This is a genomic window from Candidatus Erwinia haradaeae (assembly GCF_900698855.1).
Taxonomy (GTDB): Bacteria; Pseudomonadota; Gammaproteobacteria; order Enterobacterales; family Enterobacteriaceae; genus Erwinia_E; species Erwinia_E haradaeae_F.
This window is the reverse complement of the sequence record NZ_LR217698.1, coordinates 57672-173014: the sequence shown is the minus strand read 5'-3', so window position 1 is coordinate 173014 and position 115343 is coordinate 57672. Positions and strand designations below refer to the sequence as shown.

64 protein-coding genes, 3 tRNA genes and 2 pseudogenes (2 of these 69 cut by a window edge) are annotated in these 115343 nt (G+C 29.9%); 24 read left to right on the top strand and 45 right to left on the bottom strand.

Annotation, left to right across the window (positions count from 1 at the left end):
• The 4 genes from ftsY to icd all read right to left on the bottom strand — a co-directional run.
• Positions 1-972 carry the 5' portion of a signal recognition particle-docking protein FtsY gene (ftsY, locus tag HACICURT3053_RS00525; protein WP_232037540.1) on the bottom strand. It extends 423 nt beyond the left edge of the window, so the window shows 972 of its 1395 coding nt (coding positions 1-972); the start codon lies at positions 970-972; the stop codon falls past the left edge of the window.
• Between the two features lie 1281 nt (positions 973-2253).
• Positions 2254-4428 carry a DNA helicase II gene (gene uvrD / locus HACICURT3053_RS00520; RefSeq protein ID WP_157991820.1) on the bottom strand — a complete coding sequence of 725 codons (2175 nt, stop codon included), beginning with the start codon at positions 4426-4428 and terminating at the stop codon, positions 2254-2256.
• A gap of 1208 nt (positions 4429-5636) precedes the next feature.
• A complete protein-coding gene (trhO, locus tag HACICURT3053_RS00515; protein WP_157991819.1) occupies positions 5637-6632 on the bottom strand; it encodes an oxygen-dependent tRNA uridine(34) hydroxylase TrhO in 996 nt (331 codons plus the stop codon).
• A gap of 290 nt (positions 6633-6922) precedes the next feature.
• Positions 6923-8173, bottom strand: coding sequence for an NADP-dependent isocitrate dehydrogenase (icd, locus tag HACICURT3053_RS00510; RefSeq protein ID WP_157991818.1), 1251 nt, complete (start codon positions 8171-8173; stop codon positions 6923-6925).
• Positions 8174-9447: 1274 nt separating this feature from the next.
• Between icd and HACICURT3053_RS00505 the strand changes: the two genes are divergently transcribed.
• From HACICURT3053_RS00505 to HACICURT3053_RS00480, 6 genes are all read left to right on the top strand, one after another.
• Entirely contained in the window at positions 9448-10638 is a 1191-nt protein-coding gene (locus tag HACICURT3053_RS00505) for an amino acid aminotransferase (RefSeq protein ID WP_157991817.1), read from the top strand.
• A gap of 629 nt (positions 10639-11267) precedes the next feature.
• Positions 11268-12566, top strand: coding sequence for an adenylosuccinate synthase (locus HACICURT3053_RS00500; RefSeq protein WP_157991816.1), 1299 nt, complete (start codon positions 11268-11270; stop codon positions 12564-12566).
• Positions 12567-13051: 485 nt separating this feature from the next.
• The gene (rnr, locus tag HACICURT3053_RS00495; RefSeq protein ID WP_157991815.1) at positions 13052-15298 is read left to right on the top strand and encodes a ribonuclease R; all 2247 of its coding nucleotides are present in this window, start codon (positions 13052-13054) and stop codon (positions 15296-15298) included.
• A 357-nt stretch (positions 15299-15655) separates the two neighbouring features.
• A complete protein-coding gene (rlmB, locus tag HACICURT3053_RS00490) occupies positions 15656-16405 on the top strand; it encodes a 23S rRNA (guanosine(2251)-2'-O)-methyltransferase RlmB (protein ID WP_157991814.1) in 750 nt (249 codons plus the stop codon).
• 910 nt (positions 16406-17315) lie between these two features.
• Positions 17316-18704 (top strand): asparagine--tRNA ligase, encoded by a 1389-nt coding sequence (asnS, locus tag HACICURT3053_RS00485; protein WP_157991813.1) that lies wholly within the window; start codon positions 17316-17318, stop codon positions 18702-18704.
• Between the two features lie 324 nt (positions 18705-19028).
• Positions 19029-20132 carry a porin gene (locus HACICURT3053_RS00480; protein ID WP_269472363.1) on the top strand — a complete coding sequence of 368 codons (1104 nt, stop codon included), beginning with the start codon at positions 19029-19031 and terminating at the stop codon, positions 20130-20132.
• A 3021-nt stretch (positions 20133-23153) separates the two neighbouring features.
• Here HACICURT3053_RS00480 and fmt read toward each other — a convergent pair.
• From fmt to HACICURT3053_RS00465, 3 genes are all read right to left on the bottom strand, one after another.
• Complete coding sequence (gene fmt / locus HACICURT3053_RS00475; RefSeq protein WP_157991811.1) at positions 23154-24092, bottom strand: methionyl-tRNA formyltransferase; 939 nt, start codon at positions 24090-24092, stop codon at positions 23154-23156.
• Positions 24093-24136: 44 nt separating this feature from the next.
• Positions 24137-24634, bottom strand: a complete 498-nt coding sequence (gene def / locus HACICURT3053_RS00470) for a peptide deformylase (protein ID WP_157991810.1) — start codon at positions 24632-24634, stop codon at positions 24137-24139.
• A gap of 641 nt (positions 24635-25275) precedes the next feature.
• Positions 25276-25363, bottom strand: a tRNA-Ser gene (locus HACICURT3053_RS00465).
• Between the two features lie 821 nt (positions 25364-26184).
• Between HACICURT3053_RS00465 and ribB the strand changes: the two genes are divergently transcribed.
• Both ribB and yihA read left to right on the top strand, forming a co-directional pair.
• On the top strand, positions 26185-26829 hold the full coding sequence (gene ribB, locus HACICURT3053_RS00460) for a 3,4-dihydroxy-2-butanone-4-phosphate synthase (RefSeq protein WP_157991809.1): 645 nt from the start codon (positions 26185-26187) through the stop codon (positions 26827-26829).
• A gap of 2598 nt (positions 26830-29427) precedes the next feature.
• On the top strand, positions 29428-30072 hold the full coding sequence (yihA, locus tag HACICURT3053_RS00455) for a ribosome biogenesis GTP-binding protein YihA/YsxC (RefSeq protein ID WP_157991808.1): 645 nt from the start codon (positions 29428-29430) through the stop codon (positions 30070-30072).
• Positions 30073-32339: 2267 nt separating this feature from the next.
• On the opposite strand, the gene smrB is transcribed toward yihA, so the two are convergent.
• From smrB to dnaA, 11 genes are all read right to left on the bottom strand, one after another.
• Complete coding sequence (gene smrB, locus HACICURT3053_RS00450) at positions 32340-32882, bottom strand: endonuclease SmrB (protein WP_157991807.1); 543 nt, start codon at positions 32880-32882, stop codon at positions 32340-32342.
• Positions 32883-34916: 2034 nt separating this feature from the next.
• A complete protein-coding gene (gene rluC, locus HACICURT3053_RS00445; RefSeq protein ID WP_157991806.1) occupies positions 34917-35879 on the bottom strand; it encodes a 23S rRNA pseudouridine(955/2504/2580) synthase RluC in 963 nt (320 codons plus the stop codon).
• A 1044-nt stretch (positions 35880-36923) separates the two neighbouring features.
• Entirely contained in the window at positions 36924-37778 is an 855-nt protein-coding gene (rpoH, locus tag HACICURT3053_RS00440; protein WP_157991805.1) for an RNA polymerase sigma factor RpoH, read from the bottom strand.
• 305 nt (positions 37779-38083) lie between these two features.
• Positions 38084-39730 (bottom strand): membrane protein insertase YidC, encoded by a 1647-nt coding sequence (gene yidC / locus HACICURT3053_RS00435; RefSeq protein ID WP_157991804.1) that lies wholly within the window; start codon positions 39728-39730, stop codon positions 38084-38086.
• A 12-nt stretch (positions 39731-39742) separates the two neighbouring features.
• The gene (gene yidD, locus HACICURT3053_RS00430; protein WP_157991803.1) at positions 39743-39991 is read right to left on the bottom strand and encodes a membrane protein insertion efficiency factor YidD; all 249 of its coding nucleotides are present in this window, start codon (positions 39989-39991) and stop codon (positions 39743-39745) included.
• Positions 39955-40314, bottom strand: a complete 360-nt coding sequence (gene rnpA, locus HACICURT3053_RS00425) for a ribonuclease P protein component (RefSeq protein WP_157991802.1) — start codon at positions 40312-40314, stop codon at positions 39955-39957. Before rnpA ends, yidD begins: the two co-directional genes overlap by 37 nt.
• A 7-nt stretch (positions 40315-40321) precedes the next feature.
• On the bottom strand, positions 40322-40471 hold the full coding sequence (gene rpmH / locus HACICURT3053_RS00420; protein ID WP_157991801.1) for a 50S ribosomal protein L34: 150 nt from the start codon (positions 40469-40471) through the stop codon (positions 40322-40324).
• Positions 40472-41157: 686 nt separating this feature from the next.
• Positions 41158-41970 (bottom strand): sugar-phosphatase, encoded by an 813-nt coding sequence (gene yidA / locus HACICURT3053_RS00415; RefSeq protein WP_157991800.1) that lies wholly within the window; start codon positions 41968-41970, stop codon positions 41158-41160.
• 235 nt (positions 41971-42205) lie between these two features.
• On the bottom strand, positions 42206-44614 hold the full coding sequence (gyrB, locus tag HACICURT3053_RS00410; protein ID WP_157991799.1) for a DNA topoisomerase (ATP-hydrolyzing) subunit B: 2409 nt from the start codon (positions 44612-44614) through the stop codon (positions 42206-42208).
• Positions 44615-44704: 90 nt separating this feature from the next.
• Positions 44705-45805 (bottom strand): DNA polymerase III subunit beta, encoded by a 1101-nt coding sequence (dnaN, locus tag HACICURT3053_RS00405; protein ID WP_157991798.1) that lies wholly within the window; start codon positions 45803-45805, stop codon positions 44705-44707.
• A 23-nt stretch (positions 45806-45828) separates the two neighbouring features.
• Complete coding sequence (gene dnaA, locus HACICURT3053_RS00400; RefSeq protein WP_157992287.1) at positions 45829-47220, bottom strand: chromosomal replication initiator protein DnaA; 1392 nt, start codon at positions 47218-47220, stop codon at positions 45829-45831.
• A gap of 606 nt (positions 47221-47826) precedes the next feature.
• Between dnaA and alr the strand changes: the two genes are divergently transcribed.
• Entirely contained in the window at positions 47827-48897 is a 1071-nt protein-coding gene (alr, locus tag HACICURT3053_RS00395; RefSeq protein ID WP_157991797.1) for an alanine racemase, read from the top strand.
• 1108 nt (positions 48898-50005) lie between these two features.
• Here alr and folD read toward each other — a convergent pair.
• The gene (gene folD / locus HACICURT3053_RS00390; RefSeq protein ID WP_157991796.1) at positions 50006-50869 is read right to left on the bottom strand and encodes a bifunctional methylenetetrahydrofolate dehydrogenase/methenyltetrahydrofolate cyclohydrolase FolD; all 864 of its coding nucleotides are present in this window, start codon (positions 50867-50869) and stop codon (positions 50006-50008) included.
• A gap of 2009 nt (positions 50870-52878) precedes the next feature.
• Here folD and HACICURT3053_RS00385 point away from each other — a divergent pair.
• Both HACICURT3053_RS00385 and rsmA read left to right on the top strand, forming a co-directional pair.
• Positions 52879-52955, top strand: a tRNA-Arg gene (locus HACICURT3053_RS00385).
• 1351 nt (positions 52956-54306) lie between these two features.
• Positions 54307-55110 (top strand): 16S rRNA (adenine(1518)-N(6)/adenine(1519)-N(6))-dimethyltransferase RsmA, encoded by an 804-nt coding sequence (gene rsmA, locus HACICURT3053_RS00380; protein ID WP_157991795.1) that lies wholly within the window; start codon positions 54307-54309, stop codon positions 55108-55110.
• 412 nt (positions 55111-55522) lie between these two features.
• Here the strand turns inward: rsmA and era are convergent, their stop codons facing one another.
• The 5 genes from era to coaE all read right to left on the bottom strand — a co-directional run bounded on the left by era (position 55523) and on the right by coaE (position 61362).
• Positions 55523-56374 (bottom strand): GTPase Era, encoded by an 852-nt coding sequence (gene era / locus HACICURT3053_RS00375; RefSeq protein WP_157991794.1) that lies wholly within the window; start codon positions 56372-56374, stop codon positions 55523-55525.
• Positions 56368-57051 (bottom strand): ribonuclease III, encoded by a 684-nt coding sequence (gene rnc, locus HACICURT3053_RS00370; protein ID WP_157991793.1) that lies wholly within the window; start codon positions 57049-57051, stop codon positions 56368-56370. Before rnc ends, era begins: the two co-directional genes overlap by 7 nt.
• Before the next feature lie 145 nt (positions 57052-57196).
• Positions 57197-58147 carry a signal peptidase I gene (lepB, locus tag HACICURT3053_RS00365; protein WP_157991792.1) on the bottom strand — a complete coding sequence of 317 codons (951 nt, stop codon included), beginning with the start codon at positions 58145-58147 and terminating at the stop codon, positions 57197-57199.
• A 28-nt stretch (positions 58148-58175) separates the two neighbouring features.
• Positions 58176-59975, bottom strand: coding sequence for a translation elongation factor 4 (lepA, locus tag HACICURT3053_RS00360; RefSeq protein WP_157991791.1), 1800 nt, complete (start codon positions 59973-59975; stop codon positions 58176-58178).
• Positions 59976-60744: 769 nt separating this feature from the next.
• Positions 60745-61362, bottom strand: coding sequence for a dephospho-CoA kinase (gene coaE, locus HACICURT3053_RS00355; RefSeq protein ID WP_157991790.1), 618 nt, complete (start codon positions 61360-61362; stop codon positions 60745-60747).
• 1385 nt (positions 61363-62747) lie between these two features.
• Between coaE and HACICURT3053_RS03420 the strand changes: the two are divergent.
• Positions 62748-62945: pseudogene (locus HACICURT3053_RS03420) on the top strand (Rrf2 family transcriptional regulator); the annotation flags it as partial.
• Between the two features lie 268 nt (positions 62946-63213).
• Complete coding sequence (locus tag HACICURT3053_RS00350) at positions 63214-64350, top strand: IscS subfamily cysteine desulfurase (RefSeq protein WP_157991789.1); 1137 nt, start codon at positions 63214-63216, stop codon at positions 64348-64350.
• A 607-nt stretch (positions 64351-64957) separates the two neighbouring features.
• On the opposite strand, the gene nuoN is transcribed toward HACICURT3053_RS00350, so the two are convergent.
• From nuoN to bamE, 17 genes are all read right to left on the bottom strand, one after another.
• Positions 64958-66397: an NADH-quinone oxidoreductase subunit NuoN gene (nuoN, locus tag HACICURT3053_RS00345; RefSeq protein ID WP_157991788.1), complete on the bottom strand. Its 1440-nt coding sequence runs from the start codon at positions 66395-66397 to the stop codon at positions 64958-64960.
• A 6-nt stretch (positions 66398-66403) separates the two neighbouring features.
• A complete protein-coding gene (gene nuoM / locus HACICURT3053_RS00340; RefSeq protein ID WP_157991787.1) occupies positions 66404-67924 on the bottom strand; it encodes an NADH-quinone oxidoreductase subunit M in 1521 nt (506 codons plus the stop codon).
• Between the two features lie 182 nt (positions 67925-68106).
• The gene (gene nuoL, locus HACICURT3053_RS00335; RefSeq protein WP_157991786.1) at positions 68107-69951 is read right to left on the bottom strand and encodes an NADH-quinone oxidoreductase subunit L; all 1845 of its coding nucleotides are present in this window, start codon (positions 69949-69951) and stop codon (positions 68107-68109) included.
• Complete coding sequence (gene nuoK, locus HACICURT3053_RS00330; RefSeq protein WP_157991785.1) at positions 69948-70250, bottom strand: NADH-quinone oxidoreductase subunit NuoK; 303 nt, start codon at positions 70248-70250, stop codon at positions 69948-69950. The genes nuoL and nuoK overlap by 4 nt, the downstream gene beginning before the upstream one ends.
• Before the next feature lie 6 nt (positions 70251-70256).
• The gene (nuoJ, locus tag HACICURT3053_RS00325) at positions 70257-70808 is read right to left on the bottom strand and encodes an NADH-quinone oxidoreductase subunit J (protein ID WP_157991784.1); all 552 of its coding nucleotides are present in this window, start codon (positions 70806-70808) and stop codon (positions 70257-70259) included.
• Between the two features lie 12 nt (positions 70809-70820).
• Positions 70821-71363, bottom strand: a complete 543-nt coding sequence (gene nuoI / locus HACICURT3053_RS00320) for an NADH-quinone oxidoreductase subunit NuoI (protein WP_157991783.1) — start codon at positions 71361-71363, stop codon at positions 70821-70823.
• Positions 71364-71378: 15 nt separating this feature from the next.
• Positions 71379-72323 carry an NADH-quinone oxidoreductase subunit NuoH gene (gene nuoH / locus HACICURT3053_RS00315; protein WP_232037539.1) on the bottom strand — a complete coding sequence of 315 codons (945 nt, stop codon included), beginning with the start codon at positions 72321-72323 and terminating at the stop codon, positions 71379-71381.
• Positions 72324-72352: 29 nt separating this feature from the next.
• Complete coding sequence (gene nuoG, locus HACICURT3053_RS00310; protein ID WP_157991782.1) at positions 72353-75076, bottom strand: NADH-quinone oxidoreductase subunit NuoG; 2724 nt, start codon at positions 75074-75076, stop codon at positions 72353-72355.
• 118 nt (positions 75077-75194) lie between these two features.
• Positions 75195-76478 carry an NADH-quinone oxidoreductase subunit NuoF gene (nuoF, locus tag HACICURT3053_RS00305; RefSeq protein WP_157991781.1) on the bottom strand — a complete coding sequence of 428 codons (1284 nt, stop codon included), beginning with the start codon at positions 76476-76478 and terminating at the stop codon, positions 75195-75197.
• Positions 76475-76957, bottom strand: a complete 483-nt coding sequence (gene nuoE, locus HACICURT3053_RS00300) for an NADH-quinone oxidoreductase subunit NuoE (RefSeq protein ID WP_414973884.1) — start codon at positions 76955-76957, stop codon at positions 76475-76477. The genes nuoF and nuoE overlap by 4 nt, the downstream gene beginning before the upstream one ends.
• 33 nt (positions 76958-76990) lie before the next feature.
• Positions 76991-78790 (bottom strand): NADH-quinone oxidoreductase subunit C/D, encoded by a 1800-nt coding sequence (nuoC, locus tag HACICURT3053_RS00295; protein ID WP_157992286.1) that lies wholly within the window; start codon positions 78788-78790, stop codon positions 76991-76993.
• Between the two features lie 136 nt (positions 78791-78926).
• The gene (locus HACICURT3053_RS00290; RefSeq protein ID WP_157991779.1) at positions 78927-79601 is read right to left on the bottom strand and encodes a NuoB/complex I 20 kDa subunit family protein; all 675 of its coding nucleotides are present in this window, start codon (positions 79599-79601) and stop codon (positions 78927-78929) included.
• A 14-nt stretch (positions 79602-79615) separates the two neighbouring features.
• Positions 79616-80050, bottom strand: coding sequence for an NADH-quinone oxidoreductase subunit A (ndhC, locus tag HACICURT3053_RS00285; protein ID WP_157991778.1), 435 nt, complete (start codon positions 80048-80050; stop codon positions 79616-79618).
• Between the two features lie 924 nt (positions 80051-80974).
• Complete coding sequence (lysC, locus tag HACICURT3053_RS00280) at positions 80975-82378, bottom strand: lysine-sensitive aspartokinase 3 (RefSeq protein WP_157992285.1); 1404 nt, start codon at positions 82376-82378, stop codon at positions 80975-80977.
• A 742-nt stretch (positions 82379-83120) separates the two neighbouring features.
• Positions 83121-83834, bottom strand: a complete 714-nt coding sequence (gene purC / locus HACICURT3053_RS00275) for a phosphoribosylaminoimidazolesuccinocarboxamide synthase (RefSeq protein ID WP_157992284.1) — start codon at positions 83832-83834, stop codon at positions 83121-83123.
• Positions 83835-85722: 1888 nt separating this feature from the next.
• Entirely contained in the window at positions 85723-86601 is an 879-nt protein-coding gene (gene dapA, locus HACICURT3053_RS00270; RefSeq protein ID WP_157991777.1) for a 4-hydroxy-tetrahydrodipicolinate synthase, read from the bottom strand.
• 770 nt (positions 86602-87371) lie between these two features.
• Positions 87372-87728 carry an outer membrane protein assembly factor BamE gene (bamE, locus tag HACICURT3053_RS00265; protein WP_157991776.1) on the bottom strand — a complete coding sequence of 119 codons (357 nt, stop codon included), beginning with the start codon at positions 87726-87728 and terminating at the stop codon, positions 87372-87374.
• Between the two features lie 303 nt (positions 87729-88031).
• Between bamE and tusA the strand changes: the two genes are divergently transcribed.
• The 4 genes from tusA (at position 88032) to cysE (ending at position 95238) form a co-directional block, all read left to right on the top strand.
• A complete protein-coding gene (tusA, locus tag HACICURT3053_RS00260) occupies positions 88032-88280 on the top strand; it encodes a sulfurtransferase TusA (protein ID WP_157991775.1) in 249 nt (82 codons plus the stop codon).
• 4595 nt (positions 88281-92875) lie between these two features.
• On the top strand, positions 92876-93322 hold the full coding sequence (gene secB, locus HACICURT3053_RS00255; protein ID WP_157991774.1) for a protein-export chaperone SecB: 447 nt from the start codon (positions 92876-92878) through the stop codon (positions 93320-93322).
• 13 nt (positions 93323-93335) lie between these two features.
• Positions 93336-94355 carry an NAD(P)H-dependent glycerol-3-phosphate dehydrogenase gene (gene gpsA / locus HACICURT3053_RS00250; RefSeq protein ID WP_157991773.1) on the top strand — a complete coding sequence of 340 codons (1020 nt, stop codon included), beginning with the start codon at positions 93336-93338 and terminating at the stop codon, positions 94353-94355.
• A gap of 61 nt (positions 94356-94416) precedes the next feature.
• Positions 94417-95238, top strand: coding sequence for a serine O-acetyltransferase (gene cysE / locus HACICURT3053_RS00245; RefSeq protein ID WP_157991772.1), 822 nt, complete (start codon positions 94417-94419; stop codon positions 95236-95238).
• An 864-nt stretch (positions 95239-96102) separates the two neighbouring features.
• Here cysE and pfkA read toward each other — a convergent pair.
• Together pfkA and fieF are read right to left on the bottom strand one after the other, a co-directional pair.
• Positions 96103-97065: a 6-phosphofructokinase gene (gene pfkA, locus HACICURT3053_RS00240; RefSeq protein ID WP_157991771.1), complete on the bottom strand. Its 963-nt coding sequence runs from the start codon at positions 97063-97065 to the stop codon at positions 96103-96105.
• A gap of 327 nt (positions 97066-97392) precedes the next feature.
• Entirely contained in the window at positions 97393-98295 is a 903-nt protein-coding gene (gene fieF, locus HACICURT3053_RS00235) for a CDF family cation-efflux transporter FieF (RefSeq protein ID WP_157992283.1), read from the bottom strand.
• A gap of 1332 nt (positions 98296-99627) precedes the next feature.
• Here fieF and HACICURT3053_RS00230 point away from each other — a divergent pair.
• The 3 genes from HACICURT3053_RS00230 (at position 99628) to dut (ending at position 103469) form a co-directional block, all read left to right on the top strand.
• Positions 99628-99712: transfer RNA gene (locus HACICURT3053_RS00230), tRNA-Leu, on the top strand.
• A gap of 165 nt (positions 99713-99877) precedes the next feature.
• Complete coding sequence (locus HACICURT3053_RS00225; protein ID WP_157991770.1) at positions 99878-102733, top strand: valine--tRNA ligase; 2856 nt, start codon at positions 99878-99880, stop codon at positions 102731-102733.
• A 280-nt stretch (positions 102734-103013) separates the two neighbouring features.
• Positions 103014-103469: a dUTP diphosphatase gene (dut, locus tag HACICURT3053_RS00220; RefSeq protein ID WP_232037558.1), complete on the top strand. Its 456-nt coding sequence runs from the start codon at positions 103014-103016 to the stop codon at positions 103467-103469.
• Between the two features lie 370 nt (positions 103470-103839).
• On the opposite strand, the gene HACICURT3053_RS00215 is transcribed toward dut, so the two are convergent.
• Positions 103840-105561 (bottom strand): potassium/proton antiporter, encoded by a 1722-nt coding sequence (locus tag HACICURT3053_RS00215; RefSeq protein ID WP_157991768.1) that lies wholly within the window; start codon positions 105559-105561, stop codon positions 103840-103842.
• Between the two features lie 1019 nt (positions 105562-106580).
• On the opposite strand from HACICURT3053_RS00215, the gene HACICURT3053_RS00210 reads away from it, so the two are divergent.
• From HACICURT3053_RS00210 to HACICURT3053_RS00195, 4 genes and pseudogenes are all read left to right on the top strand, one after another.
• Positions 106581-107597: an AI-2E family transporter gene (locus HACICURT3053_RS00210; RefSeq protein ID WP_157991767.1), complete on the top strand. Its 1017-nt coding sequence runs from the start codon at positions 106581-106583 to the stop codon at positions 107595-107597.
• A 288-nt stretch (positions 107598-107885) separates the two neighbouring features.
• Positions 107886-108887 carry a zinc-binding alcohol dehydrogenase family protein gene (locus HACICURT3053_RS00205; RefSeq protein ID WP_157992282.1) on the top strand — a complete coding sequence of 334 codons (1002 nt, stop codon included), beginning with the start codon at positions 107886-107888 and terminating at the stop codon, positions 108885-108887.
• 892 nt (positions 108888-109779) lie between these two features.
• Positions 109780-111234, top strand: a complete 1455-nt coding sequence (sbcB, locus tag HACICURT3053_RS00200; protein WP_157991766.1) for an exodeoxyribonuclease I — start codon at positions 109780-109782, stop codon at positions 111232-111234.
• Positions 111235-112007: 773 nt separating this feature from the next.
• A pseudogene (locus tag HACICURT3053_RS00195) lies at positions 112008-113297 on the top strand (basic amino acid/polyamine antiporter); the annotation flags it as partial.
• 2044 nt (positions 113298-115341) lie between these two features.
• Here the strand turns inward: HACICURT3053_RS00195 and prmB are convergent.
• A protein-coding gene (prmB, locus tag HACICURT3053_RS00190; RefSeq protein ID WP_157991764.1) for a 50S ribosomal protein L3 N(5)-glutamine methyltransferase crosses the window boundary here: on the bottom strand, positions 115342-115343 show a 2-nt sliver of it. Its footprint extends 946 nt past the window's final position; only 2 of the gene's 948 nt are visible here; its start codon lies beyond the right edge, outside the window; its stop codon straddles the right edge of the window (only 2 of its three bases are visible, at positions 115342-115343).

Below are 115343 nucleotides of genomic sequence, written 5' to 3'. Positions count from 1 at the left end.
ATTTGACACTACCGCAATATCGTTTCTATCTCCCCATGCCTTTATCTGATCAATAGCCCCAGCACGAAATGTATCACCAGCAGCCAGTATTACTGATTTCCCTCTTGTCTTAAACTTTTTCGCTAGTTTACCTATAGTAGTAGTTTTCCCTGCACCATTAACACCTATCATTAGCAAAACAAAGGGCATCTTACCCTGTATATTTAAAGGCGATTCAACTTTAGAAAGAATCTCTTGCATGTTATTTTTTAGCTTTAGATATAATTCTTCTCGATTATTAGACGTCTTACTTTTCATTTCAATCTTTAAAGTATTGATCAAACGCTGGGTAGTCTCCACCCCAACATCTGATAATAGAAGCTTTTCTTCTAATTTTTCAAATAAACTCTCATCTATTTTTGACTCACGAAAAAGATACGAGAACCCAATACCTAAATGAGAACGAGTTCTATTTAATCGAGATTTTAAGCGATCAAAAAAACTAACCTTAGAACTAAACCCTGTATTCTTTATTGGATCTGGTTTTAATAAAGTAGAGATATCATCTTGTATTAGTTGTTTTCTTTTAAGTTCAAAACAAGGCTGATTAGATAATTCATCTTGATTTGAGGTCGAAGAATAAGATCCTTGAGTATTATGTTCAAGCAATACTGAATTCTTCGTACCTATTTCTGTCTGAAAACAAGCATCTGAAGTATCAGATATAGACATCTTTAATCTCTGAGAATCTTCTCTTAACCGTAAGTCTAAATATATTTTCTTCTCTAATGACTCTGATCCTGCGTTCTTTATAAGAACAGAACCTATATCTTCATTCTTAGAACTATTATCTAACCGTTTATCTTGGTTATGTTCTAAATCCACATCCTTAAAAGATAATACATCTTTATCTATATCTGTCTCTGGATTGATGTATTTTTTATTTCCCAGACGAATCCACTTTAAAAGTCTACTCTGTTTGTTCTTAAACACGATCTACTATTCTCCAAGCAGATATCACTATGTTATAAAAAGTTTCATAATATATTTCTAATATTTTTATTAATGACCGCTTCTTTAATATCTAAAAAAATTTATATTCATTACAATATGATTTTCCGACATAAGAGAAAGATAATATTCAATCCTTAATACTCAATCCTCTTGCTTACAGATAAAACAGTTTATCATAAAAAAAATATCTGCATAAATAATCATTTCCTTTATAATCATAAAAAATATTCATCCCAATAGTAATAATAAACATATTGAAAACTTTAACCAGGTCTGAGAAAAACTGAGATAGTAATATCTTTTTTAGAAACCAAATATCACTGGTTACATGTTAAATAAAATAAATAAAAGTAAAATAAATTACATATGCTGATACCACGAACATCAAAATAAAAATATATATATTATTAAAAAATATGTTTTATAATATGATTATATTAAAACTTATTTATATTACAAATTTGAACACAAATTAAAACAAAGAATTAAGAAACTGAAATCAAAAATACTCCATAACAAAAATAACCTATCTAAAATTATATGAACTCTTTACTTAACTACAAACATCTAAAGACATAACTATGGTAAGCTATAATTCATATCATAGCAGCTTTCTAATAACAGAAACCTCTATAAATTTAAATTCTAAAGCAATTAAATCACTATTAAAAACCAAATAACTATTAAAATTCAATAAATAGATAAACTTTATGAAACATTATCATCTGGACACCTCTGATGAAGATTAGTTAACTATGTTAACCTTATATTATTAAATAATTATTTAATATATAAAAAATTAAATTGATTCTATATGACGTATAATTTATATATGTTAAAGTACAAAATATCTAAAAAAGAAAATAAATTTAACATACACTAATAAATTACCTGTATTATAGATCTCTATAATCGAGATCTTTATGATAAAATCAAGTCAATAAAATTATTAATTTAAAACCTTTTTCTAAATCAAAAGACTAACCATGTCATATAATCTTTTCTATTCTCTCTAACATTTAATTCATTTAATAGAATCACAACAAATTCATATTGTATAAACCACATTAGCTCAAAATTCATATCTCGTCTCCATTATTAGAGACCAAAGATTTAATTTATTATTATACCATATCGTGGATATATTGCACTTTGGAGAATATGCATACAAACTAAATATCATTTTCTCTTTAAGAGAAATTCTAATAAATATATAAATAATATGAACTTACTACCATTTATTTAAATAAATTTCAGATATTACTGTACTGATAGACGAGCATAAACAGCAAATAACCATCTAATGTCCTGGTTATAAAATTCTACTTGAATTCGTCTATCTTTTCCAAAACCAATAACATTAATAATAGTACCCTTACCAAATTTTGTATGATTTACAGACTGCCCAACAGTAAAAAAAGACTCTTTATTTATAAAAGGAAATTCTATATTTTTATTATGAAAAGACCAATTCGCCCTTGTATTACAAGAAATTTTCTTAACACAATGATCTGGTAGTTCACTAATGAAACGAGATGGCATATAAGATACTTCCTGGCCATATAAGCGACGTTTTTTGGCATGAGTTAATGTTAATCTCTGCATTGCACGCGTAATGCCAACATACGCAAGGCGTCGCTCTTCCTCTAGATAACCACCTCCATTATCCAACGAGGCTTGACTTGGAAAAATTCCTTCTTCCATACCGACAATAAAAACTTGACTAAATTCTAGACCCTTCGACGCATGAAGCGTCATTAACTGAACCGCATCCTTTCTTTTATTGCTATTATTGACTTCTCCCATATCAATTAAAATATCAGATAAAAAATCTTGCAATAACGTTGTTTTCGAATGCATATGTCGAGAACTAGAGTACTTCTGAGCAAGATTAATAAACTCTTCTAGGTGAGCTATACGTGATTGGTCCATCTCTTGTTTTTTATCTCTATACATAGCCCAAAGACCTGTATCCTGCAAAATCCGTTGTGTTTGCAAGTCCAGAGGCAACGCTTTGGTAATTTTATCTAGCCTATCCACTAATAAAATGAAGCCCTCAAGATAAGAAGAAGCCATATTTCCAATTAGCCCCCCTTGTTTTAAAATTTCTTGCGAGCTTTGCCATAAAGTTATATTATAATCACTAGATACTTGACGAATACAATCAAGAGTATGCACTCCAATACGTCGTAAAGGCGTATTAATTACCCTCTCAAAAGCTGCATCATCATTACGATTAACAATTAAACGCAAATAAGAAAGAAGATCTTTGATTTCCTTTCTTTGAAAAAAATGCGTACCATTATGTAATTGATATGGTATATTTTTTTCTAAAAGAATTTCTTCTAATACTCCAGCTTGTATATTAACTCGGTACAAGATTACGCATTCACCTAATAATCGACCCTGTTCAATCCACGCCTGTAAGGAACGAACTACAAAACGTGCTTCATCTAACTCATCTAAGGCGCAATAAATAGAAATCGGATCACCATTTCTTTCTTCTGTCCATAACTGTTTACCTAAACGAATGTTATTATACGAGATCAACGCATTAGCAGCGTCAAGAATATTATTCTGTGAACGATAATTCTGCTCTAATCGAATAGTTACTGCTCCAGAAAAATCCTGAATAAAACGCTGAATATTTTCTGCTTGTGCACCTCGCCACCCGTAAATTGATTGATCATCGTCACCAACAATAACCACTTTACTGCAGGTGCCCGATAATATACGAATCCATTTATACTGAATATCATTAGTATCTTGAAATTCGTCTACTAAAATATTAGTAAATCTTTTTTGATAATAATCACGAATGTGGGACTGATCACGCAATAATTCATAAGCTCTCAATAATAACTCAGAAAAATCTACTAAACCAGAACGATCACAGACATCTTGATAGATCTTATAAAGACCTATCCATGTTTTCTCTGTCAAAGAGTTATAGCTTGTAATATCTTTCGGTCGTAAACCTTTCTCTTTTTTATGATTAATATAACCCACGATTTTACTAATCGACCATTTCTTTGAATCAAGATTTTTACATTTCATTAACCTTTGAAGCAAACGATGTTGATCATCAGAATCTAAGATCTGAAAATTTTTTGGAAGACCAGCCTGAAGATAATGAGAGCATAAAAGACGATACGACAGAGAATGAAAAGTCCCAATCCATATATTTTCTTTTGGAATACCCATAAGTTTATCCAAACGATCTCTCATTTCTTTTGATGCCTTAGTCGTAAAGGTAACTGCCATAATCGATTTCTCAGAGCACTTTTCTACGTCTAACAACCAAGCAATACGATGCACTAAGACACGTGTTTTTCCACTACCTGCGCCAGCTAGAACTAAAAAATGACCACGTGGGGCAGACACAGCTGTACGTTGCTGTTTATTTAAACAATTAAGTAATTTATAAATATCCATAAATACCATAGTTAATCTAACAGGAACAAATACTCAAAAAAAACAAATAATAGCATTTGATATTAGAATTAAATTTAATAAATTCAAGAGTCTTCTAGATAGAAATTAATCAAAAATTTTAACTTTACCAGAGCCTCTAACTCAGTCAATTTTATTATTGATATAATTTAATCTAGACTATAACTATGCCGCCTAAAAATTATTAAACACTTTACATATTGTAACTTAGTTATTCTTCTAGCTAGTTTCTATAAAAAAATAAAATTACAACTAAAAACCAGTTCAATACTATGAAATTATTAAAGCAATCTAACTTTTATTTTTATATAAATTCTATCAAGACTGATATAATAAGTAGCTTGTTAATATAACAACTCTTTCTAAAATAAAGAAAAATCAAGAAAATGACATGGATAACAAGCCCTAATTTAAATATGAAATATCATTTAACATGCTTCAGATTAAATGATATAAATATATTATTTATGTAATTTAATTAAAAGTGTAGTTAACCTATATACAGTACAGGGATTAGAGATAGTTTAAAAAAACTCATTGAATCTATCAATACTCATATAAATAAAAACATAACTCAATATAATCCTAGAATTCTACTTTTTTAATATAAGAGAAAATACATTTTATCAAGATTATTAAAAATCATTTATTAGATAACCTAACCTTTTTATCTCTATAAAAATTCAATTATCTTACCCATATTATTTAACATAATCTGAACTTTAATTAAAAATAAAACAATCGATGATATAAAAATCTCATTAAAAATAAGAATAATATTAAAAATCTATCTCTGTGAAAAATTTGCGATCTATTATTCCACTTCACTAACGAAACGATAATTCATCTTAATTCTTTTTAAGAAAGAAAAAATTATAACTAAATATCTTATTGGTAATCATTTTTACATACAATTTTTACTTAAAATTAATATTACAAATATTAAAAAATAAATAACATTAGATAGAAACTCTAATGTTAATTCTCATCCAGAATAGACTGGTTAAGATAGAATATCAATTCTATGAAATCAAAATCTATCATCTAATAATTTCCTAAAAAGTAATCAGAGATTTTATTAGTTTTACAAATATTTCTAATAAGTGATTAATCTAAATAAAAAAATAAATCAAATAAAGCTCTTACTCACCTCTTATTAACTTGTAATTAAATAAATATGTATATAAATATTATTCTACTGACATTATCTTTTTAAATCTGTTGGAAGCATCCTTCTCCTTAGAAATAAGGAGACTCTTTTTCATACAAGATAAACTACAACAACTGTTAAATCGAACAGAACAGTCCTGACATTGAATAAATAGCTTGTGACATGTATTATTACGACAATTGATATGACTATCACATGTCTTGCCACAGACGTGGCAATATGAAATAATTTCGCTAGAAACGCTCTCATACATCCGTTGGTCAAATACGAAATTTTTACCTTTAAAATAAATCGGTAACCCTAACATCCTAGATACCCTTACGTACTGAATAATACCCCCATCAATATGATAAATATTTTTAAATCCATTATGACGCATCCAAGCACTCGCCTTTTCGCATCGAATGCCACCAGTACAATACAGAACTATTTTTTTTTCTTTATCTTTTTTCAACATTTCGACAACTATTGGAAGTTTTTGTCGAAAAGTGGACCCTGGAGTGATTAAAGTATTGTCAAAGTGCCCTACTTCATATTCGTAATCATTACGCATATCTATAAAAATTACTTCAGGATTATCATGAAAAAAATTAACCTCATCTGCTGTTAAATAAATTCCAACATCACTAGCATCAAAACTGGAATCAGTGATTCCATCTGCAACAATACGATGACGAACTTTTAAACGTAGAACCCAAAAAGATTGCCTGTTGTTATCAAGAGATATATTTATTCGCATGTTAGAAAGTTGACAATGCATATCACTTAATACATCTAACATAGACTCATAAAGATGAGATGGTACACTAACTTGAGCATTAATCCCTTCATTAGCTATATAGATTCGACCCAAAATCTTTAATCGAGACAAACCTAAGTATAAACTATTACGAAAACTCCATGGATCATCAATAGTAAAATATTTATAAAACGATAATGTAGTTCGTTCACCATCTTCTGTTAAGAGCTGGTCTTTCAACTCTTTATTGTTTATTTTATTAAATAAAACTGTCATAAAGTTAACTTATATCCTGCATGTAAAATGTAAAGAAATATATTTTAAACAGTATGTTATCTAGAGTTAGGTAACATTGAGGCTGAATAACATGAGATATAGCTGTATAGCTATATGCCTAAACTTATTATAAGTAGTGACAACTTTATTTAAAAGTAATACCAGGCTATAAAAGATAACTATGCTTATCAAATGAATATTTAAAAAACCAAACTAATAATATTACATAATAGTTCAGCAAAGATCCAAGCAAATATACATTCACTATTACTCGATCATATCACTTATCATTACATATGTTGAATAATTGCTTGTCCAAATTCAGAACAGGTAAGTAATTGAGCTCCATCCATTAAGCGTGCTAAATCATAAGTTACTCTTTTAGAGGAAATAGCTCCTCGAATACCTACATCAATACAATTTGCTGCTTCAACCCATCCAATATAACGTAACATCATTTCAGCTGAAAGAATTATTGAGCTTGGATTGACCTTGTCTTGACCAGCATATTTTGGCGCCGAACCATGAGTGGCTTCAAAAAGAGCGCACCTATCTCCAATATTGGCACCTGGAGAGATACCAATACCTCCAACTTGAGCAGCTACTGCATCTGAAATATAATCGCCATTTAAATTCATACACGCAATAACATCATATTCAGATGGACGCAATAATACTTGTTGAAGAAAAGCATCAGCAATAACATCTTTAATCACAATTTTTTTATTACTGTAAGGATTGGATATAGTTAGCCATTTATCCCCATTAACTGCAATACCACTAAATTCCTCTATCGCTACTTGATAACCCCAATCTCGAAAAGCGCCCTCAGTAAATTTCATAATATTGCCCTTATGTACAAGCGTTACTGAATTACGGTTGTAATCAATGGCATATTGAATAGCAGATCGGATTAAACGTTTCGCCCCATTCTCCGAACAAATTTTGACTCCAATTCCACATTGTTCTGTAAATCGAATATTTTTTATACCCATTTCATTACAAAAAAATTGAATAACGTTATCTGCCTCCAACGTACCCGCTTCCCACTCAATTCCTGTATAAATATCTTCAGAATTCTCACGAAAAATTACCATATCAATATTTTCTGGCTGTTTTACTGGACTTGGTGTTCCAGTATAATAGCGAATTGGCCTCAGACAAATATATAAATCTAAAAGTTGGCGCAAGGATACATTTAAAGACCGAAGGCCTCCACCTACGGGAGTGGTCAATGGACCTTTAATAGCTACGCAACACTCTTTAATAAGAGATAACGTTTCTTCTGGTAACCAAATATCTTTACCATAATTCTTGACTGATTTTTCACCCGTATAGAGCTCCATCCAGGCCACTTTACGATTACTACCATATGCTTTTTGAACAGCAGAATCCACTACCTTAATCATTACCGGAGATATATCCAAACCAATTCCATCACCTTCAATAAATGGAATAACAGGATAATCTGGTACTCTAATTTGACCATTATAAAACGTAATTTTCTCAGAACCTACAGGAATATCTACTTTTCTTGCCATAACTTCCCCTAAATTACTTCTATAAATATTTACGGAATGATACTGGTTTAGTTTAAACTGATTTTTTCTATCTTAAATTATTAAGAATATTCTAAAGATATCTTTAAACCTGCTATTATAAGATAATAACTGCTTTATTCTAGAAAAAATAAAAAAGATTTACAATCTGATCTAATTGCATATTTTATAAACATTTACACTTGTATTATGTTATCTAATCGAATAGTTATAAATTTCTTCATATCAAAGTATCTCAATATTTCATAAGTATTAATTCTTGAATATCATTTTCTTCCTTAAGAAAAAAACCCAAATAACATCTAAACCATATAAAAACTAGATCACAAAAAACAATAAAACGTCAAGTACAAATAATATTTAAAATTTCGCTAAATTAAGTTACTTTTTCTAAAATATCGAACAAAATCAAAATAATAACATTAAATATCAAGTCTTGACTGTAGAAAGAAGCATCACGATTTAGGCTATAAAAATATAATTTTCGTAATTTATATGAACAAAATCTTACTAGATTCTAAACTAAATATTTAGAAAATTATGCATATTAATTTTCCAAAAATATTATACAAGCCTCTTAAACAGATCACACTCTTTCTTTTATAAAAAAGACATTTCGTAATCAGATTAACCGTAAAATCAATCTAAGAATATATTTTAGATTTGATCTCTTTATGACACTGTAATTTAAGAATAATCATCATAAGATGGTTAACATATATTTAAAACGATTTCAAAATACACGTCAAGATTCTTATCTAGATACTACAATCGACTAAGAAATTAAAATTTTTCTAACATATAAAAATGAAAAACAAATTTATAATTACCGACTTAAATTATCCTATATCATGTTAAATATTTCATATGTTTATCAAAATAATATATAATATAATCTTGATACAAGAAATACATGATAATCAGATAGAAGAAAAATCTTTTAATATATTGGCTTTATTAATAAAATTTTGACAAATACGTATGAAATATTCACTATACCTAAAATAGGCTAATCCTAATACATTAGAATATATATACTCTGAATATAAATAGATACATCAAATCCATATTAAAATTTTAAGATACTAATCTTAACAATACTAAAAACTAAACACTAAAAGATATCTATATTTTCGTTATAAAAATATTAACCTTGCTGAATCCTAAAATAAAAACTTACTAATATATTCCATATTAAACAAAAATCTTTTAATAATTAAAACTACCTGACTACACCATCATTATGGATTTTAAGTATGTTTGAACTAATAAAAACAGCGCCAACTGATCCTATTCTTGACCTGGAGAATCAGTTTCAACAAGATAGTCGTCTAAATAAAATAAATCTAGGAATAGGAATATATCAGGATGAAAATGGAAACACACCAATTTTACCTAGTGTAAAAATAGCTGAAAAATATATTTTAGAAAAAGAAAAAAATAAAAACTATCTATATATTGATGGTATGACTGATTTCGGACATTATACACAAAATCTTCTTTTCGGTTCTTCTCACCCTGTTATCTCTGATCGACGAACCCGTACTGCTCAAACACCTGGGGGCACTAGTGCATTGCGTATCGCAGCCGATTTTCTTGCCACTCACACAAAAACTAAACGCATTTGGGTTAGTAAACCTAGCTGGCCTAATCATAAGAAAATATTTTCTTCAGCCGGATTAATAGTGGATGAATACGAATACTATGATGACGTACGCCATGTTTTCGATTTCAGTAATATGAAAAAAAGCCTATGTTCAGCCGGTTATGGTGATATCATCCTGTTTCATGGATGTTGTCATAATCCGACTGGGATAGATCCTTCTCAATCACAATGGCAACAACTTTCTGAAATATCCCTTAGTCGTGGTTGTCTCCCGTTATTTGACTGCGCATATCAAGGATTTGCCCATGGATTAGAGAAGGATGCACAGAGTATCCGCTTATTTACGTCTAATCATAAAGAATTAATAATATGCAGCTCATATTCTAAGAACTTTGGCCTGTATAATGAACGAGTTGGTGCGCTCACGTTAGTAGCTAAAAATAATTCAATCGTAAATACTACTTTTAGCCAAATTAAAGCAATAATTCGATCTCATTATTCAAATCCTCCAGCTCATGGAGCCGCAATTGTTACCACTATCCTTAGTGATGTTCATTTACGCCGACAATGGGAACAAGAACTTACAAAAATGAGAGAACGTATTCAGCAGATGCGTTGCCTATTTGTGCAATTTCTTAAAGAAAAAAAAATAAAAAATAATTTTAACTTATTCCCTCTACAAAATGGCATGTTTTCTCTTACAGGTCTCACTCAAAAACAGATCACGCGTCTCCGAGATGAATTTGGCATCTATATCATTAATTCAGGACGCATAAATATAGCTGGCATAAATTTACGAAATATCACTCCTCTTTGCGAAGCAATTATCACAGTACTTTAGTTTCAGTGCACTATGTATGTCTAAAGTAACTATACTTTTACGAAAAGAAATCCATATTACCTAAATTAAAATAATATAAAACAGAAAAACATTAGGTAGTAATTACACCAAAATACCTACTAAATCAAAACTAAAGTCTCATTATATAACTAAGACTAATATTAATCTTAAATAAGAAATAATATATAAATTGAGAGATCTATTAAAAAAATTACTAAATCCTCTAATAATCGTATTATAAATATATATAATACACACACCTTTTTTTCATGCTTTCCATCAAACCATCCTATCAATAAAGTACTCTAATAACTCTCATAGAAAGTATACATTCCGTGAATTCTTATATCAATAAATTATATTTAATACAGATACAACAAAGTATATAACTAAATGTATATCACGTTATATTTATGCTACTGTCAACTAATTAAAAAATCCAATTAACTTGATAAACAATGTAATTTTTTTTAAAAACATATAATCTACTAACAATATATATTAAAGAAAAATAAAAATCATTACAAAGAATACAAAGTATTTAATCAACTCTTGTTTGCGTATCTTATAAACCATTCAAGAAAAGTGATCATCTTGCAATATTTTTAAGAAATCGGTGATTTTATAAAATGAAAAAAAATATCGTAGTACTCGGCGCTCAATGGGGTGATGAAGGAAAGGGTAAAATTGTTGACATTCTCACTGAACGCGCGAAATACGTAGTACGTTATCAAGGTGGTCATAACGCAGGCCATACATTAGTTGTTAATGGTAAAAAAACTATTCTTCACTTAATTCCCTCAGGAATCCTACGTCATAACGTAATCAGTATAATTGGACATGGAGTGGTCTTATCACCATTGGCGCTATTGCAAGAAATTAAAAGTCTAGAAGAACGCGATATATCTGTTCAAAATGTCCTATTTATCTCTGAGGCCTGTCCACTAATTCTTGATTATCATATAGCTTTAGACATGGCTCGTGAAGCAGCTCGTGGTCTGAAAGCAATAGGAACAACTAAACGTGGAATCGGACCAGCCTATGAAGACAAAGTAGCTAGACGAGGTCTTCGTGTGAGTGATTTATTTCATAGATCAACATTATCATCAAAACTACAAGACGCCATGGAATATCATAACTTTCAGTTAGTAAACTACTACAAAGTTAAAGCAGTAGATTATCAGAAAGTTTTCGAAAACCTCATCGCTACTGCTGACACTATTACTAATATGGTAGCAGATGTAACTGAAATTCTATCATCTGCACAAAAACGCGGCGATGTAATTATCTTTGAAGGAGCCCAAGGCGCACTGTTAGACATTGATCATGGAACCTATCCATACGTCACCTCTTCTAGCACAACGTTAGGGGGAGTAACATCTGGATCAGGAATTAACCCAAGTTATCTGGATTATTCTCTAGGAGTTATGAAAGCCTATTCAACTCGAGTAGGTGCAGGACCATTTCCAACTGAATTATTTGATAAAACTGGCGACTTTTTATGTAAACAAGGTAATGAGTTTGGTGCAACAACTGGACGACGTCGTCGTACTGGATGGCTAGACGCAGTTGCAATCCGAAAAGCAGTGCAAATCAATGCGCTATCCAGCTGTTGTATCACAAAGATAGACGTCTTAGACAACTTACCAGAAGTAAAAATATGTGTAGGATATCGCTTGCCAGATGGACGTCAAACAAACACTACACCATTAACTACTGAAGACTGGGAAAGAATCGAACCAATTTATGAAACAATGCCTGGATGGAAAAGACCAACCTTTGGAGCAAAATATTTAGAATCTCTTCCGCGTGAAGCAATAAATTATATTCAGCGTGTAGAGGAAGTCACTGGAGTTTTAATAGATATGATCTCTACTGGACCAGATCGTAATCAAACAATAATTATACGACATCCACTTGATATCTAAGTTTATAAATAAGCTAAGATATTAATGACATCTATTTTTAGATTACATTAATCAATACTATATTTCTATAATATCTTGAATTATCGTTAGCTAATAGAAAATTAATTAGATAAAACTTCTCAATCTCAATTAGTTATGCCCATAAATGTACAACATTCATTAATATTCTTGAAAATATTACAAAATATTAAAATCAGTGATAATTAAGTCACCAAACCTAAAATAAAATACATCTCCTTTTATCTAAGATAATTTTTTATAGAAGAAAATCAACGCTCGGATTCATAGAAGCAATACTTATTGTCTGTCCATATAGCCCTAAAGTTCTTTCTTACAATGAAATGATGTTAAGATAATGAAAGGTATTTTAAAATAGATCAAAACCATGTGTCTTAATTTTTGTATTAAAATAACCATCCACTTTACCATATTATACTGAAACAATACATGGCCGTAATGTATCAAAAGAACCGGAGAAAACCCAAATGCCACACGACCCCTTTGAGGAGCGCGAAACTAAAAAATATGGAGATCCTATTCCTAGCCGTGAGTATATCCTGAGTAATATCAAACAACGCACACAACCAACCCGACGCTCAGAACTTGCACAAAACTTAGGAATTAGTGGAGAAGAAAAAACTGCAGCACTTCGCAGACGATTAAGGGCAATGGAGCGCGATGGGCAGCTAATGTTTACTCCACGGAGTGGATATGCTGTTCCACAACACGCGAACCTCTTAATAAAAGGAAAAGTTATTGGACATCGAGATGGTTTTGGTTTTTTGCGCGTCGTAGGAAGGCAGGATGATTTATACCTATCTAGCGAACAAATGAAAACATGTCTACATGGAGACATTATTCTTGCACAAGAAATGGGTATCAATCGAAAAGGACGCTTTGAAGCATGTGTAGTACGTATTATTGAGCCTCGAAATAACCATATTGTAGGACGTTACTTAAGTAATACCACAGGAGATTTTGTTATACCAAACGATAATCGTCTTGGTTTCCATATTCTGATCCAGGAAAAAAGAAAAATAAAGATAAATATTGGCTCGATAGTAGTTGTGCTATTAACGGAACGCCCTAGTCGTCGCAATCCAGCTCTGGGAGAAATAGTTGAAGTACTTGGTAATCAAATGAACACAAATATGGCTATTAATATTGCTCTTCGAGTACACAATCTTCCACATAAATGGTCCAAGGAGGTAAAAAAAGCAGCAGAAAAAATAAATACAACAATACCGATAGACGCTAAAAATAGACGTGTTGATCTTCGAGCTCTTCCATTGGTGACAATCGATGGAGATGATGCGTCTGACTTTGATGACGCAGTATTTTGTAGAGCCCAAAAAAAGGGGGGGTGGCGATTATGGGTAGCTGTTGCTGACGTTAGTTATTACGTGCGACCCGGGACTCTTCTAGATAAAGAGGCAATCAATCGTGGAACCTCAGTGTATTTTCCGTCACAAGTAATTCCCATGTTACCAGAAGTACTTTCTAATAATTTATGCTCACTGAATCCAAAAGTAGATCGTCTTTGTGTAGTATGCGAAATGACAATTTCCTCACATGGAAGATTATTAGACTATAAACACTACGAAGCAATTATGCGCTCTTTTGCTCAACTAACCTATAATACAGTTTGGAGGATTTTACAAGGTGACCAACCACTACGAAAGAAATATAAACCAATCATCAACAATTTAGAAACATTGCACAATCTATATGTCAAACTAGAGAAATCACGGGAAGAACGCGGTGGGATCTCACTTGAAATAGAAGAACCAAAATTTATTTTTAATACCAATTATCGTATTGAACGTGTTGAAAAGACCATGCGTAATGATGCACATAAACTAATTGAAGAATGTATGATTCTTGCAAATATTGCATCTGCACTGTTTGTGGAAAAACATAATGAACCAGCATTATTCAGAGATCATGATCGACCAATAGATGATAATATTAAAAGTTTTCGATCAATCCTCAATGAATTAGGATTAACATTGCTTGGTGGTGAGAAACCAGAGCCATTAGATTATGCATATTTACTTAAAAAAATCAGCGGACGTTCAGATTATGAAATGATTCAGAATTTACTTTTACGCTCTATGAAACAAGCAGTATACGACTCAGAAAATCGTGGACATTTTGGCTTAGCACTAAAATCTTATGCACATTTTACCTCACCAATCCGACGATATCCTGATCTTCTTATGCATCGCGCAATTAAATATGTGTTATCAAAAAACACCGATAAATTAAAAAATAAGCTCACACAAACTGGCGGTTACCATTATACCATATCACAAATGCTACAATTTGGTCAGCACTGTTCTATGACAGAACGACGAGCCGATCAAGCTACACGTGATGTAATAGATTGGCTTAAGTGTGATTTTATAAAAGATCGAATAGGAGAAATATTTAATGGAGTAATCTCCACAGTAACAAATTTTGGATTCTTTGTTCGACTTAGTAACCTATTTATTGATGGATTAGTGCATATTTCCACACTAAAGAATGACCAATACCATTTTGATTCAGTGGGACAACGATTAATCGGAGAATGTAGTCATGTAACTTATCGCCTAGGCGATCAAGTGGAAGTACAAATTGATTTCGTACATCTCGAAGAGCGTAAGATCCATTTTTCTCTTATCTCTAACAATGACAGATTATCTCCAGCAAATATTAACTTTGATAAGCCTACTAGAACTAAAAAATAATTAAAACTAAAAGACAACATCGTCCTTCCTTATGTATAAAAGAAGTGCCTTCTAACAAACTAGCTAAGTTTTTAGGTTAAAATATCAAATTATATCTAGTGCTGTATGTTTTTAATAAAAATCAACCTACGAGCTTACTTTATGGGAAGTTAAATTCTCTTGAAGACCAAAAATTTCAACCGATAATACTGTTCATTCTTAAAAAAAATTGACGAACTTTCTTATCGATGACAAAAGAGAAATGACAATGAATACCTACTAAAAATTTAAAAAACTTATAGACTCCTAATTAAAATTGTTTAAATTAAAAAAACTCTTAATACTTTAATTATCTTTACTGTTTTTAAAAGGTCCAATATGAGTCCAATAGTTTTTGGTATTCACGCAATTAATGCTCTTCTTGAACAGAAACCTACACATATTGAAAAAGTGTTAATCAGTATAACCCGTACAGATCATCGTATAAAAACTTTAATCGAAAAACTCCAATCTCATAATATTATAATTATAAAAGTCAATAAAAATCAACTGGATACTCAATCAAGAGGAGCGGCACATCAAGGTATTATAGCATTTACGCAAACAGATCTTCTCTATAAAGAAAACGACCTTAAAAATCTAATAACTAATCTAAAAAATCCATTTTTTCTGATCTTAGATGGTGTCACTGATCCACATAATCTTGGTGCCTGTATACGCAGCGCTTATTCTGCCGGTATTCATGCTGTAATTATTCCAAAAGACCGCACAGCACCATTAAATGCTGTAGCAAAAAAGGCTGCAAGTGGCGCAACTGAGTACATACCTTTAATTCGTGTTACCAATTTAGCTCGGATAATGAGAGCTTTACAAAAAGAAAATATTTGGATTATCGGAGCCACTGAAAAAGCTCAAAAAAATCTATACCAAAGCAACATGACTGGACGATTATCATTAGTGATGGGAGGAGAAGAAAAGGGAATTCGCCGTCTAACTCTAGAACACTGTAATGAATTAATTAATATTCCCATGATGGGAGCGACTCCTTCGCTTAATTTATCAGTGGCAACTGGTATTTGTCTCTATGAAGCAGTGCGACAAAGGATGTTTCAACCAACTATAGTATAACCAGAGTATAAATTCAAAGTGTAGATCTCAATAATTACTGATCTATACGTTAGTTAATATCGATGTTAATAAAAATTAACATAATGATATATTTAGATAGTATAGTATCTACATCTTATTTATATAAGAATTAACTAAATGATCAAGAAAACTAAACTAAAAGAACATTTATTTATAAAAATAATCTTTTTAGTATTCCAGAAAATAACTCTACTGTTAAATCATTAATTTTTTAAAAACTATTATTAAAAATTAAATCTTAATATAAAATCATAAGATCTTTCCGTCATATTAAAATAAATAGCTTAAAGAAAGAATATATTCAATTTATTTCTCATTCTATCAGGAAATGAAATACAAGTATAATATATCTTATAAGCACATATTTTAATTCTTATATTACATGAATAAACGGATCTCTAAGATTACCATTATACATGAAAATATAAAATACTTGCTCAAAAATATTCTTACAAATATTCTTAACCAAGAGGTTTTCTGATCTGTTCTTGATGTCAAATATAGTTGAACTATACAGTTATGTTGTAGTATACAATACTAAATATGTATTATAGTTATATTCTTACTTACATAAACATTAAGTAAATTCAAAAATTATTCTGATCAGTGAATAAGAAATTGCTAAATTAAACGGAAATATTTTAAAATCGTATATTTAGTTTAAAAAAATAAATGTTAATACGGTAATTCATATAAAATAAATTTTAATGTACTAAAACGAACGAAAGTACACTCAAAAATTAATGATGTGACAATATTAAATTATTCTTCATTCGATATTTACAAAATAAAATTATACACACACCTCCTACTGATCAGTAATACAAGATAGCATAAAATGTAGGCTAATCCATCTTATTTATATTGAGATAAATATTTAGAGGCTCATATGAATGTTATATCTATATCTGATCTCCTACAAGAACGGTTTTCCATAGAAAAGGAAGTAACTATTCGAGGTTGGGTTCGTACTCAAAGAAAACTAAAAACTGGTATTTCCTTCATTTCTCTTTATGATGGCTCCTGCTTTAATACAATTCAGATTGTTGTAAATCAAAAAGAATATGAAATACTAAATCTCACCACTGGTTGCTCATTAGAAGTAAGAGGTAAGGTTATAGAGTCACAAGGAAAAGGTCAGTATTTTGAAATTCAAGCTATTAATATCAAGGTAATAGGATGGGTAGAAAATCCAGATAGTTACCCAATGTCTTCAAAAGCTCATAGTATTGAATATTTACGTGAAATGGCCCACCTCCGACCACGTACTAACTTAATTGGCGCGGTAGCGCGCATACGACATACCGCAGCATACTCTATACATCACTTTTTAAACGAACAAGGATTTTTCTGGGTATCGACACCACTAATTACCTCTGCAAATAGTGAAGGGGCTGGAGACATGTTTCGTGTCTCTACTTTAAATATGGAGAATCTACCCCGTACACAAGATGGAAAAGTTAACTATAACATGGACTTCTTCGGGCAAGAAGCATTCCTAACTGTCTCTGGACAGTTAAATGCTGAAGCCTATGCCAGTGCTATCTCAAAAATTTATACTTTCGGCCCTACCTTTAGAGCAGAAAAATCAAATACTAGTCGACATCTGGCAGAATTCTGGATGCTAGAACCTGAAGTAGCTTTTTTTAATCTAGAAGAAATAGCAGCCTTAGCTGAATCTATGATGAAATACATCTGTACTACTATACTTTCTAAACATTCTGAAGACTTATCCTTCCTGGCTCAATACACAAAAAAAAGTCTCATACTCCGATTAAATAATTTAATCACAACCGATTTTATACACATTGATTATTCTGAAGCTATAAAAATTTTACTCACCTCGAAAACAAAATTCAACCATCCCATTCGATGGGGATTAGACTTATCATCAGAACACGAGCGATATATCACTGAGTACTATTGTCAATCACCAGTAATAATAAAAAACTATCCAAAAAACATTAAAGCTTTTTATATGCGAATGAATCCAGATGGATGCACCGTAGCAGCTATGGATATTCTGGCTCCAGGGATCGGAGAAATTATTGGCGGATCTCAACGAGAAGAACGTCTTGAAATCTTAGACCAACGATTACTAGAAAGAAACATGAACAAAGAGGATTATTGGTGGTATCGCGATCTACGCCGTTACGGTACTGTGCCACATTCTGGATTTGGACTAGGTTTCGAACGCTTAATTTCTTATATTAGTGGCATTAATAATGTTAGGGATGTGATTGCTTTTCCACGAACGCCGCGTCATATAGACTTCTAAAGTAATCAAAATATAACAATATAAAAATCTAGTAATAGATATAATTCCTAACATCACTTAATACACTAATTTTTAAAATTTTTAATTTTATTTTAAAAACTTAAATACAACTATTATAGATAATAGATTTATCCTTAATGTTGTTATTTTGATAAAATAAAAGATTAGCGTTATTTTCAGACTAGATTAATCTAGATACCAATGATAAGATCTCCATAGATAGAGAAAAATAAGGGACTAAACTTCCTGAAAATCGTGTAAAAATTATTATCGACAGAATTAGGTATCAGGTATCTAGACAATCACTCCAATGAGGTTAATAAAATTATGAAAAACAAAATTTTTGCAGTAGTGCTACCAGCCCTGCTTGCAGCAGGGGCTGCTAATGCTGAAGAAATCTATAATAAAGATGGTAATAAAATCAATCTATATGGTACCATTAATTTAGGTCATCAATTCTCTAAAAATCTAAACGATGATAATGATAACTCTTATCTTCGTTTTGGGTTTAAAGGAGAAAGTCAAATAAACGATTTTCTAACAAGTTACGGACAATGGGAATATAATATTCAAACCAATCTTCCTGAAACAGACGCTACATCAGGTTCTCAAACACGTCTTGGGTTTGCTGGTGTAAAATTTTCTAATTATGGAACAATTGACTATGGTCGTAACTATGGAGTAGGTTACGATCCTCTATCATGGACTAACATCCTACCATCATCCGGTGGCAACTCTGCTTATTCTGATAATGGGATGGTTGGTCGATCCAATGATCTCGTCACCTACCGAAACAGTAATCTTTTTGGCTTACTTGACGGTTTAGATATTGCCCTACAGTATCAAAGAAAAAATAATAATAATACACATTCTCATGGAATTCGTACAGAAAATGGAAGTGGTATAGGTAGTTCTATAACTTATGCTACTCCAGTTGGAGTAGCAATATCTGCGGCTTACACGCATGCAGATAGAACAAAAGATCAAGAAGCAGCATACTTTTCTAATGGTAAAAAAACTGCTGAAACATGGGCCACTGCAATGAAGTATGACGCACATAATGTTTATGTAGCAGCAATGTATGGTGAAACTCGAAATAATACTTATATCAAAACTACGACTGAGTCTACTAAACACGAAGGAATGGTTGACAAAGAGCAGAAGTTTGAAGCAGTTGCACAATATAAGTCTAACTGCGGACTTCGTCCATCTCTAGCTTACCTTCAATCTATCGGAAAAAAAATTAGCAAATTAGGAAAACAAGATTTATATAAATATATTGATTTAGCTACCTACTATAATTTTAATTCTAAATTATTAACCTACGTAGATTACAAAATCAATCTATTGGATAAAAATGACTTTACTAATAAAGCACAGATTAATACTGATGATACCGTAGCCGTTGGTTTAATCTATCAATTCTAATACCCATCGCACCATACGGGTCAGACTGTGACCCTATGCACATTCAACGGGACTCAGGTCCCGTTGTCTTCAACGAAGAATTTATAACTTTCGATTAGTATCAAAATAAAAGTATTACTGACTATATTGTTATTCTAAAAATGAATAACCTTTACACTCTCTTCAAGAGAGTACACAATACCGATGATTTATTATTTTATATAAAATTTTTTAAAAAATAATAATTTTACATATTTCTCTTGTCAAAAGGTAAAATATAAAAAAATAAATCATCTTAATTTTATATATATGAAAATATTTCAGAAATATATTTTCAACTATTAAATCTAGTATCAAATATAATCAAAATCCCTTTTAGGGATAAAATAACATCATTAATTAACTAGATATAGTTATACAGTACAATGAATTTACCTATAATAAAGTATTATATAATAATATATTATATATTATTATTTCTCTAAAACTTGAATATAAAATAATTTATAAAAATAAAACAATGATCTCTGTTAAAAAAATTATAAATTCTCTTGCAATAATCAAATAATAAAGTTTATCCTAACTCCTAAATTACTAAAATATAGATTAATGATCTATATCAAAATCTTCTCGCTAAAAAATCTAGTTTCAAACACGCACTAAATTCTTATTATTCAATCATAATAACTAAAAACAACTTAAGAAACGTCATCTACTTTTCGACTTTGGCAAAAACATCCCTTAATCTAAGGCAAATAACGCTCTATTTTCGTTCATCTCAATATCTTCACAATTTACTGTACATGACTAGACTGGATGATCCAATAATATTAATATTATACCAATATTTAATTGTTTCTTAATCTAAGATTGTAAGCATCTTGACACAAATTTCATTCTTTACCAAAAAAAATTATTATTATATCTAAAAAAATGACTATTCATTTTAACTTTCAATCTTTTTAAATTATGCCAGGTTATAAGTGTGAACGCTCCATCATAGAAATATAACACCTTCTGTCTTAGATTTATTTCCCTAAACGGAGAAATAAAACTAATTCAATTATTTGGCAAAATCAAACCATGAGCGAGAATGATTAAAATTACCATAAATATTATATATAATAACTACTAATATATGTATTTTTCTCAGAAAAATATGAAATATTAAAATATAAAATAGCAATAAAGAAATATTCTTGGTATCCTTTTGATACATAAATTGTAAACTACTCTTAATATAGCTATCAAAAAAAGAAACTTTTACAGAACTAAACTCATCAATATAAATTATGCAATAATACTCAATTCACATCATAAAATTAAACAAATATGTAAACATTCTAGTTGATTCTGTTTCAATATATCATGATAATTTTAGTTATCAGAGTATCTCTTCTCTAAAAAAGAGATCGATATATAATGTATACTAATATAGTAATATTGATATTAGTAAAAATAAGATATCAATCTAAAACACTTATTTCATATTATCCATAAAAACTAAATATTTTTAATCTAAAAATAATAAAAATAGAGAACACAAATACATATGGCTGGAGGCCATATGTTTGAACTTCACCAAAAAAACTTACTCGAATCTCATCTCAGTCATCAAAAGAAACAATTATCAGCCATGCCTCTGCTATAGAAAGATTTCAATAATGATCCTATATTTATATCTTAATTTATGGTCATTGACCTCTATATGTGAATGACTAAATTAGTCTAGAGTAATCAAATTTAGTTTTTTAACTAAACTAAATTTTCTACTAGTCATTCTAGTGATTATTCAATCTATATAACTTAGGATCCTAAGCCAAAAGATCCAGAGTCCTAATCAATTATATTTATACTAAAAAGTTTTTTATATTTTTATCGACTCATTAATCTAGAGGTCAAATTATTAAAATATTTCTTTAGAGCAGATGAATTAACATAATTTATGTTAAAAACTATAATACAATATGAATTAACCTAATGGTATTATATCTACTTTTAGATAAAAAATCAAATATTTTGCTTAAAATATAGAAAAATAAAACTATCCATTATTCAGTTCTTATTAAATTCTACTCTGATAGAGAAAATTTATGGAAAACTATATGTTGATCATAAAAACCAAAATATTACAATATTCTATTCAATTAAATTATAAATAAATCAATTTCTCTAAGAAATTTTATTTCTCATTGATTAAAAGATAAAAATTTAAACCTAACTTATGACTAGGTCATAATAAATGAACTAAATTCAAAATAATCCATACCAATATAAATGATTAAACTCAATAATTTCTCATTGACATTCTTTATATACCATCAAAAACAAGATCAAATAACTAATTATTACAGCAAATTATTTACTGAAATAATTAAATTATGTTTAATAGTATTAAACATACCAATTTACTACTGTTATCAAATACATATTAAATTTTAGATATAATTTATCATATCTAAAATTTAACTTTACTATGCCTATTAATCTAAGATATAGTTTATTATCTTCTGTAAATCACTATAGATTCGATAATCTAACTTGGTTCTTATCTAAAGAAAATTTCAATCCAACTCTAAAATTATATTCGCTTTTTAAATGACCATTAAACATATTTAATTATATAAATAATATATAATAAAAATTAATCTTAATACATAGACTCTGGTTTTTTATCTCACAATATTTATAGATAATGAACTGATAATGAATTATCTATTTGTAATTAAAAAATTCTCATAAAAATAACTAAAAAGATAGAGCTCCATTAAAAATAAATAAAAACCCAATTAATAATCAAAAACCATAAACATATAAAGAATGATCTACGACATCATAAAGCTATCTTTATCTATGTCAAATCACTTATTAATGGTTAATAAATAATATTTTCTTACAAAAATTGTATCTAAATCTTATTTTTTATATTTTTATACAACATTTTAAATAATTTAAAATATAAAATTAAAAAAAACGATGCGATTTTCTAAAAAAAGATTCTCTTATAACAATATTAGATTATCAAGTACATTTATCTTAATATTAAATAATGACATTTCCAGGAATAAAAAATTTATAACGAGAATTAAGTAAGTCCTGAACTTTTGTAATCTTTTTACCAGCTATTTGTAATTCTTCCAAGTTAAGAATTCCATCAGAAGACATAACTTGAATACCATGTTTATCTGCTCTTATAATCTGACCTGTTAAATAACCACTCACAGATGGCAAAACAGAAGCCTTCCATACTTTTATTAAGGTGTTGTTAACCAAAAAGTAACTACCAGGCCATGGATTAAAAGCGCGGATACATCTCTCTAACTGTGTAGCAGATACTGACCAATTAAGACGAGCTTCTTCTACTCTTAGCTTGTTGGCATAACTAACCTGTGTTTCATCTTGTTTCCAAGCCCTATCAGTTTTTCTTTCTAACATATCTAATGTTTTAAGTAAACTAGTAACCCCTAAATTAGCTAATTTATTGTACAGTGTAGCGGTAGTATCAAAAGACTCAATGGGACATGCTTCTTGATATAAAATATCCCCACCATCCAATTTATCATTCATTCGTATAATAGTAACCCCAGTTTCTCTATCACCAGAACATAATGAACGCTGAATAGGCGCAGCCCCACGCCATAATGGTAATAATGAAGCATGTACATTAATACAGCCAAGACTTGGTACCTCTAAAATATTTTTAGGCAATATCAGGCCATAAGCAACAACAATCATAATATTAAAGTTAAATGCAGAAATTAATTCCTGAGCCTCCGGGCCATATAGAGATTCTAGTTGTAGAATAGGTATTTTGTTTTTCTCTGCCAAGCGTTTAACTAAATTAATAGTCATCTTTTTTCCTCGACCAAATGCTTTATCTGGCTTAGTTAAAACACAGACAACTTGTTTTCCAGCAGAAAGAAGTGCAGACAGATGACGAACAGCAAAATCAGGGGTACCAGCAAACATGATACTGAGCATAATAAAACAACCCCTCCTTAATACCGAATAAACTAAATATGTGATTATTGGCGATAAATTTTCTCCAATCTTTGACGAATTCGATAACGCTTTATAGGAGATAAATAATCAATAAACAATCTTCCTATAAGATGATCTAATTCATGTTGAATGCAAATAGCTAGCAAACTACTTGCTTCCAATTCATAACTTTGACCATCACGGTCTAGTGCCCTGATTTTTACCTTATTAAAACGTAATATCTGAGCTCTTTGATCGGGAACAGATAAACAACCTTCTTCTGTCATTACTTCAGAACTCTTTTCTAAAATCTTCGGATTAATTAACACTAATTGTGAACTTCGGTTTTCAGATATGTCAATAACAACAATGCACTGGTGAATATTGACTTGTGTTGCAGCCAGCCCAATACCCATATTTGCATACATGGTATCAAACATGTCATCAATAATACGATGAATATGATTATCTACGTTTAGTACCTTCTTCGCAGAAAAACGGAGTCGATCGTCTGGAAAATATAATAGATTTAAAATAGACATAATTTTCCATATCAATATAAATTAATAACAAACCTCCTCTTACAAAGAGGAACCATATAAAATAATTATAAACTATTTAATATTTTATCTATTTAAAAGATAAAAATTTTTATATTGAAGATTCAGATAAAAAACAAGGATAATTTATGCAATCAATAAAATTGCAATAATTATATACGTTAAATCTATAAAAATAAAAATGGCTACATGTCAATTTAGCCTTATGTATAAATGCATAATTAATCTTACTCAATCTATCAAGTTAGAAATTTTGTTTTATGCATAATTCTGCTATAAATTACCATAGGTGCACTGCAAACATATGAACGGATCGATATCCATAATAATGATAAAAAAATAACATTTTATTTGTTTTCAGATAAAACTAAACAAATCAGTAATATTAATCTAAATTAAATGGATTGTACACTATCACTATTTTCTAGATAATCTATTCTCTCGTTAAAAAAATGATTACATACAATAAAATAAATAGATTCTTCCTATTTATGATAATAATATATAAAATTATTCCCTATTTCAGTCTTTCAAAAAAATCTGAACTATAATTACTTCAGCTTACTCCTCTTATAGGATATTAAGTAAAATTTAATTCTTTTAAATCATAAACTACTATCTAGTGGCGGAGGAGCAGAGATTCGAACTCTGGAACAGTTTCCCATTTCCGGTTTTCAAGACCGGTGCCTTCAGCCACTCGGCCACTCCTCCAAACTAACCTCACTATAAACATCAATAAAAGACATGTAAAGAAAATTTTATGATTGTCAAAAAATCAATAAAGAACTGACATTGAAAACTATAACCTAATTTTAACTATATAGTTGATTTAAAATTTACTTTTATGAAAATCAACACCCTTAATTTCAAGAATTATGTTAAATACCTATTCATATTATAACCCATGTAGTTCATTCTAAAATACTATCTACACTTAATCATCGAGAATAAACTATCATAAATCTATCTAGATTTTAATCTAATCTTCTTAACCGTACACAATCGGACTAACGAAGTAAAATTATAATTAAATTATTATTTTTATCTTGTTTTTTCACAAAAGAATATTATGCATAATAAACCTATACAATACACATCAGATCATGCGATTAAAGTGTTATATTAAAATAGTTCAACACAATAGCACATATAGAATTTAGTATCTATTAAGAGAATGTTTTCCTGACCTCTCTAATACTATCTTAGAATTATACTTAATAAATACTGTATATCACAGTAAATAAACTTTTATAATATTTCTCCATTGCTCTGTTTCATTTTCAGAGCTATGATCACTAATTGATACTTAAAAAATAGATAAATCATTAAATTATTCTCAAAAATTAAGAATACTAGATCTTTTTCTATAAAATCATAAATTTATTATTTAAACATAAATAAAAAAACAAAGAATCTAATAAAATTGCTAAGAGTCATACCAAGAGTCTCAATATTCCCTATGATTTTTCACTACATAATTATCTTCAATGATCTTAATTCAGATCATCTAACTATTCATAAAGGTTTTTACTATGACTCAGTGTTTACTTTCTAGATTTGGCACACCTACACAACGTGTACGTCAAGCCATTCAAGCGCTGTGCTCAGGTCGCGGCGTAATGGTCTTAGATGATGAGCTTCGTGAAAATGAAGGAGATATGGTTTTTGCTGCAGAAAAAATGACTGTAGAACAGATGGCAATGGTTATCCGATATGGAAGTGGTATTGTCTGTTTATGTCTTAATGAAAAACGCCTCAAACAACTTGATCTTCCTATGATGGTAGAAAATAATACCAGTACTTATGGCACTGGTTTTACCGTTACTATTGAAGCAGCATATGGTGTCACTACTGGCGTATCTGCTTTCGATCGTTTAACTACTATTCGAACAGCTATTGCTGATAACGCACAACCAAGTGATCTAAATAGACCTGGACATGTTTTTCCTTTACGCGCTCAATCTGGTGGTGTCTTAACTCGTTGCGGACACACCGAAGCTACTATTGACTTAGTCACACTAGCAGGTTGCAAGCCCGCAGGTGTATTATGTGAGCTTACTAATGATGACGGTTCCATGGCACGAACTATAGAAGTAATTTCCTTTGCTGATCAACATCATATGCCGGTGATGACTATTCAAGATTTAGTATCTTATCGACGTGGCGATCCAATATAATAAAGAAAATAACTGAAATTTTTAACTTGCGTAAATTTATATAGAAAAATGTACATATTATTTTAAAAAACTATAATAAAATCTCTTAATATAATTCTATCTATAAACTATAGACTAATAATCCTTAGATATCGCTAATCAATATATTAAAAAAATAATCCATATTCTAATTTTAAATTATACTTAATATGAAATTTGTTTATTAACTATCCCTATCACTTTAACTTTTATATTCTGCCTGATCTCAGTTTAAAATGTAAAAAAATGATTTATATAAAACGCTATATATTAAATCATTCTAATTTTCTATCGAATACTAAAAAATCTACACGAAAACATCTAGAAAAAATTTTCAATTATAATTATAAACAAATAATATAATAGACATAGAATAATATATATAAGTGAATAAATGCAAAAATCAAAATTCATACAACTAAATGTAGAAAATATCACATAACTACTTTTTAAAAAATTAACCAACCAAAAAAATAATCCATAAATTATTTTCTAATGCACTGATCTTGTATTTTATAAACCGACCAATTATCTGATGATGCAAATAATTCTCTAACAATATTACCTATGAACGATATATACTTAAACATATAAAATATATAATTAGTTTTTTCTATAATCTAAAATACTAGATGCTATATAATATACTTTATTTATTATAGAAAATTAAAAACTAATCAAAGTTATCTTATTTATTAAAAATATGATATACAAAATAGAAGTCACTTACCCTCTAATTAACTATTAGTATAGTATTAAAGATCATTAAATAATCCATTCTACATCAGTAATATAGAAAATTTCTTATTTTATAAGAAATAGATTAATTCTTAGACTAAAACAATTTCCTCTATTTTTCTAAAACAAAATAGACCTAACTAGATTCTATATATAAAATAGAGATTTAAAAAAAATTTAAAATCTTTCTATAAAATTATTAACTAATCTGGTTACTATTTATTACTAATTTCTTAATAAAATCAAAAATTTAACCATTGATACCAACCATACATCATCTTATGACTAAATTAAAAATAATTTTATATCATTCTTTTATAATTTATTAAAACCCTAAAATTAAGTATAACCAAAAAGTAACAACAAAAACCTTAAAGTTATCTGACAATAACTATAAATAAAATAAAATTTTAATTATACTTAGCATGCTACTCTAATTTAAATCAAATTAATAATTTGATTCTAATTATCACATTATATGATATAATATTCTTATTGCATACTAGAATACATCAGTTTAATCATTTTCTATCATTTTATGCTTTAGACAAACATTCAATATTGTTTAATATAACTCTAGTCATTTTACCATAAATATAAAAAAGAAATAATCTTTTTATCGTAGTATCATTATCTAACTTTCCTAAAAATCATAAATTCATAAGTATACCATTATTATAATTTTTCTCTAGACTCTATGTTTCTTAACTAATATCTTGTCTGGAAGATAATATGTAGTTGTCTGCCAATCCAGCTTCACAAAACATTCTTTAATTTTATTCAAGTAATCCATCTACACCTTGAGAATACATCAAAAAAAACGTTATAAGTCATTAGTAATTCTGCTAATTACTAGAATTACCTATAAAATAATATAGTGAACTTAAATAGCTTTGCTTAAGTATGCAATGAAATAGATAAAATCAATATTCTATTAAACTAAAAAAATGAAGGAACTGAACGATATAAAATCTATCAACTAAATACAGTTAGATCTCAATATCCTAGATATTATGATCTCATATGGATAAAATAAGCCAACAATCTTCATTTTATTACTATCTTAATTCTATAAAATATATCTCAAATAGTAATTACTTAATTACTAGTTATAACACCTTATACTAATATAGATGTTATCGTTTTAAAAAAATCAACAACTTGATTTAGTTATAATCCTTATTATAACAATAAAAAAATCATATCTGTAAATAACCTTCTGGAAATAATTAAATTAGAAATAATAAAAAAACTAACATCAGAATGATAGATGACATCTATAATTATATATATAATTAGATATATATCTAGGTGCGATTAAAAAAAAGAAATATCTACCTATAGATATCCTACTAATCCATGAACTTATACTAAAATTAATGCAATATTAAATTTATAAAAATCAATAAATATTTGAAAAGATCAAGATTTTCTAAAAACAAGCATATCCTATAAGGAACATGCTATACTTGATTTCAACACGTTAATTAATAATCCTTAGATCACCCATCAAAGAATATTTTTTATTTCTTGATAATACATTTTAAAATCACTACATATATTAGATTATTTACTAACTTGTGTAACCAATAATTAAAAACTTTAGAATACCAAAGAACTCTTTTATTACTGCATATCTGATGAACCTAGCTCTGTTAAAAACAACGTCCACAACTGAAATTATAAACACTAAGTTTCATACCAAATCTTTCATTAACTCAAAAATTATAAATTAAAACTATGGATTCATCATATAATCAAACAATCTGACTTACTATTCATTTTCAAAACTTTATTGTTAAATATAACAATTTATAATTTTATTAATCTGGAAGCAAAATTGTGTCTGACTATAATTATAACCTTACCTCTTTTCTAACCAGTGCACCTACTATTCATCATTTACCAGATGATGTAGGTACAGAAATCGCTTTTATCGGTTACTCAAATTCTGGAAAATCTAGTGCACTTAATGCATTAACAAATCAAAAAAAACTTGCACGAACAAGTAAAATACCTGGTTGTACACAATTAATCAATCTATTCCAAATTACTGAAGGATACAGGCTGGTCGATCTACCTGGTTATGGTTATGCAAAAATTCCAAAAAAAATGAAAATAAAATGGAACAATACTCTAACCCAATACCTAAGATTTCGCAACTGTTTACAAGGACTATTAATCCTTATGGATATACGTTATCCTTTAAAAGACCTTGATAAAAAAATTATATCATGGGCTCAAAAGAATAAACTACAAACACTTATTCTGCTTACTAAATCAGATAAATTAAGTACTACAGCGTGCCATGCTAAACTTATCACAGTGCGTCAAGAAATTAAAAATTCTAGAGACGTTATACAGGTTGAACTTTTTTCTTCAAAAAAAAATATAGGAATCCATATCTTACGAAACAAGATGGATAGCTGGTATCTCAACCCTGATCATATACAAAATAATAGATCAATACCTCTAACACTGATCTAGAGCACTAATCTAATAGATATGTTATCTTCCTAATGTAAGTAACTTTTATTTTTTTAGAGTGATATTATCGTCAACATGAGGTAACTTTAGTTATAAAAAAACTAAAATATTTACCCTTATAGTCCTAATATTACAATATCTAAAAAAATAAAAAAATTTTATAAACCCTTATTCTTCTATTAATACATTAAACAATGTTAATAGAAAATTCTACACAATATAAAATTCTATAAATTAATATTAATCTTATTGTTGAAATTAGATTTCAATGACTTTAATTTAAATCTAAATACTAATAAAAATTCAACAACATCCATGTATACCACCTGTAAAATTTCTTTAACCCAGAACCTAATCTCAATCATTCATTCTCTAATGATTATCGAAGATAATAGATATGTGTATATAAAAAAAATAACAATCCCAATATCTAAACGTTAATTATATAATATTTGATAAAAATATTTATTTCTAAACAAAAAAACTAATCCGAACTAATAATCCATCTTTTATTACATACATATATAAGGAAAATAACACCTTACTAAAAGATTAAAACAATCATGCATTTTAATTTATATTAAATATCTAATTCTATGAAAAATAATCACTAGCTAAATTGAGGTTACATAATTTGCACTAATCAACGATGCTAGGTCTAATCTATGATAATTCAACTATAAGTAAAATTTTTTAACTAAAATCATAAAATTAATGTTAAGAAAAAACTAAAAATATTGATTTTTTTTATAAATACAAAATTACTATTCTTGGAACATCTATATCTTAATATCCAAAATAGTTAAAAACTATTACATATCTATATTCATAATAATGCTCTACTCATCTAATTATCATGATTCATAATTTATTGCAGTTAATATGAATAACCAATAAAACTATTATATAAAATAATCATAGATAATCCTAATTCTCTAATATAGTTGTTAGAAAATTAAAAATTAATTTTATAATCTCTTATTACATCTTTTTTATTACAACTAAAACTAATTATCTAATATCTAATCAGATTTATTTATTATAAAATATAAAAAAAACTAGATCATGATACTCTTAATCATTGTAACCAAAAAACATAAATAAACATTTATCTTGTAATACATCTTATTTCTAATAATACTAACTTTTGTTTATTAAGAAACAAGTAATATTACTGATACTAATAAAAATATAATAATATTGATTATATAAAAATTTACTAATATTTAAAAATATATTATTGTTCTTATTAATATAATATTATATACATAAAAATTATTTTTAATATGAAAAATTAAATATTGAAAATATTTAAATAAGTATTTAAAAACTATATACTAAATAAGATATATTTACATAGAATGATATTCTATCATTACCTAAAAAAATCAAAATAATTAATAATAAAAATGATTTTTAATTAACTAACTCTAAAAAAAATTTAATAATTCAGAATATTTATTCCACATTAATGATATTATATACTTTTCTACATCATAGAAAAACCAAAAAGAGACAATCTATATCATTAATTTAATTTCGCCTAACTATGAAAATATAAAGACATCTTTATATGAAGAAATCATAAAAACAGCTTAATTATCACTCATGAGAATAAACAATCAAATCCACACAAATATACTAATATTCTAACTTATACATGGTTTTCCTAAAAAATTTAAGAATATATAATGACAAAGAAAGAACTTCTATCTAAAAATAATAATTTTAATATATTGACAATCTAACGTAAACTAAAAATATTTAATATATCCTACTAGCCAATAGATATAATAATTGCTAAAGACTTTTAAAAAAAAATAAAAAAATAAATCTTTACTACAATATATTAAAATCTATACTACTAGTATACATCCACTCACTAAAAATCTATTTCTATATTATGGAATATAAAAAATAATTAAAAAAAATAAACTAATCAATATCAAGTGATTCATAAAATATAAAATGACTAAAATTAATTTTAAATTAAAATATATTAAATAAATATTATAAATAAAATTAAAATAACTCTACTATAAACTATTTTAAAAATAAATTAACCCCTTGGTTCATAAAAATAGTTTGAACTAATAAAAATAACTGCTTTTTCAGTACATATAAATATTAAAATAACATAGAATTTCTTCAAAAGAATCAAAATCTTCTTGTTTAATAAGAAAATTGTAACAAAATAAATAATCCATAATTTTAAAAATATTCATCTAATATAAATATTAACTACTATAAAAATAGTCTAAAACAATCTATCGATACCAATCGATCACTTCAATTAATACTAATAAAGCAGCATTACCACCAAACTGTTTAGGTGCTTGATGAAATGCCATAACTAACGGATGCTGTGCTAACCACAACGGAGTCTTTTTCTTAAGAATATTTTTACCATGACCATGTATTATATGTGTACAATAAAAATTCTCCCTATTACACGTTGTAATTAAAGCGCTAAGCTCCTTCTTTGCTTCAACTTGTGTTAATCCATGTAGATCCAAAACTATATCTGGTATATAGTCTCCACGATATAATTTTTTCAACTCATAACGATCTACATCGCTACGTATATAACGTAGCGCACCGTCAGTAGAAATAAGGGGATGAAATTCATCAGAAAAATAATAACTAGACTCTCTTTGTACTGGCTGATTCTTTTGATCTTTTCTTTGATAAATTTTATTGCGTGAAGGTCTATGTACTATGGTATCCTGTGCAAATCGGCGCGTATCATACATCACTCTACGAAACAGTATAGACTCTTCTTCAAGATCAATCTTATCGTTTTGGCTCATTACTATAATCACTCTGTTTTAAGAAAATTAAGATAGAAGCACCCCCTATCAATCTAAATTGATCAGTATAACTGAATTCAATGTAAATTAGTGATTAACATAAATCAATATATATTAGAATGTTTAAAACAATATTGAATGTTCAGTATAAAGATAGTAAATGAATGAATTCTCTTACAATATAACAAATTCAGTTAAAAAAACTACACTAATCAATACTTATTCAAAAATTTTAATTCTTATCTTTATTTATACAAGTCATTCACACAAATATATATAATGTCCTTATAATATAGAAAAGGCAAAATACAAAAAAAATCGAAAAATAACATACCTACATAAACTTTAGATCTATTTCTATATAATAGAACTTCTACAAATAATTACCCATATAAACTTCTAAATATATTAGTCAGATCAGAAAATAGTCGTTAATAATCATGCTAATTATTTGTTATAAAATAAATACCAACCAGGTGCCCTGATTAAGAAAATAATCCTATTTATTTAATTCTAAATATCATCTTAAAGATTACAAAACTTAGTTCTCATTGCTAGAAAAAAAGAATAAATATAATCATAACGATAGTGATAGTTATAACTAATTATCTAGAAAATATAGTAATTATACTAATGACTATTTATAGAGTATAAATAGACAATAGAAACTAATTGGTAATGAAAAGCAATACTTTTTACTTACAAGTGTTCAGGATTATGTATATTGAAATATGAGTATCTCACTTTACAGGTAGGCTCGTAATAATCTTAATTAAATTCTCTATTTAGTATAGTAAGAATATATAGTATCTATGTTATAGATACTATAATAAATTCACTCGAAAAATATAGGATATGATTTAGAACATACTTTATTTTATATAAAACTTTAAATTATCTCGTTTACTCTTAAGTTTAAGTATACAGATCTTATCAGTAGTTTATTACTATCTACCAATCTATATACTTTATCTAGTTCAAATTATAACTAATAGATCTAATTCATATAACAAATACCTGATTACAACTTTATACTTATTCAATATATTACTATCTTTATTCTTCATAATATATCAATATATAAACAATAAACAATACTATCTACTAACCTATTTATCTGTCGTAATAAATAAGTAAAAACTTTATTTCTCGCTCTTATCGGATTATTTCTATGGATTATAATACTGATATTAATATAAATATTTTATATTACATGTATCATTACTATTGGTGACATCCAATAATAAATATTTAGAAAAAAATATCAAACTCTATAGTTCAAGAAAAAAACTGATCTGTTTTCTTATTTATATACTTCAATTTAACCCCATTGACTTCTACTTACGACGTATTATTCTCTGATCTAATTATTTTTATTAAAAAATATCACAAGTAAACAATGCTTAACTTCTTTTCATTAAAAATACATTAATGACCAAGATTTATTAAAAATTAATTTTAATAAATATAATTTTATTATATCATTTTACAAAAATATAAATCTACTATAAATAATTATAGATATTAAGAAATATCTCCTTAATTAATGAAAAAAATAAATAAAAATTAATCTTAATAGAACAATTAATTCCAAAATTATTTAAATGAATATAAAATGCACTAATATCATGAGTCTTATATTCTGTTATTAAAATAACTAAAATATAAAAATAATTTTAAAGCGTTCATGAATCACTTTGACTTCATTGAATATAAATATTTTATCTAAGTTTACAAACTTAGATAAAATACGAATAATATATAACTTATCCTCTCTCTATATAAACAACAAAACTCTTACATTCATATATAAAAATTAAACATATTTTCTGATTTAAGAATTCTCATTAAATTCTCCTTATATGTTTTATTAAAAAATCATCTAGCACAAAAGTATATTTTTCAAAAAAAATATTATATATCCGTATATTCTTGTTAATAAAAAATTATCGATATCTCATATGATATAAATAATATTGCGACTATTTGCTTATGTAGTTAAAATTTATATAAAAAAACTGATTACATCTAGGCTCAAGCATTCATACGCAGTGTAATTAAAAAATTTTCTAATTTCTGATCAATAGGAGCGTTTATACACATTATTTTTCTGGTATTAGGATGAGTAAAACATAAACTAGAAGCATGTAAAAATAAACGTTTTAACCCCAACGTTCTGGCATATTCGTTAAACAAAGAATTGCCATAAAGATTATCTAAAGCAATAGGATGCCCCACATGTAATGTATGTACACGAATCTGGTGCATTCGTCCCGTAAGAGGACGAGCTTGAATTAAGGTAGCCTGTTTAGAATAATATTCTTTTACTTGAAATAACGTTTGAGACGATTTTCCTTCTTCACATACTTGTACCTCGTTCTGACGTCCTTTTCCAGAATGTTTTGAAAGAGGTGCGCTTACCGTTGTAGTACCTACAGGCCATTGACCTTGTACTAATGCTAAATAATATTTTTTTACCCTCTTTTCACGAAGTTGCTCATGTAAATCACGCAGTGATGAACGTTTTTTTGCTACTAACAGTAAACCTGATGTATATCGATCAAGACGATGAACTAGCTCAAGAAAATATTCATTTGGCCTAGATGCACGTAACGCTTCAATAATACTAAAGCTCAAACCGCTCCCGCCATGCACAGCTATACCTGCTGGTTTGTTAAGTATCACAATATATTCATCTTCATAAATAATAGAATTTTCTATCAACATCGTCTTTACGTGATCTACCTTATCTGAAAGAACTCCTTTTCCCACTTCTTTTAGCCAAGCTCGAGGAACTCGTATAGTATCTCCATTAATTAATTTATATTTTGGTCTAATACGTTTTTTATTCACTCGGACCAATCCCTTCCGTAGAATCCGGTAAATCATACTTTTCGGCATAGATCTTAACTGAGTAAATAAAAAATTATCTACGCGTTGACCTTCTATATCAGATGATATAGTAATAAAAGATACAGGTTGAATTTTATGAACCATATAAAACCATTATGAATAATTTAAGTTAGTTCATATTTAATTATTAATAATAAAACATGAATTAAATTAATTAATATTGATGAAAAATCTTTAACAATAAAAATCCCAGAAATTTGGAGCCATTCAATAATAACTAACTTTTTAAGCTATGCATCTATTTGACAACAGATCTGCGCTCTAAAATTTGCAATCCACATAACCATTTAAACATCTTTTTTCTTGTTAATAAAATAATAACTATCGTTAATAGTACAAATAAAAAAACCAACTATCTCAATACCTGGATAGATTAATAAACTATAGACAAAACTAATATTATAAAAACGGTGATTGTATTATCGTTAATAAATTATCTATAATAGATAATTCAAAAAATTAATCTAGAATCAATACAAAATTATAGGATAAAATTAATTAGTTACTACATTAAATCACATCTCTATTAACATTAAAATTAGTTAGAATCATATATATCTTTTCAATCAAAAGTGTTACTTTTCTATTTTTATACAAATAATCTATTATATTTACTTTCAAATATCTAATTTTCATCTGTTTATATTCAATTTATACTATTAAAAAATAAAAAATTTTTCTTTTCTACTATCTTTATTATACCAAGAAGTAAATTTTAAAGTTTCTTGTTATTTTTCTTTCAATATAAAAGTAACATCACTTGATATATTAATAATACCGTATTTCTATATCTATAGAAAACACATACCTCTACTGATTTAATATTAAACTCTTCGTCTATATAAGATAATCCAATATCATTGGAACTCAACAACAACTATTCTATTCAGAATAGTAAACTCAATATAAATATCAATAAATTAAGTTTTATATATCTTTATAGGTAGGAGTTCAAATAAAATACTATTTATTCCATATGATATAATACTGATAAAATTCTAACTCTTTATCTTATTTTAAAAGAAATTTCAATATTTATCTTAATAATCTATATAAATATCTTCCTGTGCATTTATCATTATAAATGATAATAACTGTTGATCTACATAATCAATATTTAAGTATATATTATGTTTCAATAGCTCCTCTAAGTTTTTTCATAGCATTCTTTTCAATCTGACGAACCCGTTCAGCAGAAACACCATACTGATTAGCTAAGTCCTGTAGAGTCGTTTTATTATTATCGTCTAACCATCGAGAACAAATAATATGTTGACTCCGATTGTCTAATCCCTTTATTGCTAAACCAAGTTTATCAGCGGCATAATCACCCCAGTTATCTTCCTCAATACCATTAGCAAAATCAGAGGACCTGTCCTGTAAATAACCAATAGGAGCCACTAATCCGGTCTCTATTTCATCATCTGGTCGTGGATCAAAAGTTAAGTCTTGTGCAGCCATTCGGGATTCCATTTCACGAACATCTTTACTGCTTACGCCCAATTCTCTTGCAACCATTTCCACTTCATCTTGATTAAACCAGCCCAATCGTTTTTTAGTCTTACGCAAGTTAAAAAACAACTTACGTTGAGCTTTAGTAGTAGCAACCTTAACAATACGCCAATTACGTAATACGTATTCATGAATTTCTGCTTTAATCCAGTGAACTGCAAAAGAAACTAATCGCACTCCCATTCCTGGATTAAAACGACGCACAGCTTTCATTAGACCAATATTGCCTTCCTGAATTAAATCTGCTTTCGGAAGACCATAGCCAGCATAGTTACATGCTATATGAACGACAAAACGTAGATGAGATAAAATCAAGGTTTTAGCTGAAACCAAATCACCATTATAATGCAATCGTTCAGATAACACTTTTTCTTCTTCTGCTGTCAGCATTGGCCAAGCATTAGTTGATCTAATATATGCATCCAAGTTACCCAAAGGAGAAATAGCGAAAGTTTGTATTTCTTTAGTCATTCAAACCCTCTCCGTATTTTATACAATAAAAAATCACTCGATAGATACCGCGTTTGTGATTTTCTCTCAATCAAAAGAATTATGTATTCTCTACTGCATATTATAGAATTCTTACCAAGTCTCTCTTGGAGAAAACGCTACCTAAATATATCGAGCATATCTCCATTATAGATCAACCATTAATATAACTATACTATAAAATAAAAAATAAAAAATAATCTATATTATCTGTATCAGAATAACTAATCTTTTATTTTGTACCTTAATTGAAATATGAATCTATCTACATAATATTAAATTAATACTTATATTTTATTTTTATCGCGACTATGTAACCCACGCTTCTCCAACTCACGAGAAATAATGTGTTGTTGTAACAATGTAACCAAATTACTGACAATATAGTATAAAACCAAACCAGAAGGAAAATATAAAAAAAAGAGTGTAAATATAGCCGGCATGAAAGTAATAATATTTTTCTGCATCTGATCTGTTACAGTAGTCGGTGACATTTTCTGAATACAGAACATAGTAATTCCCATTAAGATCGGAAGTATATAATAAGGGTCTTGTGCAGATAAATCCTTAATCCATAAATAAAATGACGCATGACGAAGCTCAACCGAAGCCATCAGCATATAATAAAGACCTAAAAAAATAGGCATCTGAATAAACAATGGCAAACATCCACCTAACGGATTTACTCGCTCTATTTTATAGAGCTCGATCATTTCTTGACTTAAACGCTGCTTATTATTACCACAACGTTCTCGCATTGCCTGAATTTTCGGTTGCAAAATACGCATTTTTGCCATAGAAGTATACTGAGCTTTAGTCAAAGGATACGTAATACCACGTACAATAAAAGTAATAGCAACAATTGAAAAACCCCAATTATGAATAAAACTATTTATAAACTTTAAAAGTTTAAAAAGTGGTTGTGAAATAAACCATAACCAACCATAGTCAACTGTCAGATCCAAATATGCAGCAGTCTTTGCCATACTTTCCTGAATTTCTGGACCCACCCATAAGGTCGAAACTAAAGTCCTGGTTCCACCTGGATAAATAGTTACAGGTCCAGATTTATAACCAATAGCTGCTATGCCATTACCTAGGTTACTAGTATATAAAGTATTATTTCCGACAATCTGTGGAATCCAAGTTACAGCAAAATATTGTTGAAGCATGGATACCCAACCATTAATAGTAGTTATATTAAGATTTTTATTATCTTTAATCTTGTCAAATGAATATTTCTCATACTTTGATTGTAAACTAGAATAAGCTGCGCCTCGAAAGGTCTGTAAAGCAAAATTTTTGCTTGTATTATCACGATCCTTTGGTAAATCGATGCTTTGTTTTATTTGTCCAAACATGGATAACTCTAAAGAGTTTTCGGTCGGATTACTTATATAATACTCAATTCTTATTGCATAATCACCACGATGCAAGATGAATGTTTTAGTGTATGTCACATTATTATCTGTTGTAAAGGTTAACGGCACCCGAAGCTCATCCTGATCATCACCTATCTTAAAATAATGACCTGCACTAATATAGAGAGGTCGAGATCCATTACTGAGACTATCTGGTCCATTGCGACCAATTAATCCGCTTTGTGCCTGATATATGAAATCTGGTCTAGATTCTAAAAGCAAAAAAGGAGATTTTGATCCTAATTTATCCGGATAAGATAGTAATGCCGCCTGATTAATATCCCCTCCACGTGTATTAATTTTTAATGATAGAACATCAGTTTGAATAGTAATAACCGGATCCAGCCCGATACCAAAGATATGCTCATCTGGGTGAGAATCTACTTGTTGATTAACGCTAGATAGCGGACTAGATTCCCATTCCTTTAAGGAATGGTTGCTTTCCCATATTTGCCAAATGATAAATAATATAAATAAAAAAGCGATAAAAAAAAGATTACGCTGAAAATACATTATTAATATTCTCTAGTATCGATGCTTTGGTGGAGGTACTGAATCGTTGTGATCAATATTATAAGGATGACATTTTAATATCCGCTTTATTGCTAACCAACTCCCCTTGATCACTCCAAACCTTCGTAAAACCTCAATAGTATATTGAGAGCAAGTTGGATCAAATCGACAACGTGGTCCAATATATGGACTAATTATAGACTGATATAATCGTATTAAGAAAATCAGTATTTTTGATGCAAACGATAATGATGATGCCATAATCTCTCCAAGATCCCAGTTAACACATCATTGTCAACCTTGCTGACACCAATTTTAGCTATAACTATAAAATCCATATCCGCTAATTGGTATTGATTTTTACGAAAACTATCTCTAATTAATCTCTTAACACGGTTACGCTCATGGGCATATTTTATATTCTTCTTAGAAATAGTTAATCCAATTCTTGGGTGACTTCGCTCATTAAAGCGACTAAGAATAGTGATATATTTCGTGCTTACCCTCTTTGGATGTTCAAAGACAAACTTAAAATGCCTAGTAGTTAATAACCTTAACTCTCTTGATAATCCAAATTGAATCATAGGATAGTTAGCGCACAGAATTCACAATAGCAAGACGTGATCGCCCTTTAGCCCGTCGACGAGATAAAATATCACGACCATTTTTATTTTCCATCCGAACACGGAAACCATGTGTACGATTTCTTTTTAATATAGATGGTTGAAAAGTGCGTTTCATTCTAATTTCCGCCTAAAATAATATGGAATGGAGATTACATCCTTAAAAAAAATAAAAATAATAGTATATCACTTTCTATATTCAATATATTTTAATTAAAATCTGCCCCAGAGTCAATCCACTTAAAATATTACATAAAGTAAATTACTCCTCATGGCTAATTCATCTATTAGTTAAGATAAAAAATTATAAGACAATGAATGATATTTAATACCAATCAACCTCCTTTATCTAAAAAATCTAGATAAAATCGCATTTAACATTTAACTATAGTATATAATATATATTATACCTATCTTATCTTCTGTAATTTTACATTGATACAAGCATAAAATATTTCTTATAGCTCTTCATGACATACATCTCTAATGTTTAAATTAATTTCTTCTATTTAAGAAGATCATTAGAATTATCTCTACCAAAATACCAAACTTAATTAAAATAAATAATTTCTTTTAAAATACTAATTTTAAAACCAACTACAACGTCTTCTCTAATTCCTTTCTTCAATTTAATCACTCTATTATACAATAGAAAATCACTTTTACATCAGTTCTCTTACACGTCTTTAAAAATTTGTTATCAGAAAAATATTAAAAATTATCAATTTCTTTCTGAAGCAAGAAGATAGAAATTAACAAGCATAGCTATATAATCAAATAGAAATATTAAATACTTATGCAGCTCTAAGTCTCTAAAAACTCTTCAATGGCTCTAGCCACACCATCTTCTTGATTACTATTAGTTACAAATTTTGCTGCCTCTTTAACCACGTCAATGCTATTTCCCATTGCAACACTAGTTCCTGCATACTCTAACATAGCAAGATCGTTTTCCTGATCACCAATAGCCATTACTTCTTTCCTATTCAACCCCATCTTTTTGGCTAAAAAAGACAAGCTAAATCCTTTATTTACTCGTTTATTTAGGATCTCAAGATAACAAGGTGCACTTTTCATTATATTAAATTGTTTAAATACTTCTATAGGTAAGCTGGCAACTGCAGAATCTAAACATTCTGAGGAATCAATCATCATTAACTTAGGAAACATTAAATTAGAATCCATGTCACTAACATCACAATACCGAAGAGGGATACCAGTCATCCAGGCTTCACGAACAGTATATTTACTAATATCCTTATTAGATGTAAACATCTCTTTTTTACTAAATGCTTGAAAGTGAACATTCAAGACACGAGATAAATATTCACAGTAAAGATAATCATCAAAAGTCAATAAGACTTCCAATAGAGACTCTCCATTAACTACATTCTGTACTAAGGCACCGTTATTAGTGATACAGTACTGGTCATCTCTGTTTAATTCTAACTCTTTTAGATAACGTTGTATGCCAATAAACGGACGACCAGTAGCTAAAATTATAGCCACTCCTCTCTGGTTCACTGTGCGTACAGCCTGTTGTACTCGTAATGTGATCTCACGTTTTTGGTTTAAAAGGGTACCATCTATATCAATTGCAATTAACCTAATCGCCATACTATCCTCAAAATACTATAATATTTCTGAATGTTATACACTGTAAACATAACCAGTATTGATGAAACCAGATTCAGAATAACAATATCATTACCGATCTCCACCATTTATACAATCTATAATAATTAACATCCTTTTCTGATATATTTTATTCTTAATATTTCCATCTAACCATAAAGACTACAACTCAATCAACTATCTAAGTAAACCAAAAACCCTGGTTCACCTATTCGACTTAAATATCAAGATTTGATACCTTCAAAGCATTTTCTTCAATAAACGCACGGCGTGGTTCTACTATATCACCCATTAAAGTAGTGAAGATCTGATCCGTTGCAACCACATCATTAATAGTGATTAATGACATTCTACGACTCTCTGGGTTCATTGTTGTTTCCCATAATTGTTCTGGATTCATTTCTCCTAAACCCTTATATCTTTGGACCATAAGACCACGACGTGATTCTGCTTCTAACCAATTGACAGCCTGCTCAAAACTAGAAACAGATTGATAACGTTCACCACGTTTAATGTATGAATCCTTGTTTAGTAAATCACGAACCTGTTCGCCGAAAAAACAAATCCTATGATACTCATCACTACAAATAAATTTCTGATCTAAAAAATAATCTATATTAATACCATGTATGCGTCCACGTACAATAGGTATAAAAAGATTCAATTTATGATCTTCAAATATGATACCTTGATATTTACTTCCATCTTGATCATGAAGATTCAGATCCTCCACTAAAGGATCCAACCAATTCTTCACTACTTCTTGTTCTGTTAAATTATGCAAGGCAGGATGGTAAATAAGCGCATTAAGAATCGAAAAAGGATAAACATACTCCAATTTTTCTATCACTCTTCGTGTCTGATAGAAAGCAAGGACTAAATTTTCTAATTTTTTCCCACTTAATGACGCGCCTCTTCTGCCAATATAAAGAGTGGCAGAATCAAGAGCCATGGTCATTTGATACCACTCCATCTCCTCATCATCCTTAATATATTTCTCAGTTTTACCTCGCTTAACTTTATACAGAGGGGGTTGTGCTATATAAAGATGCCCACGCTCAATAATTTCTGGCATGTGTCGATAAAAAAAAGTCAATAAAAGTGTACGAATGTGTGCTCCATCTATATCAGCATCAGTCATAATAATAATATTATGATATCGTAACTTATCTGGGTTATATTCATCCCTGCCAATCCCGCACCCCAAAGCAGTAATTAAAGTTGCAACCTCTTGAGAAGCTAACATCTTGTGGAAACGAGCTTTTTCGACATTAAGAATCTTACCCTTTAATGGAAGAATAGCTTGAGTCTTACGATTACGTCCTTGCTTGGCGGAGCCTCCAGCTGAATCACCCTCTACTAAATAAAGTTCAGATAAAGCCGGATTCCGTTCTTGGCAATCCGCTAATTTACCAGGCAAGCTAGCCAAATCTAACATGCCCTTGCGACGAGTTATTTCACGTACTCGCCGAGCTGCTTCACGCGCTCGTGCGGCATCAATAATTTTTCCAACTATGATTTTAGCATCAGATGGATGCTCTAAAAGATAAGAAGAGAATAGTTCATGCATTTGTTGCTCAACTACTACTTTTACTTCAGAAGAAACCAGTTTATCTTTTGTTTGTGATGAAAATTTTGGATCTGGTGCTTGAATAGATACCACTGCAATTAGACCTTCTCGAGCATCATCTCCTGTAGTATTAACTTTAGATTTCTTTGTGTATCCTTCTTTTTCCATATACAAATTAATCGTGCGAGTCATAGCGGTACGAAATCCAGAAAGATGCGTCCCTCCTTCACGCTGTGGAATGTTATTAGTAAAACAATAAATACTTTCCTGAAAACCGCTATTCCACTGCAAGGCTATTTCTACACCAATATTATTTTTCTTAGTAGAAAAATAAAATATATTAGGATGAATTGGAGTTTTATTCTGATTAAGATGTTGAACAAATGCTTGAATACCCCCTGTATAATGATAATGATTCTGTTTCCCATCACGAAGGTCTTCTAATTTAATCACCACTCCAGAATTAAGAAATGACAATTCTTGTAATCGTCTTTCTAAAATTTTGTATTCAATATTCAGTATATTAGTAAATGTTTCGTGACTGGGCCAAAAACGGACACACGTTCCTGTTAATTCTGAATCTCCTATAATATCTAACGGAGCTTGCGGGGCACCATTTAGGTAAACCTGATAATAGATCTTGCCTTCGCGCCAAATTGTTAACTCTAATTTCTTAGATAAAGCATTGACTACAGAAATACCTACACCATGCAAACCACCAGAAACTTTATAAGAATTATCATCAAATTTTCCACCAGCATGAAGAATAGTCATAATTACTTCAGCAGCAGAAATACCTTCTTCCTCATGCAATCCAGTAGGAATACCTCGTCCATTATCTTGTACCGATACAGAATAGTCAGGATAAATAGTTACAATAATACTTGAGCAATAGCCGGCAAGAACTTCATCAATAGCATTATCTACAACCTCAAATACCATATGATGAAGGCCAGTACCGTCATCTGTATCACCAATATACATGCCAGGGCGTTTTCGTACTGCATCTAACCCCTTTAAAACTCTAATACTAGAGGAATTATAAATATTCGACATCAAATTTTCTCACATTTTTATCTTTCGGTGAAATCACCATTTCGCCCCTTTCACCTTAAATGGTATTTATAAAATAGTACAATCAATATATTATAATCGCATTGGCATAATCACATAGCTAGCAGATGGACTAGTCATATCTTCAATTTGAATACTAGAAATAGAATCAGTTAGAAGAATGCGCACGTTCTGACATTTTAAAGCATTTAAAGCATCTAAAACATAACTAACATTTAAACCTATTTCAAAATCACTACCACTATATAGAGCATCTAATATCTCTTCTGCTTCTTCCTCTTCAGGGTTATTAGCTGTAATCTTTATGTTATTTAAACTAATATACAACCGAACTGCACGAACTTTCTCATTAGACAGAACTGCTACTCTGGACAAAGATTGTTTAAGTAAATTACAATCAGCACGCAAAATTTTATCAGGATTATTTGGCAATACGCGCCTGTAATCCGGAAAGCGACCATCAACTAGCTTAGAAGTAAAAATAAAATTACCAGAATGTACACGAATATTATTTCTACCCATTTGTACATGAAGAAGACCTTTTCGACCATCTAAAAGACGAGCTAATTCTATCACACCTTTACGTGGAACAATCACTGAGTAATTAGGCAATATCTTCTCTACTGACATAGAGCATATTGCCAATCGATGCCCATCAGTAGATACTGTACGCAAAATTTCACCTGAAGTTTCAAATAACATACCGTTTAAATAATAACGAACGTCTTGATGTGCCATAGAAAACTGCGTTGCATCAATCAAGCGTTTTATAACAACTTGTGGCACTGAGAATTCAACCTCACTCTTCCAATCTTCTAAATTTGGAAAAGAACTGGATGGAAGAGTCAAGAGAGAAAAACGACTACGTCCAGATTGTACCAAGATTCTTGTATCTTCCAACATAACTGTAATTTCAACATTCTCTGGAAGGTTTCGACAAATATCAAAAAACTTACGACCCGGAATAGTAATCGCTCCCATATGATACTCTCTTTTCAATGGAAGACACACCATCATTTCCATTTCTAAATCAGTACCAGTAAGAATTAAGTTGCCTTCTTTAACCTCTAATAATAAATTACTAAGAATAGGTAACGCAGGGCGCGCTGCTAGTGGACTAATTACTTGTTGTAAAGGTTTGAGTAGCAACTCTCGTTCAATAATGAATTTCATAATTAAGATAACTATTTTCTAAATCAAGAGGACAAGGTTTTAATTAAATTTGAAAAATCTTCTTGAATATCTAAACTCTCTTCATTTAATTTCTCTATTTTCCGACAAGCATGGAGAACAGTCGTGTGATCACGACCTCCAAAAGCATTACCGATTTCTGGTAAACTGTGATTTGTTAGCTCTTTAGCCATAGCCATTGCCATCTGACGAGGTCGAGCTACCGAGCGCGACCGACGTTTTGACAACAAATCAGCCACTTGAATTTGATAATATCGAGCTACCGTCTTTTGAATAGTATCAATAGTAACTAACTTATCTTGTAGGGCTAGCAAATCACGCAGAGCTTCGCGAACAAAATCAATAGTTATTGCACGTCGTGTAAATATAGAGTTAGCAATTACTCGATTCAGTGCTCCTTCTAGTTCTCGCACATTAGACCGTAATTTTTTAGCAATAAAATATGCAACTTCTCCTGGCAAACAAATATTATTTTCATTAGCTTTCTTCATTAAAATTGCTATACGCATGTCAAGTTCTGGTGGATCAATAGCCACCGTTAAACCCCATCCAAAACGTGATTTTAAACGATCTTCTACTCCATTAATTTCTTTTGGATAACGATCAGAAGTTAAAATTACCTGTTGGTTACCTTCAAGAAGTGAATTGAACGTATGAAAAAATTCTTCTTGAGATCGCTCTTTATTAGCAAAGAATTGAATATCATCAATTAATAGAGCCTTTACTGAACGATAATAACACTTGAAAGATTCAATTTCATTATTTTGTAGAGCCTTAACCATATCCTGAACAAAACGTTCAGAGTGCATATATACTACTTTGGAATTAGACTTATTAGCAAGAATACTGTTCCCTACCGCATGCAAGAGATGTGTTTTACCAAGACCCGTTCCACCATAAACAAACAAAGGATTGTATAATCCACCAGGATTAGAAGCAACCTGATGAGCTGCTGCACACGCTAATTGATTAGATTTACCCTCAACAAAATTATCAAAATTATTCTTAACATTTAAATTAGAACGATTAACAACATAAGATAACGCAGTAGTACCATTCCAATGCGTTGGACTTGGTATGAAAAGATTACCCGTTGTACCCGTTATCGTCTTTCTATTAGTAATAGTAGATTGTCTTATAGCACGAGAGATAGATTTTCTTCCTACTTCAAATCGCAAAAAAGGAACATTTACACCACCAAAATTATTAAGAAGAGCATTTATATTAGATAAATACTTATCTCTAACCCAATCGAGTACAAAACGATTTGGTGCATATAAAGCTAATGTATTATCATTTAGCTCAGCTTGCAAGGGTCGTATCCACATGCTGAACTCGGTGGCAGGCAACTCATCCTGCAAAGAGGTAAGACACTGCTTCCAAAGTATAAGTGACACGGCGAGCCCCATTGAGAAATTCCAAAAAAATACAAAAACTGAAATGAAAATTCATTATAATTTGTGCATTTCAAAGAAAGAAAAATTAAAATTCTTATCCGATTCTTCTTATTTCTAACATCTGTGAAATTTTAAAAAAAGAAACTCTTTCTTTAACTCTTTACAGAGAAAATATTAACGCAAAATACAACAGAGATCTTAAGTTTATCAAAAAAATAATCTTATATGTTAATAACTGAAAGAATATGAATTAGTTTAACTTGTACAATCATATAAAAAAATTCTATGGTTAATAACCAATTCCAAAATCACTTAAGAAATAGAATTATAAATACCGTCTGATCTATTTAAAACCCATTCTAGTGCAATAATTTTAAAAAATTAATTCTCGACATCTAGAAATGATATTAATAAATGCACTGTTGTACATAATAAGTTTCATAATCAAATTTCATGTTTTACTTTTAATGGTGAATAATCTTTAAAATAATTGATTTCCTTATATCTATATACTAATAAATTGAATATTTAATATAATATAATCTCTTAAAAATCATACTTAATCTCAGAGATATCATTATTTCATTTACTGAAACAGGAATACCTATGCCTCGTCCTATTATAGCTACGATCAATCAAAATGCATTAAAACACAATCTATCTATAGCTCGTAATTTGGCTCCTACTTCGCATATTTGGGCAGTGGTGAAAGCCAATGCATATGGACACGGTATTAAAAATGTGTGGAAAAGTCTAATCAAAGCAGATGGTTTTGCCTTGCTTAACCTAGATGAGGCCATTTTTCTTCGTGACCACGGATGGGATAAACCCATCCTACTATTAGAAGGTTTCTTTGACTCAGATGATATAAAAATTATTAATCACTATTCCTTAACAACTGCCATACATAGTCATTGGCAGATTCAAGCACTAAAAAAAGCTAAACTATTATCTCCGGTAAATGTTTATCTTAAAATAAACTGCGGTATGAATCGTCTTGGTTTTCAACCAAATGAGATCAATAAGATCTGGCATCAACTACGGTCATACAACAATATTGGCGAACTAACCCTTATGTCACATTTCCCTGAAGCAGAAAACCCACAAGGAGTTACCGAGCCAATGAAGAAAATCAAACAAGCAACTATCGGATTAAAATGCCCGCATTCACTGGCTAACTCTGCTGCTACGCTGTGGCATCCAAATACGCATTTTGACTGGATTCGTCCTGGAATTATGCTATATGGCGCTTCACCAAGTAGCGACTCGAAGCGTATTGTTCATAGTGGCTTAAAACCAGTTATGACACTGACAAGCAAAGTAATTGCCATACAAGAAATTCCAGAAGGAGCTAGCGTAGGTTATAGCCATAACTATTGTGCACCATACAAACAACGCATCGGAATAGTTGCATGCGGATATGCTGATGGCTATCCACGTCATGCTCCATCTGGAACACCTATTAAGGTAAATAACGAGATTACACAAACCATCGGATCAGTAGCAATGGACATGCTTGCTATTGATTTAACTAACCATCCTAACACTGGTCTTGATAGCACCGTAGAGCTATGGGGAGAAAATATAAAAATAGATGACATTGCACTAATAGCAAAGACCGTAGGATACGAGATTATGTGCTCACTATCCCAACGAGTACCAGTAAAACTATACTAGACTTTTGTGCTATTATATCATAATTTTCACTTATTAAAACCATCATGTAGAATACATGATATTAAAATCATCTCTCATACAATTTCTTCATAATTGTGATATTGGTTTTAAAAAAATAATAACTAGAATCCTTTTCTATAATTTATGAATAAATCTAACTAAGAAAATCGCTATTAATTATTAAAAATCATATGAAATAGTAAAAGATATTCTACTAATATAACTTGCTGTTATAGTTATGGATGTATTATAGAACCTTGATCTAATACATTCCAATCTTTTCAAAAATAATTCGTTTTATGTTTATAATGAATTATACAAAATATGTATAACCAACAATCATTATTGTATATAATTGCAAATTAATAATTAACTTTAATAAATAGTATTAAATCTTCTAATATAGAAACTAAGACCAATAAAAATTAAAATATAACATCGATCATTCAACTAAATACACATACATGTCTTAATCTTAAGAAAAGATGCATTATCTATTTTAAAAAAATTATAATATTATTCTCTCTTAATTTATTTACTCCATTAAAAGTTATATGATGTATGAAAAATACAATCTACCCCATCCTCTAAAGATACAATCTTTCTTCTGAATCTAAAATGGCTATCTTGTAAGAACAAATAAACCTAGTTAATATACTCTCTCATCTAGTATAAGAATATATTATAGAATATAATTTGCTACCTATGAACATATATTACTGAGAACTAAATAAATATTTATATTAATTTCTTATGGTTAAGAAATTAGATTATTGTAGTGATGGTACATAAATCTATATATTTATAATCTAATAAAAGATGTCCTTTAACATGAAGCATAAATAAAAATAGTTGAATTATCAACAAATAAAATGATATAAAAGCCCCTTTCTATCAAAAATATAAAAATTGAATATACAATAAATTTAATAAAATACATAGTCTATATATTGAGACACAGAATATAGTTAAAAAAATTTCATTTAATTAAATTAAGTTCATTAGATAGATAGGACGCAATAAACAATACAAAAAAAATACTTGCCTTTATCTGTCATAAAAAAATTATTAAATATTAGTTACTAATATCAAAATAGCTGTATTTGTATCACATGCTCTTGTCATTTTCTTCACAAATCTTTAAAGTGTTTTGCATTAAAATAGCAACCGTCATGGGACCAACTCCTCCCGGAACTGGAGTAATCCATGCCGCCACCTTCGAAGCCTCATCAAAAGCAACATCACCAACTATATTACCGTTTTTTAAACGATTAATACCAACATCAATAACAATAGCCCCTGATTTAATCCATTCACCGGAAATAAAATAAGGTTTACCGACTGCTACGATAAGAAGATCAGCGTCTTTTACATAACGAGATAAGTTTTTTGTAAATCGATGTGTAACAGTAGTAGTACAGCCAGCAAGTAAAAGCTCCATACTCATTGGTCGTCCAACAATATTGGAAGCGCCAACAACTACAGCATGCAAGCTACAAATCTCAATATTATAATGACCTAACAAGGTGATAACACCTAATGGTGTGCAAGGCCTCAATATCGCTGGGGAGCGAGTACATAAACGACCTACATTATAAGGATGAAAACCATCTACATCCTTTAGAGGAGAAATTGCCTGTATAACATGCAATACGTTAATAGAAGGAGGTAATGGTAATTGCACTAAAATTCCATCCACATCTTCATTATCATTTAACTTTTTAATTAAATTTAATAATTTTCTTTCACTAATACTAATAGGCAAAAAATATGAATGGAAGAGAACACCGACTTCTGAACAAGCATGACATTTTCTCGTAATATAAATCTTCGAAATAGGATCTGAACCTACCAAAACGACAGCAAGAGAAGGCGCCCGTTTTCCAGATTGAATCCGTTGATGAACACGCTCTGCAACCTCTTGGAGAGTTTGTTTTGCAATCATTTTACCATCAAGAATTTTTGCAAACATCGAAAAACAATTCCTTTATATTATTTAAGTTTTAAAAACCTTAAGTAAAAGAAAATACTAAAAATCAGAACCTTTTCGGTTAGTTTATAATATTATAGATAGTAGAACTATAAACGATTATTTAGTCACATCTTCCGAAATGCTACTTACAACTTGATAGTATGTAATATACTTCTAGAATCATCATTATCACTATATTAACTGATATCAATTTGTACTGGAAATCAACAGAGAATATAGCTATATCTAGTTATAAACTTTTGTTTTATAAATATTTATTGTCATATCTAACCTTTCTTATTAGAAAGTTAATATATAACATAGAGGATTTATATTAAAAATAAAATTTATAACATACCATCTAATAGTTCTATAAATATATATACATTGTCTTTATTTTTCTAAAACACTCTTACTATAATTTACTGATCTTCTTCAAAGTTTTAATAATAGAATTATTGATTCACTTTATTCCAGTCTAACCTACAGTTTTACTACAAACTTATTCTTATATATTATTATCAATAATCTAATAAATTCATCTAATCACATAATATTTAATAACTCTTATATTAATTCATCTTACACTATAATCTTCTATTATTATTAATAGCCATATAAATCTTATTTATAATTCTGACTAAAAGTACTAATATAATTAATGTCATTCTAGAACCTTTAATTTTTTTCTATATTACTATAGAGATAATATGTAAATTTCTTAACCAAAACTAATAATCTCACTTAATATAATACAAGCATATTATTACTAACTACACACCATGAATCAAAATAGATATAATAAAAAATATTTCTTTAGAGTTAACAATCTTAAATATAATTTATCTTGTAATCATTTGTTACCACATCTATAGATATAAGAAGAAAAACATTATAGATAGATCATACTTTCACTCTTAGCAGAACCATTAAATCAATATGTTTAAATCACTAACTAATGATTATTCTTTAATTTTTTATAATTCTTAAAAGAAGAGTGTCAATTTTTTATCTTGTCTATTAAAAATAAAAATATAAACGATAACTAGTCCAATATAACTTTAATCATAATTAAAGAATATCAATATATTGCTGTGTATATATTTCTATAAGATCATGTCTTAATCTAATCAATGTATCCTATTTTGTCTTTCAAGAAGTAACATACTTAGTTGATTATTGTATAAAAAATAATCCGCACCCAATACCTGAGACTCATTCTTTTCTAAAAAAGAATGACGAAACCACTAATAATAACATTATATCGTCGATATCTTCTTGTAAATCTCTAAAAAATTATTCCAAACATGCTATCGTTTTATTTTTTTATATCTCTCATCTCTTCTTACATATCTTTATTATCTTAAACATAATCCATATGTTAGTATAACATACTATAACAAAATCCTAAATATATATCATAGGGCACACTATTAATCACTTATATTTCTTGTATAACAAAACCTAGATACATCGTATATAATTGTCAGTATTGAATTTTATTATTTTATTAGATCAATTTTAGTAATTTGATAACAATAAATATTATTAAATACTAACAATATACATAAAAAATAAAATACTTATCATTTTTTATGATAAAATATCTTATATAAATTAATTATATTACCTGTTCTAATTATCTAAACTTACTTACTCTTCTAGTTTATCACTGATATATTTCATGAATAAAATTCAATAAATGTATATAAGTATTTAAAACCTAGTTAGTCTAAAATGACTATAAAATGAAAATATTGATACCTGATCAATAAATTAAGATAATAATTAACAATAAACACTATTCATAAAACTTCAATACTTATGACTTTCCAATTAATTAATGTAACAAAATATTCTACTAACTCCCAAAAAAAATAAAAATCACTAGATAACTAAAATTAGTATAATAGATGGAAATTAAACATCAAAATATATTAATCTAGATATTATCAGAGTAAATGCTTGACTAAATAAAATTTAATCGTTTAGAATCTTAAAGTAATTATGCGCCCTTAGCTTAGCTGGATAGAGCACCGGCCTTCTAAGCCGTAGGTCACAGGTTCGAATCCTGTAGGGCGCGCCACTTAGTCTCTTCAGAATAAAATATAGATCATCTATATCAGATTATACCTTATATCTATAAAAAATATAAAAAATACAGATAAAAATATACTTTTATTATTATATTGATATATCTCTTATATATGACTTCATAAATATAAAACCAAGTTCCTTACAAAGGAAGGTCTTTTCACAAATAAACAGAACGTTCTCAATAAATTTTTTGTTATAATGTTAGAATTCTATTCTAACGCAGTAAAATCATTAAATTTGTAATCTACTCTATTCTCCATATAATTCTTATACGAATATAAGCCTGTATTATAGATATACAGCCATGCAGCTGTATAGCTATATATACTATATATACTATATATAGTAGATATACTAGATATACTAGATATACTAGATATACTAGATATACTAGATATACTAGATATACTAGATATACTAGATATACTAGATATACTAGATATACTAGATATACTAGATATACTATCAAAAACCATAATGCAATACTATAATATATTTTAACAAAAAATAAAAAAACCTTAGGTCTACAGATTCCATTTATTCTATTATCATAAACTCTAAGTTTATCGTTATAAATATCAAAATCTAATAATCTTATTTATTTAGATAAATAATAAATTTAATTAGATTAAAAATTCAGATATACCTTGAATATTTAAAATAATTTCACATTTTACAAATAAAATCAATATTGATTTTATACATGCTTCCTATGCTATAAATATAAGTAATCTATAATTATCTTTGATCAAGTAAAACTCAATGTACCTAAAAAAATACACTTACTATTGTAAATAAAATATCTTAATTTCAAGATATGATAGAATCAAAATTCTTCTAAATCCCAGAACAACAGATAGCATTTCTATATAAAAAAATTCGTCAATCCTAATATTAATAAAAACTAATTACAAAATAATAACTAATTCAACAGTAACTAAATGACTAATGAATTTCCAAAAGAATCAATCTTTAATTCCATCTAGCTCTAACAAACTTTACATATCAATAAAATATGCCACTTACTTCTTATAATGTTTCTTGTCTAAGAACATATTCACCCGAATAATTGAAAATCTCGATAAAATATATAACAACACTACTACCTAAATAAAAATCAAATTAATTATATCATTTTACCTATGAAAGAACTAGAGTATTGTAACTCTAATACGGTACAAGAAAAATATAGTTAACCAATCAATTACTTTCTAAAATGCTTTCTATTCAATAGAATATCAATCAACTAAAAAATTAAATAATATACCTTAAGATAAAACCAAAAACTGAAATATAAAATTATAAATACCTCTCCACGTCATTCATTTAAAGAAAATATAATGAGATATCAAGTTTATCAAGGTCACTGTATACGTAAGCGATTTGGACAATACTTTCTAAAAAATCAATATTATATCAATGAAATTATACATGCAATTAACCCACAATATGATGATCTATTACTTGAAATAGGACCTGGTCTTGGTGCGCTTACTCATAAGATAGAAAAAAAAGTCACCAAATTAGTAGTAGTTGAAATCGATAGGGATCTAGCATTATATCTAAAAAATCATCCAATTCTTGGACCAAAATTGATTGTATTTCAACAAGATATTCTTACTTTTGATTTCAAAAATTTTTCAAAAAAAGAAGGACAATTGCTTCGCGTATTTGGTAATATACCCTATAGTATCTCTACACCATTACTTTTTTCACTATTTACTCAGGTCAGCGTTTTTCAAGATATACATCTTATGCTACAAAAAGAAGTGGCGAACCGCCTTATAGCCAAACCAGGAAATAAAAACTATGGTCGACTTTCAGTTATGGCACAATATTACTGTCATATAACTCCAATTATAACAATTCCATCAATAGCTTTTATTCCCTCTCCAAAAATAGAATCTACCATGGTGCGTTTTCTCCCCAGAGAAAAAAGATGTCACTCAACATTCAATACACAAGCGCTATATCATATTACTACCGCGGCTTTTGGTCAGCGTCGAAAAACATTAAGAAATAGCCTGTGCAGATTTTTCTCTGATGAATCCTTGTTGTCAATAAATATTTCACCGACATTACGAGCAGAAGATGTCACTATAACACAGTATTGCCAGCTAACTAATTTATGGGTATCACACTAAATAGTGTATTAAAGGTATATTAACTACATATATTCATGGTATGAAATGTTAAAATATAGAAACGTAATAGAATCTTTAATATTCAGAGCACTTTCCTTTCTCAATAAAAAAAGAACATCAATGTGAAAACTTAAAATATTTTAATGATATTAATATATTTAAATAAATATGATTTGATCATAATTATATTATAACTATTTTTGATTAAAATTCTACTAAATTGTATATTCAAGACATTTAATAATAATTAAAATTGTATTAAACTTAATTTTTATCATAAAACATATTATTTCAACTTTATTACAATAAATAAAATAACACATTTAATATGATTGCCATCAACCTTGTACTTCTATCATTATTTAAAAATCTAAATCTAACTGAGGTGAAATATCGAAAAATCACTGTCTATTCAACACGGTTTTACTTGAACCCATAAATCCAAATAGACAGTCACTTTAAAGAATGACTCCAGATCTTTGCGCGCCGCAATTCCAATAGTTTTAATCTTACTTCCTCCATTTCCAATTACTATATTTTTTTGACTGTTATGACGAACTAATAACATAGAAGAAATATTCAGATAACCATTTTTCTCTAAAGAAAATTTATTAATCTTAACTATAATGATTGAAGGTAACTCAGCACCAAGAAAGCGTATCAGTTTCTCACGAATAATTTCCGAACACATAAAGATTTGAGATCTATTTGTGATAGATTTTTCTGGGAAATAATACTGTGATTTTGGAAGATGTTCTTGCACTATACTGGAGACAATGTTAATATTAATAGATTTTTTAGCAGAAATAGGCACTATCTCTACAAAATTTCTCTTCTGGACCAGGTAGTGTAAATATGGTAACAAAGTGTGTTTATCAGAAATTCTATCCACTTTGTTGATTACTAATAACACAGATTCTTGTTCTTTTAATCTACTCATAACCATTTGATCAGCAGAAGTCCAACGAGTCCCTTCTATTAAAAAAATAACTAAAGATACACCATCTAAAGCTCTAATGACAGTACGATTTATAGCGCAATCAACAATTTGATTCTCTTTAAAATAAAATCCAGGTGTATCAATATAAATAGACTGATATGATCCTTCAGTATGTATACCACAAATACGATAACGAGTAGTATGAGGTTTAGATGATGTAATAGACACTTTATTACGGACAAGCCGATTTAACAATGTAGATTTACCGACATTTGGACGACCTACAATAGCAACAAATCCTGCATAAGTAATAGAATTTAACATTTTATACCTAAATAACGTAAAGCCTTTTCCGCTGTTGCTTGCTCAGCTTTCCGTCGATTTGACCCGGTCCCAATAACCATATTCAGTATGCCATTCACTTGACAGTGAATAATAAATTGCTGATTATGATCTTCACCGTTCACTTCTACTACTACATAATTCGGCAAAGGTAGATGGTGAGCTTGTAGAAACTCTTGCAAGCGGGTCTTCGGATCTTTTTGTTTATATTCAGAACTAATTCTATTTAAGCGAAAATCATACCATTTAAGAATCATTTGTTCTACTCTATTAATATCACTATCTAGAAAAACTCCTCCGATCAATGCCTCAACAGCATTAGATAAAATAGATTGACGCCGAGATCCACCGCTTTTCAGTTCACCACGACCAAGACGCAAATACGACCCTAAATCTAAATCCATTGCTATGGAAAATAAGGTATCACCACAAACCAAAGTAGAACGCATTCGACTCAGATTACCTTCATTTACAGATTCAAATCTATGATATAACGTAAAAGTTATAACATAACTTAATATTGAGTCACCAAGAAACTCTAATCTTTCGTTATTACGACTACTGCTACTACGATGAGTCAAGGCTTCTTCTAATAATTGAAGACTAGTAAAAGTATATCCTATCTTTCTTTGTAGATGATTGATTGTTTTTAGATTCATGCTTTACCAACTTCTATTTATATTATGCCATAATCTCATAAATCTAAAAAAATTTCTAGTACCCCTCTCTTTTTCTTATAAAAAATTTTTACTATACAATCATGTAGTCATCACCTGTAATTTTGTTAATCGATAACTGACAATATTACTGAATCATGCCAATACGTCTAAAAGTTAATCCAGTAGGCCATTGACCTATCTGCTTATCTATGCTCATCCAAATCACAATTGCTTTACCAATTAAATGATCTTCAGAAACAAAACCCCAAATACGACTATCAGAGCTATTATCACGATTATCACCCATAACAAAGTACATCTTTTCAGGCACGAACCAGCTTAGCGGAACTTCCTCTCTCCTCTGAGGAATTGATCTAAGATGACTTTTTTCCCAATTTGATAATAAAATACGATGCGACATATTATCAATAGTTTCACTACGAATTGTTATATGCAATCCCTCTAAATATAAATCATTCGATAACAACTGATCAAAAGTATTATCTAGTACATTAGTGCTAAATTTACTTAAAATCCTATTATTCTCTTTATCATTAGAATAAGTGACTTTAATCAAACCATCACAGTCTTTCTTGTTAACACAAGACGATATAATAGATAATGTCTTTTTAATAGGATTATAATCTACTCGGTCACCTGGCAAACCAATTATGCGTTTAATATAATCTTGTCTTGGGTTTTTCGGATACTGAAATACTACAATATCACCACGCTTTGGATTACCAGTTTTAATAAAAACAGTATTAGTTATCGGATTTCGTAAACCATAAGCATACTTTTCTACCAGAATAAAATCGCCTATCAACAAAGTTGGTATCATCGATCCAGATGGAATATGGAATGGTTCAAAGATAAATGAGCGCACGATAAAAACTAAAAGAAGAACCGGAAATATCGATGCAATGGATTCTATCAACCCCCCTTGTCCTTTCTCTACAGAAATCTCCATTCCCTTACATTGCCCTTCTTTATTCTTTCTATATCGATATTGAAGAGATTTTATTCTATTAATACACCAGATAATTCCAGAACTAAAGGTAGTAATTGCTAAAAATACAGCAAATATATGCGCCATTTTATATCCTCTAAACCAATGATACCCTCTATGAACCATCCTTATTAAGATTCATTATCGCAAGAAAAGCTTCCTGAGATAATTCAACCTGACCGATCTTTTTCAATCTTTTCTTCCCATCTGCTTGTTTCTTTAATAGCTTTTTCTTGCGACTAACATCGCCACCATAACATTTTGCAAGAACATTTTTTCTTAATTGCTTCACTGAAGATCGAGCAATAATATGGCTACCAATAGCCGCTTGAATAACAATCTCAAACTGCTGTCGTGAGATAAAATGTGAAATCTTATCTATCAAAACACGGCCACAACGATATGAATCATTACGATGAACCATAATAGATAAAGCATCAATACGATCACCATTAATAATTAAGTCAACACGAACCAAATCAGAAAGCATAAATTTTTTAAAATTATAATCCAGTGACGCATACCCTCGTGACGTAGATTTAAGCTGATCAAAAAAATCAAGAATTACCTCAGACATAGGAATATCATAAGTTAAAGATATGTGAAGATCATGATACAGCATCCGAGTTTGTACACCACGTTTTTTGATACAAAGCGTCATAACATTACCAAGATACCTCTGAGGAACCAAAATATTACATTCAGCAATGGGCTCGCGCAACTCTGCAATATGATTAGCTAACGGCATCTTAGATGGATTATCTATATGCATAATCTGTCCATTAATCATCTTTACCTCATAAACTACCGTTGGAGCTGTAGTAATTAACTCAAGACAATACTCACGCTCTAAACGCTCACGAATAATTTCCATATGAAGCAAACCAAGAAAACCACAACGAAAACCACATCCAAGAGCAATAGAGCTTTCAGTTTCATACACTAGAGAAGAATCATTTAAACAGAGCTTACCTAGAGCGTCCCGAACAGATTCATAATCATTGGATCGTAGAGGAAATAGGCCCGCATAAACCTGCGGTTTAACTTTTTTAAAACCAATTAGAGCGCTCTCAGCACCATGATGGGCTGATGTTAATGTGTCGCCTACTGGCGCCCCAAAAATATCTTTAATTGCACAAACTAACCACCCAACTTCCCCACAACGAAGAGAATCAGTATCTTTACGTTTTGGAGTAAAAATCCCTAAACGATCTATCGTATAAACTTGACCAGTACTCATTACCTTGATTTTTTCTCCTTTACGCAAGATACCATTTTTAATACGTACTAGCGAAACAACACCAAGATAATTATCAAACCAAGAATCAATAATTAATGCCTGTAAAGGGCTATTAAGCCCTCCTTGTGGAGGAGGGATATCACGGACTAAACGCTCTAGTACATCAGGCACTCCAACACCTGTTTTTGCTGAACAACAAACAATATCATCTATATCAATTCCTATAACATTATGAATTTCTTTTAAAACTCGATCTGGATCAGCTGTAAGTAAATCTATTTTGTTTAAAACTGGTATCACTGATAAATGCATTTCCATGGCGCTATAAAAATTAGCTACAGTTTGTGCCTCTACCCCTTGTGCAGCATCAATAACAAGAAGCGCGCCTTCACAAGCAGATAAAGAACGAGAAACTTCATACGCAAAATCTGCATGACCGGGCGTATCAATAAAATTTAACTGATACGTCTGATCATCTTTTGCCTGATAACTCAGAGTAACACTCTGTGCTTTAATAGTAATCCCGCGTTCACGTTCTAAATCCATAGAATCTAAAACTTGAGATGCCATCTCACGTTCACTCAACCCGCCACATAACTGAATCAAACGATCAGAAAGTGTTGACTTCCCATGATCAATATGGGCAATAATAGAAAAATTTCGTATATAATTCATATAGTATACAAAGTTTCACAATGCTTCTTCTTTTATAAATAAGAAACAAACTTGAAATCTTACAGTCCTTCTGGTAATCAAAAATTCTCTAATACAAGTGGAATAAGCTTAACTAAAAATGATTGGAAAAAAATCAAGATTCAAATCTGAGAGAATGAAATGCTCTTGATCTAAATTTATTTATCAATACCTTTCTTCTAGCACTATCTATAATCTAAAGAAACATTTTAACTTCCAATTATGAATTCATTCTAAACATGTATGATAAGACTAGATAACAGATAAATTGTCTCCTCTTATATCTCTTATATCTCTCATACACTGATAAAATTAAGAAAAATAACTAATTTTTTCTCAAAAAACAATGATAGCACATGAAAATTCTATCTATAATGACTGACTAATCATAAAATCAATTATTATTAATTATTCATAAAAACATTAACATACATATTAACAAAAATATTCTCATCTAAGCCATTCTGGCTTACTTAATTAAACGATATGTAATTATTTAAAATTAAAATCAAAATTACCAAAACATCTAATAATATAAAGATATAATAGACAATATCCCATACAATATAAAAATCTACACAATAATAAAAAATTAATATATTATTTTATATAAAATATAAAGATCTATATATTCTATATTTCTAACGTAAAAGATCTAATAAGCACACAGATATCATCATAAAGCTATCATTAAATATAATCTTATAAATTAATTAAAATTTAAGATAGTCGTATTCATAAATAACAATAATCATAATACATAGTTGTTCCTAGATTTTGCTAAAGATAAATAATATTTATGTAATGCAAAAACCTTGGTTTTTAGTGTATCCAATGAACCGCTATTATCTATAATATCATCTGCTACAGACATTCGTGCAAAACGATCAGCCTGAATAGACATGATCTTTTCAATGTGCTCAGACTGAATGTTACCACGCATCATTGTTCTATCTACTTGAATAATAGGATCTACATCCACTAATAAAACACGATCAACATAATTTTGTAAACAATTTTCCACTAATAATGGTACAACCCATAAAGACCACATAGAACGTGAGTATAGCAACTGTTTATAAGCAATCCTGCGAATAATAGGATGTAAAAGATTATTAATCCATTCTCTGTCATTAATGGAGTTACAAATCTTATCGCGCAGAAAAACGCGATTAAGAAAACCATTCTGCATTAGTATGTCATTACCAAAATATGCATGAAGTGCTAATAAAGCTGGCTGACCGGGAGTTAATATTTGACGGGCAATCATATCTGAATCAATAATATTAATACCTAAATTCGAAAAGATGTGTGCAACAGTACTCTTCCCGCTCCCTATACCTCCAGTTAAAGCTATAGTATAAGACATAAATCTTATTTCTCTTTATTAAAAACATAAATTACGACTTCTAAACACTATAAGTATTAAGATTAGAAACGTTATAGAATTTTATAACTTTAAAACACTTTCTCTCATTTAACATATCCCAACAATAAAATTGACTAACACGTATTCTTTCTAAGAATATATTGTGAAAATACTTACAAGTAACTATTTAAGAGACTGATAAAAACTAATTGTTAATCACTCGATCCAAAATTATTCTTTCTATAAACCAGTTAATTATCTATCAAACTAGCATCTTAGAAGATTCATTCTAAATAGTATTAATAACCATATTAATATATATTGAATATGTTAAAATGTATAAAATTATCTTAGAGATGCCATTTCTAATGGAATCTCCATTGAAACCAGGCTAAATATTTTATTTAATAGAGGCTTATCGTCTATAGAAAATAGTAATCATGTATGCGCTATATAAATTACACATCAAACAGAATTATATTCTTCTATTGATCACTTCTTCAAAGAAGCATAGAATGATTTACAATCAAAAAAAACATGATTTAAAAAAGTTTCAATTATGAATTTAATATAAAAACTCAATAAATAGCCCTTAAAAAAGAAAAATCATTAATTATTCACAACATCCTAACTACTACGTTAATATCCAGAATAAAAATATTATTAAAGTCTAAAGTAATGATATATCATTCTCATACTGAGATAATAAACTTATCCTAATCTTAATCTGAAAACTTAAATTTCAATAATTCATAGTACAACTTACTACAAAGATAAAAATAAATTTCAAGTGTAATCATATCTAACTCCTATTTCTATTACATATCTAACAAAAGGTTATGATTTTTACCTGCATAATAATATGTATATTCTTATATAGTAACAAACGAACCAATCTTTAATCTACTTAACTGAATAAATATATTATTAATCTAGTTAAAAGAATGTAAATGAATAATTTCATAGAAACCATCTTTAATGACAGTGTCATTAAACAATAATTAATCATTCCTCAATAAAATTAACAAGATAAATGGTAGTTATCTTCAATATATCTATATGAACAATCGATTAGACAATATTTCATTCAAAGTAATTATCAATTATTTACACTAAACTTATCATGGTATAAATACTAACAATTCTACTAAATCTATAATATCCAAATACTTGATAAATTTAATAAAGAATGTCACACTAAACACATATTCTTAGATCTATGTATTTCACAATAACTAAAACCATCTATATAGTTAGGCTCACATCTAAAAACCGTTGTTCTGTGACTGCCCTTCTGGATATCACATTACATGCTTATAAATAGTTGGTTATACCTAAGACATATTTCCAAACGAGAAGACATATCTCTATAATATTTCAAGCAACTATTCTTATATCTACGCAGACAGGGACTTATATCTAGTGTCCTCGGCTCTGATGAAAAATATTTACTTAATCAATCACCCGATATTCTCACAGTAGGAGAAATCATTGCTTATTTAGATGTAAGATTAAATTCTATAAAGTATCAAGAAAAAGAAAACTGTCAAAGTAAGTCATTATGCTTAACACGTCTATTATAGCGTTACATAAATAACAATATTAACGACTACTTCAAGAACATCACCCTATTTGAACTAATGAAGAATCAAAATATTCTTAACACATCTTCTAGGAAGATAAACGTATCATACCCAATATCATTGGGTAGCAATTAAATATAATTTTCTCTATGATTTAATACTGAAATATCCTCAATAAGCAATCTCTTTCATAGTATATTCTAAATAGAGACTATGATAATAGTATCAATCAATAAAATCTAAAATCCATCATAGAGCCTGCTAAATAATGAAATTACCCATTTATCTAGATTACTCATCTACTACACCAGTTGATCCAGTCGTGGCAAAAAAAATGATGCATTATCTTACTTTAGATGGAACCTTTGGTAACCCTTCATCACGATCACACCGTTATGGATGGCAGGCAGAAGAAGCTGTAGATTTTAGTCGCCACCAAATTGCAACACTTTTATGCGCAGACTCACAAACAATTATTTTTACTTCTGGTGCTACTGAATCTAATAATCTAGCGCTCAAAGGAGCGGCTTTCTCTTACCAAAATAAAGGTCGACACATTATTACCTCTACTATTGAACATCAATCTGTACTCAACAGCTGTAAACAGCTAGAAAATGAAGGGTTTACTGTCACCTATATCCGGCCCAATCATTCTGGAAGAATCATGCTTCAAAAGTTAAAAAATGCGATACGTAACGATACCATACTTATATCCATTATGCACGTCAATAATGAGATTGGTGTGATACAGGATATTTCTTCTATAGGAAATTTATGCGATGAATACGGAATTATCTTCCATGTAGATGCGGCTCAAAGTGCTGGTAAAATACCTATTACACTAAACCAGTTAAAAATTGATCTCATGTCGCTCTCTTCTCATAAAATTTATGGACCAAAAGGCATTGGTGCCCTCTTTGTGCGCAATCAACCACCTGTTCATCTTGCAACACAAATCCACGGAGGCGGCCAAGAAAAAGGCATACGATCCGGAACACTTCCAGTACATCAAATTGTTGGAATGGGCGAAGCTTATTACATTGCAAAAAATGTAATGTCTTATGATATGAAACGCATCCGAAAATTACGTGATCAATTATGGCAAGGAATTCAGCATATTAAATCAATTACTCGAAATGGATCACTAGATCATGATTCGGGGCATATACTTAATATTAGTTTTGAAAATGCTAATCAAGAAACGCTCATAATGAATCTATCAAATCTAGCTGTTTCAACTGGATCAGCATGTCGCTCCTCAATGATAATCCCATCATATGTCTTGCAAGAAATCGGAGTCAGCGATCAAATAGCACTTAGATCCATACGATTTTCTCTTGGCCGTTTTTCTACTAAAGAAGAAATTGATTACGTTATTAATCTAATACATCAAATCATGCAATAAAAATTAAACCATGTTGATTCGCATCAAAAACTTTTCTAATTACTATATGTTAGAATCTTTATAAGAAACTTTATATCAAATCATAAAATTATCAAGTCAGTAACTTATTACTCTTCTAAATGATAATCTATTATTTTAATATAAACATCTAGTTTGACACAAAACCATACCCCTATGAAACACATGAGTATAAATATCATTCAAATTTCAAAAATGTTTAAAAAGAGGTGACATTTAATAAATATCAAAAGAGATTTCAAATTAATTCTACTATAGATTTTAGAGTAAAATATACATAAATCTACAAAAAATCAAAAATGATATCAAAATACTAAACACAAAACCCTCATTTAGTTAAAGAAAAATTTGTCTATTATCAAGAAATAATACCTAATACATCTTGGTATACTATAGAAACTTTAAGATCTTCTTCTCTTCTGAAATCAACAGACCTCTCCAAATCACAATACAATCCATTACCAAGACTCTTATATTTTTCTTCAATGTAAGAATAAAATAAAAAAAATATTTAAATATTTTGAAACTAACTCTACCTTTCTTATTCAATCTAAAATATTGATTTTATGAATGAGAACTAAACCTTTATTTATACCAAAAGAATTAATGATTGTGGGTACACTCCATACAGTAACACTAAAACAATTGACACTATTACAACCACTCCTGATGAAGTAAAGACCCAATTGGTTGAAGAACAAGATGGTTTCAAGATATTAGAGGAAACCATATAAAGACTTACGATTACACGAAAATAAGAATAAACGCCAATAATACTACCTAGAATTAATGCACTAATCAGCCACCACAAGTGCGCACCTAAAGAAACAACAATAACATAGAACTTGCCGATAAACCCTGCAGTCATCGGGATACCTGCCAGTGATAACATCATTATAGTCATGATTCCCGCAAGTAAAGGATCTCGCCAAAATAAACCACGAAAATCATCAAGTAATGGATTATGTGAATCCACCGATGAAGTAGATATTACATTAATTAAACCAAAAAGACCTATACTATTTACGAGATATCCAACGAAATAGAAACGTACAGCCTCTTGTGCAATCTGAGAGAACTCTAATGCAATGAGAGGAAGCAATAAATATCCTAGATGAGAGACAGATGAATAGCCCAATAAACGCTTGATATTACTCTGTCTGCTTGCCATCAGATTACCACACAATATTGACGCTACTGAAAGAATACTAAATGCAATCCGTATAACTTGAATATGCATTAACGGAGAAGAAATAAATAAACGCATTAAAACACAAAAAATTGCAATTTTACTAGCGCTTGCTAAAAAGTTTACAACTGGAGTAGGCGCACCCTCGTAAACATCTGGAGTCCAGAGATGAAATGGCGCTAAAGAAAGCTTAAAACAAAAACTAACAAACATACAACCAAATCCAACCATAAGAAATGGTTGAGCAAGTAAACTACAATTTGCATCAGCTCCTAAGTTTTTAAAACTAAAACTACCTGTATACGAATATATTAATGCCACACCAAAAAGTAAAAATGAGGATGCCGCAACAGATAGTATTGTGTATTTAAGAGACGCTTCTAAAGAACGCAAATTTGGAATTGTATACCCTACTAATCCAAATAATGGTAATGACATTAGTTCAATACCAATAAACAAAGAAATAAGATGATTAGAAAAAGTCAAAACAACAGCACCAAGTGTTGATAGTAAGACTAAAAGATAAAATTCTTCCCGATTTCCCGGATAGAAAACAAGCCAACGATAAGAAAAAATACAAGTTGATAAACTTGCTAAAATGACTAAAACAGTATAAAAAATAGAATGATAATCTATCTGGAAAAATGGAATTATCTCTTCTTCTCTAGAAGAAGTAATAAAATACAAGGAGCACAAAGAAAGAATCAGACTACTAACTGCGAGCGTCAAGGTTATAAAGTGATTCCTCTTTAATGAAATAGTTAGCAGAATTATTACTACTCCTATTCCGAGAATTAATAGTGGAAGCAACATTGTCAATTGTTGGGTCACGATTGTCATAGCAACTTACAACCTTATAACTGAAATAGAAGAGGTCAACCAATTATGAATATTCATTATTCCAGAATAAGAGATATTTAATATCGGTTGGGGATAAATACCTAAACATAACGATAATACCACGAGCGTTAAAATCATTAGATATTCCCTTGATGACATTCCCGACAACGGAGTCTGTGATTTCACTTCTCCATAATAAATACGTTTCATCATAAATAAAGAGTATACTGCAGTAAATACCAAACTAAATGTAGCAATAATACTAAACATAGGAGCACAATGAAAGCTGCCAACTAAAATCATAAATTCACCAATAAAATTACCTGTGCCCGGTATACCAATATTAGCCATAACAAAAAATAAAGAAAATCCTGGCAACCACTTTATACGAGACCATAAACCACCCATCTCACGCATATCACGAGTATGCAAACGTTCATATATTTGCCCACATAAAATAAATAACGCTGAGGCAGATAGACTATGTGCAATCATCTGAATTACTGCTCCTTGGTATGATAAAAAACTATTAGCATAAATTGCTATTAATAAAAATCCCGTATGAGAAATGGAAGAATAAGCAAGCCAGCGCTTCATATCATTTTGAGAAAAAGCTAAAAAAGCACCGTAAAAAATACTGACTACTCCTAAAGACATAGCAATAGGAGCAAATTCAGACGAAGCACGAGGAAATAGTGGTAATACAAAACGAAGCAAACCATAAGCAGAGGTTTTCAATAATATTCCTACCAAATCAACTGAACCACCTGTTGGAGTCTGAGAATGAGTGTCTGGCAACCAACCATGTAAAGGCACAATTGGCATTTTTATAGAAAATGCAATAAAAAAACCAATCATTAATAACTTTTCAACTCTAGATAACATAGGAGTATTTAATAAATGTTCATAATTAAATGTCCATTCACCTATTGCATGATAGTGAGTTACAACTAGTCCTAAAATAGAAATCAACATAAGTAATCCGCTCAGCTGAGTATAAATTAAAAACTTAGTTCCAGACGTAACACCTATCTTACTAACTGTGTCTTTATGACCCCATATGATAATAATCAAATACATAGGGACCAAAATCATCTCCCAAAACATTAAAAATAAAAACAAATCAATAGACAAAAATACACCAATTACGCCAGATAAAATCCACAACAAATTAAAATGAAAAAACCCATGTGATTTCTTAATTTCATTCCATGAACACAAAGTGGCCATCATTCCCACAATACTTGTTAAGATGATCATAATTAATGACAAGCCATCTAGAGCTAAATGAAAATCAATACCAAAACGAGGAATCCACTGAGTAGAAAACTCAGATTGCCACTGAGAATGCCCTGGAGTCTGAAATAATCCATCACCACTACGAACCCATAATAAAATAGACAATATTAACATGAAACCTATAACCATTAAGGCAATCCAACGTGGTTTCTTCTCTCCAAATTGTTCGGAATACCAGCAGAAAATACCGCCAAAAAAAGGTAGCGCAATAAGCCAAGGCAATAGCATAAAAGTGTTTTTCCTATTATTTTTCTAAATAATAAACCTTTCTATTTACAATAGAATTGTCTGTGTATAACTACATAAACAACACCTTCTATAATAAACATTTTTTAGAAAATCCTAGACGTCATATAATGAAACTAAAAAATCTAAAAATCCTATCTAAATCTACAATAAAACTTATGTTACTATAAAATTAGAACAATTATGAGAAATGTAGCCCCCATAATAATAGACATCAGATACCACGAAAGCGAACCACTTGCACTTAAAATCAAACCCCTTTGTCCTGAGCTCAACAAAAAAAATGGCATACTTATTAATGTATTTAACGGATCACCTGAAACTAATCGAGTAAGCCAGAAATAACTCTTAACAAATACTCGCCGATACAACCAATCAAAACCCCAAGAAGAAAACCACCAAATAGAAATTAAACGACCAAATTTACTATAAGCTATGATGTGAAGTAAATTAGGTTGACCGAGCCAAAGAAAAGAAGATATTAAAACACCTGACATTACCACTAAACCTGAAGAAATCTCTAAATTAAACTTATCAGAACTAGATAGGATGCTATCTTCTGGGAAAATTCCTTGAAGAGGAGGAACAAGCCAAGAACCAATAAATGTTGAAAGAAGCATTAATATAATTAGTGGTAAATCATGCGCAATCCCTCTACCTTTCTCAGTATATATAATCTTTTCTTTACCATGAAATACTATAAAAATCATTCGAAATGTATAAAGTGAGGTTATAAATGCTCCAATCAATCCAATAGTCATTAATTTAAAATCACCTTGAGCAAGCGCTCCCGCCAGAATCTCCTCTTTGCTAAAAAAACCTGAAGTTAAAATTGGTATAGCTGATAACGCTGAGCCACCAACTAAAAAACAAATATAAACCAAAGGCATTCGATGGCGTAACCCACCCATTTTGAAAATGTTCTGCTCGTTTTTACAACCAAGAATCAATGAGCCAGTAGCAAGAAATAACAAGGCTTTAAAAAAAGCATGGGTCATTAAATGAAATATCGCTGCTTCCCAAGCTTGAACTCCAAGCGACAGAAACATATATCCGATCTGACTCATAGTTGAATAAGCTAATATGCGCTTGATATTATCCTGGACTAAAGCAGATAAACCAGCTAAAAGTAACGTAATCGCACCTACTCCACCTATAAAATTTAATATCTCTGGAGTAATAAGGAAAAAAGAATGAGTGCGAGCAATCAAATACACCCCTGCAGTAACCATCGTAGCAGAATGAATCAACGCAGATACCGGAGTGGGTCCAACCATTGCGTCACTCAACCAAGTTTGTAAAGGTAACTGAGCGGATTTACCTACTGCAGCACCTGTTAACATAATCGCAGCCCATGATAGCATGTTATACTGATCAAGAGATAAATGGCGACCTGAAAGCAATGAAACTATTTCATGAAGACTTAATGTATCAAACGCGTAATATAAAATACATAATGCTATGACAAAAAATACATCACCTATACGAGTCATGATAAACGCTTTTATAGCTGCTAAACCATAGGAGGAATTAGAATAATAAAACCCGATTAATAAATAGGAACACAGTCCAACACACTCCCACCCAAGATACATTAATAATAAATTATCTGCTAAAACAAGAAGAGTCATGCTCGCCATAAACAAATTGGTATAAGCAAAAAAACGCGAATAACCCTCTGTCCCGCGCATATACCAAGATGCAAACAAGTGAATCAAAAAACCTATACAAGTTACAACCAATAATAAAGTCAGTGATAAACCATCTAAAGTTAATTGAACATCAATTTTGAATTTGTTAACTTGCATCCAAATCCATAACACCTGATGAAATATCGGATAACCTTTCTGAAAACAATCAAAACCAATATACAGTGTAGTGATAGCTGACAATCCTACAAATGATAAACCAGTAATTGCATTTAAATTTTCCGTGAATCGTTTACCAGTAAACGCTAGTAATAAAAAACCAACTAGAGGAAACAGAATAGTTAAATAAAGAAAGTTCATCCACGCATCTCACTAAGAGTGTCAATATTCATATTCTGAGTGCAACGAAATAATCGTAACAAAAGCGCTAAGCCAATACTACTTTCAGTTGCAGCAAGGGTAATTGCAAAAATAAACATTATTTGACCATCAACCTGCTGCCAATAGCTACCCGCTACTACAAAAGCTAACGAAGCAGCATTCATCATAATTTCAAGACAAATTAATATAAAAAGTAGATTACGACGTAACATAACACCTAATAAACCTAAACAAAACAAAATACTAGCTAAAATTAATCCATGATGTAAATGCACCATCTGTAATTACTCCTGATTAGGCTTAACAAGAGACAATAGACATTCACGTCTAACAGTATCAGTATCTATATCTAATTCCCTTCCAATGTGATAAGCGACAATCAACCCAGATAGCAATAACATAGAAACCAACTCTACAATTACAAGGTAGGAACTAAAAAGTTTTATTCCAACCTGTTTTCCATCAATGATGGAACATATAATTCTATTTTCTCCTATTGAAGAAATAACATAAATTAATATTCCACATAAAAATAGTGAAAATAAACCGGGACCAAGAAATAGACTTGGTCGACCCCAGTCTATTACCTGTTTTTCTCTAGTATGTCCAAGATTCAGCATCATGATCACAAAAACAAAAAGAACTAAAATCGCACCGGCATAAACTATAATTTCTAGCGCACCAGCAAAATAAGCACCTAGTGAAAAAAATACACCAGATACAGATAAAAAGGAAATTATAAGATATAATAAAGCATGTATCGGATTTCGATCCTTAATCACAAAAATAGTTGCTAAAACTGCTACTAAACCACATAAATAAAATAAGTAATCCATACTTGACTCCCGTCAAGGTAACAAATCTTTCACGGAAATAGGTTGGGATTCAGATTGAGCACGACCTTTATCTTTGCCAGTAACCGCCATACCTGTTATCCGATAAAAATTATACTCTAAATATTTTCCTGGCCCAGAAATAAGCAAATTTTCTTTTTCATAAACCAAATCCTGGCGCTTAAATTCAGCTAACTCAAACTCTGGAATAAGCTGCAAAGCATGAGTAGGACACGCCTCCTCACAGAGACCGCAAAAAATACATCGAGAAAAATTAATACGAAACCACTCTGGATACCATCGACCATTGGTCTTATCGGACTTTTGCAATGCAATACAGCTTACTGGACACACTACAGCACACAAATTACAAGCTACGCAGCGTTCTTCTCCGTCTGGATCGCGTGTTAAAACAATCCGACCACGATAACGTGGTGGTAAATAAACAGGTTCATCTGGATACATCAGCGTTTCACGTTTCGAAAACATACGAATACCAGTCATCCAAATACTACGAAGAATTGTAAAAAAACCCATCACAAGATCCTTTACTCTCATTACTATCCTCCTGTCCTATAATTTACATAAAATTACCCAGGCAGTGACTAAAAGATTCAAGAGTGTTAAAGGTAGACACACTTTCCAACCAAACGACATGACTTGATCATATCGTGGACGCGGTAATGCGGCACGGATTAAAATAAAAATCATAATAAAAAAAGCTATTTTTATCACAAACCAAAAAATTGGTAACAACCACGGCCCATTCCATCCACCAAAAAACAAAGTAACGATCATCGCAGAAACGGAGATCATACTAATATATTCGCCAACAAAAAAAAGACCAAATTTCATTCCAGAATATTCAATATGATAACCATCAGCTAATTCTTGTTCCGATTCTGGCTGATCAAATGGATGACGATGACATACAGCTAAACCAGAAATAAAAAAGGTTAAAAAACCTAAAAATTGTGGAATAATATTCCAAATGTCAATCTGACTTTTAACAATTTGAAGTAAATTAAAAGACCCAGCCTGAGCTACCACCCCCATTAACGATAAACCTAAAAATACCTCATAACTTAAAGTCTGAGCTGCACCTCTCATAGAACCTAATAGTGAATACTTATTACAACTCGAGCAACCAGCCAATAATATTGAATAAACTGATAAACCCGCCATCATTAAAAAGAAAAGCAAGCCAATATTTAAATCTGATACCATCCAAGTAGAAGTGATCGGTACAGTAGCCATGACCATTAATAAAGAGGTAAAAGCAATTATAGGAGCTAAAACAAAAGTAAAACGATCACTAAATGAAGGAATCCAATCTTCTTTAAAGAAGATTTTAATCATGTCAGAAACTATTTGCAATGAACCACCCCATCCAACACGATTTGGTCCATGGCGATTTTGAAAAAGTGCAAGAACACGCCGTTCTAGAAAGCTCATCCATGCACTAGACCCAACAACAAGTAATAAAATTAATATAGCTTTCACTATAAGAATAGTCATAGTAATCACTTATCTAGTTAACCATCTCATTAGAGAACCCGACGCAAATTATAAATATCTGCTCCACATAAAAAAACTCCAATACCTGGAAAACCTAAAGGCAAACCTACTTGCCCAAACTGCAATTGACTTGATAAACGCAAAGGCAGACATCTTGTTTCTCCGTAACAAGTAAATTCTATCAAGGTACCTTCATTAATTTGAAGCATCTCCGCATCCTTAAAATTCATCATCAAGTAAGGCTTAGACATACGTTGCTGAATAACTGGAGTTTTCTGAGTCATCTCATCACTGCCAAATAAATGAAAATAAGGAGCTATACGCCAACCCTTATCTGGTTTTATAAATCTTTTAGGAATATTTTTAAACCAGTCTAATGTTATCTTCTTTCTTCTAATAAGAAGCGTACCCGGATCACCATTACGAAGATGCCCACCTACTTTTTCTTGAAATTTATTCCAAGCTTGCGGAGAATTCCATCCTGGAGACCAAGCAAATGGAATATGTGATCGAGAGGAATTCGGTTGATTATTCCCTTCCATGGAAAAAGCAAACATACTATCTAGATCCTGTGGTTGGCGTGGTTCATGAACACTGATATCCGCACGCATTGCAGTTCGCCCACTACATCGATGAGGCGAGCGTGATAACTTTTGACCAAAAATACGAAAATTAGCATTTGGTGCAGCTTTTTTTATTTCAGATAAACATGGTAAAACCGAAACACAATCATCAATGATATCATCTAAATTATACCACCCTGTATCTGATCTTTTCATCGCACATTTAATCAAACCAAGCCAACGCCAGCTAGCTAAAATCTCAATTTTATCATCATAATACGATGGATCATATACCTGAAAAAAACGCTGAGCCCGCCCCTCTTGATTTACTACTGTTCCATCGCTTTCTGCAAAACTGGCACTAGAAAAAACTAAACCAGCTCTATCAGTTGTTAAAGTGTTCTGATGATCTAACACAATCATAGAACGTACATTGCTCAATGCATTATCAATAATATATTTTGGAGCATGACGATACAAATCATTTTCTAAAATAATAACTGTATCTGACTCACTAGATTTTATCTTCTCTAAAGCCTGATTCAATGAATAGCCACCAATCAAGCCCAAACCTAAACTATTAACTGCCGACGTGACTAAACTTATCCCAACATTAGACAAGCGAACACTTAATGCTTTAGCTACATTCGCTGCTGCCTGAATAATCTCTATACTTCCAGAATGGCTACCAGAAATAATTAACGGTTTTTTAGAATCAAGAAGTGTCCGAGCGATAATATCAACATAATTAGATAAATTTTGATCAAAGTCCTGAACTAACGGAGCATTGGGGTCTAGCCTATGAGCAATAGCAAATCCAAGTCGAGCCTGATCTTCTACCGGTGCATAATAACTCCATGCTGCAATATCATCTAATCGAGTCGAATCAACATTAGTTAAAAAAAGAGGATATCGAGAACCTAAACCAATATTACCGATTGCGGCACTATGCCATTCTGCTATATTACGTTTTAAGGCAAGATCACGGGCTTTTCCTTTCACTGCTTGGCGCAACGATAACGCCATGCGCGCACTAGTCTGAGTTAGATCCTCACCCAAAAGAAGAATTGCGTCATAACTTTCAATCTCACGTAATGATGGAATATGAACCCCGCTATTACGCAAAATTTGAAGTATTAAATTTAAACAAGAATGCTCTTCTTCCTGCATACCAGAAGAAAAGTTATCCTTACCAACTAAAGAAAATAACGCAAAATTGCTTTCTATACTTGCACGAACTGAACCAATGCCAATCACTTTTTTCGCTTCACGTAACATATTAGAAGCTACTTGAACCGCCTCATGCCTATTTAATGCAATCACATTAGTACCACTACGGTGGATTGCTGAATGTGGCCGATCTTTGAGATTGACATATCCATAACCAAATCGACCTAAGTCACAAAGAAAATACTGATTAATCATACCATGATAACAATTTTCAATACGACGAATCTCACCGTAACGCTCACCAAGGTTAATATTACAACCAATACTGCACTGTTGGCAAACACTAGGCGCAAACTGCATATCCCATTTACGATTATAACGCTTAGAATGCGTTTTATCAGTAAATACCCCAGTGGGACAAATTTCTACTAAATTACCTGAAAATTCGCTCTCTAGCGTACCATCACTAATACGACCAAAATATAAATTATCATGCGTACCATAGACACCTAAATCATGACCATCAGCATAATCATTATAATATCTTACACAACGATAACAAGAAATACAACGGTTCATTTCATGAGAAATAAATGGACCTAAGTTCTGATTATAATGAGTGCGTTTTGTAAATCGATAACGACGTAAACTATGACCAGTCATCACTGTCATATCCTGCAAATGACAATGCCCTCCCTCTTCACACACTGGACAGTCATGTGGATGATTAATCATAAATAATTCTATCATGCTTTTTCGAAAGGCTTCTGCTTCGTAATCATTAACAGAAAATAATGACCCATCATCAGCAGGTGTCATACAGGACATTATTAACTGACCGCGGGTATCGGTAACACTTTGATACTTCTTAATTGCACATTGTCTACAAGCACCCACACTACCTAATGCCGGATGCCAACAAAAATAAGGAATATTAAATCCAAGAGATAAACAGACGCTCAACACATTATCTGAACCATTGACCTCATATTCTTTTCCATCTACATAAATTGTAGACATAATACACCTGCTTCTTTTAAGATAATCTAAATAAACACATTATTTTTTAACACGCCCTCTTCAATTTAAGACAAATGTAAGATATATGTCTCTTATGATATAAACGCATGCTATATACTTATTGTAGTCTTATACCAGAGTCAAATTCTTCTCGAAAATACTTAATCGCACTCTGAAGCGGCTCCACCGCTCCAGGTGCATGAGCGCAAAATGTTTTGCCTGGTCCGAGATCACGACAAATTTGTAATAAAATTTCAATATCTCCATGCCGACCCTCTTTAGCCTCCAAAGATCGTAAAATTTTAACACTCCAGGGAAGAGCATCCCTACAAGGTGTGCACCATCCACAAGATTCACGAGAAAAAAACTCTTCTAAATTCAGGACTAACGATACCATATTAATTTCATGATCGACTGCCATAGCAAGAGCGGTTCCTAATCGGCTACCAGCTTGACTAATGCTAGAAAATTCCATTGGTAAATCTAGATGCTTTTCAATTAAAAAATCAGTGCTAGCGCCACCTGGTTGCCAAGCCTTAAGCTTTAAACCAGTTTGCATACCACCGGCATACTTTTCAAATACTTCTCGCGCAGTAACACCAAATGGTAGCTCCCATACGCCTGGTGTTTTTACTCGACCAGAAAATCCCATCATTTTAGTACCCGAATCCATACTACTGTTTGATATCCCTTTATACCAAGCAACACCGTTAGATAAAATTGAAGGAATATTTGATAACGTTTCAACATTATTCACACAAGTTGGTTTTCCCCAAGCACCTACTGAAGCTGGAAACGGTGGTTTAGAACGTGGATTAGCGCGGCGTCCTTCTAAGGAATTAATTAATGCAGTTTCCTCACCGCAAATATAACGACCCGCCCCCATGTGAACTATGATCTCTAAATTAAAACCACTACCAAGAATATTTTTTCCTAATAACCCAGCCTCCACAGCTTCTTTAATTGCTCGTTTTAAATTAATTTCTGCCTCAATATATTCACCTCGTAAAAATATATAACTACGCTTTGCTTGTAAAGCAAAAGCGCTGATTAATATACCTTCAATCAGCTGATGTGGTAATTGCTCCATTAATAAACGATCTTTATAAGTACCTGGCTCCATTTCATCCGCATTACATAATAAATATCTAACATCCATCGATACATCTTTAGGCATTAAAGCCCACTTGAGACCAGTAGGAAACCCTCCACCTCCTCGTCCTTTTAACCCAGATTCTTTTACTATCTGAATAACTTCATCAGGTGTCATGGTACGTAAAGCAATTTCCGCACCACTGTAACCATGATATTTACGATATTCCTTAATGAATAGAGGTTGATGATCTTCCCTTAATCGCCAAGTTAAAGGATGTGTTTCAGCGGTATGTCTCATCTTCCTCATAGGTACTTCTCCAACACTTGTAAAATATTTTCTGGTGTCACATGAACATAAGTATCGTTATTTATCATTATTGTTGGTCCTTTGTCACAATTTCCGAGACAGCAAGTGGGTAAAAGAGTAAAACGCTTATCTTTAGTTGTTTCTCCTGAATGTATACAAAGATACGATTCTAACATTCTCTTTATACTCTTATAACCTGTCATGTAACATACCACACTATCACAATAGCGAATAACATAACGACCAACTGGAGTTCGGTAAATATTACTATAAAATGTTGCAACTCCATCTAGATCACTAGCCGATATACCTAATACTGCCGCAATAGATTTTATTAAAGCATCAGAAACCCATCCACGATGTTTCTGTACAATGCTGAGCGCCTGAATTGAAACTGCGCGAGCTTCTTCATAATGACTTAATTCCTTGATGATGGCATTATACTCTATGGAAGTCAGTTCAGAATCATTCTCATACATTGTTTTAATTGGAATTCTTTTTCCATGCATTTTTTATCGGTCCACGTCTGACATGACAAAATCAATACTTCCAAGATAAACTATAAGATCAGATACCAATCCTCCATTAATTACTGAAGGAATCTGCTGAAGATGTGGAAAACTTGGGGTCCGTATTCGTGTGCGATAGCTCATCGTACTACCATCACTTGTTAGATAATAGCTATTTACTCCTTTAGTTGCTTCAATCATCTGAAACGACTCATTGGCAGGAATTACCGGACCCCACGAAACCTGTAAGAAGTGAGTTATTAAAGTTTCAATATGCTCTAAAGTTCTCTCTTTAGACGGTGGTGTTGTTAATGGATGATTGGATTTAAATGCACCTTCTGGCATATTATTCAAACACTGTTCTAGTATACGAATACTCTGATAGATCTCTTCTACTTTAAGAATAACACGTGTATAAGAACAACTAATTCCAGTACCAATAGGAACTTCAAAATCAAACTTTTCATAACCCGAGTAAGGACGCCATTTGCGCACATCAAAATCCAAACCTGTTGCACGTAAACCCGAGCCCGTGACACCCCACTTTAGCGCTTCCGCTAAATTGTATGCAGCTACACCTTTCGCTCTACCTATTAAAATAGAATTTTGTAAAGTAGATGTTGAATAAATTTTTAAGCGTTTAGGTAACCAATTTAATAGTTTACGCAATAAATGCTCCCAACCACGTGGCAAGTCCTGAGCTACGCCGCCAATACGAAACCAAGAGGGGTGCATACGAGAACCGGTAATAGCTTCTATCAAATCATAAATTTTTTGACGATCAGTAAACGCCAAAAAAACTGGCGACATCGCACCAACATCCTGCATAAATGTAGAAATATATAATAAATGACTGTTAATACGGAAAAGCTCAGATAACATCACGCGAATTACCTCAGCACGCTCTGGTACGGTAATACCAGCTAACCTTTCTACTGCTAGCACATATGGTAATTCATTAACACAGCCACCTAGATATTCAATACGATCAGTATAAGGAATGTAGCTATGCCATGACTGTCGTTCACCCATTTTTTCAGCACCGCGATGGTGGTAACCAATATCTGGAACACAATCGACAATCTCCTCACCATCAAGCTGTAGAATAATGCGAAAAGCTCCGTGTACTGAAGGATGATTAGGACCAAGATTAAGAAACATAAAATCTTCATTTATACGAGAGGATCTAAACCCCCAGTCCTCTGGTTTAAAAGTTAGAGACTCCATAGCTGAATCTTCTTTATCTTTTGTTAGCTGAAAAGGATCAAACTCAGTAGCACGAGCTGGATAATCTTTTCGGAGAGGATATCCTTGCCAGTAATGCGGCATAATCAATCGTGTTAAATGCGGATGACCGATGATATCAATACCAAACATCTCCCAAGTTTCTCGCTCATACCAATTTGCGTTAGAAAAGATATGGCTAATAGTTGGTACACTCAAAGAACTTTCTAATAATGCAACTTTAATCATAAGATCATAATTATTTTTAATAAAAATAAAGTGGTAAAAAATAGAAAAATCTGCTTTGGGTAATCCATAACGAGAAACTCTATGACGTTCATCCATTCCATGTAAATCATATAACATAATGTATGGTGCAACTAACGCATGCAAAAACGAAATGATTTCAATAAGCTGTGATTTTTTCACCCAGATCACAACTAAATCCATTCGTGTAACTTGTATACTAAAAGCATGTTTACCAAATCGGTTATACAACTGGCTCATTATAGAGTCATACTTATGACTATCTTCTTGACATGGTGTATTTATAGAGGCTGTCGTAGTTAAATCAATCATAACTTGCTCACCATTATTACTCATCTAACTAAAATCATTATATATCGCTCACAAAATATAAATCTTGCGTAATAAAAGCAATATTAAGAATATAATTCTTACCTCATCAGTCTTTATAGAATTATTAATTAATATTTCAAATCTCATCTATCTGTCTTAAAGTAGACACAGAAATACGTTCTTCATTTTTCCTATCTCGCTCAGGCTTAAGATTCGCACGATAAACACCCTGATCATCAATGATAGATGATAATGGTCGTCGTTCTTGTTTGATTGTTTCTTGTAGAAGTAAAAGAGCCTGCATATAGGCCTCTGGACGCGGTGGACATCCTGGTATATATATATCGACTGGAAGAAACTTATCCACGCCTTGCACTACTGAGTAGATGTCATACATGCCACCCGAATTAGCACATGCCCCCATGGAAATAACCCATTTCGGAGCCAACATTTGATCATAAAGACGCTGTATGACCGGAGCCATCTTTATAAAACAAGTTCCTGCAACTACCATAAAGTCTGCCTGACGCGGAGAAGAGCGAATGACTTCTGAACCAAATCTAGCGACATCATGTACAGACGTAAATGCAGTAGTCATCTCAACATAACAACATGATAAACCAAAATTAAATGGCCAAAGAGAGTTTTTACGTCCCCAATTAACAAGGTTATGTATAGCATGCTCCAGCTTTCCAAAATATACGTTTTGATGAACATATTTATCTAAAGGATCACATACAATATCCTGCTTTTGAAGTGGATAAGAATCATCTTCTTTCTCTGGGTTGGGACGAGTTAAAATATAGTCCATTTTTAACCTTTACATTATGTTTTTTTCTTAACGTGCGAAATAGTAGCATATACAATTTTTACGTTTCGGGAGGGAGGAGACCAATCTAATGCCCTGTTTCGAATAAGATAAAATAAACTAACAAGTAATACTAAAACAAAAAGACTAGCTTCAATAAAACCAATCCAACCACTTTCACGAATAGAAACTGACCATGCATAAAGATATAGGGCTTCAACATCAAAAATAACAAAAAACATAGCAACTAAATAAAATTTTGCTGATACACGTAACTTCCTTCCCCGAACTGAAGCAATACCAGACTCAAAAGGGGTATTAGTATATCTTCCTTGCAAAGCGCTACCTAAAAACCAAGCTCCAAGAAGCATGATAAAACACAAAAAAATAGCAGAAAAAATAAAAACAAAAAAGGGCCAATTACAAGTAAATTCTGTTATAGGTTGCAGCATAACTTTATTACCGTTATAATATATACATTGTATTTCAACATTCGCCTTCTCAGAACGAATTCATTTCATATAAATTTTTAATAGACCAAAATCATTAATATTCATTACAATAATCATATGTCCTTAATTAGTAGCTAAAAAATCTATCAAGATTATTATAATAGATAATTAGAGTATATAATATACAAACATATTTTATTAAAAAGATACCATCTAATCACTTTTCTTTTATATATTTTACATTTTAAATGTAAAAACACTATGACTTCATATAAAAATAAAGCTTAATGTATGAGATAAAATATCACTGCCTTGACCATATAAAATTAGAAGAATTATAATAATATAGATCTTACGGATTACCATTTTTTCAGAAAATTAACAATTTTTTAAAAATATTATTTTTATAAAAATAAAGTATATAAATAATCAATAAAAACTCAATAAGCGCTTTAATTATTAGAGTAGAATATTAAAATAAAATATTTTTATATTGCATGTTATCTTATAATGCCTCCAACAGAAATAAACCCTATAATAATAGAAAATTATTTCTATCGTCTATCAAAAATGGTTGATATGAGATTTTATCTCAGACTTTTTAAAAATATCTATTACTACATATTAAATTATTAATAATAGAAATAAACGGCTAACAGCCAGAGATGACATGAATAAATCACACAAAAATTGCGTACAAAAACAATATTTGATTAACAATTCTGTTATAAAATCTTAAAGATAAAAATTATATTTAATATAAGATGCGAGATAATAACATCTAAAAAAATTTAGAAGAACCCTTTTTAAACAAAAATAAAAAATAATATTGCAAATATGTCAATCTCCTTTTTAGATAGAACCTGGTATTTTATCAAATACAATATAAACTATAATAGTTTAAAACTATAATAAAGAGTCAGTCTATCTTACAGAATATTGTGGTTTATCTAGATCTGTACCCCATTCAGTTTTCTCCTCAAACATCTTGCGATGTAATATCTGCATAATTTGTTCAGCCTCATGACCATGAACTAAATAACACAACGTGGATCTACTAAATCTATAACACATCAATCGAATATTAAACAAATCTAACAAACTAAATATCTCTTGACTAATACTATAACATCCAGAAATCTGATTACCAATAATTACCACCAATGCTAGATTATCTTCAATTTCCACCTCACATACCAAAGACAAATCATCTAATAATGATTGTGTTAGTACACTGTTTTGGAAAAAATTTTTACGAGTAGAATCTAGCGTCAATAGAAAAGATGAATCAGACAACATCATGAGATCTAACGAAAAACTATGACATGCCAAAATCTTGAATACTTCATCCATATAAAGAGGATTACATAAAACATTTCGACTGCGTAACGTTAATAAAATCTGTTGACGACGCAAAGTGATAGCGCGAAAAATAGGAAGATTATGCATCTTATGACACACTATAGTCCCACCATCCATAGGATTTTTACTAGATCCCACAAATACTGACATATCACTGCGTAATGCAGGTAATAATGTCGATGGATGCAATACTTTAGCACCAAAAGTGGCCATCACAGAAGCTTCTTCAAGCGTTATTTTGTCAATGCGTTTTGCAGAAGGAATTAAATGTGGATCAGTCGTATAAATTCCTGGAACATCTGTCCAAATATTAATACTATGCGCATGAAGCGCTTCACCCAGAATAGACGCAGTATAATCACTTCCCCCGCGACCAAGTGTTGTAGTTCTCCCATTTCCTTCTTGGCCAATAAATCCTTGTGTAACAATTAATGATTCTTTAATGCGCGGCTTTAAATGATGATTCACTAACCCTAGTAAATCTGAAATCTTTGGTTCAGCGCAACCAAAACGAGAATTGGTACGCATTACTCTACGTACATCAAACCATTCTACCGCTACATGACGCTGATGCAAAACCTCAACAAACAGAAAAGTAGACATTACTTCACCATAACTCATTAACTCATCAGTTAATTCTAGAGATGGATTTCGTTCTGCCGATTCAGAAAGACTAACAATGTTTCTCATAATACATCGAATCTGATAATAAAGAACCCTCTGTTGTTTCATTTTTTTGATAATTGCATCTTGAATCTTGAATATTTCATCCAATATGATAATTCGAGAATTCTTTTTTTTTCCTGCAGCTAAAGCGATTAGTCGATCTGTTACACCAGAAGACGCAGAAAGAACTACTAATCGTATGTTTTTGTTAGCTGATACAACGTCAGCGCTTCTATTCATAGAAGTATAATTAGAAACACTAGTTCCACCAAATTTTGCTACAATCAAGTTCTCGGATATCAAAATACATACCTTTGCGCCAGATTTAAAAACCTGATAAACATAGAAAACATAGCAATAGATAGAAAAAAATAAAAAAATAGAATGACCAATAAACTCTACTCATTAACTTGATACATTTTTAATATCTATGCCTAGTTACAGAAAATCAGTATCACTTATTAAACTATCTTAATAAACTAGTTATATCAAATATCACACCTACCTTGTCCGTAACTTCAAAAGTTTTACTAAAAATAAGACAACTTACCTAGAAAAAATGTTGCCTTATTCTAGCAAGACTTATTCATAAGAAATATAAAAGAACTTTTTTATTTTGTATAAAATACAATGCATAACTATAATTAAAAACATATTATTAACGAATTTTGATCATTAGATCAAAATCACTCTTATTTATTAACTCTAACGATCAATCAATCATCAATAACAGACACTACTAGTATATGACACTACATTTTATTATTATTTTTTGTCAACCATGCTTTCTATTTAACCCCCCAGCATCCCCTTCACTTAATTGTTGAGATGAATTCTTAAAAATTCAGTATCAATCTAAATATATAACAATCTTTTATTATATTTCTAGGTAAAATATTAAAATTATTTCAGTATCCTACGAATAGGATCTCTATTTTTATCAATTAAAATCATCAAAAGAATAATATCGAACAGAATTTTCAATTACCAATAAAATCTAAAAGAAAACCATCGACAAGAAAAAGAATAGCCTATATAAATCTTAATCCAATATTACACCTAAGCGATCCGCTAGATCCTCATAGGCATCAATTAAACCAGGTAAACCACACCTATATATGTCCTTATCCATTTTATTTAGCGTATCCCTATCCCAAAGACGCGCGCTATCAGGTGAAAATTCATCACCTAATACTACTTTCCCATCAAAAAGACCAAACTCTAATTTAAAATCTACTAAAATTAAATCTAAACTATCAAACAATCTGTACAGAAAATCATTTATCTTAAAAGATAAGCCGCGCATGCAAACAAGATGATTCATATCCACCAAATTCAAAGTCTGACAATGAGACTCATTAACCAATGGATCGTGCTTAGAATCATTTTTTAAAAAAATCTCAAAAATTGGAGGATCTAGAACTCTTCCTTCTACCACTCCCAACCGTTGTACTAAAGATCCAGCGGAGCGATTACGTATAACACATTCTAGAGGAATCATATCTAGATTTTTTACGACAACCTCATTGTGAGAATAAAGAGATTGTACGTGAGTTGATATCCCAGATTTCTCTAACATTGACATAATAAAATAATTTAATTTATTGTTAATCAAACCCTTACGTTTAAAATATTCAATACGTTTACCATCTAGTGCAGAGACTGCATCACGAAATTCAATCACCAATAAATCCGGATCATTAGTACTATATAAGGTTTTGACTTTGCCCCGATATAACTCATATTTCTTTTGTATCATATATACTGACCTATAAGTAAAATGATAATGGCTAGTATTGTATTACGTCTTCATTCCCTCTGAAATATTCTAATCAATAATTGCGCTCTATAAAGAACTTCATATAGAAACGCGAAAAAATCTATCTTAACTTAATTTACAAACAATATTAAAATAATCAATCGGTTTACTCTGCACTGATATTAAAAAAATTAAAACCCAAAAAACTGGATAACTTCATATAATAAAACATAGAAACCCAGATCTTTTCTAAAATCTATCAGTACAATATGAAAAACAAATATTCTGTTTCTCAAGGTAAAAGGTCAAAAATACAATTTGTAAAAAAATAAAATGAAAGTATTACTGAAAATCAAATGATAATCATAAATTATTAAATAAAAATTATTTCAGTATTAGTTAAATAACATGATCTTAATTTAACTAACAGGTCTTGCTTACAAAAAAATCAATTTACTTCATTTATTAATACATACTACCCATTATAAATTTTCTACATCTTATATCTTCATTTTACATATATAATATATATAAATTTCCATAAAACAACAAACTAATCATCTATTTCTTAAATGAATAAGCCTTCATTAATATCATTGATCTATTCAACCGTCTTTTGGGCATTCATATTATTCCAATACCATCCATATTAAAATGTATGCTAATTTTAACTACAAATATCCTTTTTATCAAAAATTAATAAAATCTCTAAATAAACACATACCAAATATCTCTACTTATTCAAAATAAGTAATTTTTCTTAAAATTATAGCTTTCCTATTCTAAGAAACCTCTTTTTAATCCTGGAATCAAAACCCCCTCATACGTAAAATTCTCAATCATACTTATCATCAAACCATAACATTCGGATTAAAAATCCGAAACATAAATGCTTCTTCTAGCAAGAAGAAATCAATTATTCACAAATCATGCATTGATTTTCACAACTAGACTAAACATATAAATTATATGTTATCAATGTAATTATCAGTAATATTTATGAAAAAAATCTTCTATATCAAATTTTTAAAAAAAGCCTTAGTAACAATATTGTCACAATCTATCATAGATGTGTATACAAAAAATATTTAATGTCAAATCTGTAGCAATACAGATAAAATTAATTTAACATAATTCCAAAAATTTTTAATCCAATAAATCAAAAAAAACTAAACAAACTATTTATATAAATATTTATTTATAAATCTTTTAAAATTATAAATCTCAACCAAAACCGCATCTCACACAAACATTAACACAGATGGAACGCCAACATTTTTATATCCCTCAAAACTAAAACTAACGATACTCGTAACTCACTTGCTCTCTTGTCCATATCCTTGAATAACAACAAAATAATCAACATAGTCCTTATGTTTTTAATTTTTTTAAACAAATTAGATTTAATCTCAAAAAAAGAAAATCATTAAATCTGTCCTATAAATATAGATAAAATAAAAATTTTAAAAAATATTATAATTAGGAATAAAAAGGTTTTTTTAAAAAATTAAGCTTTATTACTAAATATAATTATGTGATTTAATCATCATTAAAACGCTAATTTGTCAACAATCGATTATCACTTTATACTCCCTCTTTAACTAAATATAAAATAAATATAAAAGTTGCATTGTCTAATATGATTATTAGTCAATCAACAATAGAAATAAAAATATCAATATAATGGTCCTGTCTAGCTAATACTAACCTTATTAACAAGCACCTCTAGAAGAAGTGTCTTTTGTAAGTTTAATTACGAATATATTAATATATTATAAATTTTTATTTAAAATAACAAATAAGAAAATTATATAAATATCAACCAGTTTTACTAATATACATTAATTTTTATCCTCTATAAATAATATAATATATCAGCTTCAACTTAAAGGAGACCAATTGTCTGTAATGCTCTCTCAAGAGCAATACAACTTGATTGCGTTAGGGGCGTCATCGGAAGTCGTAACACATCAGTTTCTATTAAGCCCAATCGTTTTGCAGCCCACTTAACTGGAATAGGATTGGGTTCAATAAATAATTTCCGATAAAGACAATCTAACCGATCATTTAAGGATCGGGCTTGTAAAAATTTATTTTTCTTTGCTAAATCACACAGATGAAACATCTCATAAGCTGCAATATTAGAAGTGACAGAAACCACACCATGTCCACCTAACTGCATAAAATCTAGTGCAGTAGGATCGTGACCACTTAATAAAATAAAATCAGATTTAATAAGAGACTTTAGTTGACTTACTCTTGATAAATCTCCAGTAGCTTCTTTAATTCCGATTATATTTTTAATTTGAGCCAATCTTTGAATAGTAACTGGTAGTAGATCTGTTCCGGTCCTCGAAGGAATGTTATATAAAATTTGAGGTAAATTAGTACTAATAGCAATTTCTCTAAAATGATGGTAAAGACCTTCTTGCGTTGGACAATTATAGTACGGAGTTATAGTCAGACAGCCGGATAAACCAGTATTTTCAAGACTTTGAGTGAAAATTATACCTTTAGAAGTTGAACAAGATCCAGTTCCAGCAATCACTGGAATACGATTATCTGCTAGCTCTAAAGTAAGAAGAATGACATTGTAACGCTCTTTATCAGTTAAAGTAGCCGATTCCCCTGTAGTACCAGAAATAACTATGGCTGATGTACCACTTTTAATATGATAATCAATTAATCTTTTTAAACTAATACGGCAAATCTTACCTCGTCTATTCATTGGCGTAATTAATGCAACTATACTACCTTCAAACATCACATATAACCCCTGCATAAAAACACAAAAACTATAATTTTTATATAAAAAAATCAAAATAACAATCGTATTTATTCATTCCACTAATCTTAGTGTATTATTGATACATAATTCATTTATAAGAATATTTCTTTTAGTATATTACTCAATAATACACCCCTTTGTTGACTCTTTAAGTATTTCAAACACATAATAAATTTTACTCAATCATAAAAAATATATTCCTAAAGCTCAACGCTAATCCTATGAAATGTAGATTTCAAATATAATTATAATTCAATATTATAACTTATTGAATTAACATGTTTCTCAAGTTAAAATACAAACAATTCATCAAACATGTATGAATATTATAATTATAGAAAACTCTATATTATAACTTTTCTAATAGAAAATCTTTATATGTAGCCTCCTTTTCTTGTTCCTGTTGTATCATAAAAATAAATGAGCTTCGATTATTGCAACTTAAGTAAATTTTAAAATATCTTCTGACTATAATTGATCATATCAATATCTTTGGTAAAAACTCTCTTACATCTTATTACCATTCTTGTTCCTCTAACATAAGGAATAAATAAAATAATACTTTTAAAATTTATTAATTAAAAATTAATGATGAAAGTAAAATACTTTTTATAAAATCTCTATACAATCTCTAGCAATCTACAATACCTAAAATCATATAATATAAAAAAATAATATTACATAATTCACATTCTAAAAGGTCTAATATGATAAAAATCAATACAGTCATATAAAAATCTCAAATTTTATTTGCAACTGTCTCCTTTAATCAATCTAAATTCCTTACTCTCTATATCCATCAAGATATCATTTTGATTAAAAGTCAAAGTTAAAACTTGTTGATTCATAGTCTGATACCGCGATTCTCTCCTACAAACATAATGCCAAATATTACTTTGGGATGAATTATGAATCATAGGCCTCCCTAATAAATAAGAAATCTGCTGTTTAGTCATACCAATACGAATTTTTTCAATGCTTGCAGTTGTTAGGCAGTCTCCTTGATTCAGATTGTTCCTGTATAGCACTTGATCTATAGTAGAGCAACTAGAGCTAATTATTAATAATAATATTGGAGCAATCCAAGATTTATAACGTAGCATAAATTTTTATTCCCTGTAATCTAGACATTTTATTTCCTCAAAACTATGAATCCAAGTATTCATAGTGTTGAGTCTAATTGTCAGTATACATATAAATTCATAATGACATAAACTTAAATACATATTTGCACGATATAATTTTAATATAAACATAAATTCACTATTTTCTTTATGATCTATATTTAAATATAGAGTAAGATCGAAATCCAAAATATATATCTATGATTCCAAATTTAAAATTTAATCAAGCGGTACTCGACAAACAATGCAATCTATTCTTCTAAAAAACTAAAGAAAAAAATCATGCATAACTTTTATGACTCTATTAAAAAAACTATTGATACTCAAGGATTTCGCTGTCCAGAGCCAATTATGATGATTCGCCAAGCTATTCGGAATATAGAAGACGGTGAAACTCTGCTCATTCTCTCTGACGATCCATCAACAACCCGAGACATACCTAACTTTTGTCGCTTTATGGGGCATATTCTTATATTTAAAAAAACTAAAAACTTACCATATCAATATCTCATAAAAAAGGGATTAGCATAAAATAATAACCTATTTTATTAGATAACATGCATGTACGTTAGATCAATAACAATATATTAATAATCTTTGTCTTTCTTTTAAAGAAAAGCATATTGAGATTTTTATTTCTATGCAATATTATGCAGATTCTTATTTAAACAAGAAACTATATATCAAAAACAGGAAAAATAGATCTCAAAGAAATGAAAATTAAATATACTTATACCAACATAGATTACATTTAAAAACTATAAAAAATAAACAAATAATTTATAAAATAAAATATAAATATTAAATTATAAATATTCTAAAGATAATTAATTTTTACTTAAAAATAAAATTGATTCAAAAATAATAGTACAATTTACCTTTTTGTAAAAAAGAGTCATTCATTTAATTCTAATTAAATATTATTTTTGAATTTATATACTATATTTATAGTAGAAAAGTCTTTTTATAAAAAAATAAAAAACTAAATAAAATAAAAATTTTTATAACATTTTACTAAATAAGTATATAAAAATCTTTGTACTTAGTACCATAAATACCTAGACTAGTTATTTTATTTCATATGATAACCTATTAATACAATGTCAAATCATACCAATATAATGCACTTGACAAAATCAGCATGTATACTAATTGATTATGATAAAATAAAAATACCAAAACCCAGTAAATTCAAATTATCTCACCCTCTTCTGATCTCCCTAATTATACATCTTAATCATAATATTTTAATATATTTGTATAAAACCACAGAAAGAAAGTCCTATAAAAAATGATGTCATAAATATATGGTTATAACAACAAAAAATCACTACCTAATTCTTAAAAAATACAAGACTTTATGAATCTAAAGTTATTTTTTATAAAGTCATATAACAAAATTAATTAAATATCATCAAATCTATTATCATTCACCTTCTACATAAAAACCTAGACAAATTAATCACCTAACAATTCAGTCTATTAATACTATGCTATAAAACCTTTTACTAAGCTATAGTACTAAACGCCCTCCAAGGAGATAAATAAAAAAAATAATAGAACCAAAAAAAGAAATGAAATTATAACAATCGATTACCAACCCATCTAAACTATCAAAATCATTATACATTCTTCTCATCTTCTCATCAGAAGATGATAATTTTAAATTTGTAAATATGTAAATATGCTAGATACATTTGTTTCAAATATATATTCACAATAATAAAACCCATCTCTTTACAAAAAACCCCTTCGACATAAAATTACACCGACAATAAAATATTAATACATATAAATCTTATAACCACTAAGAAGAATAAAATTAATAGTTAGCTTTGATATTTGAAAATATGATATATTTAATTAAATTTAATTTACACTTTCTTCATAAAAATAGACTGATATAAATCAAACTAAACCAGTAGTAAATATAAAAATAATATATCTGAAGTTACTTGAATATATACTTCAATTATTGATATAATCTTTTTTAAAGATTTAATAATTTAAATTATTTCCTAGCGAAAATTAGAAAAATCAATCTTTATGACTATATCATCATATAATCGATATAGTAAAAAACTAAAAAAACACCAACCTCAGATCTAAACAAATTTATAATATATATTTTCTAATACTAATATTAGTAAAAAATAAAAAATATTTCCTTAATCTATAATCAATGTACATATTCTTCTAATTTCTTTTTATAAAAATTAAGAAAAATAGATAGGAAAATTTATTACGTTCTCTTTATCTCTTCATGTATGATGTATAAAAATACTCATAGATTTTATCTTATAAAAATAATCTTATCTAATTCAATATATCTCAATACGGTCTTATGAAATACTAACTCACGCCATAAATTATCACAATTATCCTTTTCATTTTACTAATGCATCTGAATAAAAAAATTATTTTCAAAAATAAATACGTCAAGATATATGAGTTTCCTTTTCAAATAACTTTGAACATATCATAGAAATAATACTTATATCAAAAATACTACCTATTTAAACAGTAAATACTAGTACACCAAAACTATAACTAAATGATTAGGACTCTAGACTATTATCTGTATAATAAATCTCTTCTAAGAAAGTCGAAAAATAAAAAAATATAATTTTACCAAAATTTTAAAATTATAAATACAAACATCATTAGTTGTTTAGACCAAAAATAATTGATTGAACTAGATCAAGTTTCTACTTTTATAGAATTAAATAATAATAAAAAATTCAAAAATTAAAAAAATAAAATTATTCTCTTTTTCTGTATAAAATATTTTCCTGTTTGCAGAATTCTCTGTGAGAAGATTAAGGTTGATGACATAAAAATTTATAATATCCAAAATTGATTATCCTGATAAAAACCTGCGCATTTTATTTTCTCTATTCCATATATTAAAGATGAATACATCACATATAATAAACACCTAGATTAATATCATAATGATAGCTTCTTTTTAAAGAGTTAAAAATTAAAACCTAAACCTAAAAATACTTCAAAATAAAAAAATAAAATAAAATAATAAAATCAAATATACTTCTTGATCATCCAGCATCTTTTAAAAATTCATTATGCTAATTAAATTAAACTTTATCATATTATAAATGAATACAATAGAAATTGTATAATATAGAAATTCTCAACTATACCAAATATTGATATATTGAACCCGTCTTAATCAAGCATTAAGAATCTAATTTTGGGTTTTTTGAAAAAAAGATTAAATTTTCATTTTTGTCTTTTTAGACCAAAAAATATACGAAAATATTCATAGAATAATTTTGCCATAAGATTATTATGAAACATAAATGCTATATCTAAGATTCCATATCTGAAATTATTTTCAGTAAATCTCGCTTTCTATCATTAATAAATATTTTATATGCTATCTAATAACTTATCTATTTATATTAATATATGTAAGATATTAATTTTCATTCCTTATCTAATCCATCAAGTTGATATATAAAATGACAATAAATAATAAATAGACTATAGATATTAATCAACTTATAAAAAAGAAAATTTGATATCTTTTCATGAGAACAAAATTATGAAAAAAAACCAAACTAATATTTGTACAACATCGAAACCATAGGTGTTTACTAGTTAATTGAAATAAAAATTCTAAAAATCATCCTGAAAACTATTTATGTTCAGTATTATATAGTAAATTATAAAAAATAAATAATAAAAAATAAAAGACCAACAGTCAATAAAACATTACTGTATTGTACGCAATAATACAAATCACTATAAGCACTAAATTCTAGAATTTTAAATCTAATAAATATTAAAATAAATTTCTATAAGTTATTGATTATTTTAAAAAAATGTTAGATCTTATTAAGGTTATGCAATAATAAATTTATTTCAGAAATTTTTTTGTATATCTGTATCTCAAAATACCCTTCTTATCAAATACCTTAAAACTCTTCTCATCTAAATAATCATGATCTTAACTGAGAAGAATTAAGTAACATGTCTTATTCGATTATCAATCGATAAGATTTTTAAGTGTGCACGCTTAAAGACGTGCAATATTTTCATACTTTAATAATCTAAAATATATTAAAATTCATCTGCTAAATTTCTCTAAAAAATACAACCATAACATATGCGGTCAATATCAAATCAAAATAAAAAAACCTAATTAAAAATCCTAAGTCGACTCCCTTAAATAAACGAGATTTCATCCTAAAGTTAATTTTGTTATAATATAAATTATCAACATATTTTTTATGACTTAACTATCTAATTCTTCATTCAGAAACATTGATTATTTAAACATTACTTAATATTTACATCTAGATCACTTTTTTCTATTACTTTAACTTAACTTAATTAAACTATAGTAATAAATAACGTTAACTTTCAAAATGTTAAAAAGAATTAAAAATAAAATCTTGATCATTAATATAAATAACCTTGTTGACATATATAACAATACCATATTGATCTCAATCATCATTACTCATTATTCAAACTATAAAGAATTTAAGACCCAGACAAATAGACAGTTTGTTATAAAAGTTCTAAATCTAATTAATTTTCTCTATAAAAATAAGAATAGACCAAAAAAGAGGTTGTACATTTAGTCAATCAATCCAGACTAAATGTAAAAAAAATAGCATTCATTCCAGTTCCAATAAGAAACAACTATTCTAAATATACTATATAAAATATCCATAATATTAAATAATTACATGGTTAATTCAATATTAATAATTAAGAATTAAAGAAGACTAAAAAATTTTAAATCTAAATTTGAAGTAATATAATGTTGCCTTTCTTCAAAATAATTACTTTAAGTCACTAATAAATAAGACAAAATACATCTTTAATCATCATGTATTAAAATAACACACCTTTCTACTACTAGTTAAAAATGACAAAATAAGAATGAAGAAAAAGACAGTAACTAAATTAAATGTACTATAATAATCATATCTATCAGAATGTACTATTATAAAGTGAGTTATTTTATGACTTAAAATATCATTAATTTATTCTAATAAAAACAAATCTAAAAAACTACACACATACAAGCTATTACGTAGTATACACTACATTATAGTTTTATAACGAAGTATTAACTATTAGAGTTATATGTTATGTTAGAAAAAAACACTTCTGAAATATCTTTTCAAATTCAACGAATTTATACTAAAGATGTCTCTTTTGAGGCACCTCATACACCACAGATATTCCAACAAAGTTGGGAACCCGAAGTTAAAATGAATATTGAAACGAGCTCAAGTCAATTATCTGATAAAACATATGAAGTCTTACTACGAATAACCGTAAATGCAACTATTGGTAGCAATACTGCATTCCTCTGTGAAGTACAACAAGCAGGAATTTTTTTTATAGAGAACATTGAAGATGATCAAATGGCATATACCCTCTCTGTATCTTGCCAAAATATTATACATCCCTATGCAAGTGAATGCATTGCAAATTTAATATTACGTGGAACATTGCCCCCTCTGAATCTTGGGCCAATAAACTTTGAGAAACTATTCATAGAATCTCTTCATCAGACAAACCACACTACATAACCTAAGGAAGATGATGCATAACTCTAATGCTGTGATGAGCATTATAGGCTCTGGTTGTTACGGCACCGCATTAGCGATTACCTTAGCTCGTAACGGCTATAAAGTGCTATTATGGGGACGTAATCAATCTCATCAAGATCGTTTACAAATCAACCGTTTTCATCATAACATCCTTCCTCATACACCTTTTCCACCTAATTTAATCATTGAAAAAGATATTAAAAAAACGATAAAAGCTAGCCGAAATCTACTTTTAGTAGTACCAAGCTATGTTTTTGGCGAAGTCTTACAATATGTAAAACCCCACCTTCGTTCTGATTCTCGTTTAGCATGGGCTACTAAAGGATTAGAAAAAGGAACTGGAAGACTGCTACAAGACGTAGCACATGAAATACTTGGTGATAAAATCCCTTTAGCTGTCATATCAGGACCGACTTTTGCTAAAGAAATGGCAGAAGGTATGCCAACCGCAATTACCTTGGCCGCAACAGATCATTCTTTTGCTTCAGAACTTCAACAAATTTTGCATTGCGGCGCGAACTTACGGGTATATAAAAATACTGATTTAATCGGTGTACAACTGGGTGGTGCAATTAAAAATATTATTGCTATTGGAGCTGGCATCTCTGATGGCATCGGCTTCGGCTCTAACACCCGAACCGCTCTTATAACTCGTGGGTTAGCAGAAATGAGTCGCATGGGTACAGCGCTAAATGCTAATCCTTCTACGTTTACGGGCATGTCTGGACTAGGTGATTTGGTTCTTACGTGCACAGATAATCAGTCGCGTAACCGACGATTTGGAACCATGCTAGGCACCGGTAAAAGCGTGGAATACGCTATAAAATCTATCGGTCAACTTATTGAAGGATGGCACACCACTAAAGAAGTAAAAACACTGGCTTTACGCCACAACGTTGAAATGCCGATCACGGAACAAATTTACCAAGTTCTATATTGTGGTAAAAATGTCAAAGAAGCCGCATATTGTTTACTAACAAGACAAAGAAAAAATGAATATCACAGTAAATAAAATATAATTAAACACACGATTCATGAATAATATAATAATTTTGTGTAAGGAGAACATAGTAATGACATGCATAAAACCTGAAAACATTTGGCGTCACATCAGAATAGAGGCACACCAACTATCTGAATGTGAGCCAATGTTAGTCAGTTTTTATCACGCCATGCTTTTAAAGCACGATCATCTTGAAAATGCCTTGACCTATATTCTTACTAATAAAATTTCAAACACTTCTATATCAGAAGTATCTATGCAAGAAATAATTAAAAATGCTTACGAAGAAGATCCAACAATGATCACTTCTGCAGCATACGATATCTATGCAGTGCGTAATCGTGATCCAACTGTCGACAAATATTCTACGCCAATACTGTATTTAAAAGGATTTCATGCTTTACAGATCTATCGTATTACCCACTGGTTATGGAGAAAAAATCGTAAAGCTCTTGCTATCTATCTACAGAATGCTATTTCAGTCATATTTTCTGTCGATATCCATCCTGCAGCACAAATTGGACGTGGGGTAATGCTAGATCACGCTACTGGCACTGTTATAGGCGAAACAGCAGTGATTGAAGACAATGTCTCAATTCTCCAATCAGTCACTCTTGGCGGAACTGGTAAAACAAGCGGTAATCGTCACCCAAAAATCCGTGAAGGAGTTATGATTGGAGCTGGCGCTAAAATTCTTGGTAATATTGAGGTAGGGTCTGGAGCTAAAATAGGAGCTGGATCCGTGGTCTTACAACCAGTTCCTCCTCATACGACAGTTGCCGGTGTTCCAGCAAACATTGTTAAAAAACCAAATAACAATATGCCATTAATGGAGATGGATCAACGCTTTAGTGGAAAAAGATCAGGCTTTGAATATGGCGATGAAATTTAAGAAATATCTCTTATAAAATTTAGATCGTGTGAATATAAAATACTGTTTTATACCCCTCACTAATTACCTAATCTTCTTTAAATAAATAAATAAAATACTTAGTACTAAGACAAAATTCGTAATAATTATTATAGAACCTTTTCAATTCCCTCTTTCTTAAGAGGGAATAACAAAATGACCAAAAACTAACTACAGAATGCGTATTCTATTATTCTAATTAACTCTCTTTCTATATTAAAAATTCCTTTTATAGCTCTTCTTGTGCTATAAATTAATATAATCTAATATTACTATATAGAAAAACCTATCAACTTAAGACAGATTGAATTATGTATTTCTTATAAACTATAAAACATATACCCATTGTCTAGTTAAGATAATATAAGTATAACATTAATATTTCAATCTTATATCTATTTCCCGTAGCTCATACATAATCCTATTATGACTCAATGAACAATCACTAGGCTAATCTTTTTTAAATCCATAGCTATTTTTATTAAAAACCTTATTTACTAAAAATAATACAATATAAAGTTTAACTTTAAAAATATTAATATCTTTAAAAGAAGGTATACTTATTATCTTCCTAATATCTATAAAACCATCTTTGCAATAAAAATTACTTCCTATCTTTAGGAATTTCTAAAAAATCTCTTACAGTTAAGATGGACTTTAATTTATGAATATAAATGGAATCCTAAAGTGCTTTCATTAATTAGAGAAATAAGTAACCAAGATACTCCAGCTATTATAGATACCCCTTTTTTCTTAAAAATAATGCAAATATCTAACTAATCACATCTCATAGAGCCCTCTCCAAACCACCTAGCTTAATATAGAAGATCATCGGTACCATCAATTTTAATATAATTTTTTAGCAGTCTCTAACCAATCACGCTTAAAGGGACGCTTCATATTTTCAATAGCATCAATAATATTATGATGCACCATCTTTTCATTTTGAATACCTACACAACACCCACCGAAACCTTCTAATAACAACTCGGTTGCATATGCACCCATTCTCGACGCAAGTATACGATCATAAGCTACCGGAGCCCCACCTCTCTGAATATGCCCCAAAACGGTCACACGTGTATCACGCTTAGTTTTTTGTGCAATGTATCCTGCTAGTATATTTATATCACAGAGATGTTCAGTAATTGCTACAATCGCATGCTTTTTACCTTTAGCAATCCCAGCTTGTATTTCATGTACAAGATCTTCACGAGTATTCAGTGTTTCTGGTAAAACAATGAATTCACATCCACCTGCAATTGCAGCTGCTAAGGTAAGATCACCGCAGTGGCGTCCCATTACTTCAACAATTGAAATTCGCTGATGCGAAGAAGATGTATCACGTAAACGATCCATAGCCTCTACCACTGTTTCCAAAGCAGTGAAATAACCAATAGTATAATCTGTTCCAGCTACATCATTATCAATAGTTCCTGGCAAAGTAATGCAAGGAAACCCCATTTCAGTTAAGGACTTAGCACCAATATATGATCCATCACCACCAATCACCACTAGAGCATCAATACCACGTTGTTTCATATTCTCAATAGCAACACCACGAACTTCCTTGGAACAAAATTCTGGAAAACGAGCAGAACCTAAAAATGTACCACCACGATTAATCATATCTGATACACTATAGCGATCAAGAGTCACCATCCTGTCTTGATATAATCCTAAATACCCATCATAAATCCCAAAAATTTCAAGACCTGCACTCAAGGCAGTGCGAACCACGCCGCGAATAGCTGCATTCATTCCTGGGGCATCTCCACCACTAGTTAAGATACCTATCTTATTAATCATGAAAACCTCATAGAATATTAATAACACTCATAAACAATAAACAATCAAGATAATATTTATATAAAAGCTATAAATATAAAATTAATAAAAAAACTAATAAATTAATAAAAAGTAATTAATCAAACTAAATAATATTTACCGATTAATCAGTATAATCTTTTTATTATATTTAATTTCCTGCATCACTGGATACATCAAGTTCATTACTACGGTCGTAGTAATGCTCAATTTTCTTTCTTAAGATCTACTCGTTTTTCCATAATAATTTATTAACATAGCATAACTTTGTATCCTAATTCTTAGGATAATTTTATTACATAGAATCTTTTATTTCCCAAATGTACCTTGACGCTCTTTATCTACCACAGAACGAGGATCCTGATGAATAAGAACATCAGAACTTGGAAAGATATCAAGTAACGCCTTTTCAATTTGATTAACTATCTTATGAGCCTCACATAACGATAATTGGTCATCCATTTCTAAATGGAGTTGAATAAACCGCGTGGGTCCCGACTGACGAGTACGAATGTCATGTGCCCCACGTATACCTGGCCATACTGAAATCATATCAATGATAAGCTGGTGTTCTCTAGGAGGTAAAGATCGATCAAGTAAAACTTGTATAGCCTCATAAGCCATGCACAAAGCAGAATATAAAATCCATATTCCAACATATAATGCACAAAACGCATCTGCTCGGTAAAATCCATACCAACTGAACGTTATTGCTAGCAAAATCACACCATTCATTACTATATCCGACTGATAATGCAGCATATCTGCACGAATAGCTTGACTCTCAGTCCGTCGTATAACCCAACGCTGAAACATAACTAACGCTAGTGTAGAAAACAATGCTATTAAAATAACAAGCACCTCTACTAACGGTGCTTTTAGTTCTTGAGGTGATGTAAGATTACGTAATCCAGAGAGAAAAAGAAAAAGCGCAGAACCAGAGATCAACATACTTTGAGCGAGAACCGCAAGAGATTCAGCCTTACCATGACCAAAAGCATGTTTAGCGTCAGGAGGCTGAACGGCGTACCGTATAATTAGAAGGTTAGTCATTGAAGCAATAACATCAACTAACGAGTCCACTAGAGCTGCTAGCATACACATAGATTCAGTATGCCACCAGGCATAAAGTTTAATAAACAATAACAGAAAAGAAAGAACCATACCCGCTATAGCCGCTGAAAAAACCTGCCGTACGTATTTGGCGCTCATAACAGCTACCATCCAGTTAAACCTGTTTATTGTATTATACAATAGTCTACATACAGATAAATATCTTATAAAAGAACAAAACGTTTAACTTTATTAAAAAAATATTTTAAATATCATTAAATTTTTATATAATCAATCTAAGTATTAGAGGAGCTATTTTCAATCAAAAACTCACATCTGAAATCATTTCTACAAACCCTATAAAACTACATGGATTATTTAATTTAATCCGTTAATTGTCTAATTATCGATTTAAATCAACTTAATATATCATTAATATGATGTATATAAAAAAAATAAAAAAACAATACAAATTCTTTAATATGTTTTAAAGATAAATATAAATAACATCATTCAACTATCTAACATAATTATGATTAATATACTTAAGAATAACCTTCGTGTTCTAAAAAATAAAAACAATAATCAAGATACTAACAAAATCAAAATAATTTTGAATATAATTTAAAAACAATAATTAAATATATTCACAAACAATCTCTTGGTAAGTGTAGTAGACGATCTAATAGAGACTTTAATCGAAATAAAAAATAAAAAGTATCTATAATTAATAAACTCTAATAACCAACACTATGCCAAAACTCACCTAATGAATAATTATAATTAGATATTACAATAAATAAACCAAAAAGAATAGATTAGATGACTATTTCTATAAAACTATATTATAATTTACACTTAAATAACTTAATTTAATAAAAAAATAAAATACTATTAAATAGACTTACTCAGTTATCTTTAATGAAAGATAACTCAATCATCTCTGATGATATCTACATAGATTTACTGGTAATTACTATTCTATTCTTAATCTACACCTTTATTATATAATAAGTCTAAAAAAACTACCTCTATCTTATTTATAAATTACAGATAAGTAGATAAAACTCTATGCGCCGGTCTTCTATGAAAACCACCTTTCTGAACGAAAAATTCGTAGAACCTCAATTAATAGACATCCGTACAGTAAAACTCCAATCGCTCCATCTTTATAATTGAAAATATAGAGAAAAATACTAGGTAATTTATTAAGTCAATCAAAGCGCTGTTTCTAAAAAAACTTCTAACCATAATAAATTATCACTACAAAATTTCATCCTAATTAATGTTTAATCAAAAAAATATCATGATAACAGCAATAATATTGCTATATAATTTTAACTGACACAAAATAAAGATATAATGTTTCTAAATAAAAATTTAAATATGAGTTAACAACTCATACAATATTACTTTTAAAGAAAGTTGCATCTATAATAAATAAATTATATTATTATATTATTAGAATCATTGCTTGAATTACCCTTATATGCCGAAGTGGCGAAATTGGCAGACGCAGTTGATTCAAAATCAACCGCTGAAAGGCATGCCGGTTCAAATCCGGCCTTCGGCACCATCACATCATCTCATCAAGAAGAACGTAAAATCGAATACAAGCAATAAACCACAATATTAATCATTAATCAAACTAAAAATAAATCAGTACTGTTCATATCCTTGATATTATCAATTACTATATTTCCTAATCTAAATCAATTAAATACTTTCGTAAAAAAAGAATATGGATAAAACATACAACCCAAAAGATATTGAACAACCTATATATGAATTTTGGGAAAAACAAGGTTATTTCAAACCACATGGCGATATTACGCAAGAAAACTTCTGTATTATAATGCCACCGCCAAATATTACTGGCGTATTGCATATGGGACACGCCTTCCAACAAACCATTATGGATATAATGATCCGATACCAACGAATGCAAGGGAAAAATACCCTCTGGCAAACAGGAACCGATCATGCCGGAATCGCTACACAAATAATCGTAGGAAACATGATTTCAGAAGAGGAAGGAAAAAACTTTCAAGAGTATGGACGCGATGCCTTTGTTAAAAAAATCTGGGAGTGGAAAAAACAAGCTAGTTTTTCCATATCCCAACAAATGCGTCGATTAGGTAACTCAGTAGATTGGGAACGCGAACGATTTACTATGGATAAAGGTTCATCATCTGCTGTCAAAGAAGTCTTCGTTCGCTTATACAAAGATAAATTGATTTATCGCCGTAAACGCTTAGTTAATTGGGATACAAAATTACAGACTGCTATCTCTGATTTAGAGATAGAAAATATAGAAAAAAAAGGCTTTATATGGTATATCCGATACATGCTCTCGGACGGAATTACAACTAATTGTGGTCAAAGATACATAACTATTACCACTACACGACCAGAAACAATATTAGGCGATACTGCAGTGGCTGTCAATCCTTCGGATCAACGCTATCAAGACTTAATTGGCAAATTTCTTATTGTACCAATTGTTAACCGTCGCATTCCAATCATTTCCGACATGCATGCAGATCAAAAAAAAGGCACTGGTTGTGTAAAAATTACCCCAGGCCATGATTTCAACGACTACAGTGTCGGATCTCGTCATAAATTGCCAATGCTTAATATCTTAACATTAGATGGAAAAGTGCGCGACCATGCTCAAGTTTTTGATACAGAAGGTAAAAAATCTAATATTTACGATCCAATAATTCCATTGGAATTTCGTGGATTAGAATGCAAGTTAGCTCGTAAAGAAATTCTTAAGGCTTTAGATAGCCTTGGATTAATAGATGAGATTAAACCACATCATCTTACGATTCCGCATAGCGAACGCAGCGGTGTAGTAATTGAACCTATTCTTACCGAACAGTGGTATGTACATACAAAACCATTAGCCAAAATAGCAGTAGAAGCTGTAAAAAGTGAAAAGATCAGATTTGTTCCCAAACAATATGAAAACATGTATTTCGCTTGGATGCAAAATATTGAAGACTGGTGTATTTCGCGCCAATTATGGTGGGGACATAGAATCCCAGCGTGGTACGACCAACATGGCAATTACTATGTCGCCCGCAGCGAACAAGAGGCTCGAAGAGAAAATAATCTTAGCTCAGAAATCGACCTCACCCAAGAAGAAGACGTATTAGATACTTGGTTTTCCTCAAGCCTTTGGACCTTTTCCAGCTTAGGGTGGCCTCTTTCTACTGCAGACCTTCAGACCTTCCACCCAACCAGCATCCTAGTAAGTGGATTCGATATTATATTTTTCTGGATTGCTAGAATGATCATGCTCACCATGTATTGTGTTAAAAACTCTAAAGGGATGCCAGAAGTACCGTTTAAAACCATTTATATCACCGGACTAATACGTGATGAAAATGGAAAAAAAATGTCTAAATCTAAAGGTAATGTTATTGATCCACTAGAAATGATTGATGGCATTTCTTTAAACGAAATGATAAAAAAACGTACAGAAAAAATATATAAACCCAAAATAATAGATAAAATTCGTACGATAACTCAAAAGCAATTTCCACATGGTATTAAACCATATGGCGCCGATGCATTACGATTTACATTAGCAGCCTTAACGTCTACTGGTCGTGATATTCACTGGGACATGAAGCGCTTAGAAGGTTATCGACACTTTTGTAATAAATTATGGAATGGAAGTCGATTTGTCTTAATGAATACTGTAGACAAAGATTGTGGCTTTAATAAAAGCGACATGATATTATCAAATCCAGACATTTGGATTCTTAGTAAATTTAATAATACAGTAAAAGCCTATCACAATGCAATGGAAAACTATCGCTTTGATTTAGTGGCTAATATATTACATACATTCACATGGCACCAGTTTTGTAACTGGTATTTAGAATTTACTAAAGTCATACTCAATCATGGCTCTGAAACGGAGTTGCGAGGGACTCGAAATACACTAGTTTACATACTAGAATCCCTGCTTCGCTTAGCACACCCAGTTATTCCATTTATAACTGAAAACATCTGGCAACGAATTAAAATCATACGTAATATTAGCGATGCAACTCTAATGTTGCAACCAATACCCCAGTTCTCTACGAAATTAATCAACGAAGTAGCTATAAAAGATATTGAATGGGTAAAAGAAGCTATTATCGCAACACGAGATCTTCGTAAAATAGTTAATCTTTCTCCAGATAAATCATTAAATCTTCTTATTCGAAGCCAAAATCAAGATGTTTTTCGTCGTATAAATCAAAATCTTCTACTACTAAAAAACCTATCACGTCTAGATAAACTTACCCTTTTAAAAGAAGGTGAAGACACATCAAAAACCTACAGTAAACTTATCAATGATGCTGAGCTACTCATATTCAATCACCATACCACAGATTATTCGATTGAAATAGAAAACCTCAAAAAAGATATTATCAAACTCGAGATAACTATAAAAAAAATAAATTCTAAATTAAAAAATAAAGGATTTATAACTCATGCTCCATCTTTAATTATATCACAAGAGCAAAAGCGCTTACGAGAATTAGAAATAGAAAAAGATCGACTAATTAACAAACAAATGATGATGTTATCATTATAAAATAAAATTATATAGCTTATGCCTTTAATGTAATTTTGTCTTCGTATAAGACTACATCATTAAAATTAAACCTCATATAGACAAAACGCCTATATAATACAACTATAATCAATATTCATTAATATAAATTATAAAAAAGAAAATATCCGCAGAAATATATAATTAAATAAAACTATAAATCACATTATTCAATCAATTTTTCTACAATCACCAAATTCTATAATCATAGAAAAACTATATTTTATCACCTCCCTTTTCATAGACAGAGTTACGAACTAAGATCATGGAAAAAATAGATATTAAAATTTTAAATTTACAGATAAATAAAAAGTTTTCTCTTCCATTTTACGCTACTAATGGTTCAGCTGGTCTTGACTTAATGGCATGCATTGAACATTCCATGGTACTACAGGCTGGTAGTACCACTTTAATACCAACAGGTATAGCATTGCATATTTCAAATCCTAAACTAGCAGCTATAATATTACCAAGATCTGGACTTGGCCATGCTCATGGTATTGTTCTAGGTAATTTAGTAGGGTTAATTGACTCTGATTACCACGGAGAGCTGATGGTCTCGCTATGGAATCGAGGTACTAAGCCTTTTGCAATTGAACCAGGAGATCGTATTGCTCAAATTGTCTTTCTTCCTATTGTACAAGTAGAATTTAATCTAGTTCAGGATTTCCAAAAAAGTGACCGAGGAACAGGTAATTTTGGTCACTCTGGTCGCTAACAGTCATGTTCCGAAAAATTAAAATCTATTAATTAGCCTCTTTAGAATTAAATGACTGATCAATATTTAATACTCATCAACTTATTCTGTATAAATCATACTTTTAAAAATTATCTTCTTCTAGAAGATATAGAAAAAGAACACTTTTTATATAACATTCAGATAATAATATGACATACATCAAATGAATATTGTACTGAAAGTAATGATAAAACCTGTTACCGAAAAATTCTATAGAACATTGAATATTAAGAACAATGTATACATCTAATATAGTGTTATCTTTCTAATCTCTTAAAATGAGATAGATATATCAATATTTAATAATGTCGAAAAATCTTCATAAAACTTTAACAGATCATAGAATAAATTACTCTACTTGAACCCGAACACCAATCTTAAGAATTTCATTATCTGATTTCTCTGCAACTGTCCAAATCATATCTTTCCACTCAATCTGATCCCCAACAACAGGAGCGGCACCAATAATACCAGAAACCATATCACCAAGTGTTTGCTCAGTATCTGTCTCATGATCTAGTACAATTCCATAAATTTTTGCAACATCCTGCAGTCTAGCATTTGCTTCCAAAATGAAGTCACCAAAAAATCTCTGATCTAATGAAATCGGAGGTGATTGACTAAATAACTTACCAAGAGCAGCAAGATCACGCTCACGACCAATTACACATAGTACATCATTTTCTTTAAGACATGTACTACCAGAAGGATGAAGCAAGCGATTATTACGAAAAAGTGCTGCAATGCGAGTATCATAAGGCATGCATAAATTACGTAAAGCAACACCGATGCACCAGTTATCTGCACTCAATTGATATATGATCTGTTCCCATAAACTTTCAGGATGAATATCTAGCCCAATCCTAGAAATAGGAGATGCTAAAGGTGGTACGATGACCCGCGCTCTACGCGCAGCCCAACTTAAAGATGTACCCTGCACCATTAGTGAAACTAAAACAACAAAAAAAGCAATATTAAAAAATAATGCCGCCTTAGGTAGACCAGCCATCATAGGAAAAACTGCAAGAATAATTGGCAATGCGCCCCTTAATCCAACCCAGCTAATAAACATTCGTTCACGAATATTAAAACCACGAAAAGGTGATAAACAAAAAATAATTGAAAGAGGTCGAGCAAACAAAATAAGACAAAGAGATAATAGTGTAGCAGGTATAGCTATATGCCAAAGATCACGAGGATTAACTAATAAACCTAATACAAGAAACATGCCAATTTGACTTAACCAAGCCATACCATCAAAAACCTGAAGTATGCCATGACGATTACGAATCGGACAATTTCCAAGAATAAATCCACACAAATAAACTGCAAGAATACCGCTACCTTCTAAAGTTGTGGTAAGCGCAAAAACAAAAATTCCAGCACTTACTGCCAAAAGTGGATAAAGACCACTAGCCAAAGAAACTCGATTAATAATCTGAACTAAAGACCATCCCCCGCCTAATCCCAAAAAAATACCTAATCCAAATTGCTGAATAAGGTGCAATACGAACATCCAACTCAATGTGGTTTGCCCATTCTGCAACATCTCAATAAGAGTTATAGTTAAAAACACAGCCATAGGATCGTTACTTCCTGATTCGATTTCTAGTGTGGCACTAACTCTTTCATTCAGACCTTTTCCGCCTAAAAGTGAAAACACTGCCGCAGCATCTGTAGAACCAATAATAGCTCCAACTAAAAAACCATTTAACAAATTAAGACCAAAAAGCCATGAAGCAGCTATACCAGTTACCCCTGCAGTAATCAATACACCAATGGTTGCCAATGAAAGAGCTGGTCCTAAAGCTACTCGAAAAGAACTAGCCCGTGTTCGCATTCCTCCATCTAACAAAATGACAGCTAAAGCTAAATTACTAATAAGGTAAGCTGCTGGATAATTATCAAATGCAATACCTCCGATACCATCTGTTCCGGCCAGCATCCCAATAAAAAGAAAAATAACAAGAATAGGAATACCAAGTCTTGACGATAATGAACTTAGCAAAATACTTGCAGCTACTAACACTGAACCTATAATAAAAAGACTATAAATTGCTCTGGATTCCAATAGATACCTCTCCAGTTAAAATCGAATAGTTGTTTAATATTTCATATATTGTTTAAATTATAAATTTCCCTAATATCTTATATTCAGAACTAAAAAATAATAAGAGAAAAGAAAAAAATAAACCAACTGGATCACTAAAGTTCTTAGATTATCATTGTACTAAAAACCTAGAACCTAAATTATTTTTAGGAAATAAAAGGGGAAACCTTCATATTATATAAAAAAATAAAATCTAATAATTTTGTATCAATAACTGATAGTTAATCTTTACTCATATAAAAATCAAAATACTTATCTTTTTAATAAAAAATCTAAAATCAAATATTTAATTCAGTCTTTTAATACATTACTCGACATAAGCATTTAAAAATTATTAATAACATGCGTGATTCATAATGATATAATATGTCTTTTAACTCAATTTAAAACATAGAACTTTTAAAAAACTATCCAATCATCTGCGTCTTTTCTTACAAATATTACAAAATAAATAAAAAAATAATGATAAAACACAATAAATATATGTAGGTATCTGAATAATAACTAGCCCTCTTATGCTGACTCCATAACAAGAACTTCTTAAGCTATCAACGCTTCTTGTGTTATTAGTCTTCTCCACATAAAAGCTACTTAGCTCTAAACTGTATTCTACAGTTCAAATCTAACTAGAAAAATAATTATACTTACATAGACATCTGATGACTTCTTGAAACAAACTACGTAATCTTTAAACTAAGATCATACTCCTCTAAATATTATTATGAATCTATATAAAATGTCATTAAAATAGATCGAAAAACGACATTTAATACAATAATCATATAAAAGAAATATAATACTCAAACCTCTTTTATTATATAATCATATTAAGCACAGCTCCCCTCTAAATACTGATTGTTACATGTATTCTTGAAAATAAAAAGCCGTGCCATCTATAACCTTATTAATATTATGTACAAAACAATACACTATACATGCTATTTATATACTCAGTATTGCTCTTTTAGGCAGGATTAATAATGGCAATAAAATGCTCAGATCATGTTAGAATTTGTCAAATCACTAGCTTTCTTCTAATATTTACGGCACTATTTTCTATCTTTCCATTACATTTACTACCCTGTTTTTTATCTGGTTTTATTGTATATGAAACTATTCTAGCTCTAACTCCTATAATTGAACGATTAGTTAAAGGCCCGATTGCTCGATGGATCAGCATTATGTTTCTAAGCATGTTGGTCATATTGACATTAGTCGCAGGGATTACCAAACTCATTACCTTTCTATTGCATGATTTCCAAAATCTTGCTTCCTTTCATCTTACTGCTAACAAACTTCTAGAAGATGCCAAACATACACTTTCCCCTATTATAGCCCGTTATCTACCTTTAGATATTAATGACTTACAAGCACAGGTTGCAGAATGGTTGCGCAAAAATCTCGTTACGCAAACTTTTGGTACAAATACAGCACACATCTTTGCTACTATGTTAATAGGAATGGTGCTAGGAGCAATCATTTCCCTGCGTAATGACAGCATTCAACGCCCTAATGCGCCATTAAGCTCTGCAATACTTAATAGATTACGCATTTTAAGCAAAGCATTTCATAATGTAATCTTCGCGCAAATTAAAGTCTCATTAGTTAATACCGTATTAACAGGAATCTTTCTTTTTGCTGTACTTCCTATATTTTTACTACATTTTCCCTTTTCTAAAACTATTGTAGTGTTAACTTTTTTCTCTGGATTGTTGCCAATAATTGGAAATTTAATCTCTAATACTGCAATTGTGCTAATCGGACTTTCTATCTCCCTAGAAGCTGGAATCATTTCCCTAACTTACCTTATACTTATTCATAAATTAGAATACTTTATTAATGCACAAATTTTTAGCAGTCGTATTAATGCTGAAACTTGGGAAATTCTATTGGCTATGCTCATTCTTGAATCGACTTTTGGCGTATCTGGTGTAATCGCAGCTCCAATTTATTATGCTTATCTTAAAGCTGAATTACGTAATAGTCATTTAATATAAAATATCTACATATGACTATGTCATTTATACCACCTAATAGAACTCATGTATTCTATTCTTGATCATAAACCTATAAACGATTTTCTAAAAAATTTTTATAGAATATTGATATCAATATCAAAGTTTAGTTTTATACATATAATGTATTAACGTGTTCAATCAGCTAAATACTCTGACTAAATAGAGAGTTATTTAAATTTTTAAATATTTTGACACAAGAAATAAATATCATAATAATATTAAAATGTAAAAGTTACCCTTATGTCTAAACATATTCAAGTTAAGCCAATGAAATATAAAGCCATTGCTATTGATCCAAAGCATCCAAATCAGTTTATTAAAATACAAAAACCTACACTTAATCTGAATCCACATGATCTTTTAGTAGAAGTTAAAGCTATCTCCGTAAATCCAATTGATCTTAAAATCCGTCAAGAATCTCAAAAAAACAGTCTGAAATACCCACGTATACTTGGTTGGGATGCAAGCGGTATTGTTTTAACTATAGGAGATCAAGTAAAACATTTTAAACCAGGTGATCATGTATTCTACGCTGGTGAATTAAACCGTTCTGGAAGCAATGCCACGTTTCAATTAGTAGATTCACGCATTACCGGCCATAAACCAAAAACACTCAACTGGGAAGAAGCAGCTGTAATCCCCTTAACAGCCTTAACAGCATGGGAAGGTTTATTTGATCGTCTACATATTAATTATAGTGATCAAAATAAAACATTACTTATTATTGGCGGAGCGGGTGGAGTAGGCTCACTAGCTATTCCATTAGCAAAACTCTACAGCAAAGTACAAGTGATCGCTACTTCTTCACGTGAAGAGTCGCTAAAATGGTGTCTCAATCGCGGAGCTGACTTAGTTATTAACTATACAAATATGCCGGTAGAACTAAAAATCCATGGACTAAAGTATGTGGACTATATTTTTTGCTTAAACGATATCGACACTCACTGGTCTGCAATTAGTGAAATTATTTCTCCTCAAGGTCAAATTTGCACTATCGTATCCAATAATCACCCTCTAGATTTGTCAGTGCTTAAACTAAAAAGCGCAGCATTACATTTTGAATTTATCTATACTCGAAGCCTTTTTACTACTTTAGATCTTCCTTCTCAAGGAGATATTCTTAATATGATCTCAAAAAATTTAGACGAAAAAAAACTAACCTCTTCACTAAATACAACTCTATATGGATTAAATATAGAAAATCTCTTATATGCACACCAATTAATACAAAACGGTCATGTGTGCGGCAAAATAGGCATCGTATATTAAACTATAATCTTCCACTGTAAATCACGATTTCAACCTAAGGGAATAATATTTTCAAGAAAAACTATAATTTTTTTTAAAAATCCGCTTAAGTTGAAATCAACAACTTCTTACACTAATTTAAAATAAACTATTTTATTTAAAAATAAAGTATCTAGATATAAATCTTTAAAATAGATTAAAATTGTATTTATTAATAACTATAAATTTACTTCTATCTCTTAGAGATAGATCAATTTTTGTGATCATCAAAATATAGCCACAAATCTTCAAACCAATAAAATTATAAATAATAAACATAATAAGCTAATAAAAAATTCTCTTATATAAAATAACTCATTATAATCATAATAAATACTTGCTTAAATAAATGAATAATTTATTAAATATGAAATTTTTTTATATTTTCTTATTTTATTATCATTTAGACTATTCTAAATTTAATAACTAAATGACATTTTAATAAAAAACATAGATTACAATTAATTTTATAAAAAACACCAAGTTGCATAACATATACATTATTATTAGCGAAATAGAATATGCTCTAAAACATACCACTCAAAGACATAACAGAATATAGCTCATCTTACTTAAATTAGATGATAATCCTTACGAGGCGCTCGTTTATAATCTATGCGACATATAATTTATCTTAACATATAATTAGAATAACTGATTAGAATAACCTGCATCTATATTGACTACTTTTTAGTACTCCATCAATTATTAATTGTAGAATTAATTATGTATCACTAAGTAATTACTTTACCTCACAGAATAATGTTTTAAAAAACATGTACTAAAAATATTATCCATTTTTAATCACTGTAAAAAATTGATCATCATCTATAATTCAAGATAAATCTATGCTTCACTAGAACATTCTAAAACTATGAACAATATACTAATGCAACCCACACTGCTATTTTACGATTATGAAACTTTTGGAAAAAATCCATCATTAGATCGACCAGCGCAATTCGCTGCTCTGCGCACTGATATTAACTTAAACCCTGTTGGAGACCCAAAAGTAATATATTGCCAGCCTGCACTGGACTATCTCCCGCAAGCAGAAGCTGTTCTAATTACAGGTATTACACCACAAATTGCTTGTGAACGCGGTATTAATGAGGCTCAGTTTACTAAACAGATTTATAAAATATTCAATATTCCAAATACGTGTGTCATAGGTTATAACAATTTGTGTTTTGATGATGAAATTAGTCGAAACCTCTTCTATCGTAACTTTTATGATCCTTACTCCTGGAGCTGGAAAAATAAAAACAGTAGATGGGACCTACTAAACGTAATAAGGACTTGTTACGCCTTACGACCACAAGGAATACAGTGGCCTCTAGATTTAGATGGTTTGCCTAGCCTCCGTCTAACAGAACTTACTCAAAAAAATGGAATCGTACACCATCATGCTCATGATGCTATAGATGATGTCTACGCTACAATTGAGCTAGCTAAACTCATCAAAAAAAAACAACCGAGGCTCTATCATTTTCTATATCACTATAGAAATAAAGCTCAGCTTAACACATTAATTAATATACGAGAAATACAGATACTAGTACATGTTTCAAATACATTTGGTAAAAAACGTAAATATACGAGCTTAATTGCTCCACTAGGATGGCATCCGAAAAAACAAAATACATTGATAGTCTGTGACCTAAGCAAAAATATTGCGCCCTTATTTGAAACAAATTCAAATGAATTACGTACAAAGCTCTATAGGTGTCATAAACACTACGATGAAATCTCTACCATGCCCCTAAAGCTAATCCATCTTAATAGATGCCCAGTAATTGCACCAGCCCATACATTACGAGACTTCGATGCTCAGAGAATTAATATAGACATCAAGGATTGTTTAAATAATTTTAAAAAATTACAACAACATCCTCAAATAAGTAAAAAAATTATTGAACTATACTTAGAAGAACCACCAATACTACAATTAAACGATGTTGATGCACAGCTTTATAATGGTTTCTTTAACCAAACAGATCAATCTTCTATTAAAATTATACGCAACACTAATCCAGAAACATTGTCTAGTCTACGTCTATCATTTCATGATGAACGACTGTCAAAATTATTATTTCGCTTTCGAGCCCGAAACTTTCCTGAAACTCTAAACACTATAGAAAAAAAAATTTGGATGGCGCAACGTCGCTCCATCCTTACTCAAAAATATTTTAATCAATATATAGAAAAGATCCATACTCTATTAGATCTCAATAAATGTAATCAAAATAAAATGAAAATCCTAGAAGATCTTTTATCTTACGCAAAAGAACTTCAATGGTATATACACTCAGATAGTTATTCAATATAAGACATCATATTACAACATACATTTTAAATTAATAATTTCACTCTAGTCAGAACAACGAAGAAGCTTAATAAACAAACTAACAAAACCAACACTATAATCAATCATAATGTTATTACATATATCACGCCTATTCCTTTTTTTCTAAAAATATATTTAGAAATAAATAATCTAAGACACTAGAAAGTCAATATAGCTATATAAACATATAATTGTGTGAATCAAAATATACTGTAACTTGTAATTCACACATTAATTTAATACAAAGTGTATATCCTTAAATAGTCAAGGAAACCAATATTTTGAGTAAAATATTATATTTTATATATGTAGAGCCACATGTGATAAATCACATAAGACAATCTTTCATGCTTTTAAAAAAAATCACACTAATTACCTTAGATATTAAAAATAATATGGACTAGTTAACAACAAACTGAAAATAGTCTACAAGACGTAGAATAAATATATAGAAACAATCAAAAAAGAATGTATTCTTATTACAATTATCTTTGTACAACATTAAACTAATTCTAATAGCTCAGCTAAGTAAAATAATTTAATTATTATAGATTATAAATATATAATGAAATTTGAATGATAAAATATCTGTCACCATATCATTGGATCCCTGCTTAAAAGAAAACATTTTCTAAATTAACATAGTTCTGAATACAAAATCATCTAAGCATACATCAATACTCAGTGTCTATTGTAACTGACCCATTACATAAAATTTTTTATTTTAACTAATATTTTCTATATCTGAGGTTTTTTTGAATAAAAAATTAGGATTAAGTGCTTTAACTGCACTAGTTTTAAGTTCCATGCTAGGTGCCGGTATTTTTAATTTACCGCAAAATATGGCAGCCGTCGCAAGCCCAGCAGCTCTTTTAATAGCCTGGAGTATTACTGGGGGGGGGATCATTCTTTTAGCATTAACATTGATTTTTCTAAGAAAACTAACACCTAATCTAGACGGTGGTATTTTTATTTATGCTCAAGCAGGTTTTGGTAATTTAATTGGATTTTGCTCCGCATGGGGATATTGGTTATCTGCTATTATTGCTAATGCAGCTTATCTAGTTATTATTTTTTCTTCTATAAGTATTTTTAGTGACTCCTCAGACTATATTGTCTTCGGAAATGGTAATACCTATTATTCTCTCTTAGCGTCCTCTCTTCTATTATGGCTAATTCACGCATTGATTGTACGAGGAGTCAAAACTGCGGCAAATGTTAATCTTATAGCAACAATTGGTAAACTTCTTCCTCTAGGATTATTTATTGTACTAGCTAGCATTAATTTTCGATACAGTTGCTTCCAGTTTGATTTCATCGGCCAAGCGCTAGAAAAGCCAATTTGGCAACAAGTAAAGGATGCTATGCTGATTACACTTTGGGTATTTATTGGCATTGAAGGCGCAGTAGTCATGTCAGAAAGAGCGCGCAATAAAAATGATATTAGCTCGGCTACATTACTAGCGGTTCTGGCTGCATTAGCTATTTATATACTAGTTACACTTATATCTTTGGGTGTTGTTTCACGAAAAGAGCTAGCAATGATGCATAATCCCTCTATGGCTGGATTAATGCATCACTTAATGGGATACGGAGGCACTATTATTATAGTAATTGGCCTAATTCTTTCAGTATGTGGAGCATATCTAAGTTGGACAATCATGGCAGCAGAAGTTCCCCTCATTACTGTAATTAACAAAAGCTTTCTTATGCCAAGTCTAAGTCTTCGTAATGTTCATGGAGCGCCAACTATCTCTCTATATCTCACCAATGCTTTGGTTCAAATCGGACTGATTCTAATTTACCTTACTAATTGTGACTACAATGTTCTCCTTACTATTGCATCAGAAATGATATTATTACCTTATTTATTAGTAACCATGTATCTTTTTAAAGTAGCATTAAGTTTAAACAAACCAGCTATTACTATCACGGCAATCGGTGCAAGTATCTATGGAATTTGGTTATTATATGCATCAGGACTTACCAATTTTCTTTTATCGCTTTTACTATACTTACCAGGTATACTAGTTTTTTACTACAATCACTGGACTAAAAAGGAGCTATAAAAACTATTTCATTAGAAATTATTCATTAAATTAAGACATCCATCGTATAACGATGGGATGTTTATATTTAACAACCACACTCAAAAATAAATATCAAAAATTACTTAAATTCGTATTTTACAAAATTAATAAAACATTTACCTATAAATAATTATTTTTCTCGAATATCTTACTTTATTGAATTTAAATTTATTATTCGCTATATCTACATCATGATCTTATAAGTCAATATGATTCAGTCATAATTCTGATAATAAAATAATTTTTTAAAAATTATTAATATTCATATTCAAAAATCTAAATAAATTAGAAATTTATAATGCTATCTTCATATTTTTTCCTACTTATCCAGCCTCTTCTTTGCACGTTATATTATATAATAATATTATTCATAGTTTATCTAAACTAACAGATACTACATTAACCTTATCTCCACACTTTTAAATAATAAAGAATCTCTATCATAAAATGATAAACATAAAAAAATAAAATCTAATCAATTTAGATACAACTCTTGATCCATAATAAAATATGTTTTTATTTAAAATAAATAAAAAAATCAGATAATAGTTAAATTATTATTATTTCTTCTTCTAAAAATAACATTAGAATTATTTTAATAACCAATTATTAAAAATCATGAACATCTAGAATTATCTGATAAGGAGAGAAGTTAATTGAAAATGAATATATAAATATAATCAATCTACCATATTTTGTAACATATCCCTCTATATCTATAGAAAAGACTCTATAACTTGAATTTATGAACACAAAATATATCTAATCTGTATAGTCTTAATCTATAAAATATCTCTATTATCTTTACTAACTGAAAGAAGTTATTATATAACATTATAAACAACCATTATCGTACAATTATCTTATAAATCATAAACTAAACACAAATCCAGTCAATAAAATATTGATTAAAATTATCATAACAAAAAATCAATTAGAAATAAGCAAAAAATATGACAATACATTACAATAATTTACATGTATCTATCATCACCACATAGTAAATATAATCATATTATATGATTATATATTATAATTATATTGACAATAGATATACAGAAAACATCATTATATTTCATACTACCATTATCACTAAACTTTTCCTTTAATTACAAGAAAACTATATCAACATACATGTTCACTTTTACTTAGGTGAAAAAAAATAAATATTTATTTTGAGAATCCTAAGCGACCATTAACCTCTAATATCTCAAATAATAGAGCCCCGTTTTTTTACTTCTATTACTTGTCAGACTTAAAATTCTTCTTTTTATATTAAAATCCACATCTCTTAAAAATTTGGATATAGATAATATTAATACAATCTATTATAGAATATATATTCCCATATATTAGGCTAATTATGATAATATACACTTAATCTTATCTCTTAAGTAAGATACATTGTATAATAGAAAATTTAAACAATTTATAAAATATCTCTAGTACTGCATTAGAGAAAAAATAGAAATCCCATACAATCCATATCTAAACTATACAATTACCAGCTTCTGCCTTCTAATCACGCAACACTAATATAGATAAAAATCTTTTTCTCTACTCCTCATCTGATATGATATTCTATTGTAAAATTACTTTATAAAAAAATCTTGTAATTTAATACTATCAAATCTAAATTAACTTAAAAAAATGGAAAGAATAATGCATTTATTCTTAAAGAATAAAGACTACTTAATGTTTCCTAAGTAATTAAAAATCTCATCATACATATCATTGTAATACATCGTTAAAATTATATGATAATCCCATTGACTGAATCTTTTTCTTATCCCTTTCTTATCCATTCATGACTATATATCGATATATATCTTCCTATTTTCACTAACTAATAGCTTCTTAACCCTTTCTAAACTATTAATATATCATACTTTTTTAAAAAATTACAAATTAGTTTTCCCTAAAGAAAATTTATAATTACAGTTACCAAAATCCTATATTTTACAAATCAAATTAAATAAAATACTACTAAATCGATCTTTC

What these genes read in the sequence shown, in the direction of transcription:
- asnS (WP_157991813.1), top strand. Translation starts at nt 17,316, where the DNA reads ATGAATGTTATATCTATATCTGATCTCCTACAAGAACGGTTTTCCATA.
- rnr (WP_157991815.1), top strand. Translation starts at nt 13,052, where the DNA reads ATGCCACACGACCCCTTTGAGGAGCGCGAAACTAAAAAATATGGAGAT.
- trhO (WP_157991819.1), bottom strand. Translation starts at nt 6,632, where the DNA reads ATGACAGTTTTATTTAATAAAATAAACAATAAAGAGTTGAAAGACCAG.
- HACICURT3053_RS00205 (WP_157992282.1), top strand. Translation starts at nt 107,886, where the DNA reads ATGAAATATAAAGCCATTGCTATTGATCCAAAGCATCCAAATCAGTTT.
- pfkA (WP_157991771.1), bottom strand. Translation starts at nt 97,065, where the DNA reads ATGATTAATAAGATAGGTATCTTAACTAGTGGTGGAGATGCCCCAGGA.
- lepB (WP_157991792.1), bottom strand. Translation starts at nt 58,147, where the DNA reads ATGGCGCATATATTTGCTGTATTTTTAGCAATTACTACCTTTAGTTCT.
- nuoJ (WP_157991784.1), bottom strand. Translation starts at nt 70,808, where the DNA reads ATGGATTACTTATTTTATTTATGTGGTTTAGTAGCAGTTTTAGCAACT.
- uvrD (WP_157991820.1), bottom strand. Translation starts at nt 4,428, where the DNA reads ATGGATATTTATAAATTACTTAATTGTTTAAATAAACAGCAACGTACA.
- def (WP_157991810.1), bottom strand. Translation starts at nt 24,634, where the DNA reads ATGTCTATTTTAAATCTATTATATTTTCCAGACGATCGACTCCGTTTT.
- gyrB (WP_157991799.1), bottom strand. Translation starts at nt 44,614, where the DNA reads ATGTCGAATATTTATAATTCCTCTAGTATTAGAGTTTTAAAGGGGTTA.
- rsmA (WP_157991795.1), top strand. Translation starts at nt 54,307, where the DNA reads ATGAGATATCAAGTTTATCAAGGTCACTGTATACGTAAGCGATTTGGA.
- alr (WP_157991797.1), top strand. Translation starts at nt 47,827, where the DNA reads ATGCCTCGTCCTATTATAGCTACGATCAATCAAAATGCATTAAAACAC.
- rpmH (WP_157991801.1), bottom strand. Translation starts at nt 40,471, where the DNA reads ATGAAACGCACTTTTCAACCATCTATATTAAAAAGAAATCGTACACAT.
- nuoE (WP_414973884.1), bottom strand. Translation starts at nt 76,957, where the DNA reads ATGTATGAGAATGATTCTGAACTGACTTCCATAGAGTATAATGCCATC.
- HACICURT3053_RS00210 (WP_157991767.1), top strand. Translation starts at nt 106,581, where the DNA reads ATGGCAATAAAATGCTCAGATCATGTTAGAATTTGTCAAATCACTAGC.
- nuoM (WP_157991787.1), bottom strand. Translation starts at nt 67,924, where the DNA reads ATGCTATTGCCTTGGCTTATTGCGCTACCTTTTTTTGGCGGTATTTTC.
- nuoF (WP_157991781.1), bottom strand. Translation starts at nt 76,478, where the DNA reads ATGAGGAAGATGAGACATACCGCTGAAACACATCCTTTAACTTGGCGA.
- nuoC (WP_157992286.1), bottom strand. Translation starts at nt 78,790, where the DNA reads ATGATTGATTTAACTACGACAGCCTCTATAAATACACCATGTCAAGAA.
- ribB (WP_157991809.1), top strand. Translation starts at nt 26,185, where the DNA reads ATGACTCAGTGTTTACTTTCTAGATTTGGCACACCTACACAACGTGTA.
- era (WP_157991794.1), bottom strand. Translation starts at nt 56,374, where the DNA reads ATGTTAAATTCTATTACTTATGCAGGATTTGTTGCTATTGTAGGTCGT.
- rlmB (WP_157991814.1), top strand. Translation starts at nt 15,656, where the DNA reads ATGAGTCCAATAGTTTTTGGTATTCACGCAATTAATGCTCTTCTTGAA.
- yidD (WP_157991803.1), bottom strand. Translation starts at nt 39,991, where the DNA reads ATGGCATCATCATTATCGTTTGCATCAAAAATACTGATTTTCTTAATA.
- dnaN (WP_157991798.1), bottom strand. Translation starts at nt 45,805, where the DNA reads ATGAAATTCATTATTGAACGAGAGTTGCTACTCAAACCTTTACAACAA.
- icd (WP_157991818.1), bottom strand. Translation starts at nt 8,173, where the DNA reads ATGGCAAGAAAAGTAGATATTCCTGTAGGTTCTGAGAAAATTACGTTT.
- rluC (WP_157991806.1), bottom strand. Translation starts at nt 35,879, where the DNA reads ATGGTTCATAAAATTCAACCTGTATCTTTTATTACTATATCATCTGAT.
- fmt (WP_157991811.1), bottom strand. Translation starts at nt 24,092, where the DNA reads ATGCTCAGTATCATGTTTGCTGGTACCCCTGATTTTGCTGTTCGTCAT.
- HACICURT3053_RS00505 (WP_157991817.1), top strand. Translation starts at nt 9,448, where the DNA reads ATGTTTGAACTAATAAAAACAGCGCCAACTGATCCTATTCTTGACCTG.
- rpoH (WP_157991805.1), bottom strand. Translation starts at nt 37,778, where the DNA reads ATGACTAAAGAAATACAAACTTTCGCTATTTCTCCTTTGGGTAACTTG.
- dapA (WP_157991777.1), bottom strand. Translation starts at nt 86,601, where the DNA reads ATGTTTGAAGGTAGTATAGTTGCATTAATTACGCCAATGAATAGACGA.
- smrB (WP_157991807.1), bottom strand. Translation starts at nt 32,882, where the DNA reads ATGAGCCAAAACGATAAGATTGATCTTGAAGAAGAGTCTATACTGTTT.
- tusA (WP_157991775.1), top strand. Translation starts at nt 88,032, where the DNA reads ATGCATAACTTTTATGACTCTATTAAAAAAACTATTGATACTCAAGGA.
- sbcB (WP_157991766.1), top strand. Translation starts at nt 109,780, where the DNA reads ATGAACAATATACTAATGCAACCCACACTGCTATTTTACGATTATGAA.
- nuoI (WP_157991783.1), bottom strand. Translation starts at nt 71,363, where the DNA reads ATGAGAGTAAAGGATCTTGTGATGGGTTTTTTTACAATTCTTCGTAGT.
- secB (WP_157991774.1), top strand. Translation starts at nt 92,876, where the DNA reads ATGTTAGAAAAAAACACTTCTGAAATATCTTTTCAAATTCAACGAATT.
- HACICURT3053_RS00350 (WP_157991789.1), top strand. Translation starts at nt 63,214, where the DNA reads ATGAAATTACCCATTTATCTAGATTACTCATCTACTACACCAGTTGAT.
- bamE (WP_157991776.1), bottom strand. Translation starts at nt 87,728, where the DNA reads ATGCTACGTTATAAATCTTGGATTGCTCCAATATTATTATTAATAATT.
- rnpA (WP_157991802.1), bottom strand. Translation starts at nt 40,314, where the DNA reads ATGATTCAATTTGGATTATCAAGAGAGTTAAGGTTATTAACTACTAGG.
- lepA (WP_157991791.1), bottom strand. Translation starts at nt 59,975, where the DNA reads ATGAATTATATACGAAATTTTTCTATTATTGCCCATATTGATCATGGG.
- rnc (WP_157991793.1), bottom strand. Translation starts at nt 57,051, where the DNA reads ATGAATCTAAAAACAATCAATCATCTACAAAGAAAGATAGGATATACT.
- nuoH (WP_232037539.1), bottom strand. Translation starts at nt 72,323, where the DNA reads ATGACTATTCTTATAGTGAAAGCTATATTAATTTTATTACTTGTTGTT.
- nuoN (WP_157991788.1), bottom strand. Translation starts at nt 66,397, where the DNA reads ATGACAATCGTGACCCAACAATTGACAATGTTGCTTCCACTATTAATT.
- coaE (WP_157991790.1), bottom strand. Translation starts at nt 61,362, where the DNA reads ATGTCTTATACTATAGCTTTAACTGGAGGTATAGGGAGCGGGAAGAGT.
- nuoL (WP_157991786.1), bottom strand. Translation starts at nt 69,951, where the DNA reads ATGAACTTTCTTTATTTAACTATTCTGTTTCCTCTAGTTGGTTTTTTA.
- yidA (WP_157991800.1), bottom strand. Translation starts at nt 41,970, where the DNA reads ATGGCGATTAGGTTAATTGCAATTGATATAGATGGTACCCTTTTAAAC.
- fieF (WP_157992283.1), bottom strand. Translation starts at nt 98,295, where the DNA reads ATGAGCGCCAAATACGTACGGCAGGTTTTTTCAGCGGCTATAGCGGGT.
- HACICURT3053_RS00225 (WP_157991770.1), top strand. Translation starts at nt 99,878, where the DNA reads ATGGATAAAACATACAACCCAAAAGATATTGAACAACCTATATATGAA.
- HACICURT3053_RS00290 (WP_157991779.1), bottom strand. Translation starts at nt 79,601, where the DNA reads ATGGACTATATTTTAACTCGTCCCAACCCAGAGAAAGAAGATGATTCT.
- ndhC (WP_157991778.1), bottom strand. Translation starts at nt 80,050, where the DNA reads ATGCTGCAACCTATAACAGAATTTACTTGTAATTGGCCCTTTTTTGTT.
- HACICURT3053_RS00500 (WP_157991816.1), top strand. Translation starts at nt 11,268, where the DNA reads ATGAAAAAAAATATCGTAGTACTCGGCGCTCAATGGGGTGATGAAGGA.
- yidC (WP_157991804.1), bottom strand. Translation starts at nt 39,730, where the DNA reads ATGTATTTTCAGCGTAATCTTTTTTTTATCGCTTTTTTATTTATATTA.
- nuoG (WP_157991782.1), bottom strand. Translation starts at nt 75,076, where the DNA reads ATGTCTACAATTTATGTAGATGGAAAAGAATATGAGGTCAATGGTTCA.
- gpsA (WP_157991773.1), top strand. Translation starts at nt 93,336, where the DNA reads ATGCATAACTCTAATGCTGTGATGAGCATTATAGGCTCTGGTTGTTAC.
- folD (WP_157991796.1), bottom strand. Translation starts at nt 50,869, where the DNA reads ATGTTTGCAAAAATTCTTGATGGTAAAATGATTGCAAAACAAACTCTC.
- cysE (WP_157991772.1), top strand. Translation starts at nt 94,417, where the DNA reads ATGACATGCATAAAACCTGAAAACATTTGGCGTCACATCAGAATAGAG.
- nuoK (WP_157991785.1), bottom strand. Translation starts at nt 70,250, where the DNA reads ATGGTGCATTTACATCATGGATTAATTTTAGCTAGTATTTTGTTTTGT.